101 protein-coding genes and 1 pseudogene (2 of these 102 cut by a window edge) are annotated in these 115,343 nt (G+C 71.7%); 56 read left to right on the top strand and 46 right to left on the bottom strand.

Features of this window, described 5'->3' with window-relative positions; all coding sequences use genetic code 11:
- On the top strand, positions 1-165 hold the end of the coding sequence (locus AB0G74_RS01985) for an RNA polymerase subunit sigma-70 (RefSeq protein WP_361139318.1). 924 nt of this gene lie to the left of the window's left edge; the window shows 165 of its 1,089 coding nt (coding positions 925-1,089); its start codon lies off the left edge, out of view; its stop codon occupies positions 163-165.
- Positions 166-250: 85 nt separating this feature from the next.
- Complete coding sequence (locus AB0G74_RS01980) at positions 251-721, top strand: hypothetical protein (RefSeq protein WP_361139315.1); 471 nt, start codon at positions 251-253, stop codon at positions 719-721.
- A 526-nt stretch (positions 722-1,247) separates the two neighbouring features.
- On the opposite strand, the gene AB0G74_RS01975 is transcribed toward AB0G74_RS01980, so the two are convergent.
- The 3 genes from AB0G74_RS01975 to AB0G74_RS01965 form a co-directional block, all read right to left on the bottom strand.
- Complete coding sequence (locus AB0G74_RS01975; RefSeq protein WP_361139312.1) at positions 1,248-1,988, bottom strand: SDR family oxidoreductase; 741 nt, start codon at positions 1,986-1,988, stop codon at positions 1,248-1,250.
- A gap of 76 nt (positions 1,989-2,064) precedes the next feature.
- A complete protein-coding gene (locus AB0G74_RS01970; RefSeq protein WP_361139310.1) occupies positions 2,065-2,382 on the bottom strand; it encodes a hypothetical protein in 318 nt (105 codons plus the stop codon).
- Positions 2,379-3,317 carry an SPFH domain-containing protein gene (locus AB0G74_RS01965; protein ID WP_361139307.1) on the bottom strand — a complete coding sequence of 313 codons (939 nt, stop codon included), beginning with the start codon at positions 3,315-3,317 and terminating at the stop codon, positions 2,379-2,381. Before AB0G74_RS01965 ends, AB0G74_RS01970 begins: the two co-directional genes overlap by 4 nt.
- A gap of 318 nt (positions 3,318-3,635) precedes the next feature.
- Here AB0G74_RS01965 and AB0G74_RS01960 point away from each other — a divergent pair, with 318 nt between their 5' ends.
- From AB0G74_RS01960 to AB0G74_RS01950, 3 genes are all read left to right on the top strand, one after another.
- Positions 3,636-5,915, top strand: coding sequence for a transglycosylase domain-containing protein (locus AB0G74_RS01960; protein WP_361139305.1), 2,280 nt, complete (start codon positions 3,636-3,638; stop codon positions 5,913-5,915).
- A 272-nt stretch (positions 5,916-6,187) separates the two neighbouring features.
- Positions 6,188-7,921, top strand: a complete 1,734-nt coding sequence (locus tag AB0G74_RS01955; protein ID WP_361139302.1) for a hypothetical protein — start codon at positions 6,188-6,190, stop codon at positions 7,919-7,921.
- Positions 7,918-8,670 carry a hypothetical protein gene (locus AB0G74_RS01950; protein ID WP_361139299.1) on the top strand — a complete coding sequence of 251 codons (753 nt, stop codon included), beginning with the start codon at positions 7,918-7,920 and terminating at the stop codon, positions 8,668-8,670. The genes AB0G74_RS01955 and AB0G74_RS01950 overlap by 4 nt, the downstream gene beginning before the upstream one ends.
- Positions 8,671-8,747: 77 nt before the next feature.
- Here the strand turns inward: AB0G74_RS01950 and AB0G74_RS01945 are convergent, their stop codons facing one another.
- The 4 genes from AB0G74_RS01945 to AB0G74_RS01930 all read right to left on the bottom strand — a co-directional run bounded on the left by AB0G74_RS01945 (position 8,748) and on the right by AB0G74_RS01930 (position 15,277).
- On the bottom strand, positions 8,748-10,199 hold the full coding sequence (locus AB0G74_RS01945) for a catalase (protein WP_361139296.1): 1,452 nt from the start codon (positions 10,197-10,199) through the stop codon (positions 8,748-8,750).
- A 238-nt stretch (positions 10,200-10,437) separates the two neighbouring features.
- Complete coding sequence (locus AB0G74_RS01940; RefSeq protein WP_361139293.1) at positions 10,438-12,411, bottom strand: ATP-binding SpoIIE family protein phosphatase; 1,974 nt, start codon at positions 12,409-12,411, stop codon at positions 10,438-10,440.
- 564 nt (positions 12,412-12,975) lie between these two features.
- On the bottom strand, positions 12,976-13,683 hold the full coding sequence (locus tag AB0G74_RS01935) for a DUF402 domain-containing protein (RefSeq protein ID WP_361139290.1): 708 nt from the start codon (positions 13,681-13,683) through the stop codon (positions 12,976-12,978).
- Positions 13,684-13,825: 142 nt separating this feature from the next.
- A complete protein-coding gene (locus tag AB0G74_RS01930; protein WP_361139288.1) occupies positions 13,826-15,277 on the bottom strand; it encodes a class II fumarate hydratase in 1,452 nt (483 codons plus the stop codon).
- Between the two features lie 128 nt (positions 15,278-15,405).
- On the opposite strand from AB0G74_RS01930, the gene AB0G74_RS01925 reads away from it, so the two are divergent.
- A complete protein-coding gene (locus AB0G74_RS01925) occupies positions 15,406-16,971 on the top strand; it encodes a ricin-type beta-trefoil lectin domain protein (protein WP_361139285.1) in 1,566 nt (521 codons plus the stop codon).
- Positions 16,972-17,066: 95 nt separating this feature from the next.
- Here AB0G74_RS01925 and AB0G74_RS01920 read toward each other — a convergent pair whose 3' ends face one another.
- Positions 17,067-18,734, bottom strand: coding sequence for a fumarate hydratase (locus AB0G74_RS01920; RefSeq protein WP_361139282.1), 1,668 nt, complete (start codon positions 18,732-18,734; stop codon positions 17,067-17,069).
- Positions 18,735-18,949: 215 nt separating this feature from the next.
- Here AB0G74_RS01920 and AB0G74_RS01915 point away from each other — a divergent pair, with 215 nt between their 5' ends.
- Positions 18,950-19,639 (top strand): DUF1707 domain-containing protein, encoded by a 690-nt coding sequence (locus AB0G74_RS01915; protein ID WP_361139280.1) that lies wholly within the window; start codon positions 18,950-18,952, stop codon positions 19,637-19,639.
- A gap of 165 nt (positions 19,640-19,804) precedes the next feature.
- Positions 19,805-20,164, top strand: coding sequence for a WhiB family transcriptional regulator (locus tag AB0G74_RS01910; protein ID WP_358828021.1), 360 nt, complete (start codon positions 19,805-19,807; stop codon positions 20,162-20,164).
- A 381-nt stretch (positions 20,165-20,545) separates the two neighbouring features.
- Here AB0G74_RS01910 and glpX read toward each other — a convergent pair whose 3' ends face one another.
- Positions 20,546-21,577: a class II fructose-bisphosphatase gene (gene glpX, locus AB0G74_RS01905; RefSeq protein ID WP_361139276.1), complete on the bottom strand. Its 1,032-nt coding sequence runs from the start codon at positions 21,575-21,577 to the stop codon at positions 20,546-20,548.
- A 131-nt stretch (positions 21,578-21,708) separates the two neighbouring features.
- Here glpX and AB0G74_RS01900 point away from each other — a divergent pair, with 131 nt between their 5' ends.
- Positions 21,709-22,275: a DUF4245 domain-containing protein gene (locus tag AB0G74_RS01900; RefSeq protein ID WP_361139523.1), complete on the top strand. Its 567-nt coding sequence runs from the start codon at positions 21,709-21,711 to the stop codon at positions 22,273-22,275.
- Between the two features lie 85 nt (positions 22,276-22,360).
- Here AB0G74_RS01900 and AB0G74_RS01895 read toward each other — a convergent pair whose 3' ends face one another.
- The 4 genes from AB0G74_RS01895 to AB0G74_RS01880 form a co-directional block, all read right to left on the bottom strand.
- Positions 22,361-22,951: a malonic semialdehyde reductase gene (locus AB0G74_RS01895; protein WP_361139273.1), complete on the bottom strand. Its 591-nt coding sequence runs from the start codon at positions 22,949-22,951 to the stop codon at positions 22,361-22,363.
- 453 nt (positions 22,952-23,404) lie between these two features.
- Positions 23,405-23,659 carry an exodeoxyribonuclease VII small subunit gene (locus AB0G74_RS01890; protein ID WP_358828018.1) on the bottom strand — a complete coding sequence of 85 codons (255 nt, stop codon included), beginning with the start codon at positions 23,657-23,659 and terminating at the stop codon, positions 23,405-23,407.
- A 149-nt stretch (positions 23,660-23,808) separates the two neighbouring features.
- On the bottom strand, positions 23,809-25,032 hold the full coding sequence (xseA, locus tag AB0G74_RS01885; protein ID WP_361139270.1) for an exodeoxyribonuclease VII large subunit: 1,224 nt from the start codon (positions 25,030-25,032) through the stop codon (positions 23,809-23,811).
- A gap of 59 nt (positions 25,033-25,091) precedes the next feature.
- A complete protein-coding gene (locus tag AB0G74_RS01880) occupies positions 25,092-26,342 on the bottom strand; it encodes an APC family permease (RefSeq protein ID WP_361139521.1) in 1,251 nt (416 codons plus the stop codon).
- Positions 26,343-26,708: 366 nt separating this feature from the next.
- Here AB0G74_RS01880 and AB0G74_RS01875 point away from each other — a divergent pair, with 366 nt between their 5' ends.
- Positions 26,709-27,725, top strand: coding sequence for a 4-hydroxy-3-methylbut-2-enyl diphosphate reductase (locus tag AB0G74_RS01875; protein WP_361139267.1), 1,017 nt, complete (start codon positions 26,709-26,711; stop codon positions 27,723-27,725).
- A gap of 87 nt (positions 27,726-27,812) precedes the next feature.
- Entirely contained in the window at positions 27,813-28,562 is a 750-nt protein-coding gene (gene ppgK, locus AB0G74_RS01870) for a polyphosphate--glucose phosphotransferase (RefSeq protein WP_361139265.1), read from the top strand.
- A gap of 179 nt (positions 28,563-28,741) precedes the next feature.
- Here ppgK and AB0G74_RS01865 read toward each other — a convergent pair whose 3' ends face one another.
- Complete coding sequence (locus AB0G74_RS01865) at positions 28,742-29,311, bottom strand: DUF6542 domain-containing protein (RefSeq protein ID WP_361139262.1); 570 nt, start codon at positions 29,309-29,311, stop codon at positions 28,742-28,744.
- A gap of 272 nt (positions 29,312-29,583) precedes the next feature.
- Here AB0G74_RS01865 and ychF point away from each other — a divergent pair, with 272 nt between their 5' ends.
- Positions 29,584-30,672: a redox-regulated ATPase YchF gene (gene ychF, locus AB0G74_RS01860; RefSeq protein WP_361139259.1), complete on the top strand. Its 1,089-nt coding sequence runs from the start codon at positions 29,584-29,586 to the stop codon at positions 30,670-30,672.
- Between the two features lie 119 nt (positions 30,673-30,791).
- Here the strand turns inward: ychF and AB0G74_RS01855 are convergent, their stop codons facing one another.
- Together AB0G74_RS01855 and AB0G74_RS01850 are read right to left on the bottom strand one after the other, a co-directional pair.
- Entirely contained in the window at positions 30,792-31,184 is a 393-nt protein-coding gene (locus tag AB0G74_RS01855; RefSeq protein WP_361139257.1) for a DNA-binding protein, read from the bottom strand.
- Positions 31,184-31,435 (bottom strand): hypothetical protein, encoded by a 252-nt coding sequence (locus AB0G74_RS01850; RefSeq protein ID WP_018845686.1) that lies wholly within the window; start codon positions 31,433-31,435, stop codon positions 31,184-31,186. Before AB0G74_RS01850 ends, AB0G74_RS01855 begins: the two co-directional genes overlap by 1 nt.
- A 146-nt stretch (positions 31,436-31,581) precedes the next feature.
- Between AB0G74_RS01850 and AB0G74_RS01845 the strand changes: the two genes are divergently transcribed.
- The gene (locus tag AB0G74_RS01845) at positions 31,582-33,762 is read left to right on the top strand and encodes a DEAD/DEAH box helicase (protein WP_361139254.1); all 2,181 of its coding nucleotides are present in this window, start codon (positions 31,582-31,584) and stop codon (positions 33,760-33,762) included.
- A 197-nt stretch (positions 33,763-33,959) separates the two neighbouring features.
- Here the strand turns inward: AB0G74_RS01845 and AB0G74_RS01840 are convergent, their stop codons facing one another.
- The 4 genes from AB0G74_RS01840 to AB0G74_RS01825 all read right to left on the bottom strand — a co-directional run bounded on the left by AB0G74_RS01840 (position 33,960) and on the right by AB0G74_RS01825 (position 35,709).
- A complete protein-coding gene (locus tag AB0G74_RS01840; protein WP_361139252.1) occupies positions 33,960-34,223 on the bottom strand; it encodes a type II toxin-antitoxin system RelE/ParE family toxin in 264 nt (87 codons plus the stop codon).
- Positions 34,216-34,485, bottom strand: coding sequence for a type II toxin-antitoxin system Phd/YefM family antitoxin (locus AB0G74_RS01835; protein ID WP_361139249.1), 270 nt, complete (start codon positions 34,483-34,485; stop codon positions 34,216-34,218). Before AB0G74_RS01835 ends, AB0G74_RS01840 begins: the two co-directional genes overlap by 8 nt.
- A 263-nt stretch (positions 34,486-34,748) precedes the next feature.
- Positions 34,749-35,330, bottom strand: coding sequence for a Uma2 family endonuclease (locus AB0G74_RS01830; RefSeq protein ID WP_361139246.1), 582 nt, complete (start codon positions 35,328-35,330; stop codon positions 34,749-34,751).
- A 34-nt stretch (positions 35,331-35,364) separates the two neighbouring features.
- A complete protein-coding gene (locus tag AB0G74_RS01825; RefSeq protein WP_361139244.1) occupies positions 35,365-35,709 on the bottom strand; it encodes a DUF4326 domain-containing protein in 345 nt (114 codons plus the stop codon).
- Positions 35,710-35,952: 243 nt separating this feature from the next.
- Between AB0G74_RS01825 and AB0G74_RS01820 the strand changes: the two genes are divergently transcribed.
- Positions 35,953-37,248, top strand: a complete 1,296-nt coding sequence (locus AB0G74_RS01820; RefSeq protein WP_361139241.1) for a DUF4190 domain-containing protein — start codon at positions 35,953-35,955, stop codon at positions 37,246-37,248.
- 133 nt (positions 37,249-37,381) lie between these two features.
- Here AB0G74_RS01820 and AB0G74_RS01815 read toward each other — a convergent pair whose 3' ends face one another.
- Positions 37,382-38,719 carry a glycoside hydrolase family 18 protein gene (locus AB0G74_RS01815; protein ID WP_361139238.1) on the bottom strand — a complete coding sequence of 446 codons (1,338 nt, stop codon included), beginning with the start codon at positions 38,717-38,719 and terminating at the stop codon, positions 37,382-37,384.
- 288 nt (positions 38,720-39,007) lie between these two features.
- Between AB0G74_RS01815 and AB0G74_RS01810 the strand changes: the two genes are divergently transcribed.
- The 5 genes from AB0G74_RS01810 to AB0G74_RS01790 all read left to right on the top strand — a co-directional run bounded on the left by AB0G74_RS01810 (position 39,008) and on the right by AB0G74_RS01790 (position 44,039).
- A complete protein-coding gene (locus AB0G74_RS01810) occupies positions 39,008-39,760 on the top strand; it encodes a GntR family transcriptional regulator (RefSeq protein ID WP_361139236.1) in 753 nt (250 codons plus the stop codon).
- Between the two features lie 254 nt (positions 39,761-40,014).
- The gene (locus tag AB0G74_RS01805) at positions 40,015-40,194 is read left to right on the top strand and encodes an SPOR domain-containing protein (protein ID WP_358828008.1); all 180 of its coding nucleotides are present in this window, start codon (positions 40,015-40,017) and stop codon (positions 40,192-40,194) included.
- A 26-nt stretch (positions 40,195-40,220) separates the two neighbouring features.
- A complete protein-coding gene (locus AB0G74_RS01800) occupies positions 40,221-40,649 on the top strand; it encodes a (deoxy)nucleoside triphosphate pyrophosphohydrolase (protein ID WP_361139233.1) in 429 nt (142 codons plus the stop codon).
- Positions 40,650-40,802: 153 nt separating this feature from the next.
- The gene (locus tag AB0G74_RS01795) at positions 40,803-41,219 is read left to right on the top strand and encodes an ATP-binding protein (protein WP_361139518.1); all 417 of its coding nucleotides are present in this window, start codon (positions 40,803-40,805) and stop codon (positions 41,217-41,219) included.
- Positions 41,220-41,366: 147 nt separating this feature from the next.
- Positions 41,367-44,039 (top strand): SpoIIE family protein phosphatase, encoded by a 2,673-nt coding sequence (locus AB0G74_RS01790; protein ID WP_361139230.1) that lies wholly within the window; start codon positions 41,367-41,369, stop codon positions 44,037-44,039.
- Positions 44,040-44,103: 64 nt separating this feature from the next.
- On the opposite strand, the gene AB0G74_RS01785 is transcribed toward AB0G74_RS01790, so the two are convergent.
- The 6 genes from AB0G74_RS01785 to AB0G74_RS01760 all read right to left on the bottom strand — a co-directional run bounded on the left by AB0G74_RS01785 (position 44,104) and on the right by AB0G74_RS01760 (position 51,274).
- Complete coding sequence (locus AB0G74_RS01785) at positions 44,104-44,817, bottom strand: PspA/IM30 family protein (protein ID WP_361139227.1); 714 nt, start codon at positions 44,815-44,817, stop codon at positions 44,104-44,106.
- 63 nt (positions 44,818-44,880) lie between these two features.
- Positions 44,881-47,112, bottom strand: a complete 2,232-nt coding sequence (locus AB0G74_RS01780; RefSeq protein WP_361139516.1) for a TPM domain-containing protein — start codon at positions 47,110-47,112, stop codon at positions 44,881-44,883.
- A gap of 344 nt (positions 47,113-47,456) precedes the next feature.
- Positions 47,457-48,230 carry a succinate dehydrogenase/fumarate reductase iron-sulfur subunit gene (locus AB0G74_RS01775; RefSeq protein WP_361139224.1) on the bottom strand — a complete coding sequence of 258 codons (774 nt, stop codon included), beginning with the start codon at positions 48,228-48,230 and terminating at the stop codon, positions 47,457-47,459.
- Positions 48,227-50,143, bottom strand: a complete 1,917-nt coding sequence (locus AB0G74_RS01770; RefSeq protein ID WP_361139222.1) for a fumarate reductase/succinate dehydrogenase flavoprotein subunit — start codon at positions 50,141-50,143, stop codon at positions 48,227-48,229. The genes AB0G74_RS01775 and AB0G74_RS01770 overlap by 4 nt, the downstream gene beginning before the upstream one ends.
- A 1-nt stretch (position 50,144) precedes the next feature.
- On the bottom strand, positions 50,145-50,927 hold the full coding sequence (locus tag AB0G74_RS01765; RefSeq protein WP_361139513.1) for a hypothetical protein: 783 nt from the start codon (positions 50,925-50,927) through the stop codon (positions 50,145-50,147).
- A gap of 86 nt (positions 50,928-51,013) precedes the next feature.
- Complete coding sequence (locus AB0G74_RS01760) at positions 51,014-51,274, bottom strand: hypothetical protein (RefSeq protein ID WP_358828002.1); 261 nt, start codon at positions 51,272-51,274, stop codon at positions 51,014-51,016.
- Positions 51,275-51,629: 355 nt separating this feature from the next.
- On the opposite strand from AB0G74_RS01760, the gene AB0G74_RS01755 reads away from it, so the two are divergent.
- The 17 genes from AB0G74_RS01755 (at position 51,630) to AB0G74_RS01675 (ending at position 76,180) form a co-directional block, all read left to right on the top strand.
- Positions 51,630-54,041, top strand: coding sequence for an ABC transporter family substrate-binding protein (locus AB0G74_RS01755; protein WP_361139220.1), 2,412 nt, complete (start codon positions 51,630-51,632; stop codon positions 54,039-54,041).
- A gap of 540 nt (positions 54,042-54,581) precedes the next feature.
- Positions 54,582-56,483: a translational GTPase TypA gene (gene typA / locus AB0G74_RS01750; RefSeq protein WP_361139217.1), complete on the top strand. Its 1,902-nt coding sequence runs from the start codon at positions 54,582-54,584 to the stop codon at positions 56,481-56,483.
- Between the two features lie 914 nt (positions 56,484-57,397).
- Complete coding sequence (locus AB0G74_RS01745) at positions 57,398-58,432, top strand: ABC transporter permease (RefSeq protein ID WP_361139214.1); 1,035 nt, start codon at positions 57,398-57,400, stop codon at positions 58,430-58,432.
- A 98-nt stretch (positions 58,433-58,530) separates the two neighbouring features.
- Complete coding sequence (locus tag AB0G74_RS01740; RefSeq protein WP_361139211.1) at positions 58,531-60,330, top strand: ABC transporter substrate-binding protein; 1,800 nt, start codon at positions 58,531-58,533, stop codon at positions 60,328-60,330.
- A gap of 116 nt (positions 60,331-60,446) precedes the next feature.
- The gene (locus tag AB0G74_RS01735; protein WP_361139209.1) at positions 60,447-61,424 is read left to right on the top strand and encodes an ABC transporter permease; all 978 of its coding nucleotides are present in this window, start codon (positions 60,447-60,449) and stop codon (positions 61,422-61,424) included.
- Positions 61,425-61,434: 10 nt separating this feature from the next.
- Positions 61,435-62,496, top strand: coding sequence for an ABC transporter ATP-binding protein (locus AB0G74_RS01730; RefSeq protein ID WP_361139206.1), 1,062 nt, complete (start codon positions 61,435-61,437; stop codon positions 62,494-62,496).
- Positions 62,497-62,510: 14 nt separating this feature from the next.
- Positions 62,511-63,650, top strand: a complete 1,140-nt coding sequence (locus AB0G74_RS01725) for an oligopeptide/dipeptide ABC transporter ATP-binding protein (RefSeq protein WP_361139203.1) — start codon at positions 62,511-62,513, stop codon at positions 63,648-63,650.
- A 135-nt stretch (positions 63,651-63,785) separates the two neighbouring features.
- Entirely contained in the window at positions 63,786-64,766 is a 981-nt protein-coding gene (locus AB0G74_RS01720) for a GNAT family N-acetyltransferase (protein ID WP_361139199.1), read from the top strand.
- A 195-nt stretch (positions 64,767-64,961) separates the two neighbouring features.
- Positions 64,962-66,602 (top strand): ABC transporter substrate-binding protein, encoded by a 1,641-nt coding sequence (locus AB0G74_RS01715; protein WP_361139196.1) that lies wholly within the window; start codon positions 64,962-64,964, stop codon positions 66,600-66,602.
- A gap of 21 nt (positions 66,603-66,623) precedes the next feature.
- Complete coding sequence (locus AB0G74_RS01710; protein ID WP_361139193.1) at positions 66,624-67,547, top strand: ABC transporter permease; 924 nt, start codon at positions 66,624-66,626, stop codon at positions 67,545-67,547.
- Positions 67,540-68,535 (top strand): ABC transporter permease, encoded by a 996-nt coding sequence (locus tag AB0G74_RS01705; protein ID WP_361139190.1) that lies wholly within the window; start codon positions 67,540-67,542, stop codon positions 68,533-68,535. Before AB0G74_RS01710 ends, AB0G74_RS01705 begins: the two co-directional genes overlap by 8 nt.
- Before the next feature lie 14 nt (positions 68,536-68,549).
- A complete protein-coding gene (locus AB0G74_RS01700; protein ID WP_361139187.1) occupies positions 68,550-69,731 on the top strand; it encodes an ABC transporter ATP-binding protein in 1,182 nt (393 codons plus the stop codon).
- Entirely contained in the window at positions 69,724-70,908 is a 1,185-nt protein-coding gene (locus AB0G74_RS01695; RefSeq protein ID WP_361139184.1) for a dipeptide ABC transporter ATP-binding protein, read from the top strand. Before AB0G74_RS01700 ends, AB0G74_RS01695 begins: the two co-directional genes overlap by 8 nt.
- A 934-nt stretch (positions 70,909-71,842) precedes the next feature.
- Entirely contained in the window at positions 71,843-72,037 is a 195-nt protein-coding gene (locus AB0G74_RS01690) for a hypothetical protein (protein ID WP_006346816.1), read from the top strand.
- Between the two features lie 302 nt (positions 72,038-72,339).
- Positions 72,340-73,272: an N-acetyl-1-D-myo-inositol-2-amino-2-deoxy-alpha-D-glucopyranoside deacetylase gene (gene mshB / locus AB0G74_RS01685; protein WP_361139180.1), complete on the top strand. Its 933-nt coding sequence runs from the start codon at positions 72,340-72,342 to the stop codon at positions 73,270-73,272.
- A gap of 20 nt (positions 73,273-73,292) precedes the next feature.
- Complete coding sequence (locus AB0G74_RS01680) at positions 73,293-73,688, top strand: DUF6113 family protein (protein WP_361139510.1); 396 nt, start codon at positions 73,293-73,295, stop codon at positions 73,686-73,688.
- A gap of 464 nt (positions 73,689-74,152) precedes the next feature.
- Positions 74,153-76,180 (top strand): hypothetical protein, encoded by a 2,028-nt coding sequence (locus AB0G74_RS01675; RefSeq protein ID WP_361139177.1) that lies wholly within the window; start codon positions 74,153-74,155, stop codon positions 76,178-76,180.
- A 52-nt stretch (positions 76,181-76,232) separates the two neighbouring features.
- Here the strand turns inward: AB0G74_RS01675 and AB0G74_RS01670 are convergent, their stop codons facing one another.
- A complete protein-coding gene (locus AB0G74_RS01670; protein WP_361139174.1) occupies positions 76,233-77,081 on the bottom strand; it encodes a transglutaminase-like domain-containing protein in 849 nt (282 codons plus the stop codon).
- 88 nt (positions 77,082-77,169) lie between these two features.
- The gene (locus AB0G74_RS01665) at positions 77,170-78,258 is read right to left on the bottom strand and encodes a GNAT family N-acetyltransferase (RefSeq protein ID WP_361139171.1); all 1,089 of its coding nucleotides are present in this window, start codon (positions 78,256-78,258) and stop codon (positions 77,170-77,172) included.
- Between the two features lie 113 nt (positions 78,259-78,371).
- On the opposite strand from AB0G74_RS01665, the gene fdxA reads away from it, so the two are divergent.
- Positions 78,372-78,692, top strand: coding sequence for a ferredoxin (fdxA, locus tag AB0G74_RS01660; RefSeq protein ID WP_006346810.1), 321 nt, complete (start codon positions 78,372-78,374; stop codon positions 78,690-78,692).
- Between the two features lie 278 nt (positions 78,693-78,970).
- Entirely contained in the window at positions 78,971-80,056 is a 1,086-nt protein-coding gene (gene dapC / locus AB0G74_RS01655) for a succinyldiaminopimelate transaminase (RefSeq protein ID WP_361139507.1), read from the top strand.
- Positions 80,057-80,301: 245 nt separating this feature from the next.
- Here the strand turns inward: dapC and AB0G74_RS01650 are convergent, their stop codons facing one another.
- Both AB0G74_RS01650 and AB0G74_RS01645 read right to left on the bottom strand, forming a co-directional pair.
- The gene (locus AB0G74_RS01650; protein WP_361139167.1) at positions 80,302-80,817 is read right to left on the bottom strand and encodes an ATP-binding protein; all 516 of its coding nucleotides are present in this window, start codon (positions 80,815-80,817) and stop codon (positions 80,302-80,304) included.
- A 277-nt stretch (positions 80,818-81,094) separates the two neighbouring features.
- A complete protein-coding gene (locus AB0G74_RS01645; RefSeq protein ID WP_361139164.1) occupies positions 81,095-82,144 on the bottom strand; it encodes a hypothetical protein in 1,050 nt (349 codons plus the stop codon).
- Between the two features lie 237 nt (positions 82,145-82,381).
- Here AB0G74_RS01645 and dapE point away from each other — a divergent pair, with 237 nt between their 5' ends.
- Positions 82,382-83,461 carry a succinyl-diaminopimelate desuccinylase gene (dapE, locus tag AB0G74_RS01640; protein ID WP_361139161.1) on the top strand — a complete coding sequence of 360 codons (1,080 nt, stop codon included), beginning with the start codon at positions 82,382-82,384 and terminating at the stop codon, positions 83,459-83,461.
- Between the two features lie 88 nt (positions 83,462-83,549).
- Entirely contained in the window at positions 83,550-84,299 is a 750-nt protein-coding gene (locus tag AB0G74_RS01635) for a TIGR00730 family Rossman fold protein (RefSeq protein ID WP_361139158.1), read from the top strand.
- A 200-nt stretch (positions 84,300-84,499) separates the two neighbouring features.
- Here AB0G74_RS01635 and folP read toward each other — a convergent pair whose 3' ends face one another.
- Positions 84,500-85,360 carry a dihydropteroate synthase gene (folP, locus tag AB0G74_RS01630; protein WP_361139155.1) on the bottom strand — a complete coding sequence of 287 codons (861 nt, stop codon included), beginning with the start codon at positions 85,358-85,360 and terminating at the stop codon, positions 84,500-84,502.
- Between the two features lie 104 nt (positions 85,361-85,464).
- Here folP and AB0G74_RS01625 point away from each other — a divergent pair.
- Positions 85,465-85,764 (top strand): annotated as a pseudogene (locus AB0G74_RS01625) (DivIVA domain-containing protein); the annotation flags it as partial.
- A 314-nt stretch (positions 85,765-86,078) separates the two neighbouring features.
- Positions 86,079-86,663: a DNA-3-methyladenine glycosylase I gene (locus AB0G74_RS01620; protein ID WP_361139152.1), complete on the top strand. Its 585-nt coding sequence runs from the start codon at positions 86,079-86,081 to the stop codon at positions 86,661-86,663.
- A gap of 59 nt (positions 86,664-86,722) precedes the next feature.
- Here AB0G74_RS01620 and AB0G74_RS01615 read toward each other — a convergent pair whose 3' ends face one another.
- Positions 86,723-87,523 (bottom strand): enoyl-CoA hydratase-related protein, encoded by an 801-nt coding sequence (locus AB0G74_RS01615; RefSeq protein WP_361139150.1) that lies wholly within the window; start codon positions 87,521-87,523, stop codon positions 86,723-86,725.
- A 414-nt stretch (positions 87,524-87,937) separates the two neighbouring features.
- On the opposite strand from AB0G74_RS01615, the gene AB0G74_RS01610 reads away from it, so the two are divergent.
- Positions 87,938-88,105: a DUF3117 domain-containing protein gene (locus AB0G74_RS01610; protein WP_003966491.1), complete on the top strand. Its 168-nt coding sequence runs from the start codon at positions 87,938-87,940 to the stop codon at positions 88,103-88,105.
- A 411-nt stretch (positions 88,106-88,516) separates the two neighbouring features.
- Here the strand turns inward: AB0G74_RS01610 and AB0G74_RS01605 are convergent, their stop codons facing one another.
- On the bottom strand, positions 88,517-89,218 hold the full coding sequence (locus tag AB0G74_RS01605) for an O-methyltransferase (RefSeq protein WP_361139504.1): 702 nt from the start codon (positions 89,216-89,218) through the stop codon (positions 88,517-88,519).
- Positions 89,219-89,449: 231 nt separating this feature from the next.
- Between AB0G74_RS01605 and sigE the strand changes: the two genes are divergently transcribed.
- The 5 genes from sigE to AB0G74_RS01580 all read left to right on the top strand — a co-directional run bounded on the left by sigE (position 89,450) and on the right by AB0G74_RS01580 (position 95,032).
- Entirely contained in the window at positions 89,450-90,223 is a 774-nt protein-coding gene (gene sigE, locus AB0G74_RS01600; RefSeq protein ID WP_361139501.1) for an RNA polymerase sigma factor SigE, read from the top strand.
- A gap of 110 nt (positions 90,224-90,333) precedes the next feature.
- Entirely contained in the window at positions 90,334-91,314 is a 981-nt protein-coding gene (locus tag AB0G74_RS01595; RefSeq protein ID WP_361139498.1) for a zf-HC2 domain-containing protein, read from the top strand.
- A 114-nt stretch (positions 91,315-91,428) separates the two neighbouring features.
- Positions 91,429-93,312 carry a trypsin-like peptidase domain-containing protein gene (locus AB0G74_RS01590; RefSeq protein WP_361139147.1) on the top strand — a complete coding sequence of 628 codons (1,884 nt, stop codon included), beginning with the start codon at positions 91,429-91,431 and terminating at the stop codon, positions 93,310-93,312.
- Positions 93,313-93,543: 231 nt separating this feature from the next.
- Positions 93,544-94,008, top strand: coding sequence for a sec-independent translocase (locus tag AB0G74_RS01585; RefSeq protein ID WP_361139144.1), 465 nt, complete (start codon positions 93,544-93,546; stop codon positions 94,006-94,008).
- A 385-nt stretch (positions 94,009-94,393) separates the two neighbouring features.
- Positions 94,394-95,032, top strand: a complete 639-nt coding sequence (locus AB0G74_RS01580) for a hypothetical protein (RefSeq protein ID WP_361139142.1) — start codon at positions 94,394-94,396, stop codon at positions 95,030-95,032.
- 86 nt (positions 95,033-95,118) lie between these two features.
- On the opposite strand, the gene AB0G74_RS01575 is transcribed toward AB0G74_RS01580, so the two are convergent.
- From AB0G74_RS01575 to AB0G74_RS01565, 3 genes are read right to left on the bottom strand one after another with little or no spacing between them, the layout of a single operon-like run.
- Positions 95,119-96,252: an Mrp/NBP35 family ATP-binding protein gene (locus tag AB0G74_RS01575; protein ID WP_361139139.1), complete on the bottom strand. Its 1,134-nt coding sequence runs from the start codon at positions 96,250-96,252 to the stop codon at positions 95,119-95,121.
- A 42-nt stretch (positions 96,253-96,294) separates the two neighbouring features.
- Positions 96,295-96,966, bottom strand: a complete 672-nt coding sequence (locus tag AB0G74_RS01570; RefSeq protein ID WP_361139136.1) for a DUF1003 domain-containing protein — start codon at positions 96,964-96,966, stop codon at positions 96,295-96,297.
- Complete coding sequence (locus AB0G74_RS01565) at positions 96,963-98,318, bottom strand: CBS domain-containing protein (RefSeq protein WP_361139134.1); 1,356 nt, start codon at positions 98,316-98,318, stop codon at positions 96,963-96,965. The genes AB0G74_RS01570 and AB0G74_RS01565 overlap by 4 nt, the downstream gene beginning before the upstream one ends.
- A 279-nt stretch (positions 98,319-98,597) precedes the next feature.
- On the opposite strand from AB0G74_RS01565, the gene AB0G74_RS01560 reads away from it, so the two are divergent.
- A complete protein-coding gene (locus AB0G74_RS01560) occupies positions 98,598-99,326 on the top strand; it encodes a hypothetical protein (RefSeq protein ID WP_361139495.1) in 729 nt (242 codons plus the stop codon).
- 26 nt (positions 99,327-99,352) lie between these two features.
- Here the strand turns inward: AB0G74_RS01560 and AB0G74_RS01555 are convergent, their stop codons facing one another.
- Both AB0G74_RS01555 and AB0G74_RS01550 read right to left on the bottom strand, forming a co-directional pair.
- On the bottom strand, positions 99,353-99,919 hold the full coding sequence (locus tag AB0G74_RS01555) for a hypothetical protein (RefSeq protein WP_361139131.1): 567 nt from the start codon (positions 99,917-99,919) through the stop codon (positions 99,353-99,355).
- Positions 99,920-100,038: 119 nt separating this feature from the next.
- Entirely contained in the window at positions 100,039-101,172 is a 1,134-nt protein-coding gene (locus AB0G74_RS01550; RefSeq protein ID WP_361139128.1) for a magnesium and cobalt transport protein CorA, read from the bottom strand.
- Positions 101,173-101,760: 588 nt separating this feature from the next.
- Between AB0G74_RS01550 and AB0G74_RS01545 the strand changes: the two genes are divergently transcribed.
- The 4 genes from AB0G74_RS01545 to AB0G74_RS01530 all read left to right on the top strand — a co-directional run bounded on the left by AB0G74_RS01545 (position 101,761) and on the right by AB0G74_RS01530 (position 105,064).
- Entirely contained in the window at positions 101,761-102,426 is a 666-nt protein-coding gene (locus AB0G74_RS01545) for a suppressor of fused domain protein (RefSeq protein ID WP_361139126.1), read from the top strand.
- A 149-nt stretch (positions 102,427-102,575) separates the two neighbouring features.
- Positions 102,576-103,214 carry a DUF6758 family protein gene (locus AB0G74_RS01540; RefSeq protein ID WP_358825758.1) on the top strand — a complete coding sequence of 213 codons (639 nt, stop codon included), beginning with the start codon at positions 102,576-102,578 and terminating at the stop codon, positions 103,212-103,214.
- Between the two features lie 164 nt (positions 103,215-103,378).
- Positions 103,379-104,254, top strand: coding sequence for a PHP domain-containing protein (locus AB0G74_RS01535; RefSeq protein ID WP_361139123.1), 876 nt, complete (start codon positions 103,379-103,381; stop codon positions 104,252-104,254).
- Positions 104,255-104,458: 204 nt separating this feature from the next.
- Positions 104,459-105,064: a MarC family protein gene (locus AB0G74_RS01530; protein ID WP_361139120.1), complete on the top strand. Its 606-nt coding sequence runs from the start codon at positions 104,459-104,461 to the stop codon at positions 105,062-105,064.
- 85 nt (positions 105,065-105,149) lie between these two features.
- Here AB0G74_RS01530 and AB0G74_RS01525 read toward each other — a convergent pair whose 3' ends face one another.
- The 3 genes from AB0G74_RS01525 to AB0G74_RS01515 form a co-directional block, all read right to left on the bottom strand.
- Positions 105,150-105,302, bottom strand: coding sequence for a hypothetical protein (locus AB0G74_RS01525; protein WP_361139117.1), 153 nt, complete (start codon positions 105,300-105,302; stop codon positions 105,150-105,152).
- 111 nt (positions 105,303-105,413) lie between these two features.
- Positions 105,414-106,349, bottom strand: a complete 936-nt coding sequence (locus AB0G74_RS01520; protein WP_361139114.1) for an alpha/beta hydrolase — start codon at positions 106,347-106,349, stop codon at positions 105,414-105,416.
- Between the two features lie 91 nt (positions 106,350-106,440).
- Positions 106,441-108,765 carry a DEAD/DEAH box helicase gene (locus AB0G74_RS01515; protein WP_361139112.1) on the bottom strand — a complete coding sequence of 775 codons (2,325 nt, stop codon included), beginning with the start codon at positions 108,763-108,765 and terminating at the stop codon, positions 106,441-106,443.
- 652 nt (positions 108,766-109,417) lie between these two features.
- Here AB0G74_RS01515 and AB0G74_RS01510 point away from each other — a divergent pair.
- Positions 109,418-110,218, top strand: coding sequence for a ferritin-like fold-containing protein (locus AB0G74_RS01510; RefSeq protein WP_361139108.1), 801 nt, complete (start codon positions 109,418-109,420; stop codon positions 110,216-110,218).
- 95 nt (positions 110,219-110,313) lie between these two features.
- On the opposite strand, the gene AB0G74_RS01505 is transcribed toward AB0G74_RS01510, so the two are convergent.
- The 4 genes from AB0G74_RS01505 to AB0G74_RS01490 form a co-directional block, all read right to left on the bottom strand.
- On the bottom strand, positions 110,314-110,586 hold the full coding sequence (locus tag AB0G74_RS01505) for a hypothetical protein (protein ID WP_361139106.1): 273 nt from the start codon (positions 110,584-110,586) through the stop codon (positions 110,314-110,316).
- A gap of 173 nt (positions 110,587-110,759) precedes the next feature.
- The gene (locus AB0G74_RS01500) at positions 110,760-110,987 is read right to left on the bottom strand and encodes a DUF3107 domain-containing protein (protein WP_358825750.1); all 228 of its coding nucleotides are present in this window, start codon (positions 110,985-110,987) and stop codon (positions 110,760-110,762) included.
- A gap of 392 nt (positions 110,988-111,379) precedes the next feature.
- Entirely contained in the window at positions 111,380-112,033 is a 654-nt protein-coding gene (locus AB0G74_RS01495) for a TetR/AcrR family transcriptional regulator (RefSeq protein ID WP_361139103.1), read from the bottom strand.
- Positions 112,034-112,262: 229 nt separating this feature from the next.
- Positions 112,263-112,583, bottom strand: coding sequence for a hypothetical protein (locus tag AB0G74_RS01490; protein WP_361139536.1), 321 nt, complete (start codon positions 112,581-112,583; stop codon positions 112,263-112,265).
- Positions 112,584-112,924: 341 nt separating this feature from the next.
- Here AB0G74_RS01490 and AB0G74_RS01485 point away from each other — a divergent pair, with 341 nt between their 5' ends.
- Together AB0G74_RS01485 and AB0G74_RS01480 are read left to right on the top strand one after the other, a co-directional pair.
- On the top strand, positions 112,925-113,890 hold the full coding sequence (locus tag AB0G74_RS01485; RefSeq protein WP_361139100.1) for an alpha/beta hydrolase: 966 nt from the start codon (positions 112,925-112,927) through the stop codon (positions 113,888-113,890).
- A gap of 9 nt (positions 113,891-113,899) precedes the next feature.
- A protein-coding gene (locus AB0G74_RS01480) for a DUF3152 domain-containing protein (RefSeq protein WP_361139097.1) crosses the window boundary here: on the top strand, positions 113,900-115,343 show its 5' portion. It continues 329 nt past the right edge of the window; the window shows 1,444 of its 1,773 coding nt (coding positions 1-1,444); its start codon is at positions 113,900-113,902; the stop codon falls past the right edge of the window.

Below are 115,343 nucleotides of genomic sequence, written 5' to 3'. Positions count from 1 at the left end.
GTCAACCGGCAGCCCGCCGCCGTCAGCTACCTCCGGCGCCCCGGCGAGACCGTCTTCACCGCGATCAACGCGGACGTCCTGCGGATCGAGGACGGCCTGATCGCCGAGATCACCACCTTCGACCCCGAACTGCTGCCGGGACTCGCCCTCACCCTCGCGGAGTGACGCGGGTCACAGAATCCGTACCGATTCCTTTTCTCCGGGCCGCCCGTCACATGGGCGACACCTACGGAGAACGAGGAGCACCACCATGGCCGAGAACGCGACCCTTGAGACCGCGACCACGACCGACGCCGCCACCGCCGGGCCCGATGCCGCCCTGCGCGCCCTCGACCGGCTGGTCGGCACCTGGCGCGTCGGCGGCGGCGCCGAGGGCACGGTCACCTACCGCTGGCTGGAAGGCGGCTACTTCCTCGTCCAGGACATCGCGCTGGAGCAGTACGGCCAGCCGGTCGTCGGCGTCGAGATGATCGGACGTCTCAAGGAGTTCGGCGCGGAGGCGCCCGGCGAGGACATCCGGTCCCGCTACTACGACAGCATGGGCAACACCTTCGACTACGTCTACGAGATCGAGGGCGACACCCTCACCATCTGGGGCGGCGAGAAGGGGTCCCCGGCCTACTACAAGGCCGACTTCAGCGCCGACGGGAACACGCTCTCCGGGGCGTGGGTCTACCCCGGTGGCGGCGGCTACGACTCCACGATGACGCGCGTGGCGTAACGGTGCGCGCGTGGGAACCGGGCGCGACGCCGACTTGTTGAGGGCCCTTGGGCGGCCCCCGCCGGGGCTCTCCGGGGAGGACCCGCCACTACCGGGCCGCGCCGTGGGGCCTGATGTTGTTCGCGGCCCGCGGCCCGGTGGGTGGCTTGTCTCGCAGTTCCCCGAGCCCCTGGTTGCTTCCCCCGAACCGCCTTCGGGAGGGGAACGCCCTCCCGGCGGGAGGGGTAGTGCCTCTTCCGGAGGAGTTCCGGCCGCACCACCGTCGTGGCTGGTCGCGCAGTTCCCCGCGCCCCTAAAAGCTCTTCCTCTCCCCGCCCCTGTGAAAGGGGCCCGCCTCTCGGCAAGGGCGACGAGGAGGGCAACCCAGGGGCTCGGGGAACTGCGAGACCAGCCACCCACCGGGCCGCAGGCCGCGAACAACGCCAGGCCGCCGGGCGCGACCCGGGCTTCGAGAGGGGGACCGCGTCCCGGTCGTCGCGAGGGCGCCCGGCGCAAGGGGCGTCGCGGGGTGACGGGGAACCCCGGGTCAGGCCGTGAAGCCGCCGTCCACCGCGATCTGCGCCCCCGTCACATACGCCGCCTCCGGCCCCGCCAGATACGTCACCATCGCCGCTATCTCCTCCGGTCGCGCGTACCGGCCGACCGCCGTATAGCCGTGGATCGTTTTCGCGAGGGGGCCGTCCTCGGGGTTCATGTCGGTGTCCGTCGCGCCGGGGTGGACGGTGTTGACGGTGATGCCCCGGCCGCCGACCTCCCGCGCCAGCGCCTTCGTCATGCCGATCAGCGCGGCTTTGCTGGTGGAGTAGAGGGAGAAGCCGGGGAAGGGGATGTAGCTCGCGACATTGCTGCCGATGCCGATGATCCGGCCCCCGTCGGACATATGCGGCAGGGCGGCTCTGGCGGCCAGCAGGGGGGCCCGGACGTTGACCTTCAGGGTGCGGTCGATCTGTTCCACGGTCAGCTCCTCCAGCGGTGCGACCGTGAATTCGGCGGCGTTGTTGACCAGGATGTCGAGCCGTCCGAAGACTTTCGCGGCGCGGTCGACCGCCGCCCGGACCGCGTCGGGGTCGGCGCTGTCGGCCCGGACGGCGAGCGCCCGCCGCCCGGCGGCCTCGATCCGGGCGACGGCGGCGGCGGCCCGTTCGGCGTCCCGTGTGTAGGTGATCGCGACATCGGCGCCCTGTTCGGCCAGCCGGACGGCGACGGCCGCGCCGATGCCCCGTCCGCCGCCGGTGACCAGTGCTGCTTTTCCGTCGATTCGGTTCATGTGACCGATCCTGGCGAACCGGGGGCGCCGGTTCCGGCGGTAATCGGACGTCGCGTACGACTCCCCGCGGGGAGCGTCAGCCCTCGTCACCGCCCCGGCCGGCTTCGCCGCCCCCGTCGGCCGCTCCGGCCCCGTCGCGGCCGGTGTCCGTGTCCGGCGCGGCCTTCGGGGGGCGTCCCCGTCTGCGGATCGGGGTCGTATCGCCCGGCAGTCTGCCCTGCTCCGCCAGGGCCCGGCGGAGCAGGAACTCGATCTGCGCGTTGGCGCTCCGCAGTTCGTCGGAGGCCCAGCGGGCGAGTGCCTCGTACACCGCCGGGTCCAGCCGCAGCAGCACCTGTTTGCGCGGCGGAGGCGGCGGTGGGGGAGGGGGCGGCGGCGCGGGCGGCGGGGTCACTGGTAGAGCGTGCCCGTGTTGATGACCGGCTGCGCCGAGCGGTCCCCGCAGAGGACCACCATCAGGTTGGAGACCATCGCCGCCTTCCGCTCCGGGTCGAGATCGACGACGTCGTCCTCCGCCAGCCGGTGCAGCGCCGCCTCGACCATGCCGACCGCGCCGTCCACGATCTGCCGCCGGGCGGCGACGACCGCGCCCGCCTGCTGGCGCTGGAGCATCGCGGACGCGATCTCGGGGGCGTAGGCGAGATGGGTGAACCGGGATTCGATGATCCGGACCCCGGCCGCCTCGACCCGGGCGTGGAGTTCGAGGCCGAGCTTCTCGGTGATCTCCTCGGCGTTGCCGCGGAGGGAGAGCCCGTTCTCGTCATGGGCGTCGTACGGGTACTCGATGGCGATATGGCGGACGGCCGCCTCGGTCTGGGTGGCGACGAACTCCAGGAAGTCGTCCACCTCGAACATCGCCTGGGCGGTGTCCTCGACCCGCCAGACGACCACGGCGGCCAGTTCGATCGGATTGCCGTAGGCGTCGTTGACCTTGAGGACGGCGGTCTCGTGGTTGCGGACCCGGGTGGAGATCCGCTCGCGGGAGGTGAGCGGATTGACCCAGCGCAGTCCGTCGGTGCGGATCGTGCCCCGGTAGCGGCCGAAGAGCTGGACGACCCGGGCCTCACCGGGCGCCACCATGTTCAGCCCGGCCATGGCGACGGCGGCGGCGGTCGCCACCACGATGCCCAGGGGGATCAGGGTCGCCCGCGCGGCCACCGACTCCACCAGGGCCGCCGCGACCACTAGCAGGGCGCCGGTGGCGACTCCGGCCGTGCCCAGCAGCAGGGCGAGCCCGCCGCCGATGCTGCGGGCCGGGAACTCCCGTACCGCCGGTACGGACTGTTCCGGTCTGTCGTGCCGGTCCGTCGCCGCGATGTCGTGGGACATCGAACCCCCCTGTGTCACCCGTGGCCGTCCGCCCTTCCGGCGGCGAACCACTGCTAGCAATGTGATTACACATTAATCCATCCGGCAACTATCCGCGCCTCTCGAACGTCGACTCCTGTGCGTGAGGTGCTGATTCTCACGTCCGAAATGATCGGATCAGTCAGATTTTTTCGGGTCGAAGGGTGTTAGTTTTCTGAGCCGCCTCCGGTCGGACGGCGGTGGGACCGGACCGGGCCACCCGGCCCCCTCCCGGCCCCCGGACCGCCGGGGACGGCGGGGAGAACGTCGGTGCGGAAGAGGAAGCGGAGCGGACGAGCCATGGGCCGAGCGGAGGAACGGCGGGCCCGCCAGCGCGGCACGCGCCGGGGCGGGAAGAGCGGGCGTACGGGCATACGCCGCCTCTTCACCTGGAAGAAGATGCTGGGCACCTTCCTCGGTCTGATCGTCCTCGGGATCGGCGCCTTCGCGGTGATTTATATGATCACCCCCGTCCCGGCCGCCAACGCGCAGGCCGAGATGGAGTCCAATGTCTACAAGTACAGCGACGGCACCGTCCTCGCCCGTACCGGTGAGATCAACCGCGAGATCATCGAGCTGGACCAGCTCCCGCAGGACGTCCGCTTCACCTTCGTCGCCGCCGAGAACAAGGGCTTCTACAAAGACAGCGGTATCGACTTCAAGGGCACCGCGCGCGGTGTGCTGAACACGATCTCCGGCAAGGGCAAGCAGGGTGGCTCGACCATCACCCAGCAGTACGTCAAGAACTACTACCTCAGCCAGGAGCAGACGGTCAGCCGGAAGCTCAAGGAACTGGTGATCGCACTCAAGGTCGACCGGGAGAAGTCCAAGGACGACATCCTCGCCGGGTACGTCAACACCAGCTACTTCGGGCGCGGCGCCTACGGCATCCAGGCCGCGGCGCAGGCGTACTACCGGGTCGACGCGTCCCAGCTGAACGTCTCCCAGGCCGCGTATCTCGCCGCCCTGCTCCAGGCCCCCAACCAGTACGACTGGGCGCTCGCCTCGCCGACCGGCAAGAAGCTCGCCACCGAACGGTGGGGGTACGTCCTCGACAACATGGTCGAGATGGGCAAGCTCGACAAGTCCGTCCGGGACGCCCAGAAGTTCCAGGTCCCCAAGGCCCCCAAGGCCGCCCCCGGGATGGAGGGCCAGACCGGCTATCTCGTCGAGGCGGCCAACGCCGAACTCGCCCGCCAGGGCGTCGACGAGGAGGACATCAAGGCCGGCGGCTGGACCATCACCCTCAATATCGACCGGGCCAAGCAGAAGGACCTGGAGGCCGCGGTCGAGAAGGAGCTGGAGTCCAAGCTGGACCGCGAGAAGAACAAGCGGGCCGCCACCGTGCAGGCCGGGGCCACCTCGGTCGACCCGAAGACCGGCAAGGTCGTCGCCCTCTACGGCGGCGTCGGGGCCACCGAGCACTGGCTCTCCAACGCCACCCGCCGCGACTACCAGCCCGCCTCCACCTTCAAGCCCCTCGTCCTCGCCGCCGCCCTGGAGAACGAGGCCACCACCCGCTCCGGTGAGCCCATCGGACTGAACGCGATCTACGACGGCACCAGCAAGCGCCCCGTCGTCGGCAGCGACATCCCGTTCAACCCGCAGAACGAGGACAACCGGAACTGGGGCGAGCGGATCACCGTCCAGAAGGCCACCAACCACTCGGTGAACTCGGTCTACGCCCAGATGATCGTGGACGTCGGCCCGGCGAAGACCAAGGAACTCGCCCTCGACCTCGGGCTCCGCGACGGCGAGGACTTCCCCGTCGCGCCCGCCGTCTCCCTGGGCACCATGCTCGCCTCCACCTGGGACATGGCCGGGGCCTACGCCACCCTCGACAACCACGGTGTGAAGGTCACCCCCTCCATCGTCGCCTCCGCCGAGCACCGGGCCCGCAAGGCCGAGCTGAAGGACCCGATCGGCGACCGGGTGCTCTCGCGCGGCGCGGCCGACACGGTCACCGCCGCCATGGAGGGCGTCGTCCAGGACGGCTCGGGCCGCCGCGCCCAGGGGTCGTACGACGCGGCGGGCAAGACCGGCACCTCCGAGAACAACCGTTCCGCCTGGTTCGTCGGCTACACCCCGAACCTGGTGACCGCCGTCGGCCTGTTCGGCGAACGGCCCGACGGCACCGGCCAGGAGACCCTGACCGACGCCATCAACCCCGGCCGCGCCAACGGTGGTGGCGTACCGGCCAGGATCTGGAAGGCGTACACCGCCGAGGCGCTCAGCGCCGCCGAGGCCCGGGAGCGGTTCGACCTGGAGGTCGAGGACCCGGCGCGCGGCGAGCCCTCCCCGTCGCCCTCCGACAGCGGCGAGCCCTCGCCGACCCCCAGCGCCGAGCAGCCGCGCGAGGAGCCGGACCCGACCCCGTCGCGTACGTCCGAGTCGCCCGCCGACCCGGGCCCGTCGCCGTCGCCGAGCACCCGGCCGAGCACCCCGCCGCCGTCCCCGAGCGACATCCCGGGACCGGGGCCGGGCGATCCGGGCGGCCCCGGCGGACCCGGGGGCCCGGGGGGACAGCCGTCCAACCCCGGTGAACCCGGCTCCCGCCCGATCAGACCGCCGAACTCCTGACCCCTGACCCGGCGGATCATACGACCGGTGGTGCCCGCGGCCCTCTCGACGAGGACCGCGGGCACCATTGTCGTATCGGGGCCTTATCAGGTGCCGTGGCGGTGGACGGCCCGATCACGGCGACGGTCGCAGAACCGCCCCATCTGTGGAGAAGTTGTCCGGAACGGTATGACCGGCCCGGGCCGGTCCGCCGACCGCTCCTAGGCTGATCTCCCAGCCGGGCGCAGAACCCGGTTCGTGTGCAGTCGCACAGCCGAGCGCGGAGGAGCGCCATGAGTACCGGGTACGTACCGTCGCCGCAGCCCCCGCCGGACCCGCCACGGACCCCGCCCGGCACCACCGCGCCGCCCGAACCCGTCGCCCCGTACGCGACCGAGGCCACCCGGCTGCTCTGCGCGGGGACCTATATCGACCCGGAGTACCGGGACCGGGTCATCGACGAGCTGTATCTGCTGAAGCACCGGTTCGCCGCGCCGTCCCTCGGGTTCGACGCCGCCCGGGTCCTGGCCCACGCCCTGCGCGCCCGGCGGGTGGAGACGGCCTGGGCCGGTGGCGTGCTGGCGCTGCTGACGGTCGGAGCCGTCGCGTCCGGCTGGTGGCTGCTGATCCTGGTCGTTCCCGGACTGCTGCTGACCTTCGGGCGGCTGCTCCGCGGTACCGGCGGCGACCAGTTGGTCCGCCGTCGGCTGCCCGCCTTCGGACTCCGCTGGGCCGGACGGCTGCTCCTCGCCCTTCTGGTGTTCAACAGTCTGGGCGTCGGTCTCGGCCTGATCGACCCGGACGGCCGGGACGACGACAGCGGCAAGCCCCTCCTCGGCATCCTGACCACCGTCCGGGACTTCCTGCGGCCGGAGAGCGCGCCGGCGGCGTGGCTCGCGCTGGCCGCGCTGCTCGCGATGGCGGGCTGTGTCGCCGGACAGCAGACGCACTTCGTGCGCGTCCTGCGGGGCGAACTCTCCCCACGCCACTTCCCGAACGCGGCCGACGACCCGGCGGAGCACACCGGCGGGCGCCGGTTCCAGCAGGTCAAGAAACGGATCCGGGCCGAGCAGCACGCCCCCGTGGTGATGTACCACGAGGCGCATCCGTTCCTCGGGTCCGGCACCGCGTACGACACCTGGGTCCTCGCGGTCGAGCTGCGGCCCGATCCGGCAAAGGAGCGGCGCCCGATCGGGAACGAGACGGTACTGACGGCCGTCCGGCCGTTCCTGGAGCAGCTGCGCGAACCGGCCGAGTGGGCCGAACGGGAGGGCCGCGTCGTCCGGGACCGGCTGCGCGGACTGCGGATCGACGAGTGCGTCTTCCTCCCGGCGGAAGGGCTGCCGCGCCGCGAGGACGCGCCGTACGGCCGGGACTCGTTTGAGCTGAACCGGACCCGCGCGGTCGAGGAGGGCGGCGAGAAGCGCCGGCACTTCCTGCGGATCGGGGTGGGCGGCTGGGACGAGGAACTGGTCGTCACGGTCTTCGTCCGGGTCCACACCCAGGGCCGGATGCTGATGCTGGAGGTGGCCCCGCATGTGCTCTTCCCGGTCCGGGCCGACTTCAAGGACGCCGACCACGAGGCGTACGCCTTCACCGACCAGAACGCCTTCGGCAAGACGGTCCACATCCTGACCCGGATGGCCGGAGCGCCCGGCCAGGCCCTGGTCACCCTCGGCCGTCCCGCCGTCCGGGGCTGGCGGCGGCTCACCGGCGAGTTCGCCGCCGGGGCGCCCGAGGGCCCGGCGGTGTCGGTCCGGGAACTCGCCGCCGAGCCGGGCGGATCGCTCTTCCAGACCATGGACGTCGACCGCTACCTCAGGAGCGTCCAGGACCGGATCGCGTACGGCGTGACACGGGCCCTCGCGGACGCCGGTTACCAGACCGATGAATTCGTCCAAAAGGTCATTCACATCAGCAACGGCGGCGTCAATATCGAGTCGATGGAGGGCAGCGCGCTGGCCGTCGGCCAGTACGCGCGGGCCACGGCGGCGAACGGCGACGCGGGCGCCAAGGGGGTGCGATGACCAGCGGCGGACCGTACTGGAACGAGGACGCCCAGAGCTGGGAGTACGGCTCCGAAGACGACGGACCGGTCGCCGCCACCCCGCCACCCGGGGAGTCGTCCCGGACACCGGCCCCGCGTCGGCCCGGGCCCCGGTCCCGCACCAGCACCCGGCCCGGCGGCCGGGTCCTCCGAGTGGCGGCCCTCGTGGTCGTCGTCTTCACCATCGCGCTCACGGCGGCACTCCTGAAACCCTCCGACGACGGGAAGCCCGACGACCCCGCCCCGATGGAGAAGCCCCACAGCGCCAGCCCGTCGGCGGTCGGACCCACCGCCCCCGCCGGCTACCGGATGGTCCGCGAGAAGAACTTGTTCAGAACCGCCGTCCCCGTGGGCTGGAAACGGGAGGTGATCGACAACTCCACGATCGACTACAACGGACCGAATCTCGACAGCTATCTCAGCGTCTTCAGGGTCGAGGGATCCACCTCCGAAGAGTCCTTCAAGACGGTCCGCGAGCTGTCGGGATTCAAAGAGCTCGCCGAGTTCAGGTCCTTCACCAAGGACCAGGTCTCCGGGCACCATATGGAGTACCAGTACGAGGGAGAGTCACGCGTCTGGCAGGTCTTCGAATCCCGCTTCCGGGCCACCGACGGAAAGCTCTACGGGGTGGCCGTCTACGGCGGCGACCGGGAAACCCGATGGCTGGTCGCCGATACGACCCTGCGGTACTTCTGCCCACCGGGTCCGCCCTGCACCGTGCTGCCGTAGCCCGGACCCGGTGCCGTACCGGACGCCACCGGCGGAACGGGCGCACCCGGCGAGGGTGCGCCCGTTCGTACGACAAGTCAGCCCTTGCCGACCGCCTCCGCGACCCGGTCGCCCAGCTTGGCGTCCACATTCCGCCAGTACTGGAACGCCCGCTCCAACACCGGCCGGGAGACGCCCTGGAGGAGATGCCCGGCGATGTTCGACACCAGCCGGTCCCGGGCCGCGTCGTCCAGCACGTCCCTGACCAGCGTGCCGGGCTGGCCCCAGTCGTCGTCGTCCCGGTGCAGGGAGTACGCCTCCCGGACCATTTCCCCGGCGCTCGCCCAGCCCGCGATCTCCCCGAACCGGTCGGTGTCGGCCGCGGGTCCGCCGTACGAGTTGGGCGCGTACGGCCGGGCCGTGTTCGCGGGCTCGTACCGCATCGGGCCGTCCTTGGCGTACGAGTTGACCGCCGACCGCGCCCGGTTCGGCGGGAGCTGGGTGTAGTTCGGGCCGATCCGGTACCGGTGGGTGTCCGGATAGGAGAACAGCCGCCCGAGCAGCATCTTGTCCGGCGACGGTCCGATACCGGGGACCAGGTTCGACGGCTCGAACGCGGCCTGCTCGATATGGACGAAGTAGTCCTCCGGATTGCGGTCCAGCACCATCCGGCCGACCTCGATCAGCGGATAGTCGCCGTGCGGCCACACCTTCGTGAGGTCGAAGGGGTTGAAGCGGTAGTCCGGCGCGTCGTCGAACGGCATGATCTGCATATAAAGCGTCCAGCTCGGGGCGTTCCCCGACTCGATCGACTCGTACAGATCCCGGCGGTGCCGGTCCGCGTCGTGCCCGGCCAGCTCGTCCGCCTCGGCCTGGGTGAGGAAGTCGATGCCCTGGTCGGTCTTGAAGTGGTACTTCACCCAGAACCGTTCGCCACCGCCGTTGACCCACATATAGGTGTGGGAGCTGTAGCCGTTCATATGCCGGTACGACTTCGGGACGCCGCGGTCGCCCATCAGCCACGTCACCTGGTGGGCGGATTCCGGTGAGAGGGTCCAGAAGTCCCACTGCATGTCGTTGTTGCGGAGCCCGGTCGCCGGATGGCGTTTCTGCGAGCGGATGAAGTCCTGGAACTTCTGCGCGTCCCGGACGAAGAAGACCGGCGTGTTGTTGCCGACCATGTCGTAGTTGCCGTGCTCCGTGTAGAACTTCAACGCGAAGCCGCGCGGGTCGCGCCAGGTGTCGGGGGAGCCCAGCTCACCGGCGACGGTGGAGAACCGGGCCAGCATCTCGGTGCGCTTCCCGGGCTGGAAGACATCGGCCTTGGTGAACTGGCTGACGTCGTTCGTCACCTCGAAGAAGCCGTACGCACCCGAGCCCTTGGCGTGCACCACCCGCTCGGGGACCCGTTCCCGGTTGAACTGGGCCATCTTCTCGATCAGATAGTGGTCCTGGAGCAGGACCGGGCCGTCGGGGCCGACGGAGAGGGAGTGCTCGTCGCTCTCCACCGGAATGCCGACGTTGTTGGTGGTGTAGGGGGTTTCGGTCACGAGCGTACTCCCGTCGGGAGACATGGCTGGGTCGCTACGGCCGCCGTGTACCCCAGTACACGCCGCCGACACCATGTCGGCAACTGGTCGCCGTCCGGGTGCCGCCGCCCGGGCGAACCCGGGCGGGACCGTCACCCACCGTCACCCCCGCTCGGGACCGGCCGCCGCGCGCCGGTCGCCGTACGCCGATCGCCCCGCCGGTTCCGGGGAACCGGCGGGGCGATCGGGGCCGGGTGCCTTACGGCCGGGTCGGCAGCTCGAACCAGACCACCTTGCCGCTGGAGAGCCGAGTCGCTCCCCACCGTCTGGCCAGCCGGTTCACCAGGAACAGCCCGCGCCCGCCCTCGTCGGTGTCCCGCGCCTTGCGCTGCCTGGGCAGCTGCGGCGAGTCGTCGCCGACCTCGCAGCGCAGGACGTCGGTCCGCAGCAGCCGTAGCGTGACCGGGCGCTCCGCGTACCGGACCGCGTTGGTCACCACTTCGCTGACCAGCAGTTCCACCGAGTCCGACAGCTCCTCCAGGCCCCAGCGGGTCAGCGCCCGCCGGGCCAGCCGGCGGGCCCGGCCCGGGGCGGCGTCCTCCGGTTCCAGGAACCAATAGGCGACGTCACTGGGCGCGATCCCGTCGAAACGGGCCGCGAGGAGGGCGATGTCGTCGTCCCGGTCACCGGGTCCCAGCATGTCGAGGACATCGTCGCAGAGCGCCTCCAGCGGCGGGGCGTGGTCCGAGCCGGTGAGCTGCGCGGTGGCGTGCAGCCGCTCCCGCAGCTGCTCGATCCCGGTCCAGACGTCCCGCAGCCGGGACTCCACCAGCCCGTCGGTGTAGAGCAGCAGGGTGGCCCCGGCCGGGGCGTCCAGTTCCACGGCCTCGAAGTCGACCCCGCCGACACCGATCGGCGCGCCGGAGGGCACCCGGAGCACCTCGGCCCGGCCGCCCAGATGGAGCAGGATGGGCGGCGGGTGGCCCGCGTTGGCGATGGTGATCCGGTGCGAGACCGGGTCGTACACCGCGTACATGCAGGTGGCCATCCGGTCGGTACCGAGCCGCTGGGCCTGCTCGTCGAGGTGGTGCAGAACCTCCTGCGGCGGCAGATCCAGCCCGGCCAGCGTCTGGGCCGTGGTCCGCAGCTGGCCCATGATCGCGGCGGAGGTCATGGAATGGCCCATGACATCACCGACGACGAGCGCGACCCGGCTGCCGGGGAGCGGAATCGCGTCGTACCAGTCGCCGCCGACCCGGGCCGTCTCGGCCGCGGGCAGATAGCGCGAGGCCAGCTTGACCCCGGTCGGCTGCGGCAGGGAGTCCGGCAGCATGGTCCGCTGCAACTCGTCCGCGATATACGCCTCCCGGCCGTACAGCACCGCCTTGTCGATGCCCAGCGCCGTATGCGTGGCGAGCTGGGCGGCGACCAGCAGATCGTTGGTCTCGAAGGCGGGCCGGTCCGGACGGCGCAGGAAGACCGCGGCGCCGATCACCCGGCGCCGTCCCCGCAGCGGGGCCAGGATCGCCCGGTGGCCGTTGGGCACCGTACGGTCCGCGCCCAGCAGTTCGGGCAGCGCTGCGCGGGCCGCCGCCGAGTCGCCGAAGACGGGCCTGACCCCGCGCAGCACCTCCGAGAGCGCGCCGCCGGAGCGGACCTCGCAGTGCTCGGCCGCGGGGGTGAGTTCGTTGTGCTGATCGATGACGGGCAGCAGGCCCGTACCACCGAAGTCGGCACCGTCCTCAGCTAAACGCAGCCGGTCCGTGCGGCGGAGCCGGAGGACGAACGGGGAGACCGGGCGCTCGTCGCCGACCGGCAGCGGATCGCGCAGATAGACCAGGATCGCGTCGGAGAACGTCGGCACCGTGGCCCGGCAGAGGCCCAGCACGATCTCGTCCAGGTCTATACCGCGGGCGATCCGCCGGGTCGCCGCGCCCACGAAACGCAGCCGGTCGCCCTCGCGCCGGGCGGCTCCGGCCGGATCGGGCGTACCGGGCGGCACTCCGGGACCACCGGGGCCACCGGGCGCGCCGGGTCCGCCCGGAGCGGTCGCCGGACCGCCGGGAGGATGCGGCACACCCCCGCCGACCGGACCGTTCGGCGCCGGGACGGGTGAGGAGAGCGCGGCGGAGACCGCCGCGCCGCCGGCCGCCTCGGTGCGCGGCCGGGTGCGTTCCTGCGACCGGGCGGCCAGTGGCTGCCGGCCTTCATGGGAGGTGGGCTGCTCCGTCACGCGTGGGATTCCGTCCATCTGGGCCGGGTGGGCGATGCGTACGCCCCGGGGGACCGTACGACCGCTCCGCGGGCGACGCCGACGAGGTGCCAGACCTCCCGCACGGCTCCACCCCCTCGTAGTGACCTGTCTCGTGATGCGTGTGCTGAGTGTGCTGCGTGTGACGACATGCTGCTGCTGAACCGGCGGACGGCGCCCGCCGCGTCGGCCGGCCGCCGGCCCGCCGATGACTCACGGTCAGGTCGTGCGCTGCGCTCCATGGTTACCGAACAGTCCCCGAACGGCGAGCCTTGTGGACGACGATCCTACGTTTGCCCCCTGGGGGCGCATCAAGAGTCTCACGACGTCCTTCACGCCGGAGTACGTTCTCGGACCGGAGTCGGACAGATTGAGGACGCGATCTCGGTCACATCTGGGCAAGAAGTCGCACATCTGCTCCGCCGTGGCGGTTTTTGTCCCTCTTTCGGTACGGGCTCCGCTCCGCGCGCCGCTTTGACGGGAGCGCCGGTCATGGTGTCCGGTGCTCGGAGGTCTCCCGGGCGCGCGGGCCGTACGGCGCCGCGCTCAGAGGGTCGCGCGCGCGGGCGTGCGCCCCCAGCTCGCGGGCAGCTCCGGCACCTCCCACGAAGGGTCGGGCCGCCAGTGTTCCCAGCCGTCCGAGAAGGGCGCCTCCCAGGCCCTCAGCGCCGCCACCGCGGCCCGGCCCGCCCGGCGCACCCGATCGGCCTTCTCCGCCCCCATCAGCCCCGCGCGCTGGGCCTCGGCGAACTCGTCCTCGTCCCGCCACAGCCAACTACGGTCCGGGAATACCGAGATGTCCAGAAAGTGATCCTCGGAGTCGATGCCCTCACTCCACCGGGTACGCGGCTCCTCCAGATTGACGTACCAGCTCCGGAAGGCCCAGTCCTCGTCCCAGAACAGCCAGACCGACCACGGATCACCGGGCCGGGCGAGCTTGAGCACCCCGGCGCCCCGCCAGCGGTCCCGTACGGCGGTACGCGGCGCGGTGTAGCGGGTGGCCAGCGGTTGCTCGTGCAGCGGGGAGCCGTCCGCGACCAGCGCCGGACGCACGCACTCGGTATCGGGCGCCAGCCAGACCGCCAGCAGCTCGGGGGAGTCCCGGACGACGGTCACCGGACGGCAGATCGCGAACCCGGGATCGCCGCCGGGTCTGCCGGGCCCGCCGTGGTCCCGGTACCGCCAGAGGATGTGCTCCCCCGCCCGCCACCGCCGCGCCGGTTCCGCCTCCGTCTGCTGCTCGTTGCCACTCATGACGGGATTTTAGTGTTCGCGCCCGTACGCCCCGCCGCTTTTACCGAGGAACCGCGTCCCGCCGCGGCCCCGCGCGCGGAGCGCCGGCGCGCCCGGCGGGGGCGCCCGAAGCGGCACCCCCGCCCTCACCGCGCCCCGGAAATCACGGCCTTGTCATACGGAGGACATCCAGCGCCTCGTCCAGCTGCTCCAGGGTCAGATCGCCCCGCTCCACATAGCCCGACTCCAGCACCACCTCGCGGATCGTCTTCCGCTCCGCCAGCGACCGCTTCGCGACCTTCGCCGCCTCCTCGTACCCGATGTACTTGTTCAGCGGCGTCACCACCGACGGTGACGACTCCGCGTACTCCCGGGCCCGCTCCACGTTCGCGGTCACACCGTCGACCGTGCGGTCGGCCAGCAGCCGGGACGCCGCCGCCAGCAGCCGGACCGACTCCAGCAGGTTCTTCGCCATCACCGGCAGCATCACGTTCAGCTCGAAGTTGCCCGCGGCCCCGGCCACGGCCACCGTGGTGTCGTTCCCGGTGACCTGCGCGGCGACCATCAGGACCGCCTCCGGGACGACCGGGTTCACCTTCCCCGGCATGATCGAGGAGCCGGGCTGGAGGTCGGGCAGAGCGATCTCGGCCAGCCCGGTCCTGGGCCCGCTCGCCATCCAGCGCAGATCGTTGGCGATCTTCGTCAGGGAGACCGCGATCGTCCGCAGCTGCCCGGACGTCTCGACCAGCCCGTCCCGCGCGCCCTGGGCCTCGAAGTGGTCCCGGGCCTCGGTCAGCGGCAGCCCGGTCGCCGCCGCGACCTCCGCGATCACCGCCGCCGAGAAACCGGGCGGGGTGTTGATGCCGGTGCCCACCGCCGTACCGCCCAGCGGCAGTTCGGCGAGGCGGGGGAGCGCGGCCCGCAGCCGCTCCACGCCGTACCGCACCTGGGCCGCGTAGCCGCCGAACTCCTGCCCGAGGGTGACGGGCGTGGCGTCCATCAGATGTGTCCGGCCGGACTTCACCACCGGCGCGAACTCGACCGCCTTGCGCTCCAGCGCGCCCGCGAGATGCTCCAGCGCCGGGACGAGTTCACCGGTGACCGCCGCCGTGGCGGCGATATGGATGGAGGACGGGAACACGTCGTTGGACGACTGGGAGGCGTTGACCTGGTCATTGGGGTGGACCGGCCGCCCCAGCCGCTCCTCCGCGAGGGTCGCGAGCACCTCGTTCATATTCATATTGGACGACGTACCGGAACCGGTCTGGAAGACGTCCACCGGGAACTGGTCGTCCCACCGGCCGGCCGCGACCTCGTCCGCCGCCGCCGAGATCGCCGCCGCGACGTCCTCGTCCAGCACGCCCAGCCGGGCGTTGACCGTCGCCGCCGCCGCCTTGATCCGGGCCAGGGCCGCGATATGGGAGCGTTCCAGCCGCTGTCCCGAGACGGGGAAGTTCTCCACGGCCCGCTGGGTCTGGGCCCGCCACTTGGCGTCGGCCGGGACCCGGACCTCGCCCATCGAGTCGTGTTCGACGCGGTACCGCCCGCCGTCGCCGGCCGGACCGCCGCCGGGGCCGTCCGCGCCGTGGGATACGCCGGATTCCGATACGGACATGGGCTGTGTACCTCCTGATGGCTCCTGCAAGGCTCCTGAAAAGGTGAGCACTTGTCTGGTTCTGGCTATTCCCCTGTGCGCTACCAGCCAGTAGAACCCGGGGTAACCCAAGAGCCGGGGAGGCGCACATGACCAACGGAAAACGCACCACCCAGCGGAGACTCCGTACCGGGATCGCCGCCGTCGCCGCGTTCGCGGCCGGACTCGTCGGACTGAGCGCGCCGAGCGCTGGAGCGGACCAGGGACGTACCGCCGCGACGACCGCCGCCGCACCCGCGTCGGCCGCGGCCGTACCGCTCCCGCCCGAACTGGAGACCATCCGCGCCGCCGAGGCCGTGAAGCTCTACGGCAGCCCCGCCGAACGCCCGCTCGCCGACCGCAAGACCGGACTGATCTCCCTCGGCGACAGCGAGATCTCCGGCGAGGGCGTCGGCACGCCCTACGAGCCCGGCACCGACGGCCCGTCCAACTGGTGCCACCGCTCGCCCGACGCCGCCATCCACCGCACCGGCATCCCCGCCGACGTCACCTTCAACGTCGCCTGCTCCGGCGCCTACACCGGCAATATCCGGATCGGCGGCCAGAAGCAGTACGCGGACGAGCTGGTCCAGAGCGACAATCTGGCCATCAAGGCCCGCAATACCCGGATCAAGATGGTGCTGCTGGTCGCCGGGGCCAACGACGACCTCCAGTTCGGCCCCGTGATGACCGACTGCGTGGTCCGGTACGTCACCCTCCAGGGACCGTGCGCGCCCAAGTACGGCCCCGGCTGGCAGGCCCGGGTGGACGCCCTGGTGCCCAAGGTGGAGGCGACCGTCCGGGACCTGCGGACCGTGATGCGCGGCGCGGGGTACGCGGACACCGACTACAAGCTGGTCGTGATGGGCTACCCCGGCCCCATAGGACCCGACTTCCGGGACAACCCCAAGTTCCCCGGCAAGCTGATCTGCGGCGGAATGGGGTACGACGCCGATACGGTCTGGGCCCGGAACACCGCCGTACCGGCCTTCGAGAAGGGCATGCGCCAGGCCGCCCGTACGACCGGCGCGACCTATCTCGACAACTCGCGCCTCTTCCACGGCCACGAGGTCTGCATGGAGGACACCTGGGCCCGCGGCCTCCATCTGGAGCTGTCCAACCCGTTCCCGCCGGACGAGAACACGGCCCGGCAGTCCTTCCACCCCAACGCCCGGGGCCACGCCGCCTTCGCCGCCTGTCTGACCCAGATCTACGGCTCCGGCGCCCGGGAGGGCAGCTGCGCCGAGTCCGGCTCCGACGGCAGGCCCGTACTGCGCCCACTCGCCTGGGACGACGTCTTCAAACCGCTGCGGAACCAGGCCACCGGTGAATGCGCCGACGTCGAGGCGTCGGTGACCCGCAACGGGACCAGGACGGTCGGCTGGGAGTGCCACGACGGCCGCAACCAGGGCTGGTGGCAGGATCCGGCCGCGGGCTCGGTCCACACCGAACTCACCCAGGACCGCTGCCTGGACGTACCCGGAGCCGATTATCGTACCGGCGCCGAACTGATCGTCTGGAACTGCTCCGGCGCCGCCAACCAGCGCTTCACGGGCTCCTCGGACGGCACCCTGCGCCCGGCCGCCGCGCCGTCGCTCTGCGCCACCCATGAGGCGTCCCGCGCGCCGCTGCGGCTGCGTCCCTGTACGGGCGCGGCGAACCAGCGGTTCGCCTGACGTGCCACCCGCGCCGGTGGCCGCCTCCGGGGACGGGGCGGCCACCGGCGGCGGGGTCGCGGCCGGTCGTCCGGCCGCAGGGCCCGCCCATGGCCTCAGCCCAGGCCGGGGCCCCGGACCGGGATCGAGCTGAACGTCGGCGCGGGCGCGGGCTCGGTGAAGAAGTCGTTCCCCTTGTCGTCGACCACGACGAACGCCGGGAAGTCCTCCACCTCGATCCGCCAGACCGCCTCCATGCCCAGCTCCTCGTACTCCACGACCTCGACCTTCTTGATGCAGTCCTGGGCGAGCCGGGCCGCGGGGCCGCCGATGGACCCGAGGTAGAAGCCGCCGTGCGCCGCGCAGGCGTCGGTGACCTGCTTGCTCCGGTTGCCCTTGGCCAGCATCACCTTGGAGCCGCCCGCCGCCTGGAACTGCTCCACGTAGGAGTCCATCCGGCCCGCCGTGGTGGGCCCGAAGGAGCCGGAGGCGTACCCCTCGGGGGTCTTCGCGGGGCCCGCGTAGTAGACCGGGTGGTCCTTCAGGTACGACGGCATCTCCTCGCCCGCGTCCAGCCGCTCCTTGATCTTGGCGTGGGCGATGTCGCGCGCCACGACCAGCGGACCGGTGAGCGAGAGCCGGGTCTTGACCGGGTACTTGGTCAGCTCGGCCAGCACCTCGTCCATGGGCCGGTTGAGGTCGATCCGGACCACGTCGCCGCCGTCGTCGAGCTGCTCGTGCGTGGTGTCGGGCAGGAAGCGCGCCGGGTCGGTCTCCAGCTGCTCCAGGAAGACGCCCTCGGCGGTGATCTTGGCGACCGCCTGCCGGTCGGCGGAGCAGGAGACGGCGATGGCGACCGGCAGGGACGCGCCGTGCCGGGGCAGCCGGACCACGCGTACGTCGTGGCAGAAGTACTTGCCGCCGAACTGCGCGCCGATCCCGATCCGCTGGGTCAGCTCGAAGACCTTCTGCTCCAGCTCCTGGTCCCGGAAGCCGTGGCCGGTCGGGGAACCCTCGGTCGGCAGCTCGTCCAGGTAGTGGGCGGAGGCGTACTTGGCGGTCTTCAGCGCGTACTCGGCCGAGGTGCCGCCGACGACGATCGCCAGGTGGTACGGGGGACACGCGGCCGTGCCCAGGGAGCGGATCTTCTCCTCCAGGAACCGCATCATCGCGGTCTCGTTGAGGACCGCCTTGGTCTCCTGGTAGAGGAACGACTTGTTGGCCGAGCCGCCGCCCTTGGCCATGAAGAGGAACTTGTAGGCGCCGCCGTCGGTGGCGTACAGCTCGATCTGCGCGGGCAGGTTGGAGCCGGTGTTCTTCTCCTCCCACATGGTCAGCGGGGCCATCTGGGAGTAGCGGAGATTGAGCTTGGTGTACGCGTCGAAGACGCCGCGCGACAGGGCCTCCTCGTCACGGCCCGGGGTGAGGACGTTCTGGCCCCGCTTGCCCATCACGATCGCCGTACCGGTGTCCTGGCACATGGGCAGGACACCCGCGGCGGCGATATTGGCGTTCTTGAGCAGGTCGAGCGCCACGAACTTGTCGTTGGACGACGCCTCCGGGTCGTCCACGATCCGCCGCAGCTGGGTCAGGTGCGCCGGCCGCAGATAGTGGGAGATGTCGTGCATCGCCTCGGCGGCGAGCCTGCGCAGGGCCTCCGGCTCCACCTTGAGGAAGGTCCGTCCGTCCGCCTCGAAGGTGGAGACGCCCTCGGAGGTCACCAGGCGGTAGGGAGTGGTGTCCTCTCCCAGCGGGAGCAGATCGGAGTACACGAATTCCGGCATAGCGGCTATTCCTCACACAGCGGAAAAAACTGGACGGCATCGATGGGCGACGGCGCGCCCCCCAGGGTAGAACGCGCGCCCGGGGCCGGGCTTGTGAGGTAAGGCTCAGTAGCGCCGCCCCCGCCGCCCCGTAGGGGATCGCCCCACCGGGAACCCGGGCCTTCCCGGGGTATTGCCCCTGGTCGCGATCTATCGCGTATCGCTACCCTGGGTCCGTGGACCTCTCCAAGCACCGCCCCCAGCAGCCCACCGCCCCCGCAGCGCCCGGTCCCGCGCCCGCCCCCGCGACCCCCGGCTCGATCCGCGCGTCGGACGCCGACCGCGACCGGATCGCCGACATCCTCCGCGACGCGCTGGCCGAGGGCCGGCTGGACGCGGAGGAGCACTCCGAGCGGGTCGAGGCCGTCTACCGGGCCAAGACGCTGGGCGAGTTGCAGCCCATCGTCCACGACCTCCCGCAGGCGCCCGCCAGGACCGGCGGCTCCGCCCCGTACGCCTACGGCCCCGAGGCGGAAGCGTCCCCCGCGGCGAACCTGCTCGCCTTCTGCTCCAGCACCGTCCGCAAGGGCCGCTGGAGCATAGGGCCCCGGACCAACGCCTACTCGATCTTCGGCAGTATCGAGATCGACCTCACCGAGGCCCTGTTCCAGCAGCGCGTCACGGTGATCAACGCGACCTCCGTCTTCGGCAATGTGGAGGTACGGGTCCCGGAGAACATCAGCCTGCGCGGCACCGGCAGCGGGATCCTCGGCAGCTTCGAGATCCGCGGAGCGGAGGCGGACGATCCGGACGCGCCGGTGGTGATCGTGAACGGATATGCGGTTTTCGGCAATGTCGAGGCCCGGCCCAAGCGTGGCCGCCGGGTCGCCGACCTCCACAACCGCCTGCGGAAATACCTGAGCTGAGCGGGGTCGGGGCAGGCGCGTGACAGGGGCGGTTTCCGGTCATGAGCCCCTGTGCGCGGCGCCGTGCGCCGGAACCGGGTGCCACTCAGTGCATAGGCGTGCGTACAGCGGGTAGGGACTGCTGCATCGTCTCTCGCTCGCGAAGCCGTCGTCAGGAGTAGACCCGTGCTGCAACTGCCGTACCAGTCCTTGCAGGTGGCCGCCGTGCCTTCCCAGCGGGTACCCGCCGGGAAGGACAGGGAAGACCTAGACGGGCCCTGGCACGCGGAGGCCGTGTGCCGGAGGGACGAGGCCGGGTTGTTCTTCGCCCCCTCCAAGGAGCCGACGGCCGCCCGGCTCTCCCGTGAGGAGGCCGCCAAGCGGGTCTGCGCCCGCTGCCCGGTGATGGTCGAATGCCGGGACCACGCCCTGCTCCAGCCCGAGCCGTACGGCGTCTGGGGCGGACTGACCGCCGCGGAGCGCCGGGTGCTGCTGGCCCGGCGCCGGCGCCGGGCCGCCGAGGCCAAGAAGACCGCGGCGGCCTAGGCCGTGTCGTCAAAATTGCGACTGGCCCGCGACGCCCGGCACGCACATTCTCCCCCGTAGCCCTTCGGGCACGGGGGCGCCCCCAGCGTTGTCGGGATTTCCCGAGTACGTCCAGTACGAGGGAAACCGCCCCCTGGCTCCGCCGAGGGGACCCCCACCGCCATCGCGGACTGCACGCACCGGACGCCGCAGGCCCCGCCCTTCGGGCGGACAGCGCCATTTTGACGACACGGCCTAGGGCGCGGCCCGGACGGTCTCGTGCCCGGTGGCCCGGGCGGCGACGGCGCGGGCCACCGGATCGGCCGGACGGCGCCGCACCGGGCCGGGCGGTCGGCTTCGGACCCGGTCGGGCGGCCGGCGGGCCGAACGGTTTACTGGGCTCTACTGGGCCCGGTCGAAGTCGATCTGGCTGTAGGCGCGGAGCTTGGACAGCCGGTGGGTGGAGTCGATCTGCCGGATCGTGCCCGACTTGGAGCGCATCACCAGCGACTGGGTGGTCGCGGTCTCGGCCCGGTAGCGCACCCCGCGCAGCAGCTCGCCGTCCGTGATCCCGGTCGCGACGAAGAAGACGTTGTCCCCGGCGACCAGGTCGTCGGTGGAGAGCACCCGGTCGAGGTCGTGCCCCGCGTCCAGGGCGCGTTGCCGCTCGGCATCGTCCTTGGGCCAGAGCTTGCCCTGGATCGTGCCGCCGAGGCACTTGATCGCACAGGCGGTGATGATGCCCTCGGGCGTACCGCCGATACCCATCAGCAGATCCACGCCGGTACCGTCCCGGACCGCCATGATCGCCCCGGCCACGTCGCCGTCGGAGATGAACTTGATCCGCGCGCCGGTCTCCCGGATCTCCTTGACGATGCCCTCGTGCCGCGGCCGGTCCAGGACCACGACGGTGACGTCCTCGGGCATACAGCCCTTGGCCCGCGCGACCCGCCGGATGTTGACCGGGACGGGCGCGTCGATGTCGACGTAGTCCGCCGCCTCCGGGCCGGTGACCAGCTTGTCCATGTAGAAGACCGCCGACGGGTCGAACATCGCGCCCCGGTCGGCCGCCGCGAGTACGGCGATCGCGTTCGGCTGGCCCTTGGCGGTGAGCGTCGTACCGTCGATCGGGTCGACGGCGATATCGCACTCCGCTCCGGTGCCGTCGCCGATCCGCTCCCCGTTGAAGAGCATCGGCGCCTCGTCCTTCTCGCCCTCGCCGATGACGACGACGCCGTTCATCGAGACGGTGTGGACCAGGGTGCGCATGGCCTTGACCGCGGCCCCGTCGGCGCCGTTCTTGTCACCGCGGCCGACCCAGCGGCCCGCGGCCATCGCGGCCGCCTCGGTGACCCGCACCAGTTCGAGGGCGAGATTGCGGTCGGGGGCCTCGGGCGAGACCTCCAGATGGGGCGGCAGATTGTGCTCGGTCATCGGAGCGCACCTTTCTGTACGGCGACGGCCGGAATGAGGGTGCTTCGACTCTATCTTCAGGTCGACACAATGAGCAGTGGGGCCCACGTTTGAGCGCGCGACCCGGATGCGACCATGGACCCGTGGCAGGTATGCGAGGCAAACAGACGGTGCGGGACATGGTGCTGTCGATGACGGTCGTCGGGCTCGTCGTCGCGGTGATCTATCTCTTCCTCCCGAACGACGAAGAGGACCGGATGAAGCCGGTCGACTACCGGGTCGAGCTGGTGACCGCCCAGCGGGCGGCGCCCTACCCGGTGATGGCCCCCGAGGGGCTGCCCCAGGGCTGGAAGCCGACCTCGGTGCGGTACGACCGGAACGCGGGCGCGGCCTGGCATCTGGGCTTCCTCGACCCGGACCGGGAGTACGTGGCGATCGAGCAGTCGACCCAGCCGTACGCCAAGTACGTCTCGAAGGTGACGCTCAAGGCGACCAGCACCGGCCGGACCCAGCTGGTCAACGGGGTGCCGTGGGAGCACTGGACCGGTCCCAAGTACGACGCCCTGGTCTTCCGTGACAAGGGGGTCACCACGGTCGTCACCGGTACGGCCCCGCTGGCCCGGCTGACCGAGATGGCGGAGGCCCTGAAGGGCGGCTCGACCATTCCGAAGGGTCAGCCGTCCTGGCCCGCGTCTACCGCGCCGTCGCCCAAGTCCTGATCGCGCGAACATACGACGACGGGGCCGCCGCACCCGGAAGGTGCGGCGGCCCCGTCGCTCTGTTCCCGCGTCGGCGCGCGGTGGCTCAGACGGTGGTGACGACCGTGTCGTACGCCAGCCGGGGCGAGCGGGGGAACGCGGCGTCCCCGGCCGGACGGCCGATGTTCACGATCATCAGCGGGGTGTGGTCGTCGTCCAGGAACTCCCGCTGGACGGCCTCGTGGTCGAAGCCGGACATCGGCCCGGCCGCCAGTCCGGCCGCCCGGACACCCACGATGAAGTACGCGGCCTGAAGGGCGGCGTTCATCCCGGCGGAGTGCTCACGCACCGGCCGCTCGGCGAAGAAGAGGTCCTTGGCCTGCGGGAAGTGCGGCAGCAGCTCCGGCAGCTCCTCGTGGAACTCGTTGTCGGCGGCGAGGATCGCCACCAGCGGGGCGGCGCCGGTCTTCTCCCGGTTGCCGTCCGACATATGCGGCAGCAGCCGGGCCCGGGCCTCGTCGGAGCGGACGAGCACGACCCGCAGCGGGGTCTGGTTGAAGGCCGTCGGCCCGAACTTCACCAGGTCGTAGATCTCCTGGATCTGCTCGTCGCTCACGTCCTCGCCGGTGAAGGCGCTGGTCGTACGGGCCTCGCGGAAGAGCAGGTCCTGGGCGTTGGGGTCGAGGGCCATGGGCATAGCGGCAAAACCTTCCGGTGTGATCCGTGGGGGGAGGTACGGAGGGTCCAACCGTAGCGCAATAGATTAAATTTCAACTACTTGGGCCGAGGGGTGTGCATGTGACCCATCGCACGCCTGGTCGTTCCGGGTACGGGAAGCCGCTCGACCCGTCGAGGGCGAGGGAACCGGGGGCTCGGCCCCGTCGCCGAAGGCTCAGGGGCGCGGGGAACCGCGCGACAAGCCGACCACGGGCCGCGGACCGCAGACGGCGAACAAGATCAGGTCGCCGGGCGAGCCCCGGGTCTTCGGGGAGGCGTCCCGGAGAGCCGAGGTGCCCGGGGGTTCCCATCGCCGATGGCAGAGGGGCCGGAACCACGCGACCGGCCACAGGCGGGCCGCGGACCGCGTACGGCACCCGGAGGGCCGAGGCGCGACCTCCGAACCGGCACCGCCGCTCCCGGCCCCGGCGGGCTAGCCGTCGCCTTCCGCCGCCAGCGACGCGTCCAGACGCGCCCGCGCGCCCTCCAGCCAGTGCCGGCAGACCTTCGCCAGCTCCTCGCCCCGCTCCCAGAGCGCCAACGACTCCTCCAGCGTCGTACCGCCCGCCTCGAGCCGCCGTACGACCTCGATCAGCTCGTCGCGGGCCTGCTCGTAGCCGAGGGCGGCGCGCTCCGACGCCTCCGCCGCCGCCTCGGCGGACTCCGTCTTCTCCGTCTTCCCGGCCATGTGGTCCTCTTCTTCCCTTTCCCCGGTCCCGGATTTCCCGGGTTCCCGGGTTCCTGGTCTTCTCGTGGTTTCCGATCCCGTCCCGGCGCCCGGCCGGGCATCGGGGGACATCGGGGACCCGCCCCGTGCCCCAGGCCCCCGCGCGGTGGCTATCCGGCGGTCGGCGGCCCCGTGACCCGTACCGCGAACTCGCCCTCCGCCACCCGGGCCCGCAGCTCGTCCCCGTCGCCCACATCGCCGGAGGAGCGCACCACGGCGCCGTCCAGCCGCTGGAGCACCGCATACCCCCGCTCCAGTGTCGCGGCGGGGGAGAGCGACACCACCCGGGCCCAGGTGTGCGAAAGCTCCGAGTCGGCCCGGTCCAGCAGATGCCCCACGACCCGCCGGGCCCGCGCGGTCAGCGCGTCCAGTTCGGCCGCCCGCTCGTCCACCATCCGGTGCGGCCGCTCCATCGCGGGTCTGGCCAGGGCGTGGGCCAGGCCCCGCTCCTCCCGGTCGAGCACGCCCCGGACCGTGCGCAGGGCCCGGTCCCGGAGCTGCCGTACCCGCTCCAACTCCTCGCCGACGTCCGGGACGACCTTCTTCGCCGCGTCCGTCGGCGTCGACGCCCGCAGATCCGCGACCAGGTCCAGCAGCGGCGAGTCCGGTTCGTGGCCGATGGCGGAGACCACCGGTGTCCGGCAGTCGGCCACCGCCCGGATCAGCTGCTCGTCCGAGAACGGCAGCAGATCCTCCACACTGCCCCCGCCGCGGGCCACCACGATCACATCGACCTCGGAGTGCTCGTCCAGCTCCTTGACCGCGGCGACCACCTGCGGCACCGCGTGCACCCCCTGGACGGCCACATTGCGCACCTCGAACCGGACCGCGGGCCAGCGCCGCCGGGAGACCTCCAGCACATCCCGCTCGGCCGCCGACGCCCGGCCGCAGACCAGCCCCACCCGGTGCGGCAGGAACGGCAGCGGTCTCTTCCGGTCCAAGGCGAACAGGCCCTCCGCGCCCAGGCTCCGCTTCAGCTGCTCCAGGCGGACCAGCAGCTCGCCCACGCCGACCGGCCGTATCGCCGCCGCCCGCAGGGAGAGCTGCCCCCGGGGCGCGTACCACTCCGGCTTGGCGTGCACCACGACCCGGGCGCCCTCCGACACCACATCGGCCACCGCGTCGAAGACCTGCCGGAAGCAGGTCACGCTCACCGAGATGTCGTGCGACGGGTCGCGCAGGGTCATGAAGACCACGCCCTGCCCCGGCCGCCGCGACATCTGGGTGATCTGCCCCTCCACCCAGACCGCGCCGAGCCGGTCGATCCAGCCCCCGATCAGCCGTGAGACCTCACCCACCGGCAGGGGGGCTTCCGGAGACGTGTTGAGAGCCATACGGGGGAGCGTATCGGCCGGGTCCGACAGCGGGCCCCGCGACGGCCCGCCGGTCCGTCCTACAACTCCCCCGGCCGCTCCCACCGCACCGCCAGCACCACCAGCCCCACACCCAGCCACACCACACCCACCACCTGGGCCGAGGTCGTCGCCTCCACCATCACCGCGATCAGGATCACCGCCCCCACCACCGGCACCACCAGATGACGCGTCCAGTCCGGCGGACCCTCCATCCGGCGCACCACGAACCAGCCCACGACACTCGCGTGCAGCAGGACGAACGCCGTCAGCGCCCCGATGTCCACCACCGACACCAGATGGTCGAGCCCGTCGGGCCGCCGGGCCGCCCACACCGCCGCCACCAGGGTGATCACCGCCGCCACCAGCAGCGCCACCCGGGGCGTGCCCCCGTCGGTCCGGGCCAGACCGCGCGGCAGCCGCCGCTCACGGCCCATCGCGAAGAGCAGCCGCCCGGCCGCGGCCTGTGCCGCGAGCGCCGCGAAGGCCGCCCCGATCGCCTTGCTCACCGCGATCAGATCGTGCAGCCAGGCGCCGACCGAGGCGTCCACCGCGTCGTAGAACGCGGTCCCCTGCTTCTCCGGCTCCCGGGCCAGCTCCGCCGACGACGCGGGCTCCAGCAGCGCCACCAAATAGGTCTGGACGAAGAACAGCACCCCCGCCAGCACCAGACAGAACAGCACCGCCCGCGCCACCTTCCGCGAGCCGCCGGTGACCTCCTCCGCGAACGAGGCGATCGCGTCGAAACCCAGATACGACAGCACCGCCACCGACACCGCGCCCAGTACCGCCGTCAGCGAGAAGGACAGATCGCCGGTGACCGGCGACAGCCAGCCGCGCTGCGCCCCGTCCCGTACCAGCACCACCACCGCCGAGACCACGAAGACCAGCAGCACCACGATCTCCATGACGAGCACCGCGAAGCCCACCCGGGCCGCCGCCCGTACGCCCCGCAGGTTGAGGGCCGTCGTCACGACCACCGCGATCGCCGTCCAGATCCACCGGTCCACGGACGGCACCAGGGCCTCCATCGCGATCCCCGAGAAGAGATACGCGACCGCCGGGATCAGCAGATAGTCCAGCATCGCCATCCAGCCCGCGATGAACCCCGGACCCTGGCCCAGACCCTTGGTGGCGTAGGTGAAGACGGATCCCGCGCGGGGCGCGACGCGCACCATCTGGGCGTAGCTCAGGGCCGTGAAGGCCATGGCCAGCGTCGCGACCGCGTAGACGAGCGCGACCGCGCCGTTCGAACGGGCGTCCAGGGCGCCGTAGACGCCGACCGGTGCCATGGGCGCGATGAAGAGAAGCCCGTAGACCACCAGATCGCGGAAGCCGAGCGTCCGCCGCAGTTCGCCGCCGCTCTCCGTACTGGCGCGCGACTCCGGAACATCGGGCACATGGGGTGCACCGTATTTATCGGGTCTGTCGGGCCGGTCCGGCTCATCGGGAACATTCGCACCGGCCATCGGCCCCTCCGTCCGTCCCGCGCCCACGGCCCGCCCGGTCGTGCCGCGGTCGGGCCCGGTCGTGCCTGGTCGTAACGCGGTTGTGCACGGTCACGACCCGGTCATGACGCGGTCGTCGTGCGCTCGTCGCGTGGTCGGGAACAGTCTTCCGCCCGTGGTGATCCTTCGCCTGTTCTGCTCCGCCTTACGATGGGGGGTATGACTGCTACGCCTCCAGCCCGTCGCGTCCTCCTCGCCGCCCCCCGTGGCTACTGCGCGGGCGTGGACCGTGCCGTGATCGCCGTCGAGAAGGCCATCGAGCAGTACGGCGCCCCGATCTACGTCCGTCATGAGATCGTCCACAACAAGTACGTCGTCCAGACCCTGGAGCGGAAGGGCGCGATCTTCGTCGACGCGACGGCGGAGGTCCCCGAGGGCTCCATCGTGATGTTCTCGGCGCACGGCGTCTCCCCCGTCGTCCACCAGGAGGCGGCCGAGCGCAGGCTCGCCACCATCGACGCCACCTGCCCGCTGGTGACCAAGGTCCACAAGGAGGCCGTCCGGTTCGCCAACGAGGACTACGACATCCTCCTGATCGGCCACGAGGGCCACGAGGAGGTCATCGGCACCTCCGGCGAGGCCCCCGACCACATCACCCTGGTCGACGGCCCCGAGGACGTCGCCAATGTCTCCGTCCGCGACGAGTCCAAGGTCGTCTGGCTCTCCCAGACCACCCTCTCCGTCGACGAGACCATGGAGACCGTCGACAAGCTGAAGGAGAAGTTCCCGCAGCTGATCTCGCCGCCCAGCGACGACATCTGCTACGCCACGCAGAACCGGCAGATCGCGGTGAAGGAGATGAGCGCCGAGGCCGATCTGGTGATCGTCGTCGGCTCCAAGAACTCCTCCAACTCGGTCCGGCTGGTCGAGGTCGCCCTCGGCGCGGGCGCGCGCGACGCCCACCTGGTCGACTTCGCCGAGGAGATCGACGAGGCATGGCTGGAGGGCGTGTCGACGGTCGGTCTGACCTCGGGCGCCTCGGTCCCCGACATCCTGGTCGAGGGCGTGCTGGAGTGGCTGTCGAAGCGTGGCTTCGAGGACGTGGAGCTGGTGAAGTCGGCGGAGGAGTCGATCACCTTCTCGCTGCCCAAGGAGCTCCGCCGGGACCTGCGGACCGAGGCCGCGGAGCTGATGGCGGCCCGGGGCGGCGACGCGGCTGCCGGGTGACGCCACCGGAGCGCTCCCGTCCGGCGGGCGGCGCCCGTGAGAGCCGTTCCCGGGTGGGGGCGCCGGGGTGCCCGTAACGTGGTGTCCATGAACGTCTTCGGAGTGGACATCGGTGGATCCGGCATCAAGGGCGCGCCCGTCGACCTCGACCGCGGGGACCTGGCGCTGGAGCGCCACAAGGTACTGACCCCGCACCCGGCGACACCCGACGCGGTCGCGGACGGCGTCGCCGAGGTGGTCCGGCACTTCGACTGGACGGGTCCGGTCGGGATCACCTTCCCGGGCGTCGTCACCGGCGGGATCACCCGTACCGCGGCCAATGTCGACAAGGGCTGGATCGACGTCGACGCGGCCGGGCTGCTCAGCTCCCGGCTGAACGGCAGCGCCGTCACCGTACTCAACGACGCCGACGCGGCCGGGGTCGCCGAGATGACCTTCGGCGCGGGCAAGGGGCGGAACGGCACGGTCATGCTGCTGACCTTCGGTACGGGTATCGGCTCGGCCCTCTTCGTGGACGGCCGCCTGGTCCCCAACACCGAACTGGGCCATCTGGAGCTGCACGGCCGGGACGCCGAGACCCACGCCTCCACCAAGGCCAAGGAGGACGGCGACCTGACCTGGCAGCACTGGGCCCGCCGGGTCCAGAAGTACCTGGCCCATGTGGAGATGCTGTTCTCGCCCGAGCTGTTCATCATCGGGGGCGGGGTGAGCCGCAAGGCGGAGAAGTTCCTCCCCCTGATCGAGGGGATCCGGGCGGAGATCGTCCCGGCCAGGCTCCAGAACAACGCGGGCATCGTCGGCGCGGCGATGGCCTGCTCGGCGGCGTCGGCTCGCTGACGGCCCGCGCGCGGGGCCGGGGCGGTACGGCTCCGGCCCCGCGAGGGTGTCGTACGACACGGCGCCCCGGCGGGACGGGGCCCGGCGCCGGTTCACCGTACGGAAGCCGGCTACGCGCCTGCCCGCCCGCCGGCGGGCCGTACGGGCTCTACGGGCCGCCGGCCGACTCGGCGGCCGGTTCAGCGGCGGGCCGTCGGGGGCACCGCCCCACCCGTCCGGCGCTTGCGGCGCCGGATCCGCCGCACCTTGCGGACCGAGGCGATGACACCCGCGACCAGGGTGCCGCCGTACAGCCACCCCGCGTGGACCGCGAGGGCCGTGACGACCGCCATCACCTGGCCGCCGAGCCCGCCCTCGCCGCCCGCGATCGGGACGACCCCGGCGGCGAAGGCGATCGGCACCCCGATCGGGGCCGTGACCAGGTCGGCCTCCCGGACCCAGAGCGCGGTCAACGCGCTGACCGGCAGGAACAGCACCCCGTAGACCACCGCCGAACTGTCCAGGAGCAGCCGGGCGGCGAACCCCAAGAGCACCATGGTGACCACCGCGAACAGCCCGGCACCGAGCCCGGTGAGCCGGGGCGCGGGCAGCCGTCGCAGTACCTGGGCGAGGGGCGCGGGCCGGGCGGGTCGTACCCCGTACAGGACGGGACGGTCCGCGAGGGCGCTCTGCGGGGAGAGCGGACCCTGGGAAACGGGCGCCTGCGGTCGCTGCCGGCGCTGGGGGTGACTCGTCCTTGGCTGGTCCACCCGAACAACGTAGGTCTCCGAGGGGGACGAAGGAGGGACAGGACACGCCCTTTGGATGACCTTGGGGAAGAGTTCGACTCCACCAGCCGCCTCGGGACATGTGTCCGGTCCCAGGGGCCCCGGATTCCCCGGTATCCCCGTACCGTACGGCCCCGGCCGCCGGTGGTCTCGTCGCGGGGGGAATCGCCCGGACCCGTAGACTGGGGGATCAGCCGCGCCCGCGACCCGACCGGCCCGGCACCTCCCGCTCACCCATCGAGGAAGTCGTCACCGTGTCGCTCACGATCGGAATCGTCGGCCTGCCGAACGTCGGCAAGTCGACCCTGTTCAACGCCCTGACCAAGAACGACGTGCTGGCGGCCAACTACCCGTTCGCCACCATCGAGCCCAATGTGGGCGTCGTGGGCGTCCCCGACCCCCGGCTCGCCAAGCTGGCCGAGATCTTCGGCTCCCAGCGCGTCCTCCCGGCGACCGTCGACTTCGTCGACATCGCGGGCATCGTCCGGGGCGCGAGCGAGGGCGAGGGCCTGGGCAACAAGTTCCTGGCGAACATCCGCGAGTCCGATGCGATCTGCCAGGTCATCCGGGCCTTCAAGGACGAGAACGTGGTCCATGTCGACGGCAAGGTCTCGCCCAAGGACGACATCGAGACGATCAACACCGAGCTGATCCTCGCCGACCTCCAGTCGGTCGAGAAGGCCGTCCCCCGGCTGACGAAGGAGTCCCGCCTCCAGAAGGAGAAGGTGGCGGTCCTCGCGGCGGTCGAGTCGGCGCAGAAGATCCTGGAGTCCGGCCGCACCCTCTTCTCCGAGGGCATCACCAAGGGCACCGAACAGGGCGACCTCCTCCACGAGCTGCACCTGCTGACCACCAAGCCGTTCCTCTACGTCTTCAACGTCGACGAGGACGAGCTGGTCGACGAGGAGTTCAAGAACGAGCAGCGCGCCCTGGTGGCTCCCGCCGAGGCGATCTTCCTCAACGCCAAGATCGAGTCCGAGCTGATCGAACTCGACGACGAGGAAGCCCTCGAACTCCTCCAGTCCATGGGCCAGGAGGAGCCCGGCCTCGCCACCCTCGGCCGCGTCGGCTTCGACACCCTGGGCCTCCAGACCTATCTGACGGCCGGCCCCAAGGAAACCCGCGCCTGGACCATCAAGAAGGGCGCCACGGCCCCCGAGGCCGCCGGAGTCATCCACACCGACTTCCAGAAGGGCTTCATCAAGGCCGAGGTGATCTCCTTCGCCGACCTGGTGGAAACCGGCTCGGTCGCCGAGGCCCGCGCCAAGGGCAAGGCCCGCATGGAGGGCAAGGACTACATCATGCAGGACGGCGACGTCGTGGAGTTCCGCTTCAACGTGTGACGTCTCGTCGAGAACTGTGCCCGACCCGCCTGTTGGCAGGTCGGGCACAGTCATCTGTCCGCGTGGAGTCCTTGCCCTGTGACGTGGGGCGGCGGCAGGTCTGGTCGGCGTCAGGTGCCTCAGACCTTGACGACTTCCACAGAAGGGCCGCACAGGAGTGTCAGGTCCTCGGGGTCGGACGTGAGGACGGTGACCGGCCGGGGTGCGTTGCGGGCGATGACGGCGAAGGCGGCATCGATGGCGTACTTGTGGCCGTGGAGGTGATGGGTGCGCAGAAGCGCGGTGGCCTGGTCGGTGACCTCTTTGGTGACGTCGTGAACGTCGACGCGGGAGAGGACCCACTTGATGCGGGCGGGATGGATGCGCTCGTAGTCGGCCTCGAGGGTGGTCATGGCGCTGGTGGCGACGCGGACACCCTCTTCCGATGCCGCTTGGACCAGAGCCACGACGGTGCGGTCCTTGCGGTAGAGCTTGGAGAGTCCTTCGCTGTCGAGCAGGAGCGTGCCGGGCATCAGGCGGCGGCCCCGCCGGCCTGCCGGTGGTCGTGACGCAGCAGCGCCCGGGCGGCCTCGACCTCCTCGCGGGTGAGGGCTTCGTTGTCGGTCTCGAAGTCGGCGACGATCTCCCGGAGCTTGTCCATGGCGACCCTCTGTTCGAGAGCCTCGGCGACGTAGGCGGAGAAACCGCCGGGTCCGACATGGGCGCGTACGGCCTCGGCGAGATCCTCGGGCAGGCTGATCGAATACTTCCTGCTACCACTCATGGTGCTGATCCTACCGGCGGTCGTAAGTCCGGGGGGTGTGAATGACCGCCCGAGGTGCGGTCGATCCGCAGGGAGCTGTGAATGCCCGGCGAGGCCCGGTGGGGGCGGTGGGAAGATGCGGGGAGGGCCGGAGAGGGGCGGGAAGCGTGGGGCGTGGCGAGCGGGACACAGTCGCGAGGGGAGCGCGACTGCATGAGGCGGCGCAGGCAGTGGTCGGTGACCACGGAAGGGCGGCGGAGGCGGTACGGGCGGCACTGAGGCCGATCCACGATGCGGCGGTGAAGCGGGAGCTCGACGCCATTCCCGTCGCCCGGCTGCAGGACGTCACCGAAGGGCGGCTGCGGCTGGGGAGCGTCGAGAAGAGCGGACTGCGCACCCTGGGCAGTGTTCTCGAAGCAGGCCCCTACCGGCTGCGGCAGATTCCCGGAGTCGGGCAGCGCACCGTCGACCAGATGCTCGCTGCCGCCCGTCGGCTCTCCGAGGCTGTGCACGAGACCGTGGCCGTCCACATCGACGTGGACCGGCCGGAACCGCGCACCACCGCGCTCGTCATGGCCCTGCACGTCCTGGTGGAGGCCGGCCTGCCCGCCCGGCGTGCGGTCGACAAGGCCACCGTCCTGGCGGAACGGCTCGGTCCGTTGCTGGCCGACGCGAGGCCCGCCGCCGGAAGAGTCCGCATGCTCCTGGCCGGCCGGGAGAAGAAGGCCCGCGCGTGGGCGGCGGTCGCCGAGATCCGGTTGCTGGTGGACGAGGCGGAGCAGGCCGGCCTGCCCGAGCTGCTCGCCCAGGCGTCGGTGGACCTGCTCCGGGGGCCCTCGTCCGATGTCGCGGTCTGGGTGGACTTCGAACTTCGCTCCGCCGAGTACTACAGCCTGCTCGCCGAGATCTCCGGGCGGCTGCCGGACGCGGCTGCCGCAGAGGGCTTTCTGCCGGACGAGATCGCGGAGCGGGTGCGGACCCAGCACCTCGACGACACACACCGGCGGGTCTCCCTGCGCGGTTACCAGGCGTTCGGCGCACGGTTCGCGCTTGCGCAGCGCAAGGTGATACTCGGCGACGAGATGGGCCTCGGGAAGACCATCCAGGCGATCGCCGTCCTCGCCCATCTGGCTGCCGAGGGACAGAGTCACTTCATGGTCGTCTGCCCGGCGAGCGTCCTCGTGAACTGGACACGGGAGATCGAGGCCCGCAGCGCCCTGCGCGTCATGGTGCTCCACGGTCCTGACCGGCACTACGCGTTCGCCGACTGGAAGGGGCGGGGCGGCGTCGGGGTGACCACGTTCGACGCGCTGCGCGGCTTTCCCGCACCGGGCGGTGGGGAGGTCGGGCTGCTGGTGGTCGACGAAGCACACTCCGTGAAGAACCCGAGGACCAAGCGGTCCCAAGCGGTCGGCCTGTGGGCGGAGCGTTGCGAGCGCACCCTATTCATGACCGGAACCCCGATGGAGAACAGGGTCGTGGAGTTCCGCAATTTGGTCCGGATGCTCGACGGCGGCGTCGCGGACTCCCTCGGTGAACGGGAGGCGCTGGCCGGATCGGTCGCCTTCCGCAAGGCTGTGGCCCCGGTCTACCTGCGGCGCAACCAGGAGGACGTGCTGACGGAACTCCCGAGCCTTCAGCGGATCGACGAGTGGGAGGAGTTGAGCGCTTCGGACGAGGAGGCGTACCGCGAAGCCGTGCGCGTGGGCAACTTCATGGCCATGCGCAGGGCCGCGTACATGCGCCCCGAGAAGTCGGCCAAGCTGGACCGGCTCCGGGAGATCGTTCAGGAGGCCGGCGAGAACGGGCAGAAGACGGTGGTCTTCTCAAACTTCAAGGACGTACTGGGCGTGGTGAAGGAGGCCCTCGCGGCCGGAACCGCCAGGGCTGCTCCGGTGTTCGGTCCGCTGACCGGCAGCATCCCCGCCCAGCGTCGCCAGGAGATCGTCGACGACTTCGCCGGCGTCCAGGGCGCGGCGGTGCTCCTGGGACAGATCCAGGCAGCGGGCGTCGGCCTCAACATGCAGGCCGCCTCCGTCGTCATCATCTGCGAACCCCAGATCAAGCCGACCATCGAACATCAGGCAGTGGCACGGGCGCACCGTATGGGCCAGGTCAGGCCGGTTAGTGTGCACCGCCTCCTCGCCACCGGAGGCGTTGACGAACGCATGGTGAAGATGCTGGAAACCAAGACGCGCCTGTTCGATGCCTATGCCCGCCGCAGCGCCGTGGCCGAAGCCACCCCGGACGCGGTCGACGTGTCGGACACCGAGCTGGCACGCCGGATCGTCGAGGAGGAACAGGCGCGTCTGGGTATGACGGATGAGAGGCCCGCGTCATCCGAGTGAGGGTGTCCTCCGGTCCGCGGCCAGTCCGCAGGACACCTGTAAACGGCCGTCGGGAGCAAACGCGCGCCAACCGGGAAATCCGAGTTCAGAGCCCTGCGCGAGGCTCCGCCGCAGGTCAGGATCAGACCGCAGACATTCCGCTTCAACGTCTGAGCGGATGAAATAACACCACGTCGCTGACCTGGCGTCAGGAACGCTCAGGTGTCGTAGACGGTGGAGCGATGCCCGACGTGTACCACCCACACCACCAGCTCGCCGTTGTCGATCGTGTAGACCACGCGATAGTCGCCCACCCGTAGGCGGCGGCGGTCGGGCTGGGAGGCGAGGGCGGTGGTGTTGAACCCCAGGGGGTGGGTCTCCAGCTCGGTCAGCTTCGCCAGAATGCGGAGGGCCATGTCCCGCGGGACCTTGCGGAGCTCGGCCTGAGCCTCGGGTCGGAAGACGGTTCGGTACTCATTCACCGCGCGCCAGCGTCTCCCTCATGATGTCCTCGATCGGGATGCCGGGTGCCGGGTTGGCCATCCGCTCGTCGATGATGCGGTTGATCTCGCGCTCTTCCCACTCCTGGTACTTGCGCAGCACCTCGATGGAGACGACGGCGGCGACCTGCTTGCCGCGCCGGGTGATGACAGTGGGTACGTCGTCCCGTTCGGCTCGCTCCACGACCTCGGCCAGATGTGCCCGGACATCGCGGATGGACTCTATGGGCAGTGGCTGCGTCATGAGCTCAAGTGTACCGAGTGTCTCATGTGTACACAAAGGCTCGCGGTCACTCGGAGGTCCTGGGTAAACCGCCACCGTGCTGGATCTGTGCTGGATGTGATCGCGGAAAAGTGCGTTTCCGAAGGTCGCAGTATTGCGGTGGACGTTCCGCTTCAATGTGTAGCCGTTCGCCTGCTGTGAGTTAGCCAAAGCGGCGAGCGGAAGGGGCCGGGCTCTACGGAGCCCGGTCCCTTCCGCTTCTCCGCACCCGGCGCGGGCGGTCGTCATCCGCTCCGGGGCGGCGTGAGCTTGTCGAGTTCCAGGCTGATCTCGAAGGGCACCGGGCGCTGGAGGGTGCCCCGGAAGATACCGGCGGGCGCGTACTTGCCGGTGGGCTCGTCAAGTTCGTAGACGTGGACGACGGGCGCCCCGTCCTCGTCCTCGACACACCAGTAGTGCGGGATACCGGCCTCCGCGTACTTGCGGAGCTTGACGGTGCGATCGCGATGGGCGGACTCGGGGGAGACGACCTCGACGACGAGCTTCACCTCGTCCGGGGCGTACCAGGTGCGGTCGGGGTCGTAAGGCAGACGCGTGAGCAGCAGGTCCGGCTCGGGGCGGTTGCGGGCATCGAGGCGGATCGTCATCTCTCGTTCGACCTCGAAGTCAGCAGGGGCCTGTGACATGAGTTCGGTGGTCAGACTGGTGACGAGGCGGCCGTGCCACGACCGCTGCGGGGACATCATGAAAACGAGCGCTCCGTCGATGAGCTCGGTGTGGCGAGGTGCCTCGGGGAGGCGGTCCAGGTCCTCCGCGAACCAGCCTTCCGCGCGGGGCGGGCGCATCCAGTCGGGCAGTGCGGTCATGGTTTCACCGTAGCGGGCCGTCGCGTTTCGTGGGTCAGGACGGCGGGGCGTCCTCGCCGTGACCCGCGTCGGCCAGTTCCGCGATGACCTCCGCGTGGCACTTCTCCGGGACGCACCAGCAGCCCAGCCGGTGGCCGCGGAGTGCCGGGAGGCGGGCCAGCAGGTCGGGGCGGGCGAGGAGGTAGTCGCGGTAGGCGGCGACCACCTCCTCGCGGGTGCCGTCGGGGCCCGGGCGGAAGGGGCTGGCCAGGGGGGAGCCCTTCAGGTGCCAGCCGCCGCGGTTCATGGCTCGGCCCACATAGACGACATCGGCGTACGCGGGGTCGTCGCGATGTCCCTTGAGGTTGACCACGGTGGTGGCGGGGCGGGCGCTGCTCATGCACAGGATCCTCCGGGAGGGCGGGGCGGTGCGCCAGGCGGGTGGTGCGTACGGACGGCGGTGGGGTGGGTTCTCGTATCGCAGTCTGCGCCGACCCCGCGGGACGCGACCCGCTGTATCCACAGCGTCGGGATGTTTATACGATTTCAGCCTTCCGCGCTTCCTTCCCCGCCCCCTTTGGTCCCGGCGTGTGCCGGTATCCGTCGGGGTCCGGCGCATACCCCGACGAGGAGCAGTACTTTCGTGGACCCATCGCAGCAGCAGCCAGGTCCGGAGCCGCGTCCGGAGGGGGCGTCCCCCGGTTCGGGGCCCGGGTCGTCCGGTGCGCCGGACGGTACGGCTCCGGCCGGTGGCACCGGGCGGCCCGACCCCTGGGCGGCGCCCCCGGAGGGAGCGAGCCCCGGTCCGGCGGGGCCGGGGCAGCCCGGGTACGGGCCGCCCGGCTACCCCGGAGCGGTCGGCCAGCACCCCGCGTACCAGCCGTTCCAGCAGTTCCCGGGCTACCCCATGGCGCCCGTGGCACCGTCGGTGAACGGTTTCTCCATCGCGTCCCTGATCTCGGGGATCGTCTGCTGTATGCCCCCGCTGGGGCTGGTCCTCGGGGTGATCGGGCTCCGGCAGATCAAGCGCAAGGGGCAGCGCGGCAAGGGCATGGCGATCACGGGCATCGCGCTCTCCACCGTCTCCACCCTGCTCGTGACGCTCTTCCTCGCGACCGGCGCCGCGAGCGACGTCTGGCGGGAGTTCGAGGAGGCCGCCGACGAGGTGGCGTCGTACAAGACGGTCGAGGATCTGCGGACCGGGCACTGCTACAACCTGCCGGGGAGCAGTGACAAGGACGGCGAGGAGGTGTCGGAGGTCCGGATCGTCGACTGCGCCGAGCCGCACGAGGCCGAGGTGACCGGTGTCTTCAAGCTGGACGGGTACGACTCGTACCCCGGTGACAAGGCCCTTCAGCCCGTCGCCGAACGCCGGTGCACCGCCATCGACCGGGCGTACGCCCTGGACGACTGGGCGATCCCCCCGACGATGGACCGGTACTTCCTCACCCCGACCGCCGAGAGCTGGAAGCTGGGCGACCGCCGTGTCACCTGCAGCTACGCCACCGAGGGCGGCAAGAAGGTGAAGGTCTCGGTCCGTCGTGAAGCCGCCTCCTTCGACCAAGAGCAGCTCGCCTATCTGACCGCCGAGAACAAGGTGCTGGCCACCATCGACGTGATGCCCCTGGAGGACTTCCCGGAGTCCGCCGACGGCCACCGGGCCTGGGCCAGGGCCACATCGGCCGCGCTGGCGGAGTCGTCCGCCGCGCTCAAGGGCCGCAAGTGGACCGGCCCCGTGGACGGTCTCGCCGAGAAGCGTGCCGCGGAGTTCACCTCGGCCAAGGCCGCCTGGGACCTGGCCGCGCGGGCCCGCGACGACGAAAGCTTCTGGCTGCACGTCTACGACGCGGACTCGGCGCTGAAGCCGGAGACCGAGAAGTCGATCCGGGGGCACCTGAAGCTCGCCACCACCGAGCCGGCCGAGGAGACCCGGACCTGAGAACAGCCGGAAGCGGGTCCGAAGGGATCTGAAAAGGGGAGGAGACCGGTACCGAGAGCCACCGACAGCCCCCGGAACACCGGTCTCCTCCAAGGACGCTTTCCGGCCCCTGCCCGGTCCGCGCCCCGTCTCGTCAGCGGCGCGGCAGCCCGCGGGCGACCGTCCGCATCAGCTCACCGTCCGCCGTGTCCCCGTCCAGGGACCAGAACATCGCGCCACCCAGGCCCTTGTCCCGGATGTACTCGGTCTTGGCCCGCAGCACCTGGGGGTCGTCGTACGTCCACAGGGTGTTGCCGTCGAAGAGCCATGCCTGACCGTACTTGCGGTAGATCTTGTACTGGCCGGACTCCGCCAGCTTCTTCAGTACCTTGTAGTCCTCGAAACCGGCCTGGTGCACCGCGGGCGCGGGCCGCTCGGCGGGCTGCCCCATGCCGTCGCCGCCGCCCTTGACCCCGGTCCAGCCCTGGCCGTACGCGGGCATGCCCATCACCAGCTTGTGGGCGGGCGCGCCGCGCCGGAGCCAGTCGTTCACGGTCTGGTCGACGCTGAAGTCGTTCCTGGCGTAGAGCGCCGACTGCTGGGCCGTGGTCTTCTCGCCGGAGACATGGAAGTCGTAGCCCTGGAGGTTGACGAAGTCGAAGTCCTTCATCAGCTTGCGGACCTCGAAGCCCGCGTCGATCTTCGCCGGGGCGGTCGGTACGAAGGCGGACAGCTCGTAGTGCTTCCGCTTGCCGTCCTTCTGCCGCGGCTGGCTCTTGGCGTAGGCGTCGAGCTGCTCGCGGAACTCCCGGACCACCGCGGTGAAGTTCTGCTTGTCCTCGGGGCGGTAGATCGTGTCGTCCTCGCCGGACGAGCCCGGCCACTCCCAGTCGAGGTCGATTCCGTCGAAGACCCCGGCCGCCGCGCCGTCGCCGCCGCGGGTGCCGTCCACGGGCAGGTTGCCCTTGATGTAGATGTCGAGGCAGGAGCGGACGAACTCCTTGCGCTTCTCCGCGGTGAGTACCGCGTCGGAGAAGTGAGTGGACCAGCTCCAGCCGCCGAGGGAGATCATCACCTTGAGGCCGGGGTGCTTGGCCTTCAGCTCCCGCAGCTCGTTGAAGTTGCCCGCCAGCTTCTGGTCCCAGGCGTCCGTGACCCCGTCCACGGAGTCGGCGGCGGGAACCCCACGCTGGTAGTCGGCCCAGGGGTCGGCCTGGCCCGCCGGGCCCTGGATCATGCACTTGCCCTCGGGGCTGACATTTCCGAAGGCGTAGTTGATATGCGTCAGCCGGGCGGCCTGGCCGCTGGTGTCCAGATCCTTGACCTGGAAGTCCCGGCCGTAGATGCCCCACTGGGTGAAGTAACCGATGCGCTTGTACGAGGGACGGTCGTCGTCATCGCCGCCGTGTGCCACGGCGGCGGGCGCGAGGGTGGCGAGCAGCGAGAGGGAGGCGGCGGCAACGGCCGTCCTGACGAGGTTTCTTCGACGCATGGGGCTCATTCCTGTACGTAGTCGCGGCGCCGGGCGCGCGTCCGCGCAGCCGGTACCGGCTTCCTCCGTGAACGGGCTTCGTGCAGCACAGGACGCTATTGGTCTGGACCATTAAGGTCAATGCTTTGCCGGGAAACGGTAGACGGCCCTCCGCGCCACCCCTCCCATCCGCGATTTCTCACCAGGAGTAAGGCTTTGGCCCGTGGTTGCGGTCAACAACCCACCGTTGTCAGGCTATTGCGGTCTGTCAATCCGCAGGGTGCGGTCGGGCGTGGTTGGGAGTGGTCCGTGGTCATCGGTGAGCAGCCGGCCTACCTCCGGGTGGCAAGCGACCTCCGCAGGAAGATCGTCGACGGTACGCTGCCGCCGCACACCCGGCTGCCCTCCCAGGCCCGGATCCGGGAGGAGTACGGGGTCTCCGACACCGTCGCCCTCGAAGCCCGCAAGGTGCTGATGGCGGAGGGGCTGGTGGAGGGCCGGTCCGGCTCGGGCACCTATGTCCGGGAGCGGCCCGTGCCCCGGCCGATCGCCCGTACCGGTTTCCGCCCGCCCGCGGGCGCCAACCCCTTCCGGCAGGAGCAGGCGGTCGACGGCGTCCAGGGGACCTGGGAGTCCCGGAGCGAGCAGGATGCGGCGGACGTCGATATCGCCGCCCGGCTCGGCGTGCCGGTCGGGGCGCGGGTGATGCGGACCCGCTATGTCTTCCGGGAGAACGGGGAGGCCATGATGCTCTCCACCTCCTGGGAGCCGCTGGACGTCACCGGCCGGACCCCGGTGATGCTGCCTGAGGAGGGGCCGCTCGGGGGGTGCGGGGTGGTCGAGCGGATGGCGGCGATCGACGTCGTCGTGGACAACGTCAGCGAGGAGGTCGGCGCCCGGCCGGGGCTGGCGGACGAACTGCTGGCGCTGGGCGGTGTTCCGGGGCATGTCGTCATGGTGGTGGCCCGGACCTACTACGCGTCGGGCCGCCCTGTGGAAACCGCGGATATCGTCGTACCGGCGGATCGTTTCCGGGTCGCCTACCGGCTTCCCGTGCGATGAGATTCCGGCCGGTGCCGCCCGGGATCGCGGGCCCACCGGTACCGTAGAAGGCCGGTCCGGGCCCTTCGTCCGTACCGGACGCGGCCGGCGCGTCGGTCGTGAGACCCCGTGTTCGGGCCTCTTTCCTATCTCTTTGTGGTAAACCGCATGCTCTGAGTGAAGGTCAGGCGTAGGCTCCGGCATATGCATAACGCGGTTTCCCGGCGATCTTTCCGATCTTCTCAGTACTGCGGACCCACCGGGGGAGGGGTGCGATGAGCGACGGCAACGCCGCGCTTTCCTGGCTCGTCATACGCCAGGACGACAATGGCAACCGCTATCGGGTCGGCCGGTACGACACCGAGGACGAGGCCCGCCGGATGGTGGACACGCTCTACCCCGAGGGACAGCGGCGGCTCTACTCCGTGGAGCCGGTCGAGGGCTCCGCACGCTGACCACGGCCGGGGGTACGCTCCGGCGCATGACGGAACGTGATCGTGTGGTCGTGGCGGGCGCGCTGTGCGACCGGGGGCGTCTGCTGGCCGCGCGCCGCAGCGCCCCCGAGGAGTTGGCCGGGCGCTGGGAGCTGCCCGGCGGCAAGGCGGAGGCCGGTGAACGGCCCGAGGACGCCTTGGTGCGCGAGCTGCGCGAGGAGTTGGGCGTGGAGACGGAGCCGCTGGACCGTATCCCGGGCGAATGGCCCCTCAAGAAGGGGTATGTGCTCCGGGTGTGGACCGTCCGGCTGCTCTCGGGGGAGCCGCGCCCGCTGGAGGATCACGACGATCTGCGCTGGCTCGGCCCCGACGAAACCGATTCCGTCGACTGGCTGGACCAGGACCGTCCCGCCGTCGCCGAGGTCGCGCGGCGAATGAAGGCCGGGTCCGCCCCGGCGGGCCCCTCGGGCGGCTGAGCCGCCCCGGCCGCTGGGCCGTTTGCGTCAAGGATGCGTCTATCCATCGCCAAATAACCATCAAACCTGACGAAAGGGATATCTCCGGTCGTAATTCGGGTATGTGGTGGTTAGCCACCCGCACGGGACGTGGATCTGCTGCTGGTCCAGGAAGTGAGCGGCGTGATCGACATCGACGGCGCGTGCGCCGAATGGACCTTCCCCGCCGAGCCCGACGCCGTACGATCGGCTCGGCACGCCGTCCGCGACACCCTGCGCGACTGGGGTCTCGACCACGGCGTCTGTGATGTGACGGTGCTCCTGGTGAGCGAGTTGGTCACCAACTCCCTGCGCTACGCCTCCGGGCCGATCGGCGTCCGGCTCAGCCGGCCCGAATCCGCTGAGAGCGCCTCCTCCCTCCTGGTCGAGGTGTCCGACCCGCTGCCCGATCCGCCCGTCGCCCGGACGGCGGCACCGGACGACGAGACCGGCCGGGGGCTGCAACTCGTCGCCGGAAACGCCCGCAGATGGGGGACCAGACGTGGTCTCGCAGGGAAGACTGTGTGGTTCGAGCTGTCTCTCACTGGTTAAAAGTGTGAAGGGACAACGATCACGGCTCGGACGGCGCAAAATGAACGAGACCGTGCTGTGATCGTGAACGCCGTGTGCGTCGGAGCCGTAGTGCTGAATACTGCGGTCATGGCCGGTCCGGTGCGGTGAGCTGGAGGGGACGGTCGCGTGAGCGAGATATCTGGGACGACGGGCGATGTCGTGTGGCAGAGCAGCCCGCCTGGCTCGATCTACGACTACATCAGGGCCGCCTCCTTCTCGATAGGTCCCGACGGCCTGGTGGACCAGTGGAGCCAGCGGGCCGTCGACCTCTTCGGGCTGACGGCTTCGCAGGTCAGGGGCCGGGATCCGATCGAGGTCTTTCTGCCGCCCGAGCTGCGTCCGCGCGGCCACCGGCACGTCAAGGAGATCCTCGACGGCAAGGAATGGACCGGCCTGGTGCCCTTCGGGCTGCCCGGCGACTCCCGGGCGGGCGGCCTCGCCGAGATCTATGTGATGCCCAGTGAGACGGAGACCGGCGAGCGGGCCGCGCTCTGTATCGTCGTCGACGTCCGGGCCCTGCGGCGGATAGAGACGGATCTCGCCGCCTCCGAGGCGATTTTCGGCCAATCGCCCTTCGGGTTCCTCCTCTTCGGCACCGATCTGCGGGTACAGCGGGCCAACCAGCGCTTCGCCACCGTCTTCGGCGGCTCCGTCGAGGACCACCGGGGCCGGACGGTCCACGACTATCTCTCCCGGTCCGAGGCCGACCGGATGACCGTGTCCCTGCGCCGGGTCCTGGAGACCGGAGAGCCCGCCCTCGACCTCCAGATCGTCGGCGCGCAGCCCTTCAGCGCCGAACGGCGGCACTGGTCGATCAATCTCTACCGCGTCCACAGCGGTACGGGCCGGACCATCGGAGTGGCCGGAATCGGTACCGATGTCACCCGCCGTCATGTCGCCGCCCGCGAAGCGGCCAGCGCCCGCCGCAATCTCGCCCTTCTCAACGAGGCCAGCGCCCGGATCGGCAACTCCCTCGACCTGGAGACCACCGCCCGCGAACTCCTCGACGTCGCCGTACCCGGCTTCTGCGACCTGGCGTCGGTCGACCTCTACCAGGCCCTGCTCACCGGCGACGACGAAGCCCCGGGCCCCTGGGACGCCCCCGGCGCCGACGGCTGCGGCGGCAGCGCCGAACTGCGCCGGGTCGCCTTCGCCAGCGCCGTATCCGACGCCCCGCTGATCACCACCCCCGGCTGCGGCACCCGCGGCGCCGTCCCCACCGCCGTCGGCGAGGTCCACCGCTACGGAGCCAACTCGCCCTGCGCCAACGCGCTGCGTACCGCGCGGGTCCAGCACATCCCCGCCACCGGCGGCGGCCTCGTCCAGTCCACCCTCGCCGTGCCCATGGTGGCCCACGACTCCGTCGTCGGCCTCGTCCAGTTCTCCCGGACCAAGGGCAGCGAGCCCTTCGGCGAACGCGACCGGGCCCTCGCGGGCGAACTCGCCGCCCGCGCCGCCGTCTGCATCGACAACGCCCGCCTCTACCGGCGGGAGCACGAGCGGGCCCTCATCCTCCAGCGCAGCCTGTTGCCCCCCGGCGACCCCGAGGCGGCCGGACTCGACATCGCCTGCCGCTATCTGCCCGGCAACACCGCCACCGAGGTCGGCGGCGACTGGTTCGACGTGATCGAACTGCCCGGCCACCGCACCGCCCTCGTCGTCGGCGACGTGATGGGCCGCGGACTGCGCGCCGCCGTCGCCATGGGCGAGCTGCGGACCGCCGTACGCACCCTGGCCCTGCTCGATCTCGAACCCGCCGAGGTCCTCTCCGCCCTCGACGAGATCGCCCGCGGTCTCGGCGGCCCCGGCGGCACCCAGCAGGGCAGCCGCGCGGCCCAGAAATCCCGGGCAGCCGATCTCGCCGAGGTCTACCTGGCGACCTGCGTCTACGCCGTCTACGACCCGGTCACCCGGCGCTGCACCTTCGCCAACGCCGGACATCTGCCGCCCGTCCTGGTCGAACCGGGGGAGGAGGCCCTGCTGCTCGACGTACCCCCCGGCCTGCCGCTCGGCGTCGGCGGCGAACCCTTCGAGGAGGTCGAGGTCGAACTCCCCGAAGGCGCCCTGCTCGCCCTGTACACCGACGGCCTGGTCGAGTCCCGCGACCACCATCTCGACGAGGGGCTGAGCGCCTTCCGGGCCGCCCTCACCTCGCCCACCCTGCTCACCGGACCCGGCCTCCCGCCCGGTCCGCCCGCCCCCGCCGGGCTGCCCGCCACCACCGTCCCGATACCCGGCCCCCCGGTCCCCGCGCGCACGGCCCGGCCCCAGGAGCCCCGGTCGCTGGAGGACGTCTGCGACCACGTACTGAACACCCTCGACACCCGCCACGGCGAGGACGACATCGCCCTCCTGATGGCCCGCGTCCAGGGACTGCCCGCCGAGGCGGTCGGGGACTGGCAGCTGCCCCGCGAACCCCGCTCGGTGGGCCGGGCCCGGGAGCTGAGCCGCGCCCAGCTCGTCGCCTGGGACCTCGAACCCCTGGTCGACACCGTGGAGCTGCTGGTGAGCGAGCTGGTCACCAACGCCCTGCGGTACGGCGAGGGCGAGATACGGCTCAGGCTGCTGCGGGACCGCACCCTGGTGTGCGAGGTCTGGGACGGGGGACTCGTCCAGCCCCGTCGCCGCCGGGCCAGGGACACCGACGAAGGCGGTCGCGGTCTCCAGCTCGTCGGACTGCTCAGCGCGGCCTGGGGCTCGCGGCGCACCCCCCGGGGCAAGACCGTCTGGTTCGAACTCGCCCTCCCGGGCGGGGGCGCCGCCGAGCCCACCGTGGATCAGCTGCTGAGCATGTTCTGACCGCTCCTGATCGTTCCCGGCCGTTGGTGGCGGTTCTGGCCTGCCATATAGGGCCGGGTAAGAGTCAGGAGCCCGACTTCAGCGCCGCCAGCCGTACCTCCACCTCCGCCGTGTCGCCCAGCCCTTCGAGCTGCTCGAACTGGGCGTCCAAAGAGGAGGCGGCCAGCTCCTGCTTGCCCAGCGCCCTGGCCTCCTCCCGGCGGACCTTGTCCTCGAAGCGGCCCAGCTCGCTCGCGGGATCGAGGACGTCGACGCTCTTCACCGCGTCCAGCATCCGGTTCTGCGCGTCCGCCGAACGGGAACGGGCCACCAGCTCGTCCCGTTTCGCCTGGAGCTGGGAGAACTTCGCCTTCATCTGATCGAGTCCGGACTTCAGCTTCTCCACTACCTCCGTCTGGGAGGCGATCACCGGCCCGGCCGTCGCGGCCTCCTTCTCGGACTGGAGCTGACGCTGGAGGGCCACCCTCGCCAGACCGTCGAACCGGTCCGCCTCGACGGTTCCGCCCGAAGCCCGCAACCCGTCCGCCTTCCGGCTGGCCGCCAGCGCCTTCTCGCCCCACTGCCGGGCCGCCGCCACATCCTCCTGATGGTCCTGCTCCATCAGCCGCAGATTGCCGATGGTGCCCGCGATGGCCTGTTCCGCGTCGCTGATGTTGTTGGCGTAGTCCCGGATCAGTTGGTCGAGCATCTTCTCGGGATCCTCGGCCTGATCGAGCAGGGCGTTGATGTTGGCCTTGGCCAGCTGGGTCACCCGGCCGAGGATGGTCTGTTTGGTCATGGCACCTCTCCTTGTCGGAGCTGAGGAGCTGAGGAGCTGCGTAGCTGAGGAGGAGCTGATCCCTCAGAAGCGACCACCACCCATCCGCCCGCGCGTACCGCCGCCGCCGAAGCTGCCGGGCCGCCCCTCGAACCCGCCGCCGAACCCCCCGGACCCGAACCCGCCGAACCCGCCGCCACCCGAGCCGTGACGCCCTCCCCCGCCGAACAGCCCGCCGAGCACGATCCCCCCGAGCACCGCTCCGCCGAGACCGCCCCCCGCGCTTCCCGCCCGGGACGCACCGCCCGGACCGAACGGGTTCCCGAATCCGGCGACGTCCTCCTCGGCCAGCCGCTGCGCCTCCCGCGCCAGCGCGTCCGCCCGCTGAGCCTCGGCGAGCGCGGCCCGCGCGTTCCGCCCGGCCTCGCCCGCACCACCGCCCGCGGCCCCGGCGCCGTGACCGCCGCCCCCGCCCCAGCCGTCCGCCGGTTCCGCCGTTCCCGCCGCCAGTTCCTCCGACAGCCCCAGCCGCCGCTGTGCCTCGGCCAGCCGGGTCCGGGCCGGGCTGCCCACCACGCCCCGGTGCGTGGCGATGTAATCGGCGGCGGCGCCGACGGCCGAGCGCGCCCCGAGCGTCGCCTGGCCGAGCAGGCTACGGGCCCGCCGGGCCTCCTCCTCCGCCACACGCGCCCCCACCAGCGCCTCGTCCAGTGCCGCGTCCGCCTCTTCCAGGCGCCGCAGCGCGTCGATGGGGTCGTAGCGGCCCTCCATCTCCCGCCGGACCTCGGCCGCCACGGTCTCGGCCCGGGCGATCCGGCCCCGCAGTCCGGCCGTCGAGTCCCCGGCCGCGGTCCCGGCGAGCGTCCCGCGCGCCTCCGCGAGATCGCTGTCGGTCTCGGTCAGGGCGCCCGGCAGCGTGCTGACCGCCTCCGCCAGCTCGCGGGCCCGCCGGTCCACGGCCCCGATCAAACGTTCCGCCTGTGCGAGCGCGCCCTCGGCGGCCCGGATCTGGACGGCGGCCGAGGCGTTCTCACCGGCGTCGAGGGCGGTACCGGCCCGGTCGACGGCGGTCTTGGCGAAGACCAGCCGGTCCTTGGCCCCGGCGGCGTCGCCCGCGACGGGGGCGGACGCCGACTCCGCGTACCGCTCCCGCATCACCGCCAGGGCCGCCTCGGCCGAGATGATCCGCCCGTTGAGGTCGGTGAAGTGCTCCCGGGCGGCGGCCAGCGCCTGCGGGGCGTTCCGTTCCAGGTCGCGCAACCGGTCGAAGTCGGCGGTTTCGGCGTCAAGACGCCGGTCGGCGTCGGCGCACCGGGTCAGGATCTCGGTCAGCATCCGGCGCCGGGTCGCGTCGTCCTCCGGGTGGGCGTCGTCGAGCCGCTGCCGGAGCCGGAACGCCGCCGTCAGCTGCTCCCGGGCGTAGCCGACCGCCTCGTCGAAAGGTTTCGCCGCGTCCTCGCCGAACTGCGCGGCGGCGAAGCCCAGCTCCTCCTGGCTGGTACGGAGCGCGTCGTCGGTGTCGACGAGGGCCTGCCGCGCCTTCGCGTCCAGTTCGGCCGTCGTCGGCCCGGACGCGGTCTCGCCGCCGCCCCAGCCGGCCCGGCCGCCCTGCGGGGTGGTACGGGTGGCGGTACGGCGCCGACGCCGTACGGCCGCGTAGGCGACGGCACCGCCCACGGCGACCGCGACCCCCACCGGAAGCACCAGATCCGCCGCGCCCGTACCAGTACTGGTACCCGGGTCGGGGTCGCCGGGGGTGATCGTGGGGGTGGGGACGGGGCGGCCCGAGAGCACCGCGGTAAAGCCGTCCGCGGCGCCGACTGCGGCGCCCGCCCAGTCGTTCCGCCGCAGCGGGGGTACGACGGCGGTCCGCGCGACCTCCGCCAGCTGGGCGTCGGTGAGGCGGGATTCGACGGGTGCCCAGTAGGCGAACTGGCGGTCGTGGGTGGCGACGGCCAGCAGCAGATCGTCGGTGCCGAGTCCGTTGCGGCGGGCCGTCGCGTCGGCCCAGTCCTGTGCGGTCCGGCCGGAGAAGTCCCGGACATAGACGACGAAGAGCTGAAGCCGCTCGGCGGCGTACAGCCGGTCGATCGCCCGGACGACCTCGGTACGGCGCCCGCCGAGCGCGTCGACCCGGTCGGTGACCGGGCCGTCGCGGGACAGGGTGACGGGGTCGTCGGCGGGCGGGGCCGCCGGAGCGATCCCGGCGGTCGTACCGGGAAACACCGCGGCGGGTGCGGCCGCCGCGGGTGGGGCGGCGGGCGTGCCCGACCACCAGGCCGTCAGCAGGACGGCGGCGGCCAGTCCGGCTGACATTCGCGTCACATGGGGAGGTTATGTCCGGATGTGGAGCCTCGCGACCTGGCGAGAACTCGCCATCGATGCGTCACGCTGAGTAATCGGGGGAGGTATTCGATGCGCGGACGGGACGGGTACGGCGCCGTGTCTGTCGAAGCCCGCGAGAGCGACCGCTTCTTGACAACTGCACAGTGAGCCCGAGTGACGGCGGACGGCGCGGGCCGCCGCCGGAGAGAGAAGAGGCGGACGGGAGAAAGGAGGACGTCATCCGCCGGTGGTGGCCGGTGCGGACGGGGGCCGGGGCCGCGGAGCGGCGCGCCGAGGGGCGCGGGGTGCTCCGCCCGCGGACCCGGACCCCGTGGTCAGGAGCTTTCCCGGCGCCTGATCTTGTTGCCGAGCCACACCAGAGGGTCGTATTTGCGGTCGACGGCGCGTTCCTTCAGGGGGATCAGGGCGTTGTCGGTGATCTTGATTCCCTCGGGGCACACCTCGGTACAGCATTTGGTGATGTTGCAGTAGCCCAGTCCGTGCTCGTCCTGGGCGGTCTTCTTCCGGTCGAGGCCCTCCTCGGCGGCCGAGTCCAGCGGATGCATGTCCAGTTCGGCCACCCGCATCAGAAACCGCGGCCCGGCGAAGGCGGCCTTGTTCTCCTCGTGGTCACGGACCACATGGCAGGTGTCCTGGCACAGAAAACACTCGATGCACTTACGGAACTCCTGGGAGCGGTCCACGTCGACCTGCTGCATCCGGTACTCGCCCGGGGCCACCCCCCGGGGCGGGACGAAGGACGGCACCTCGCGGGCCTTGGTGTAGTTGAAGGACACATCGGTCACGAGATCGCGCATGACGGGGAAGGCCCGCAGGGGGGTCACGGTGATCGTCTCCTCGCGGGAGAAGACGGACATCCGCGTCATACACATCAGCCGGGGGCGGCCGTTGATCTCGGCACTGCACGAGCCGCACTTTCCGGCCTTGCAGTTCCAGCGGACCGCGAGATCGGACGCCTGGGTGGCCTGGAGGCGGTGAATGATGTCCAGGACGACCTCGCCGTCGTGGACCTCCACGGAGTAGTCCCTCAGTTCACCGCCGTCCTGGTCGCCGCGCCACACCCGAAAACTGGCCTGGTACGCACTCACTCGTGGAGCTCCTCTTCGGTGAGGTACTTGACCAGCTCCTCCTTCTCGAACAGGGCGAGCAGGTCGGGTCGGATGGGGTCGGTCGTCGTCCGTTCGAGGGCGATCCGCCCGCCGTCGGGGTCCGGCCCGGCGGGGTCGGCCAGCCGGCAGCGCAGATTGACCCGGCGCCATTCCCGGTCCATCGCGGGCCGGTCCTCCCGGGTATGGCCGCCGCGGCTCTCGGTCCGTTCCAGGGCGGCCCGGGCCACGCACTCGCTGACCAGGAGCATGTTCCGCAGATCGAGGGCGAGATGCCAGCCGGGGTTGAACTGCCGGTGGCCCTCCACCCCGGCCAGGGCGGCCCGCTTCCGCAGCTCCACCAGCTTCTCCAGGGCCTGCCGCATCTCGCCCTCCCGCCGGATGATGCCGACGAGGTCGTTCATGGCCTGCTGGAGTTCCTGATGGAGGGTGTACGGATTCTCCGGCGGGCCGCCGTCCGCCGCGCCGGAGGGAGTGAAGGGCCGCAGGGCCTCCGCGGCGGCGGCGTCGACCAGGGCGTCGTCCACCGCGGGGCGGGGGCCGCCCGCCAGGGCGTGCCGGGCCGCGTGGAGCCCGGCCCGGCGGCCGAAGACGAGCAGATCGGAGAGGGAGTTGCCGCCGAGCCGGTTGGAGCCGTGCATCCCGCCCGCGACCTCACCCGCCGCGAACAGGCCGGGCACCCCCACCGCGGCGGCCGTGTCGGAGTCGACCGCGACCCCGCCCATCACGTAGTGGCAGGTCGGCCCGACCTCCATCGGTTCCGCCGTAATGTCGACATCGGCCAGCTCCTTGAACTGGTGGTACATCGACGGCAGCCGACGCCGGATGGTCTCGGCGGGCATCCGGGTGGAGACATCGAGGAAGACACCTCCGGCGGGGGACCCCCGGCCTGCTTTGACCTCGGAGTTGATGGCCCGGGCGACCTCGTCGCGGGGGAGGAGTTCGGGCGGGCGCCGGTTGTTGTCCGGGTCGTCGTACCAGCGGTCGGCCTCCTCCTCCGACTGCGCGTACTTCTCCTTGAAGACCTCCGGAATGTAGTCGAACATGAAGCGTTTGCCCTCGGAGTTGCGGAGCACGCCGCCGTCGCCGCGGACGGACTCGGTGACGAGGATGCCCTTCACCGAGGGCGGCCAGACCATCCCCGTGGGGTGGAACTGGACGAACTCCATATTGAGCAGGGGCGCCCCGGCGAGCAGGGCCAGGGCGTGGCCGTCGCCGGTGTACTCCCACGAGTTGGAGGTGACCTTGAAGGACTTGCCGATCCCGCCGGTGGCCAGGACGACCGAGGGCGCCTCGACCACGAAGAACCGGCCCGACTCACGTTCGTAGCAGAAGACCCCCGCGACCCGGTCACCATCCTTGATCACTTGAGTGACCGTGCACTCCTGGAAGATCTTCAGCCGCGACTCGGGGTCGCCGGTGGCGGCCTCGTCCTCCTGCTGGAGGGAGACGATCTTCTGCTGGAGGGTACGGATCAGCTCCAGACCGGTCCGGTCACCGACATGGGCCAGCCGGGGATACTCGTGACCGCCGAAGTTCCGCTGGGAGATCCGGCCGTCGGGGGTGCGGTCGAAGAGGGCGCCCCAGGTCTCCAGCTCCCACACCCGGGCCGGTGCCTCCTGGGCGTGGAGCTCGGCCATCCGCCACTGGTTGAGGAACTTTCCGCCCCGCATGGTGTCCCGGAAGTGGACCTGCCAGTTGTCCCCGGCGTTGACATTGCCCATCGAGGCGGCGATCCCGCCCTCCGCCATCACGGTGTGGGCCTTGCCGAACAGGGACTTGCAGATCACGGCGGTCCGGGCGCCCCGCTCCCGGGCCTCGACGGCGGCCCGCAGCCCGGCGCCCCCCGCTCCGATCACCACGACGTCCCACTGCTGGCGTTCGAGTTGCGTCATATCAGAAGAACCTCGGATCCTCGAAGGCACCGGAGGCGACCAGATAGACATAGAAGTCGGCCGCCGCGACGCTGATCAGCGATGCCCACGCCAGCAGCATGTGGCGCTCGTTCAGCCTGCCCACCCAGCCCCACAGGCGATAGCGCACCGGATGCTTCGAGAAGTGTTTGAGCCGGCCGCCGACGATATGGCGACAGGAGTGACAGGACAGGGTGTAGGCCCAGATCAGCACGATGTTGATCAGGAAGACCACGGTGCCGAGACCCATATGGCCCCAGTCGTAGTTCTCGTCCCGGAAGGCCAGCACGGTGTCGTAGCTGAGGATCACGGCCACGACGATCGCCAGATAGAAGAAGTACCGGTGGATGTTCTGGAGGATCAGCGGGAAACGGGTCTCACCGGTGTAGCGGCGGTGCGGCTCGGCGACCGCGCAGGCGGGCGGCGACGCCCAGAACCCCCGGTAGTACGCCTTGCGGTAGTAGTAGCAGGTGAGCCGGAAACCGAGCGGGAGGATCAGGATCAGCAGAGCGGGGGAGAACCCCCACCAGTCGCCGACCAGCCCCCACTCGGGCCCGCCCTTCATCGGGACGCAGTTCTCCGCCAGACAGGGCGAGTAGAAGGGGGACACATAGGGGGCGGCGTAGTAGTCGGCATTGGCGAAGGCCCGCCAGGTCGAGTAGACGACGAAGGCGAACAGCCCGGCGGCGGTGAGCGCGGGGGCGAGCCACCAGCGGTCCGTCCGCAGATGGCGGGGGGAGATGGCGGCGCGCGTCGGGCCGTGCACCCCCGTACGCGCGCCGGGTACCGGGTCCGACGACCCGCTCGTATGGACATGTGGTGGTTCGGTACCAGTGGCCAACGGAAGGTCTCCTAGGGAGCGTGCCGGTCTCGGACGCCCAGCCCCTCGTCGTCGGAGTCGGTCCACAGCGCGTCGTTGTACGGCACATCCGGGATGGTGACCAGGTCCTCACGGTCCCCGGGGCGGGTCCCGGTCCCCGTACCGGGGCCGGTGCCACGGGGCCGCCCGGCTGTGCCGCCGAGTCGGCCGACGGTGCGCTCCAGCTCCTCGACCCGCTGTACCAGGTCGTCGAGGCGGCGCTGCATCGTGGTCAGGTCTTCCTGCTGGGACATGACGTGCCCTCACTTCCGCGGGGTGCGGTGGCGTCGCTCATGCGCCTGCGAGTGTTCCGCGTCACATCCCTGGTTGTGAAGAGATGTGCCGGGACTTCCCGCGCAGGAGTGGCGAGTGCGCCTCCGGTTGTCCGATTCTCACTCCTTCCATTTTCGGGTTCCCCGCCCGGTTCGGCCGCTTTCGTGGGCCTTTCGCTGCTCTGCCCGGGTGACCTTCCGCCCGTGCGCGCCGTGTCGGCGCCGCCCCCCGTGGTTCGTCCACTTCAGTGGACCGGAATCGGTGTGATCATCAAAAAATTTCCTCATCCTCCGCATCTGTACGACCGCGGAACCTTCAGGACGAAGAGGTGGACCCATGGCCCAGGACCGGACCTCCCGGACCTTCCGATCCCGGACACTCCGCTCCGTCGCGCTGCTCACCGGCGGAGTGCTGGCGCTGCCCGCTCTCGCGGGATGCGGGGCCGACGAGGCCGAGCTGACGGGCCGGGCCACCCAGCAGGACATCGCGACCACCGCGCGCCAGCAGGTCGGCGAGGGAGGCACCCTGCGCTGGGCCGTCGACACCATGCCGACGACGCTCAACACCTTCCAGGCCGACGCCGACGCCACCACCACCCGGGTCGCCCAGGCCGTGCTGCCCGCCCTCTTCACCCTGGACGCCAACGGCCGCCCCCAGCGCAACCCCGACTATGTGGAGTCCGCGGAGATCGTCGAGCGCGAGCCCAAGCAGGTGGTGCTCTACAAGCTCAACCAGAAGGCGGTGTGGAGCGACGGCCGGGAGATCGGCGCCGCCGACTTCGTCTCCCAGTGGCAGGCGCTCAGCGGACGGAACACCACGTTCTGGACCGCCCGGAACGCCGGGTACGACCGGATCGAGCAGATCCAGAAGGGCGCCAACGACCTGGAGGTGAGGATCACCTTCAAGAAGCCCTACGCCGACTGGCAGTCCCTCTTCACCCCGCTGTACCCCAAGGACGTCACCGGACTCCCCAAGGCGTTCAACGACGGCGCCCGCAATACGATCAAGGCCACCGCCGGACCGTTCCGGATCGCCGCGATCGACCGGAAGAAGAAGGACATCACCCTGGTCCGCAACCCCCGCTGGTGGGGCGAGCAGACCAAGCTGGACGCCATGGTCCTGACCGCCGTACCGAGGAACGAGCGGGCCGCGGCGCTCGCCGCGGGCAAGGTCGACATCGCCGAGATCGACCGGAACACCGCCGACCGGATCGCCCTCGCCCTGCGCAACAAGTCCACCGGCGGTCAGCAGCCCGGCCACGGCCCGCAGGCCGCCCTCACCCCCGGCAAGGCCCTCCGGCTCTGGGCGATCGCCAACGGCTCCGACGAGGAGGCCGCCGAGGCCGCCCGGACGACCCGGGAGAAGACCGCCGACGCCATCAAGGCATACGCCGCCGAACAGGCCGGACTGCGCGGATTCACGGTCCGCAAGACCCTCGAACCCGCCTATACCCAGCTGGCGCTCAACGGAGAGTCGGGCCCCCTCGCCGACGACCGGGTACGCCGGGCCATCGCCCGCGCCCTTGATCGCGGAGAGTTGGCCGAGACCGTACTGCGCCCGCTCGGGCTGCCCGCCGAGCCGCCCGGCAGCCATCTCGCCCTCAAGGGACAGCGCGCCTATACCGACAACAGCGGGTCGCTGGGCGAGCAGAACACCCAGGAGGCGCAGGCGCTGCTCACCGACGCGGGCTGGACGCCCGGCGGGGCGCTGAAGAAGCCGGGGTCCGCCGAGGCCGGGGCGAGCGGCTCACCGGCCCCCTCACCCTCCGAGGACGGCGGGTCGGACGGGAAGAACCCCGCACGGAGCGCCCGGCAGGCCGAGGTCACGATCCCGGCCTCCGGCCGGGACACCCCCACCAAGGACGGGCTCTACATCGTCGGCGACGAGAAGTCGGGCGGAAGTACCCGGGTCCTCGCCCCGGCACCCGTCACCTTCGAGGACCTGTCGCTCCAGCGCCGGGCCGGGCTGGTGACCGACACCGACACCGACACCGGCGGTGCCGGGAAGGGCGAGGACGCGAAGGACACCGGGCGCGGAGTCACCGGCGCCTACGCCCCGGCGGGCACCGCCGCGCCGGTGGCCGCGGGCGGCAGTCTCGGCAAGGACGGCAAGCCGCTCACCCTGCGGTTCGTGCTGCCCTCCGGACCCGGTTCCGAGTCCCTGCGGGCCGTGGGGGAGAAGATCTCCGGGATGCTGAAGCGGATCGGCGTCCGGACCGAGATCACCAAGGTCGCGGACGAGAGCTACTTCAAGGACCACATCGCCTCCGGCCAGTACGATCTGGCGCTCTACTCCTGGCCCGCGACCGCCTATCCGGCGACCGACGCCCGTCCCATCTTCGCCAAGCCGGAGCCCGCCAGCGATGGTTCCCTGCTGGTGGAGCAGAACTACACCCGGGTCGGTACCGACTACATCGACCAGCTCTTCGACCAGGCCGTGGCCGAACTGGACCAGGACGAGGCCCGTGACCTGGTGCGCCGGGCCGATGCCAGGATCTGGGCGGCGGCCGGTTCGATCCCCCTCTATCAGCGGCCCGAGCTGGTCGCGGTCCGGCCGACGGTGCTCAACGCGGGTGCCTTCGGCTTCGCGACCCCCCGGCTCCAGGACATCGGCTTCACCCCGGCCGCCGCGGCCAAGGCCGGACCCGCGCCGGTCCTGCCCAGCCCGTCGCCGAGCGCGTCCGGTGACGCAGAAGACACAGAAAACACAGAGGACGCAGAGAGCACCGATGAAAGCGGTACCGAGTAGTCGGCGCCGAACGGAGAGAGCGCGCCGGTGACAGTCCCGGGGCAGGGCCGGAGGGTCCTGCCCCGGGACTGTCACCATTCAGAGGTGTAACCGAGGGTAAGGGCCGCTTGACCTCGGGGTACCTCAGAAGTGCCTCAAATGACCTTGCCCGCCGCCGACCGCCATGGGCATGATCGTCACCGGCCTCTTCGACCCAGGTTCTGGCCGCCCGGCGCGCCCCATACGTGCCGGGCCGCCGATGTCCCACCGCCCCCACCGGGCCCGGTCGCGGCCCCCGAAGGCCCGGCCCGGTGCCCCGTACGTCCGCAGATCCACCGCTTCCGACGACCGCGCGCGCCCCCGGATTCCTCCACCGCGGGCTTCGTACGGCCCCGCTCCGCGCCTCCTCGCGGTGCCCGGCCGGTGGACCAGGAGGCCCCGAATCCCGGGGCCCCGTACCATAGAGGTCAGCCGTGGCGCGTCAGCCCCGGCGGGGCGCATGAGGAAGACACCGCCCCTCACGAACGCCGCATCCCACGATCGAGAGAAGCGCCAGCCAGCATGCCCACCCGCCACGACATCCGTAACGTCGCCATCGTCGCCCACGTCGACCACGGCAAGACCACCTTGGTCGACGCCATGCTGAAGCAGGCAGGCGCCTTCGCCGCCCACCAGCAGGTCGACGACCGGGTGATGGACTCGAACGACCTGGAGCGTGAGAAGGGCATCACGATCCTCGCCAAGAACACGGCGGTCAAGTACCACCCGAAGGCAGGCGGCGCCCCCGTCACGATCAACATCATCGACACCCCCGGTCACGCCGACTTCGGTGGTGAGGTCGAGCGCGGCCTCTCCATGGTCGACGCGGTCGTGCTGCTGGTGGACGCCTCCGAGGGGCCGCTGCCGCAGACCCGGTTCGTGCTCCGCAAGGCCCTCCAGGCCCGGATGCCGGTGATCCTCTGTATCAACAAGACGGACCGCCCGGACTCCCGGATCGACGAGGTCGTCAACGAGACCTACGACCTCTTCCTGGACCTCGACGCCGACGAGGACCAGATCGAGTTCCCGATTGTCTACGCCTGCGCCCGGGACGGCGTCGCGTCCCTCACCAAGCCCGCCGACGGTACCGTCCCCGCCGACAGCGACAGCCTGGAGCCCTTCTTCTCCACCCTGCTGGAGTACGTCCCGGCCCCCGAGTTCGACTCCGAGGCCCCGCTGCAGGCCCATGTCACCAACCTCGACGCGGACAACTTCCTCGGCCGGATCGCCCTGCTCCGGGTCGAGCAGGGTGAGCTGCGCAAGGGGCAGAACGTGGCGTGGATCAAGCGCGACGGCTCCGTCTCCAATGTCCGCATCAGCGAGCTGATGATGACCGAGGCGCTGACCCGCAAGCCCGCCGAGGTGGCGGGCCCCGGTGACATCTGCGCGGTCGCCGGTATCCCCGACATCATGATCGGCGAGACCCTCGCCGACCCGGAGAACCCGGTCGCGCTGCCGCTGATCACGGTCGACGAGCCGGCGATCTCCATGACGGTCGGTACGAACACCTCGCCGCTCGTCGGCCGTGGCGGTACCGGCAAGGGTGCCGACAACAAGGCCGCGGTCAAGGACCGCAAGGTCACCGCGCGCCAGGTCAAGGACCGTCTCGACCGCGAGCTGGTCGGTAACGTCTCGCTCCGGGTCCTCGACACCGAGCGCCCCGACGCCTGGGAGGTCCAGGGCCGCGGTGAGCTGGCGCTGGCGATCCTGGTCGAGCAGATGCGCCGGGAGGGCTTCGAGCTGACCATCGGCAAGCCCCAGGTCGTCACCAAGGAGGTCGACGGCAAGGTCCACGAGCCCGTCGAGCGTATGACGATCGACGTGCCCGAGGAGCACATGGGCGCGGTCACCCAGCTCATGGGCGTCCGCAAGGGCCGGATGGACAACATGTCCAACCACGGCTCGGGCTGGGTGCGGATGGAGTTCGTGGTGCCGTCCCGCGGCCTGATCGGATTCCGTACCGAGTTCCTCACCAACACCCGCGGCACCGGAATCGCCCACTCCATCCACGAGGGCCACGAGCCCTGGTTCGGCACGCTCACGACCCGTAACAACGGTTCGCTGGTGGCCGACCGCTCGGGCGCCGTGACGGCCTTCGCGATGACCAACCTCCAGGAGCGCGGCGTCCTCTTCGTGGAGCCGGGTACCGAGGTGTACGAGGGCATGATCGTCGGGGAGAACTCCCGCTCCGACGACATGGACGTCAACATCACCAAGGAGAAGAAGCTCACCAACATGCGCTCCTCCTCGGCCGACTCCTTCGAGGCGATCGTTCCGCCGCGCAAGCTCTCCCTGGAGCAGTCGCTGGAGTTCTGCCGCGACGACGAGTGCGTCGAGGTGACCCCGGAGTCGGTCCGGATCCGCAAGGTGAACCTGGACGCCCGGGAGCGCGCCCGCGCGGCCTCGCGCGCCAAGCACGGCTGACCCGGCTCCGCCCGTCCTCGCGGCGGGCGGTGACGGCCGGAGGCCGGACGGAGCAGTGCTCCGCCGAGCCCGCCCGGCCCGATGTGAGCAATAAGACATAAAGCACGAACCGGAACGGCTCGGGCGGTCCCCCAGGTTGGGACGGCCCGAGCCGTTTGCGTCTCGCGCGAGGGTGGAAGGCTCCGGGATTGGAGCGGTCCCGGAGGCTGTTCGTCAACGGGTTTTCGGATGGCGAATGTCCGACTATCGGGCGTAGCTCACCGGAAACCTGTATTAACAGTCCGTTTCGGGGGTGTCTGTCTGCGATCACTTTGTCCGGATTCTGAGCCTCCGGCCCCCGCTGATGTTGCCAAAACGAGATGCTTTAAGTGTGGTTTACGGCGCGAACTTACCCAATAGTTGGCTTCACTGAGCTCGGGTCAACGGGTCATGCGCTGTGGGGAGCGCCGACTCACGAGCACACGGGGTGCAGCTCTTCGCCGTCAGGGGTGTCGGCGGGTGTACTGCGCCCAGCCTTGCAGTGAACACGTGGACTCATGAGGAGGAACCCATGCGCGGTGCCACGAGCGCCAGCGGGGTCGGGTCGTCGCAGACGGTATGGGCGACCGGTTTCCAGCGCATTCCATCCCATCGCGCCGCCCCCGGCGGCGGACAGCGACTCTGAGCCCCGGTCAACCGCTCGGCTCGCGCTCCTGATGAGGGTGGGATCAATCCCTATAGACATCCATTGCTGCTGTTTTGCCCACGGCTAGCCCGTAGGCGGATGGTGAACCGGCCGTACCCGTGAGACGGGAGGCGGCCGGCAAGCGGGGATCGTCGACCGGAGGCCGTGACGGTACGAGTACATCCACTCGGCCGTCCGGACCGCCGTGCGCAGGAACGCGGGTCACCCGACACCCGTGAATGGACACATCATGACCAGTCCAATCGAGACTGAGGGCGCTGACTCCTCCGTCGCCTTGGACAAGAACACCGCGACCGAGAAGGCCGCCGCAGGCGACGCCGTGACCGGCCGTTCGCCCGGCCAGCTGATGTGGGCGCGCTTCAAGCGCGACCGCACCGGTGTGGTCTCCGCCATCGTGGTGATCGCGTTCTTCGTTATCTCCGCACTGGCGCCGGTGATCTCCTCGCTGTACGGCAAGGACCCGTACACGCTCTACCCGGGCGAGGAGGGGTACGAGGACATCCTCGACGACTTCTCCATGCCGATCGGCACCTTCGGCGGTGTCTCCGGGGAGTTCTGGTTCGGGGTCGAGCCCGACGTGGGCCGTGATGTGTTCACGATGCTGCTCTACGGCATCCGTACCTCCCTCTACATGGCGCTGGTGATCACCACCCTGATGGTGATCACCGGTGTGGTCATCGGCATGGTGGCCGGGTACTTCGGCGGCAAGGTCGACTACTGGCTCAGCCGGATCACCGACTTCTTCCTGGCCTTCCCGCAGCAGCTGTTCTTCATCGCCTTCATGCCGGTCGTGACCGCGATGTTCGTCTCCCCGAAGGACGAGACGCCCACCTATCTGCGGGCCGTGGCGATCATCCTGGTGATGTGGTTCCTCGGCTGGATGGGTCTGGCCCGTCTGGTGCGCAGCTCCGTCCTCTCGCTGCGGGAGCGGGAGTTCGTCGAGGCCGCCAAGGTCTCCGGAGCCTCGCGCTGGCGGATCGTCCGCAAGGAGATCCTGCCGAACATCGTGACCCCGATCCTGGTGCAGGGCACCTACATGCTGCCCAGCTCGATCCTGACCATCGCGTTCCTCTCCTATGTCGGTGTCGGCTTCGTGGAGCCGACCCCCGACTGGGGCCGGATGTTCGCCATCGGCGCCGAGAACTACGAGCAGAACCCCGCGTTCATGTTCTTCCCCGGCGTCGCGATGGTGGTCTTCATCCTCGCGTTCAACCTCCTCGGCGACTCGGTACGAGACGCGTTCGACCCCAAGACCGGACGGTGACGTCCCAGGGCGGGGGCCGCTGCCGCCCCCGCGCCGGGCAACCGGACGGCAGGCAGCACTTGATGAATGACAACGGACAGGTAGGTGCATCAAGCATCATGAAGCCACTTCGCTCACGTCCCGTGCGCGTCATAGCCGCCGCAGCTGTCGTCGGTTCCCTGGCGCTCACCGGCTGCTCCAGCAACGACGGCAAGACCAAGGACGAGTCCAAGTCCAAGAAGGACGCTGCGGCTCAGTCCAAGGCGGTCGAGTACGCCGACGCCGCGGGCTCCACCGGCCCCGCCGCCGAGGTTCCGGGCGCCAAGCCCGGCGGGTTCATCAATGTCTACATGCAGTCCAACATCAGCCACATGGACCCGGGCCAGATCTATGTGAGCGACGCCGGGCAGCTGTCCAACCTCATCCACCGCGGTCTGACCAACTGGAAGGAGGACGCCAACGGCAACCTGACCGTCGTCGGCGACCTCGCGACCGACGCGGGCAAGATGTCGGACGGCGGCAAGACCTGGACGTACACGCTGAAGGACGGCATCAAGGACGCCAACGGCAACCCGATCACCTCGGCCGACGTCCGCCACACCATCGAGCGGCTGTACGCGAAGTTCATCTTCGACGGCCCGACCTACATCCAGAACTGGCTCTCGGGCGACGACTACCGCAAGGCGCTGCCGGACGGTCCGTACACGGGCAAGAGCCTGCCGGACACCGTGCTGGCCACCCCGGACGCGAAGACCATCGTCTTCAAGTTCCAGACCGCGCAGGGTGACCTGCCGCAGGCGCTGGCCATGCCCGGCTACTCCATCGTCCCCAAGAAGGGCGACACCAAGGAGAAGTACGACAAGGCCCCGGTCGCGGTCGGTCCGTACAAGATCGCCGAGTTCAAGTCGGGCAAGTCGCTCAAGCTGGTCAAGAACACCCACTGGGACCCGAAGACCGACTCGGTCCGGCACCAGTACCCGGACGGCTTCAACTTCAACCTCACGGTCGACCAGGCGAGCCAGACCAAGCGTCTGATCGCCGACCAGGGCGAGGCCAAGAACGCCATCCAGTTCACCGACTCGGTCGACGGCGCCATGATCAAGGAGGTCGTCAGCAAGCCCGAGGTCAAGGCCCGCTCGGTGATGGGCTACCAGCCCTACGTCTGGCAGATGACCTTCAACCTCGACTCCGCGGTCGTCAAGGACAAGAAGGTCCGGGACGCGATCACGCACGCGCTGCCCAGCAAGCGGATGATCGGCGCCGACGGCGGTAGCTACGGTGGCGAGCTGGCCGGCGGTCTGATGGGCCCGACGCTCCCGGGCTACGACCCGAACTACGACCCGTTCGGCAAGGGCAAGAAGCCGAACGGTGACCTGGCGACGGCCAAGAAGCTCCTCGCGGAGGCCGGCGTCAAGAGCGGCACCAAGCTCACCTACGCCTACTCCAACTCGCCGCGCGGTCAGAAGCAGATGCTGATCGTCAAGGAGACCCTCGGCAAGCTGGGCTTCGACGTCCAGGCCAAGGAGATCGACCGGGCGACCTTCTACGAGCAGATCGGCAAGGTCAAGAACCCGTACGACCTGTACATGACCGGTTGGGGTCAGGACTGGCCGTCCGCCTCCACCGTGATCACCCCCGTCTACGACGGCACCAAGGTCTCCGACGGCGGCTCGAACTACTCGCACATCAACGACCCCGAGGTCAACGCGGGTATCAAGAAGGCCCTGGCGCTTCCGCCGAGCGAGGCCGCGGCTGAGTGGGAGAAGGTCCACAAGCGGATCGTCGAGCAGATCAACCCGGCCGCCCCGGTGTACTACGCCAAGCACATCCAGCTCTCCGGTTCCAACATCGGTGGTCTGCGGTACGACACCGAGGCGAGCTACATCGACATCAACAACCTGTTCCTGAAGAACCCGTAAGACCGGTTCGCTGACCCCGGTTCACGGTTGATCCCATGGGGGCGCGCGCCAGGCGGAGCGCGCCCCCACGGGCCACGTCTCACCCCCGCCGCCTTCGAAGAGAGCAGCCTCCCGCGATGCTTCAGTTCCTCATCCGCAGGTTGACCGGCGCCGCCCTGATCATGTTCTTGATCGGCGCGTTCACGTTCTTCCTGTTCTACACAATCCCTCAGGACTTCGCCGAACTCGCCTGCGGAAAGACCTGCACGCCGGAGAACATCGCGATCATCCGCGAGAACCTCGGCCTCGACAAGCCCATCACCGCCCAGTTCTGGGAGTTCATGGGTGGCATCGTGACCGGACGCGACTTCGCGGTCGGCCACTGCCCTGCGCCGTGCCTCGGGGTCTCCTTCGACTCGGGCGACTTCGTCTGGGAGTCGATCCTCGACCGTTTCCCGCTGACCCTCTCGCTCACCCTCGGCGGCCTGGTCGTCTTCCTGGTCCTGGGCCTGGGCTCGGGCATGCTGGCCGCCTGGAAGCGCGGCACCCCGGTCGACAAGTTCGTCAGTGGCGCCTCGATGGTGCTCAGCTCCTTCCAGATCTACTTCCTCGGCCCGATCGTCCTCGGCATCTTCGTCTTCAGCACCGGCTGGATGGCGTTTCCGAAGTACATCTCGCCCGCCGAGGACCCTGCCGCCTGGTTCACCGGAATGCTCATTCCGTGGGCCGTGATGGCGACCATCTTCACCGCGCAGTACACGCGTATGGCGCGCTCGACCATGATCGAGCAGCTTCAGGAGGAGCACGTCCGCACCGCGCGCGCCAAGGGCATGCGCCAGCGCTACGTCTTCTTCCGCTACGCCTGGCGAGGCTCGCTCACGCCGATCGTCACGATCCTGGGCATGGACCTCTCCGCACTGCTGACCGGCGCCGTGGTCACCGAGTTCACCTTCGACCTGGCCGGTGTCGGCCGGCTCGCGGTGACATCGTCGCTGTCCAAGGACCTGCCGATGACCATGGGCATCATGCTGTTCGGGGCGTTCTTCATCCTGATCCTGAACATCATCGTGGACATCGCCTACGCCTACATCGACCCGCGCGTGCGCCTCGCCTAGGAGAACGACCGTGACCACTCTGACCAAGACCGAGGGGACCCCGGCCCCGACCGGACCGGACGCCTTCCTCTCGGTGCGCGACCTGCGGGTGCGGTTCTCCACCGAGGACGGCATCGTCAAGGCCGTCGACGGGCTCTCCTTCGACGTCGAGCGCGGCAAGACGCTCGGCATCGTCGGCGAATCGGGTTCCGGGAAGTCCGTCACCAACCTGACGGTCCTCGGCCTGCACAGCAAGAAGACCACCGCCATCGACGGCGAGATCCACCTGGACGGCCAGGAGCTGATCGGCGCCCCCGAGAAGGAGCTGGAGAAGCTTCGCGGCAACAAGGTCGCGATGATCTTCCAGGACCCGCTGACGGCGCTCTCGCCGTACTACACGGTGGGCCGGCAGATCGCCGAGCCGTACATGAAGCACACCGGCGCCTCCAAGAAGGAGGCGAAGGCCCGGGCCATCGAGATGCTCGCCAAGGTCGGCATCCCGCAGCCCGCGACCCGCTTCAACGACTACCCGCACCAGTTCTCCGGCGGTATGCGCCAGCGGGCGATGATCGCCATGGCGCTGATCTGCGACCCGGACCTGCTGATCGCCGACGAGCCGACCACGGCCCTCGACGTGACCGTCCAGGCCCAGATCCTCGATCTGCTCAAGGACCTCCAGCAGGAGTTCGGCTCCGCGATCATCTTCATCACCCACGACCTGGGCGTCATCGCCAATATGGCCGACGACCTGCTGGTGATGTACGCGGGCCGGGCCGTCGAGCGAGGCAGCGTCGAGGAAGTCCTGCGGACGCCCCGCCACCCCTACACCTGGGGTCTGCTCAGCTCGATGCCGAGGCTCAGCAGCGACGTCAACGAGGCGCTCATGCCGATCCCCGGCTCTCCGCCCAGTCTGCTCAATCCGCCGTCCGGCTGCCCCTTCAACCCCCGGTGCGCCTTCAAGCACCAGGTGGACGGCGGTCTGTGCTCGGCCGAGCGCCCGGCGCTTCCCGCCGGACGGGCCGCGGCGTGTCATCTGTCGGACGGGCAGAGGCAGTCCATCTTCATCGATCAGATCAAGCCCCGGCTGGGCTAGGGAGACGCAGAGACATGAGCGAGAACGTCACTCTGCCGAAGCAGCAGGGTTCGACCGACGGAGGCCGAGGCGGTGAGCCGCTGCTCTCCGTCGAGGGTCTGAAGATGCACTTCCCGATCTACGGGGGGTTCCCCTTCAAGCGGAAGGTCGGCGCCGTACGGGCCGTCGACGGCATCGATCTGACGATGTACCAGGGCGAGGCCCTGGGGCTCGTCGGCGAGTCCGGCTGTGGCAAGTCCACCACCGGCCGACTGGTCACCCGGCTGCTGGAGCCGACCGAGGGCAAGATCGTCTACCAGGGCCAGGACATCGCCCACGCCGGCCGCAAGCAACTGGCGCCGATCCGGTCCGAGATCCAGATGATCTTCCAGGACCCGTATTCGTCGCTGAACCCCCGGCAGACCGTCGGCTCCATCATCAAGAGCCCGATGGAGGTCAACGGGATCAACCCGCCCGGCGGCCGGGACAACAAGGTCCGTGAGCTGCTGGAGGTCGTGGGTCTCAACCCCGAGCACTTCAACCGCTTCCCGCACGAGTTCTCCGGCGGTCAGCGGCAGCGGATCGGTGTCGCCCGGGCGCTGGCGCTCCAGCCGAAGCTGATCGTCGCGGACGAGCCGGTCTCGGCGCTGGACGTGTCGATCCAGGCGCAGGTCGTCAATCTGCTCCAGAAGGTCCAGGACGAGATGGGGATCGCCTTCCTCTTCATCGCCCACGACCTGGCCGTGGTCCGGCACTTCTCGCAGCGCGTCGCGGTGATGTACCTGGGCAAGGTGGTGGAGGTCGCGGACCGCGACTCCCTCTACAACCGGCCCCGGCACCCGTACACCCACGCCCTGCTGTCGGCCGTGCCGGAGCCCGACATGGACAGCAACGACAAGGAGCGCATCCGCCTCTCCGGCGATGTGCCCTCGCCGATCATGCCGCCGTCCGGCTGCCGCTTCCGGACCCGCTGCTGGAAGGCGCAGGACAAGTGCGCGACCGAGGAGCCGCCGCTGGTGCGGCTCTCCGGGAACGACGAGGGTCATCTGACCGCCTGCCACTTCCCCGAGGACCCGTCGACCGAGGCGCGGGCCGAGGACATCGTGCTCGACCCGGCGCTGGCCGCGCTGGAGAGCGACGAGGAGACGTCCGGCGGAAAGCCGGAGAAGAAGTAGGTACGCCGGTACGACGACGGCCCCGGGACGCGCAGCGCGTCCCGGGGCCGTCGTCGTACCGGACCCCGCCCGGCCCCGGCCCGGCGCGGCGAAAACGCGTTGCGGCGGCCGGGCCCGGCGGCCCAGAGTGAGGGTATGACCGCCTTTGCCGTGCGCCCCGCGCTGCCCGAGGACGCGGAAGCCATCTGTGCTCTGCTGAACGCCGTCGATGTGATCGAGATCGGCCGGCCCGAGACCGATCTCGTCTCCGTGCGGGCCGATCTCGACCACCCCGAGGCCGATCTGCCGAACAATTCCTGGGTCGGCTTCCACGGCGACGAACTGGTGGTCTACGGACTGCTCTGGGACGACTCGGGCGCCGACCGTATCGATATGGACCAGTACGTCCTCCCGGCGCATCAGGAAGCCGCCGCCGTGGTGCTGGGGCTGATGGAGGAGCGGGCCCGGGCCAAGGCCGCCGCGAACGGCGCCGACCGGGCCGTGGTCCACCTCCATCTGAATATCGAGCCGACGCTCGACACGGCCCTGCTGACCGGTCGCGGCTGGCGGGTCGTACGCCGGTACCACGTCCTGACCCGCCCGCTGGACGCCGCGGCCGACCGGGTGCCCGCGCCGCCGCCCGGGGTGACCCTGCGGACCGTACGGGACGAGGCCGACCGGCGGCAGGCCCATGCCCTGCTCCAGGAGTCCTTCGCCGACCACTTCGACTTCCAGCCCAAGTCGTACGAGAAATGGCTCGCCGACCTCGGTGAGCTGATCGACTGGGATCTGGTGTGGATCGCGAGCGTCGAGGGCGAGGGCGATGTCGCCGCGATGGTCACCGGCAATCACCGGGCGGCCCACGGCTGGATCAACGCGCTGGGCGTGCTGGAGCGGGGCCGCCGCCGGGGCCTGGGCGGCTTTCTGCTGAGCCATGCCTTCGGCGTCTACGCCGGTCTGGGCCGCGATGTGATCGGTCTCGGGGTGGACACCGCCAACGCGACCGGCGCGCCCCGGCTCTACGAGGCCCATGACATGACCCGGCACTACGCGGTCGACACCTGGGAGGCGGTCCTCCCGGTCGTACCGGCCCCGGTGGCGGGCGCTCCGGCGGGTGTGGGCGTCCCGACCCCGTAGGCGGCCGGTGCCGTGGCCACGGGCCGCGGCGGGGGCGCGACGGGCGGCGGGCGGGGGTGCCGTCCGGAGCGGCCCGGACCCGGTGGTGGCGCGGGAAGTCCCCCATTGAGGTGAGTAAACAGGTGCATTACCCCATTTGCGGGGATATTCGGTCCTGAGTGGGAGTCGGCCGGCTCAGGACCGAGGAGGCACCGGATGCGGGGAGCCACGCACGCCCTCAAGGCCGTGGGCGGAGCCCTCGCCGCCGTCCTGGCGGCGACCGCCCTGACCGCGTGCGGCGGGGGAGTCTCCAGCGGCGGCAGCGGCCCGGACGGCATCGTCAGCTCCTCCTGGGGCGACCCCCAGAACCCGCTGGAGCCCGCCAACACCAACGAGGTCCAGGGCGGCAAGGTCCTCGACATGCTCTTCCGGGGGCTCAAGCGGTACGACCCCAGGACCGGCGAGGCACTGAACATGCTCGCCGAGCGGATCGACACCACCGACTCCGTGAACTTCGCCGTCACGGTCAAGGACGGCTGGACCTTCAGCAACGGCGAGAAGGTCACCGCCCGCTCCTTCGTCGACGCCTGGAACTACGGCGCCTACCTCAAGAACAGCCAGAAGAACGCGTACTTCTTCGGCTATATCGAGGGGTACGACAAAACCCACCCCGAGAGCGGCGAACCCACCGCCACCACCCTCTCCGGGCTCAAGATCACCGGCGAGCTGACCTTCACCGTGAAGCTCAGCCAGAAGTTCTCCACCTGGCCCGACACCCTCGGCTACGCCGCCTTCGCGCCCCTGCCCAGGACCTTCTTCGACGACCACGCGGACTGGCTCGCCAAACCCGTCGGCAACGGCCCGTACGCCGTCCACGCCTATGTCCGCGGCTCCCAGATGTCCCTCCGCCGCTGGGACGGCTACCCCGGCCCCGACCGGGCCCTCAACGGCGGCGTCGACCTGCGGGTCTACACCGACAACAACACCGCCTACACCGATCTCGTCGCCGGAAACCTCGACCTCGTGGACGACGTCCCCGCCTCCCAGCTCAGAAATGTGAGGAAGGACCTCGGCGACCGCTACATCAACACCCCGGCGGGCATCATCCAGACCCTCGGCTTCCCGTTCTACGACCGCCGCTGGAACACCCCGGACGGCAACAAGCTCCGTACCGGGCTCTCCAAGGCCATCAACCGGGACTCCATCACCGCCCGGATCTTCCGTAACACCAGAACCCCCGCCAAGGACTGGACGTCCCCCGTCCTCGGGGTCGAAGGCGGCTTCGACGAGACCCTCTGCGGCGACGCCTGCGTCTACGACCCCGCCCGTGCCCGCCGGCTCGTCGAGGAGGGCGGCGGCATCCCCGGCGGCACCATGAAGATCTCGTACAACTCCGACACCGGCTCCCACAAGGAGTGGGTCGACGCCGTCTGCAACAGCATCAACAACGCCCTGCGGAACGACCGCGCCTGTGTCGGCAACCCCATCGGCACCTTCGCCGACTTCCGCAACCAGGTCACCCAGTCCAAGATGAGCGGCCCCTTCCGGGCCGGCTGGCAGATGGACTACCCCCTGATCCAGAACTTCCTCCAGCCCCTCTACTACACCGGCGCCTCCTCCAACGACGGCAAGTGGAGCAACGAGACCTTCGACTCGCTGGTGGACCGCGCCAACGCCGAATCCGACACCGCGACCGCCGTCCGCACCTTCCAGCAGGCGGAGGAGGTGGTACGGGACGAGATGGCGGCCATCCCCCTCTGGTACCAGAACGGCAGCGCCGGATACGCGCCCCGCATCTCGAACGTCGCCCTCAACCCCTTCAGTGTCCCGGTCTACAACGAGATCAAGGTCGCCTGACGGCCGCCTTCGGGAGCCCCCATGGGACGTTATGTGATCCGGCGTCTGCTCCAGATGATCCCGGTCTTCTTCGGCGCCACCCTGCTGATCTTCCTCATGGTCAATGTGATGGGCGACCCCATCGCCGGACTCTGCGGACAGATCCAGTGCGACCCCGCCACCACCGCCCAGCTCCGCGCCGAGTACGGCCTCGACAAGCCCCTGTGGCAGCAGTACCTCAGCTATATGGGCGACGTCTTCCGGGGCGACTTCGGCACCGCCTTCAACGGACAGCCCGTCACCGAGCTGATGGCCGCCGCCTTCCCCGTCACCATCCGGCTCACCCTGGTCGCCATCTGCTTCGAGATCGTCATCGGCATCACCCTCGGCGTCCTCACCGGACTCCGCCGAGGCCGCCCCGTCGACACCGGCGTCCTGCTGCTCACCCTGGTCGTGATCTCCGTCCCCACCTTCGTCACCGGACTGCTGCTCCAGCTCCTCCTCGGCGTCCAGTGGGGCATCATCAAACCCGCCGTCTCACCCGCCGCCCCCCTCGACGAACTGATCGTCCCCGGTCTGGTGCTCGCCTCCGTCTCCCTGGCGTACGTCACCCGCCTCACCCGGACCTCGATCGCCGAGAACGCCCGCGCCGACTACGTCCGCACCGCCCGCGCCAAGGGCCTGCCGCGCCGCCGGGTGGTCACCCGCCATCTGCTCCGCAACTCCCTGATCCCCGTCGTCACCTTCATCGGCACCGACATCGGCGCGCTGATGGGCGGCGCCATCGTCACCGAGCGGATCTTCAACATCCACGGCGTCGGCTATCAGCTCTACCAGGGCATCGTCCGCCAGAACACCCAGACCGTCGTCGGCTTCGTGACCGTCCTGGTCCTGGTCTTCCTGCTGGCCAACCTGCTCGTCGACCTCCTGTACGCCGTACTCGACCCGAGGATCCGCTATGCCTGAGCCGCAGTACGACCCCGACGGCATCGCCGACGCGGCCATCGCGCCCACCGGCGCGGGCGGCCCCATGGACCTCGCCACCGCCGAGGGCGCCACCCTGGAGAAGCCGCCCGAAGGACCGCCCGGCGGCACCGGACCGGCCGCCAGACCCCGCAGCCTCCGCTCCGACGCCTGGCGCGATCTGCGCCGCAACCCCGTCTTCATCGTCTCCGGCCTGATCATCCTCTTCCTGGTGGTGATCGCGATCTGGCCGCAGGCCATCGCCTCCGGCAACCCGCTCGACTGCGATCTCGCCAAATCGCAGGAGGGCTCCCAGCCGGGCCACCCCTTCGGCTTCGACGGCCAGGGCTGCGACGTCTACACCCGGACCGTGTACGGCGCCCGGGCCTCCGTCACCGTCGGCGTCTGCGCCACCCTCGGGGTCGCCCTCCTCGGCTCCGCGCTCGGCGGACTCGCCGGATTCTTCGGCGGCGCGGGCGACGCCGTGCTCTCCCGGGTCACCGACATCTTCTTCGCCATCCCGGTCATCCTCGGCGGCCTGGTCCTGCTCTCCGTCGTGACCAGCAACACCGTCTGGCCCGTGATCGGCTTCATGATCCTGCTCGGCTGGCCCCAGGTCTCCCGGATCGCCCGCGGCTCCGTGATCACCACCAAACAGAACGACTACGTCCAGGCCGCCCGCGCCCTCGGTGCCTCCAACACCCGGATGCTGCTCCGCCATATCGCGCCCAACGCCGTCGCGCCCGTGATCGTCGTCGCCACCATCGCCCTGGGTACGTACATCTCCCTGGAGGCGACCCTCTCCTACCTCGGCGTCGGCCTCAAACCCCCGACCGTCTCCTGGGGCATCGACATCTCCGCCGCCTCGCCCTACATCCGCAACGCCCCGCACATGCTGCTCTGGCCCGCCGGGGCGCTGGCGATCACCGTTCTGGCGTTCATCATGCTCGGCGACGCGGTCCGCGACGCCCTCGACCCCAAGCTGCGCTGAGGAGGAACCCCGGGATGCTGCTCGAAGTCCGCGATCTCCAGGTCGAGTTCCGTACCCGCGACGGGGTCGCCAAGGCCGTCAACGGGGTCAGCTACGCCGTCGCCGAGGGCGAGACGCTCGCCGTGCTCGGCGAGTCCGGCTCCGGCAAGTCCGTCACCGCCCAGGCCGTGATGGGCATCCTCGACACCCCGCCCGGCCGGATCTCGGGCGGCCAGGTCCTCTTCCGCGGCCGTGATCTGCTGACGCTGAAGGAGGAGGAGCGGCGGGCCGTACGCGGCGCGCAGATCGCGATGATCTTCCAGGACGCGCTCTCCGCCCTCAACCCCGTACTCAGCGTCGGCGCCCAGCTCGGCGAGATGTACACCGTGCACCGGGGGATGAAGCGGAAGGAGGCCCGAGCCAAGGCCGTCGAACTGATGGAACGGGTCGGCATCCCGGCCGCCGCCCAGCGCGTCGGCGACTATCCGCACCAGTTCTCCGGCGGTATGCGCCAGCGGATCATGATCGCGATGGCGCTCTCCCTCGAACCCGCCCTGATCATCGCCGACGAACCCACCACCGCCCTCGACGTCACCGTCCAGGCCCAGGTCATGGAGTTGCTGGCGGAACTGCGGGACGAACTGGACATGGGGCTGATCCTGATCACCCACGACCTGGGGGTGGTCGCGGACGTCGCCGACCGGATCGCCGTGATGTACGCGGGCCGGATCGTCGAGACCGCCCCGGTCCACGACCTCTACCGGGCCCCCGCCCACCCCTACACCCGCGGCCTCCTCGACTCCGTACCGCGCCTCGACCAGAAGGGGCGGGAGCTGTACGCGATCAAGGGGCTGCCGCCGAATCTGCAGCGGATCCCCGACGGTTGCGCCTTCCACCCCCGGTGTCCGCTCGCCCGGCCGGTCTGCCGGACGGACGTGCCACCGCTGTACGAGGCGGGGGAGGGGCGGCACAGCGCGTGCCACTTCTGGCAGGAGGCGCTGGCGGGCGCGGGGGCCCCGCCGCGCGCGGGCGGCCCCGGACCGGACGGACCCGCTCCGGGCGGGGCTCCGGGACCGGGCGGGGGTACGGAACCCGGCGGTACGGAGCCGGAACCGGGATCCCCCGCCGGTCCCGGCGCCTCCTCGGGGCGGGACACCCCGGCCGGTCCCGGCGCCTCCGCCGGGACGGACGACGAGGAGGCGACGGGCCGTGACTGAGACGACCGCCGTACCACCGGCCACCGCGACCACCGCCGAACCGCTGCTGGAGGTCCGCGGCCTCCACAAGCACTACCCCCTGACCCGGGGCATCGTCTTCCGTAAGCAGGTGGGCGCCGTCCGGGCCGTCGACGGCGTCGATCTCGACCTCCACGGCGGCGAGACCCTCGGCATCGTCGGCGAATCCGGCTGCGGCAAGTCGACCCTCGCCCGGATGCTGGTCCAGCTGGAGCGCCCCACCGCCGGGGTGATCCGCTACCGGGGGGAGGACATCACCCGGCTCTCCGGCCGGGCGCTCAAGGCCGTCCGGCGGAATATCCAGATGGTCTTCCAGGACCCGTACACCTCCTTGAACCCCCGGATGACCGTCGGCGACATCGTCGGGGAACCCTTCGACATCCACCCCGAGGCCGCGCCCAAGGGCGACCGCCGGGCCCGGGTCCGCGAACTGCTCGACGTGGTCGGGCTCGACCCCGACTTCGTCAACCGCTACCCCCATCAGTTCAGCGGCGGCCAGCGGCAGCGGATCGGCATCGCCCGCGGTCTGGCGCTCCGGCCGGAGATCATCGTCGCGGACGAGCCGGTCTCGGCGCTGGACGTCTCCATCCAGGCGCAGGTGGTCAATCTGCTGGGGCGGCTCCAGCGGGAGTTCGGCCTCAGCTATGTCTTCATCGCCCATGACCTGTCGATCGTCCGGCATATCTCCGACCGGGTGGGCGTGATGTATCTGGGGCGGGTGGTGGAGCTGGGGCGCCATGAGGAGATCTACGACCACCCCACGCATCCGTACACCCAGGCGCTGCTCTCCGCCGTACCCGTACCCGACCCGGGGGCGCGCGAGCGCCGCGAGCGGATCATCCTCGGCGGCGACCCGCCGTCCCCGGCGCACATCCCGTCCGGCTGCCGGTTCCGTACCCGCTGCTGGAAGGCGCGGGAGCGGTGCGAGCTGGAGGTGCCGGAGCTGGCGGTCCCGGCGGAGTTCCGGCTGGTGGAGGAGGGGCCGGTACGCCATCCGTCGGCCTGTCACTTCGCGGCGGAGCGGCGGGTGGTACCGCGGTCGCCGTCGGACCCGGACCCGGACCCCGGCCCGGACTCCGATGGCCCCGGCTCCGGCTCCGCGGCGGCGGACCCGCCGGGACCGGTCGGCCCCGGGCCCGGTGATACGCCGGAAGAGTGACGCTCTTTTACACAGGGGCAATGTGGTTGTCGCGGGACCGATATACGGGCCCGGCAGGCTGCGGTGCGTACGGCCGTGCGGGTGCCGTATGCGGCCGGGGCCTCCTGGAGTGGTCCCGGCCGTTCAATGTCCCCGGGGGCCGGATTCCGCCGGGTGGATTGTGTGGTCTCGCGGGTCGCGCGGCCCGCGGGCCGTCTGCCACCGTTCGTACGGCTCCGTCCCCGATGTCGTCCGCGCCGGGGAACCCCCGGCGCCGCCCCGGCGACTCCCGCCCACCGTCCCCCGCTCCCCTCCGGCGAAAAGTTCCGGCCAGATCGGAACCCCGCCCGGAAGGCGGGTCCGGGCCCTCCCGGCGGCGCGGGCCCTCGAACGGGTAGTTCCCCGGACGGTCCGGTGACCGGCTCCGCCGTGAACAAACGTCCGCACCGGGCGAAGGCGGCCGACTCGGCGGCGCCGTCCAGCGCGGCGCCGGCGATGCCCGCCGCCCCTCCCCGGGGGCCGGTTCCACCGGGCGCGGTTGCTCCTGCGAACTTCCGTACGGAACACGGGGATCGGCCACCGGGCGTTCCCGGAACGCGCTCTCCGGCTCTACCGTGGTGGGGTGGTCGCCGAGGTCGGGCGCCCGGAGCGCGCCCTCGCGGTCGGTTCCGGACACCGATCGTTCGGAGACCGCGCGAGAATTGTCCGCAAGCCGTCGTCAACTAGCTTCGTAAGCCCGGGGAAAGCCCCTGGGCAAGGGCGAACCGGCCAGGAGAGGAGCCCTGTTGTCCCGTGTTCGTGCCACCGCGCCCGAGCCGTGTGCGCCCCCGTGTGCTGCCGTGCACCGACTGATGCGTTAGTACGGATAGTTATGATCCGTAGCGCGAGATGGGTAGGAACCATCTGCGCGTGCAACCTGCCCGTCCCGACCGAATATCTGTGGAGGTGAACCGCCGTGGCACTCTCAGTTTCGGCGGTGGTGCTGCTGGCGATCGTCGTCTTCCTGCTGGTCCGGAAATCCGGACTCAAGGGCGGGCACGCGGTTGTCTGCGTTCTGTTCGGTTTCTTCCTCGCCAGCTCGTCCTTCGAGCCGACGATCACCGATCTGACCACGAGCGTGGGCGACATGATCGGCGACCTGAAGTTCTGATCGGCTCCCGCCGCTGTGCGGGGGCCTTCCTGTTTCCGAGCCCTTTCCGACCGCTTCCGACTTCTTCTCACCGTTCCGACCGCTTCCGACCGCTTCCGGCCGTGGGTTCGTCCCGCTCCCCGACCGGCCCGGGCCGGAATCCGGCCGCCGCCCGCGGCCGGTTCCCGCCGTGCCCGGCCGGCCGTCCGGCCCACACGACACGACGCCCAGAACACCCCCGGCGGACCGCGGACCGATTTTCCGCGGCCGGGGGACATCAACGTTCCGCCACGTGGCTCCGCCATGCCTCGTAGGCTGTGTCCATGAAGGATCTTCCCACCCGTCGGCTGCTCCTGGTGCACGCGCATCCGGACGACGAGTCGATCACCAACGGCGCCACGATGGCGCGGTACGCGGCCGGTGGCGCCCGGGTCACCCTGGTGACGTGCACCCTCGGCGAGGAGGGCGAGGTCATCCCGCCCGACCTCGCGCATCTCGTGGCCGACCGCGACGACACCCTGGGCGAACACCGGATCGGCGAGCTGGCCGCGGCGATGAAGGAGCTGGGCGTCACCGACCACCGCTTCCTCGGCGGCCCGGGGCGCTACCGGGACTCCGGAATGATGGGCCTGGACCAGAACCGCCGTGAGGGCGCCTTCTGGAACACCCCCGTCGACGACGCCGCGCCCGATCTCGTCGAGGTCATCCGGTCGGTCCGCCCGCAGGTCATGGTCACCTACGACCCGCAGGGCGGCTACGGGCACCCCGACCACATCCAGGCCCACCGGGTCGCCATGCGCGCCGCCGAACTCGCCGGTGAACGGGCCTTCCGGCGCGACCTCGGGGAGCCCTGGACCATCGACAAGATCTACTGGACCCGGGTGCCGCGCTCCGTCGCCGAGGAGGGCTTCGCCCGGCTCCGGTCCGCCGGGGCGGACTTCCCCGGCACCGCCGCCGTGGACGACATCCCCGGTGTGGTCGACGACGCCGAGATCACCGCGGCGATCGACGGCACGGCGTACGCGGACCGCAAGGCGGCCGCGATGCGGGCGCACGCCACCCAGATCGCGGTCGACGGGCCGTTCTTCGCCCTCTCCAACGATCTGGGGCAGCCGATCTTCGCCACGGAGTACTACCAGCTCGCGGTCGGCGAGCCGGGCGTACCGCGCGGCCGGCGCGAGGACGACCTCTTCGCCGGGATCCCCGGCGCGCAGGGCCCGTCGGCCGCCGCCGGTTCGGCGGAGGTGTCCGCGTGAGCACCGCCCCCGGCGCGGGGATGGCCCGGGACTGGACGGCGCAGCGGCCGAAGCCGGGCCGGATCGCCGGATATCTCCTGCTGCTGGTCGCCGGGGCCGTCGTGGGCGCCGCCGGATCCCTGGTCCAGGCCGCCTGGGTGCCCGCCGGGCTGCTGCTCGCCCTGCTGGGCTCCGCCGGGCTCTTCTACGGCGCCCGGCGCGCTCTCGGCACCCAGCTCGCGGTCGGCGCCGCCGGGGTCGGCTGGCTGGTGGCGATCGTACTGCTGAGCCTCGGACGGCCCGAGGGCGACGCGATGTTCGGCGCCGGGATCGGACCGCTGGTGTTCATCCTCGGCGGGATGGCGGTGGCTGTGATGTGTGCCACCCTCGGCCGGATGCCGCAACCGGGCGACGGCGCCGGGCGACTTGACCGTTGACGGGCCGAACGGCCGGGCCGGGCGGGAGCGTCCGACCGGCCCGGGCGGAAACCGGGCCGATCGGGCCCTGACCACGGGTTCCCCAGAGGGCGGTGGCGCCGGTACGGTGCCCGGAACCGTCCGCGGACGGTGGACGGCCACCCGGCCCCGGCGGAGTCCGGTCAACCGGATCGTCCCGGTCACCCCGGTCCCGCCCCGGGCGGGGGCCGTGACTCCGTTCACCGGTAGGCGGTTTGCTCCCGCACGGGGAGCGACCGGGCCGAAGCCGTACACCGCAAGGGTTTCGCGGCGGTCACCGGCCGGTACGGCAGGCCACCGGGACGGACGGGTCCGAACCGGTGTGCTTTCCACAGTCGCGAGGTGAGTGTCATCGACGGCCAGTATGGTGGTGCGCGCCGCCGAGCCGCCCGAGCACAAGGACATACGTAAGAAACGGGCGGCGGAGCCAACCGGGAGATCCTGCTTTGAGTCGTGAAACTGACAGTTCGTCCTCCGGGCCCCAGGGGCGCGGCGGAGCCGCGTACCCCTCGGGCACCCCGCCGTACGGCACCCGCCGGTACGCCGACGGGGCGACGGCCGGTGCCGACGGCGAGCCGAAGCCGGACGGGGCCAAGTCCGAGCCCAAGACCGAGACGACCATCACCACCCGGATCCGGATCAACATCCCCGGATCCCGGCCGATCCCGCCCGTGGTGATGCGCAAACCGGCGAACGAGGGCGACGGCGCTGCGCCGGACGCCCCGGCCGCCGCCGCGGGCCCGCCCGGCGGCGGTCCGGCCGTTCCCGAGGCGGAAGCCGAGCGTACGGCCGCCATGCCGGTCGCCTCGTTCGACGGGCCCGCCCCGGCCGACGCGGCGGACGCGCCCGCCGGGAAGCCGTCGAGCGACTGGTTCGCGCCCCGTAAGTCCTCGACCAACGGGGCGGGTCTGGCCGTCACCGGCGCCGCTGCGGCCCAGGGCTCCCCCCCGGGGAGTTCCGGCGCGCCGAACGGCCCCGGTCAGCAGAGCGGCCCCGGCCCGCAGAACGGCTTCGCCGCACCGGGCGGTCCCGACGGCCGCGGCCCGGTGACGCCGCCCCCGCCGCGCAGCTCCCTCAGCGACCTCACCGGCGCCCCCGGGGCATCCGGCGGCGGCCCCGACGGCCCGACCACCGGACCCGCGTCCGGCGCGCTCTCCGTCCCCCCCGCGGCGCGTACGGCTCCGGAGGCCCTTCCGGCCCGCCGAACCCAGGAGAACCGGGCGCCCCGGCCCGCCGCAGGCGCCGTCGCGGCTCCGCCCCGGATGTCCGACGACACCGCCGTCCTCACCCCGCAGCGCCCCGCGCCCGAGCCGGCCGACGGCCCGGGGAGCGCGGCGGCCCCCGGCGGACATGTCTCCGGTGACACCCTCACCAGCGGTGTCCCGGCCGTACGGCCCGACACGGAGTCCCCGTTCCCGGCGGGCCCCGGTGCCCCCGGCGCCCCGGGGGCGGCCGGTACGCCTCCGGGCCCCGGCGCCAAGGCTCCGGCCCCCGGGCCCCGCCCCGCGCCCGCGCCCCCCGCGAAGAAGAAGGGCCGCTCCAAGCTGGTCCTCCTCGGAGTCGGGCTCGTCACCGTGGCCGGTATCGCCTACGGCGCCGGACTGCTGCTCAACCACTCCGACGTGCCCAAGAGCACCACGGTCCTCGGGGTCGACATCGGCGGCGGCACCTACGACCAGGCCGTCGGCAAGCTCGAAGGCACCCTGGGGAAGCGTTCCGTCCTCCCGCTCCAGCTCTCCGTCGGCGGGAAGAAGATCCCCCTCGTGCCGGACAAGGCGGGCCTCTCGCTCGACGCGCAGACCACCGTGCGCAACGCGGCGGGCAGCGACTACAACCCGATGTCGGTGATCGGCTCCCTCTTCGGCGGCGAGCGGGTGGCCCAGCCGGAGATCGTGATCGACGAGGAGAAGCTCCGCTCCGCCCTCGGCGATCTGGCGGGCGACTCGGGCTCCGCGGTGGAGAGCCGGATCATGTTCGAGCCCGGCGAGGTCGTGGTCGTCCCCGGCAAGGCGGGCCAGGGCCTCGACGCCGACCGCTCCCTGAACCTGATCAAGGACGCCTACCGGGCGCAGATCGAGTCCGGCCGGACCAATGTCGTCGAGCTGCCCGTCGCCGAGCGCCAGCCCTCCGTCACGGCGGCGGAACTGGCCCGGGCGAAGCGGGAGTTCGCCGATGTCGCGATGTCCGGCCTGATCACCATCAAGGCGGGCGGCCGGGAGATCGACTTCGGCCCCAACCGCTCCCTGCCGCGCATCCTGTCCATGAAGCCGGTGGACGGCAGGCTGGTGGAGGTCTACGACAAGGAGGCCATCACCGAGCTGGTCGGCTCCACCTTCCAGGGTGTGCTGATCACCAAGGGCGACGGCAAGCAGCACCAGCTCACCGCCGACGACATCGCCTACGCCATGGGCCCGGCGCTGCGCGGGAAGACCCCGGAGGAGCGTACGGCGGTCATCGACCTGGACCCGAGCTGAGCGTTGGTACCACCGCTGACCCGGGCCCCCGGAAATCATCCGGGGGCCCGGGTCAGTTGAGCATCGAGCGGGCCGCCCGGGCCCGGTCCCGTACGGTCTCCGCCGTGGTCGGCTCCACCGCCGCCACCACTTCCGCGTAGGCGTCCATCTCCGCCGCGCCGCCCAGGAAATCACCCCGCTGTACCAGCAGTTGGGCGCGTTCGAAGCGCAGCCGGGCGGGGTGGGAGGGGATCAGCAGGGACAGTTCGACGGCCCACAGGGCGACATCGGACCGCTCGGGGCGGGCCGTCGCCCAGGCGCGGATGTTGTTGAGGATCCGGACCATCACATCGAGGGTGGCGGCCGGGGCGAGCGCCGCCGGGTCGAGGGGCGCCCCGGTGGCGCCCTCGACGAGTTCGGAGGCCGCGGCGGGCGACAGTACGCCGCCCCCGGCGAAGGGGTCGGCCAGGACCTGCTCGCCCGGTTCGCCGAAGCCGACGACGAAGTGGCCCGGCAGGGCGACTCCGTAGACCGGGGCTCCGGCCCGGCGGGCCACCTCGATCCAGACCACGGAGAGCAGGATCGGCAGTCCGCGGCGGCGCCGCAGCACCTCGTGGAGGAGGGACGACTCCAGCCGGCGGTACTCCGCCGGGGTGCCGTGGAAGCCGAGTTCGGCGCCGAGCAGCCGTTCGAGGGCGGTCGCCCAGTCGTGCGGGGTCCGGGTGCCGTACGGCAGCAGTCCGGCGAGGCGGTCCAGTTCGATCTGGGCGGCGTCGACGGCCGTGTCGTCGTCGTCCGCCGCCCCGTCGGCCACCGCGCCCAGCAGCAGACAGAGCTGGGCCAGGTCCGGCCGTTCGGACCTGGCCTCCTCGGCGAACCGCCGCCGGTGGTCGGCGGGGTGCGGGGCCGTGTCGTCGTCCATGTGCCACTCCTACCCGGCGGTCCCCGCCGAGTCCACTTCCGTACCGTCCGACGCGCTGATGGTCTCCGCACCCGGGGGTGCGGGCGGGTCAGTCGCCCGGGGCGCGGTAGTGGTGGTAGCTGTGGTGGGTGGTGAAGCCCATCCCCGCGTAGAGCGCTCCGGCCGCCGTGTTCTCCCGCTCCACCTGGAGCCAGGCCGCCGACGCGCCCTCCTCCAGCGCGCGCCGGGCGAGGGCCGCCATCACGGACCGGGCCAGTCCCCGGCGGCGGCGGGCCGGGTCGACCTCGACCGCCATGAAACCGGCCCACCGGCCGTCGACCACACACCGCCCGATCGCGACCGGGACCTCCGGGTCCCGTACGCCGTCCGCGCCGTCCGCCGGGTTCGCGGGATCGGTGTCCGCCGGGTCCGCCGCTATCGAGGCGAACCAGACCGAGGGGCCGCTGCCCAGGACCTCCAGCACCTCGGGGCCCGGCTCGCCGGACGACCGCTGGTAGCGCCGCAGCCAGCCACCGCCACCGCCCCCGGCCGCCGGGCCCGTTCCCGGCGACCGGCCGAGGGTGACCCGGGAGATATCGGCGTCGAGGTCGGCGATCGGCGCCAGCCCCCCGATCCGTACGTCCGCCGACACCTCACGGACCCAGCCGCGTTCGTCCAGCGCCGCGCAGAGCGCCTCCTGCGTCCCGGCGGCGCCCGTCGCGGCCTGGATGTACGCGGGCAGGGACCGGGCCGCGTACCAGGACCGCACCAGGGTCAGCGCCTCGTCCACCGGAAGGCCGGGATCACCGCAGGCCAGGGCCGAGTTCGCGCGCCGGGTGAAGCCGCCGGCGGCCCGTAGCTCCCACTCGCCGAGCGGCTCGCTCTCGACCGGCCGCCAGGCTCGGGACATGACCGAGGTCAGCTCGGCGAAACCGGTCGCCGGACCCCGCCGCCGGGCCGGGGTGGCCGGCACGGTCTTCCCGGCGACCAGGGCCGTCCGGGGCACCCGGACCACCTCGCCGGAGCGCCGTGTGATCACCAGCACATCGTTCTCGTCCCAGGATGTGAGAACGCCGACCACGTCCGTGAACGTCCCGCCCCCCTCGGACGGGTCGACAAGACGTCGGATTGATACCCGTTTGCCCACGTCAAGGGGTGTAATACGGACTTCGAGCCGTCCCGCGCCGGTGATTTCCACTGCTCTGTGCGCCCCTCCTGTTCGGATCGTCCCCGAGAACGGAGATACTAGGGGCGGGCATCGACGACGCCGCGCTCCCGCGCAAGCCAGCCCTATCGAGGAGGAACGACAGCGTGACCTACGTCATCGCGCAGCCTTGTGTCGACGTCAAGGACAAGGCGTGCATCGAGGAGTGCCCCGTCGACTGCATCTACGAGGGCTCCCGGTCCTTGTACATCCACCCGGACGAATGCGTCGACTGCGGTGCCTGCGAGCCGGTCTGCCCCGTTGAGGCGATCTTCTACGAGGACGACACCCCGGAGGAGTGGAAGGACTACTACAAGGCGAACGTCGAGTTCTTCGACGAGCTGGGCTCGCCGGGCGGTGCCTCCAAGCTCGGTCTGATCGAGCGCGACCACCCCTTCGTCGCCGGTCTGCCGCCGCAGAACCAGTAAGCGGCGATCGGCGCGCGCAGCCGATCACCACCTGCCGGTCCCGTACGGTCGACGTCCGTACGGGACCGCTGTGTTTCCCGGGTGTTCCTGTGCCCGCCCCGCCGCGCCCGCCCGGCCCCGCGCCGCCCTCCGCCCTCCTCCTTCGTCCGCCGTTCGCGGCGAAGCCGTACGTCCGAGAGTGAGAACAGCCCGTGTCCGCAGTCCCCTCCGCCTCGTCCGCCGCCGAGGGCGCCGACGCCGCTGCCGCCACCGGCCCCGCCCCGCGCCGCGTCTCCGGCCTGCTGCCCGTCTTCCCGTGGGACCGGCTGGAGCCGTACAAGGCGGTGGCCGCCGCCCACCCCGACGGCATCGTCGACCTCTCCGTCGGCACCCCCGTCGACCCGGTCCCCCCGCTGATCCGGCAGGCGCTGGTGGACGCGGCGGACTCCCCGGGCTATCCCACGGTCTGGGGTACGGCCGCCCTGCGCGACGCGCTGACCGGGTGGATCGGGCGGCGACTGGGCGCGGTCGGCGCCGGACACGGCAATGTGCTGCCCGTCGTCGGCTCCAAGGAACTGGTCGCCTGGCTGCCCACCCAGCTCGGTCTCGGCCCCGGCGACCGGGTCGCCTACCCCCGGCTGGCCTATCCCACCTACGAGGTCGGCGCGCGGCTGTGCGGGGCGACCCCCGAGGTCTACGACGACCCGACCGAGCTAGACCCGGCCGGGCTGCGGCTGCTCTGGCTGAACTCCCCGTCTAATCCGACCGGGCGGGTGCTCGGCAAGGCCGAGCTGACCCGGATCGTGGCCTGGGCCCGGCGGCACGGCGTCCTCGTCTTCAGCGACGAGTGCTATCTGGAACTGGGCTGGGAGGCCGAGCCGGTCTCCGTACTCCACCCGGACGTCTGCGGCGGTTCGTACGACGGGCTGGTCGCCGTTCACTCGCTCTCCAAGCGCTCCAACCTGGCCGGATACCGGGCCGCGTTCATCGCGGGCGACGCGGCGGTCCTGGGCGAGCTGCTGGCCGTCCGCAAGCACGGCGGCATGATGGTCCCGGCGCCGGTCCAGGCCGCGACGGTGGCGGCGCTCGGCGACGATACGCATGTCGAGGAGCAGCGGGCCCGTTACGCGGCCCGGCGCTCGGCGCTGCGGACCGCCCTGGAGGGCCACGGCTTCCGGATCGAGCACTCCGAGGCGAGCCTCTACCTCTGGGCGACGCGGGACGAGTCCTGCTGGGAGACGGTCGGACGGCTGGCGGAGCTGGGAATCCTGGTCGCGCCCGGCGACTTCTACGGCGAGGCGGGCGAGAGGTTCGTCCGGGTGGCCTTCACGGCGACCGACGAACGGGTCGACGCGGCGGTCGAGCGGCTCGCTTCGGCGGGCTGAGACGGGCCGGGCCGTACGCGTACCGGGCGGGGGCGTAGTCACACCGGAAGGGGCCCGGGGAGCGTTGTGCTCCCCGGGCCCCTTCCGGCGCGAGGGCCCGGCCGGACCCGTGGTGTGCCCCGGCGGATGCCGACCCCCGCCGGGTGCCGGAGTCCGGCGGCCGGACCGGACGGCGGATTCCGGATATCGAATACGGGATCCCGGAGACACCGACCCGTTCCGGCGGTCCCGCCGCCTGCCCGGGGTCAGCCCGCGAGCGGCAGCCCGCCCGTCGGCAGGACCTCCGTGGGCAGCCCGCTGGTCGGCAGACCGCCCGAGGTCAGGCCGTCCGTCGGCAGGCCGTCGGTGGGCAGACCGCCCTCCATCGAGCCCGCGGTGAGACCGCTCTCGCCCAGCGACTTGGTGGCGCCGTTCGCAGTCTCGCCGAGCAGCCCGCCCGCGTTGCCCGCGGTCTCGCCCGCGGTCTCCTCGGCGGCCGGGGCGACGGTACGGCCCGTACCGCCGACCGCCCGGCCCGCGGCCGGAACGGTCTGCCGGACGGCGTCGCCACCGGCACCGCCCGCCAGTTCGGTGGTCTGCCGCGCGGCACCGTCGACGGTGCCGCTCACGCCGTCGGTGTCGAGGGCGGTCAGCCCGCCGACCGGGGCGGCCTGGGCGAGATCGACGGCGCTCGCGGACCCGGCCGCACCGACCACGGGGGCTGCGCCGGCCGCGATGAGCAGGGCGGCGCGGGCGATCCGGCGGGTCAGGGGGAGGGACATGATGCTCCTTGAGACGAAGGGGGCGCTGATGTTTCGCCGTGACAACCGTCCGGAGGGCGGGGGAAGTTGCGGTACGCGGAGGTAAAGAGTTCGTAATGCATCGCATTATCTGTCCCGCTGGAAAGCGGACAAATGCCTCCGGCGCCGAGCGGCTGCCGAACCGTCACTCCCCAAGTGGCTCAAGGGGACCGGGGGAGGGGCGGTCGTGGTGGTACGCGAGGGGGCGCGGCCATTGGAGTGATACCCGTACGCTCCCTCTCGCGGGTGAACGCCCGGATCAGCGTGCGAGCCGGATCCGAACCGTTTCGGCCGTCCGGGCGCCGGAGCCCCCGGCCCCCGCCTCGCGCCAGCCGCCCTCGGCCTCGCCGGACCGCCAGACCCGGCCGCCGTAGGAGACCTCCGCGATCCGCAGCCGCTCGGCCCGGGCCACCGCCCAGTGCGCGACCTCCCAGCCCCGGTCGTCGCTCCGCTCGTCGGCGGCGCCGGTACCGGCCGCCCCGGCACCGGGCGTACGGCCGCCGCCCGAGGCGCCCCCGGACCGGTCTGCGGCGCCCGGCGCCGGGCCGCGTACCGGCACCGTCACCACCATGCCGCCGTCCCCGCCGCCGTCCCCGTCCGTGCTCCGGCCGCGGGCCGCCCCGGTACCGGTATCCGCGCCCCCCGCGCCCTTCGGCAGGACCGCGGGCCCGAAGGCCCGTACCAACTCGGACCGGACCCGGGCCGGATCACCCGCCTTCCCGTCGCCGCCCGGGACGCACCGCAGGGCCGCGCCCGCCCGGCCGGTCAGCGCCGCCGACAGCAGGGCCGCGTCCGGCTCGTGCTTGGCGTACGCCTGCGGGAAACCGCTCCGCTGCACCTTCTGTGCGGCGACCGTCAGCGGCAGCCGCGAATAGCCGGGGACCTCGACCAGGCCGTCGTAGAACTTCCCGGCCGAGTACACCGGGTCCATGATCTGCTCGGGGGTGCCCCACCCCTTCGACGGCCGCTGCTGGAACAGTCCGAGCGAGTCCCGGTCGCCGTGGCGGATGTTCCGCAGCGCCGACTCCTGGAGCGCCGTCGCCAGCGCGATCGTCACCGCCCGCTCCGGCAGCCCCCGGGTCGTGCCGACCGCGGAGATGGTCGCGGCGTTGGCCGCCTGCTCGTTGCTCAGCTCGTACACCGGTCCGCCGTCGCCGCCCGAGGCGCGGACCGTACAGCCCGGGGCGTCCGATCCGGTGGACTGCTGGGCCACGACATAGCCGATCGACGCGGCGAGTACGGCACATCCGGCGGCCAGCCGCGTGAGCCGACGACGCCGGGGCGGGGCGGATGAGGCGGTTTCGGACACAGGCACACCGTACTAGGGAGTACAAGGTTCCGGCCCCGTCCCGGAGCCCGCGGTTCCGCCCGTCGTTCCGTTCCCCCCGCTGTGCCGCCCGCCGGGCCGCCCGGTGGGACGGGCCGGGCCCCGCCCCGTCCGGACCCGGCCGGGCACCACCCAGGGCCCGGGTCCGGAAACCGGCTCCTCTTTTGCGCCGCCCGGGACGATCCGGCCGGTTCACCCCGCCCCGGTAGGGTCGGGAGCATGCGCCCCACCAAGCTCGATCTCCGGCTCGACGGCCCCGCCCTCACCGCCGCCCTCGTCGACTTCCCCTCCGTCAGCGGCGAGGAGAAGCCGCTCGCCGACGCGATCGAGCGGGCGCTGCGCGAACTGCCGCACCTCACCGTCGACCGCTACGGCAACAACGTCGTCGCCCGCACCCGGCTCGGCCGGTCCGAGCGGGTCGTCCTCGCCGGACACATCGACACCGTGCCGATCGCCGACAACGTGCCGTCCCGGCTCGACACCGACGGAGTCCTGTGGGGCTGCGGCACCAGCGACATGAAGGCGGGCGTCGCGGTCCAGCTGAGGATCGCCGCGACCGTCCCCGCCCCCAACCGCGACCTCACCTTCGTCTTCTACGACAACGAGGAGGTCGCCGCCGACCTCAACGGCCTCGGCCTGGTCGCCGAAGCCCACCCCGACTGGCTGGCGGGCGACTTCGCCGTACTCCTCGAACCGTCCGACGGCGAGGTCGAGGGCGGTTGCCAGGGCACCCTGAGGGTCCTGCTCCGCACCACCGGCGAGCGCGCGCACTCCGCCCGGAGCTGGATGGGCTCCAACGCGATCCACGCCGCCGCGCCGATCCTCGCCAGGCTCGCCGCCTACGAGCCGCGCAGGCCCGTCGTGGACGGACTGGAGTACCGCGAGGGCCTGAACGCCGTCCGGATCGAGGGCGGCGTCGCGGGCAATGTGATCCCCGACGCCTGCACCGTCACCGTCAACTACCGCTACGCGCCCGACCTCACCCCCGACCAGGCGCTGGACCACGTCCGGGAGGTCTTCGCCGACTGCGGCGTCACCGGCTTCGAGGTCGACGACCACAGCGGGGCCGCCCGCCCCGGACTCGACCACCCGGCCGCCGTCGCGTTCATGAAGGCCGTCGGCGGAACCGCCCGGCCCAAGTTCGGCTGGACCGACGTCGCACGCTTCAGCGCCCTCGGCGTACCCGCCGTGAACTACGGGCCCGGCAACCCCCTCCTCGCCCACAAGCGCGACGAGCACGTGGCCGTCGAGCGGATCACGCACTGCGAGGAACGGCTGCGTGAATGGCTTATGTCCTGATGAACGGGGCATTGACGACCTACGCTTGATCAAGCAACGACCAACGACGACGTCCGCCGCGCGGACGTCCGGCGGAGGGAGCACGTCCATGGGCAACCCGGAGGGCGAGCGGAAGTACGAGGAGCAGCGACAGGGCCCTGTGCTGCGCCGCAGGGACCAGGTCCAGCCCGGCACCACCGACCAGCGGCTGCTGGACACCGAGGGCGACTCGGAGTGGGTGCACACCGACCCCTGGCGGGTCATGCGGATCCAGTCCGAGTTCGTCGAGGGCTTCGGCGCGCTCGCCGAACTGCCGAGCGCGATCAGCGTCTTCGGCTCCGCCAGGACCCCCCGGGACACCCCCGAGTACGAGGCGGGCATCCGGATCGGCGAGGCGCTGGTCGCCGCGGGCTTCGCGGTGATCACCGGCGGTGGTCCCGGCGCCATGGAGGCGGCCAACCGGGGCGCCCGGGAGGCCGGGGGCGTCTCCGTCGGCCTCGGGATCGAGCTGCCGTTCGAGCAGGGCCTCAATCCCCATGTCGACATCGGGGTGAACTTCCGCTACTTCTTCGTCCGCAAGACGATGTTCGTGAAGTACGCCTCCGGGTTCGTGGTGCTGCCCGGCGGGCTCGGCACCCTCGACGAACTCTTCGAGGCGCTCACCCTCGTCCAGACCGGCAAGGTGACCCGCTTCCCGATCGTCCTCTTCGGCAGCGCCTACTGGAGCGGCCTCGTCGACTGGCTGCGGGACACCGTCGTCGCCCAGGGCAAGGCGTCCGAGCGCGATCTGCTGCTCTTCCACGTCACGGACGACGTCGACGAGGCGGTGGCCCTGGTCACCAAGGAGACCTCCCGCTGACGACGGCCGCCGGGGGTACGGGGCGGCCCCGCCCCGTACCCCCCCCCGCCGGCCGGGCACCGGACCGGCCGGTACGACCGGTCGTACCGGAGCACGGACCTACGGCCGCGCCGGGCCACCGGTCATACCGGGGCCACGGGCCACCCGAGCACCGGACCCCCGGTCGTACCGGGCCGGGACGGGCCGTCCGGCGGCACCGGTCAGGCCAGGCCGCGCCGGGCCACCCGGGGCTCCCGGTGCCCGGCGATCGCCGCGACCATCTCCAGTACTTGCCGGGTCTCCGCCACCTCGTGCACCCGGTACACCCGCGCGCCCAGCCAGGCCGAGACCGCGGTCGTCGCCAGCGTGCCGATCAGCCGCTCCTTGACCGGACGGTCGAGGGTCTCGCCGACGAAGTCCTTGTTGGACAGCGAGACCAGTACGGGCCAGCCGGTGTCGGCCATCTCGCCGAGCCTGCGCGTCGCCTCCAGGGAGTGCCGGGTGTTCTTCCCGAAGTCGTGGCCCGGGTCGATCATCACACCGTCCCGCCGGACCCCCAGGGCCACCGCCCGCTCGGCGAGCCCCACGGTCACCCGGAGGATGTCCGCCATCACGTCCTCGTAGGAGGTCCGGTGCGGCCGGGTCCGCGGCTCGACGCCGCCCGCGTGCGTACAGACCAGACCGGCCCCGTACCGGGCGGCGACCTCGGCCAGTTTGGGATCGACTCCGCCCCAGGCGTCGTTGAGCAGATCGGCGCCCGCCTCGCAGACGGCCGCGCCGACGTCGTGCCGCCAGGTGTCGACACTGATCACCATGGACGGGAAGCGCCGCCGCACCTCGGCGACGAAGCCGACCGTCCGGCGGATCTCCTCGTCGGCCGTGACCTCCTCGCCGGGACCGGCCTTCACCCCGCCGATGTCGATGATCGCCGCGCCCTCCGCGACGGCCCGCTCGACCCGGGCGAGCGCCGGTTCGTCGTGGAACGTGGCGCCCTGGTCGTAGAAGGAGTCCGGCGTACGGTTCACGATCGCCATGATCACCGGCTCCCGCGCGTCGAACTCGCGCTCACCCAGCCGCAGCATCAGCGGTTTTCCTCCTCGCGTCGTCCAGCTGTGACCCTAACCGTCACACCGGCGTGGCACGATCAGCACCGGACGCATTCCACGAGGAGCCGGGAAGGACGCTCGTGTTCTTGTTCTTGCTGATCGCGATGGTCGTGGTCGTCGGGGCGGTCACGCTCGCCGTGCTCGGCGGCGGGGACAGTGCCGCACTGCCCGAGGCGGCGCCCGAGCGGCTGGTCGACCCCCTGCCGATGACCAGGCCGGTGGGGCGGGCCGATGTGGAGGCGCTCCGGCTGCCGGTGGCCCCCCGCGGCTATCGGATGGCGGACGTGGACGACGCGCTCGCCCGGCTCGGGGCCGAGCTGGCCGAGCGGGACTCCCGGATCGCCGGTCTCGAATCGGCGCTGGCGGAGGCCCGGGCGACCGGCGCGACCACCGCGACCGACGCGACTCGTGGTACCGACGGCCCGGCCGTCGGTACCGCCCGGGTGAACGGCACCCCGCTCGACCCCCCGGCTCCGGCCGCCGACCCGTCCGCCGCCGACGGCGGCCTGCGGGACACGGCACCGGCCCCCGACGGGACCGGGGCCCCGGTGGAGCCGGCCGCCCCCGCGACGGGCCGGGACCCCGCCGACGGCGTACGGACGGACGGCCCGGACCCGGGCGAGGATTCCGGCCGGGACCGGGTGCGGGACTCCGTGGGCGACCCCGTCGGGGGCCCGGGCGAGGAGCGGGGCCGATGACGCCGGGCGGGCCGCTGGCCGGGCCCGACGGGCGGCCCCGCTGCCCCTGGGGCCTGTCGACCGAGGACTATCTCGCCTACCACGACGACGAGTGGGGTCGCGCGGTCCACGGCGACGACGCGCTCTTCGAGCGGCTCTGCCTGGAGGCGTTCCAGTCCGGGCTCTCCTGGCTCACCATCCTGCGCCGCCGTGAGGGCTTCCGGCGGGCCTTCGCGGGCTTCGCCGTCGCCGAGGTGGCCGTCTTCACCGACACCGACCGCGAACGGCTCCTCGCCGACGAGGGGATCATCCGCAACCGGGCCAAGGTCGACGCCACCCTCGCCAACGCCCGGACCCTGGCGACCTGGGAATCCGGCGACCTGGACCGGCTGATCTGGTCCCACGCGCCCGACCCGGTGGGCCGCCCGGCCCCGAAGACCCTGGCCGACGTCCCGGCCGTCACGGACGAGTCCAAGGCCCTGGCGAAGGCCCTCAAGAAGGAGGGCATCCGGTTCGTCGGGCCCACCACCGCCTATGCCCTGATGCAGGCGTGCGGACTGGTGAACGACCATCTGGAGGGGTGCGCGGCCCGCCGGGGCTGACCCCGGCCACCCGGTGCCTGTCCGGGAAAACCGGCCCCGGAAGGCCGGGCCCGGGGCGGTCACCGGCCCCGGAAGACCGGCTTCTGCTTGGCGACGAACGCGGCGACCGCGGCGCGGTGGTCCTCCGACCCGCCCGCCCTGGTCTGGAGTTCGTCCTCCTTGCCGAGGGTCTCCACCAGGGAGTGGGAAGCGGCATGGGCCAGGGACTCCTTGATCGCCGCATAGGCCAGGGTCGGCCCCTCGGCCAGGGCCCGGGCGACGGCACGTGCCTCGTCCGCCAGCGCCTCCGGGGCGACCAGGCGATTCGCGATCCCCAGCTCGTACGCCTCCGCCGCGCCGACCGACCTGGGGAAGAGCAGCAGATCGGCGGCCCGGCCCGGCCCGACGACCCGGGGCAGGGTCCAGGACACCCCCGAGTCCGCGGTCAGCCCGACCGCCGCGAAGGCCGTGGTGAACGACGCGGTCTCGGCGACGACCCGGAAGTCCGCGGCGAGCGCGAAGCCCAGCCCGGCTCCGGCCGCGACCCCGTTCACCCCCGCCACCACCGGCTTCGGCATGGTGGCCAGGGCGCGGACCACGGGGTTGTAGTGCTCGCGTACGGTGCTCATGGTGTTCCGGTCGCCGGTCTCGGCGTCCCGGGCCAGCAGCGCCGTGTGCTCCTTGAGGTCCTGGCCGACGCAGAAGGCACGGCCGTTGCCGGTGAGCAGTACGGCCCGTACGGCGTCGTCGTCGGCGGCCGAGCGGACGGCCTCTCGGAGGGCGACCTTGGTCGCGATGTCCAGCGCGTTCATGGCGTCGGGCCGGTTGAGCGTGATCGTCGCCAGTCCGTCGGTCACGTCGTACAGCACGGAGTCGGCCATGCGGGGTCCCCTTTGCGGCGTCTCGGCTCGTCGGTGGTGTCGCTCGGTGCAGCTCGGTGTCGCCCGTGTTTCGTGGACGGTGATCGCGACCCGGTCAGCTCAGCATGGCGGAGATCGCCGGGAACAGGGCCGCGGGCTGTGACCTGTCTCAAAGAAAAATCCGGGTCCTCCGGCCGGGGCGGTGTTCCGCCCCGGGCGCGGCGTTCCCGGGGATTCCGGCGGAGTTTCCCCCGGCGGATCGCCGAATTGGGTGGTTTTGAGAATGTGTGTTGCCCAAGCGATGCCGACCGATGTTGGTCATCGGGTCCCGCCATGCGGGATAATGACCTGGAAGCAATGTGTTCGATGCCGTGACGGCGCCCGCCGGGGTGCCGGTCGGCAGACGATGAGCTGGTTTCAGGAAGGGGAACGAGCATGGCGGCCATGAAGCCGCGGACGGGCGATGGCCCGCTCGAGGTGACAAAGGAGGGGCGGGGCATCGTCATGCGCGTTCCGCTCGAAGGCGGCGGTCGGCTTGTCGTCGAGCTGACGCCGGACGAGGCCGACGCGCTCGGCGATGCCCTGAAGAAGGTCGTCGGCTGACGGCATCGGTCGTTCACGGACCCTGACCACCCGCCCCGGCGCTGTGCGAGCGCCGGGGCGGTGGTGTGTCCGGGGCCTTTCCCCGGCCGAAGGTCCCGGGTGCGGGCAGTCGGGCGGGCGGCCGATCGGTCCGGGTTCGGGGTGCCGGGCCGCGATTCGGTTTCCGGCTTTCCCGTTTAGCCGATCCCGTTACGTCACGTCTTCCGCGTCCGTCTTCCCGAAGCCGAAGCCGAAGGCGGGCCGAATGAGTTCCGGGCGGGGAGGGTCCTCCCGGAAATTCTCCCGGGGCCGGGCGGCCGCCCGGGTTACCCGTTACCGGTATCCCGTATGCGTCCGGTATCCGTAACCCCGGCCGTAACCCGGTTCGTGCCCGAATCCGGGCCGGGAAACGCCCGGAGCCGCCGTGGCGGGTCAGGCCCGCCGTGCCGCGCAGAGCAGTCCGTCGCCCACCGGCAGCAGTGACGGCAGCAGATCCGGGCTCTCGCGGACCGCCCGCAGCAACTCGCGCAGCCGCAGCACCTCGGCGGGCTGGGCCGCGGCGTCGACCGTACGGCCCCGGGCGAAGACGCCCTCGAAGCAGACCAGTCCGCCCGGTCGCAGCAGCCGCAACGATTCGGCGAGATAGTCGAGGTACTCCAGCCGGTCGCCGTCGCAGAAGACCAGGTCGTAGCCGCCGTCCGCGAGGCGCGGCAGGACGTCGAGGGCGCGCCCGGGTATGAAACGGGCCCGGTTTCCGGCGAATCCGGCCTCGCGGAACGCCTGCTTGGCGAACTGCTGCCGCTCCGGCTCCGGGTCCACGGTCGTCAGTACGCCGTCGGGCCGCATACCGAGCAGGAGATAGATCCCCGAGACACCGGCACCGGTACCGATTTCCGCGACGGCTTTCGCGTCCGCGGTGGCGGCCAGCAGACGCAGCGCGGCGCCGGTGCCCGGTGACACCGAGGGGATGCCCGACTCCCGGGCCCGGTCGCGGGCCCAGCGCAGCGCTTCATCCTCGGCGACGAAGGCATCGGCGAAAGCCCAGCTCGTCTGCCGGTTGGCGGTAATGGGCCTCTCCTGTCCCCGTAGTTGAACGCGACGTTGACTGTATCCGCTGGAGCCGGGAACCCGCAGATGGGACCGTTCGTTGAACGGAAGGCACCGCGGATTCCCGGGGAAACGCCGGAAGAAGTGGCTTCCGGGGGGTCTTCCGGGAAGACGGGAAGCGCGGAGAAGACGGCAGGACCGACGGCAGGGCTATTCGACCAGGCGGACGGGGGGGAAGAGATGGCATCGAGCCCACGGCAGGTGCGGTACCCAAATTCGCGTAAAGATTCTTATCCGGAGCTAACGGGCGAGGTGGCTATGGTAGGGGCTCCGCTGGACACCACCAGAGCCGACAGGGGAGGTGCGGCTGCACCTGCGGATCGCCGGGGAGCGTTGCGTCGTTTCCTCGGCAGGTCACCGGGTGAGCCGAAATCTGTGACCGACACCGCTGACCGTTCCACCGCCGCCACCGCGACCGCCACCGCGACCTTCGCATCGGATGCGGAATCGCAGGCGTGGACACCCCCCTCGTGGGAGGAGATCGTCAGCACCCACAGCGGTCGCGTCTACCGGCTCGCCTACCGGCTCACCGGCAATCAGCACGACGCCGAGGATCTGACGCAGGAAGTCTTCGTCCGGGTCTTCCGCTCGCTCTCCACCTACACCCCGGGGACCTTCGAGGGCTGGCTCCATCGCATCACCACCAATCTCTTCCTCGACATGGTCCGCCGGAAGCAGCGGATCCGCTTCGACTCCCTCGGGGACGACGCGGCCGAGCGGCTCGCCAGCCGCGAGCCCTCCCCGCAGCAGGTCTTCAACGACAGCCACTTCGACGCCGACGTCCAGCAGGCGCTGGACACCCTGGCGCCCGAGTTCCGGGCCGCCGTCGTCCTCTGTGACATCGAGGGCCTGTCGTACGAGGAGATCGCCGCGACCCTGGGCGTGAAGCTCGGGACCGTCCGCAGCCGGATCCACCGCGGCCGCTCGCATCTGCGCAAGGCCCTGAAGCACCGCTCGCCCGAGGCCCGGGCCGGGCAGCAGCGCGCCCTCGCGGGGGCCGTCGGGCTGGTGGGGGAGGTCGGCACGGCGTGAGCGGATCAGGTCCCACCTCCCCCTTCTTCCGGTCCCCGCAGCCGAGAGGGTCCTGGGCCCCGGCTGCCGGGTCCGCGCACTCCCCGGCCGAGCACCACCTCGGGGACCGGCTGGCCGCCCTGGTCGACGGCGAGCTGACGCATGACGCCCGGGACCGGGTACTGGCCCATCTGGCGACCTGCCCCCGCTGCAAGGCCGAGGCGGACGCCCAGCGCATGCTGAAGGACGTCTTCGCCAGGAGCGCGCCGCCACCGCCGTCCGCCGGGCTGCTCGCCCGGCTCCAGGGGCTGCCCGCGGGACCCGGCCTGCCGGGATCCGACCGTCCGGGCGGACCCGGCGGCAATCGGGGCGGCCCGTTCGGCGGCGGCGCCCCGGACACCCTCTTCGGTACGCCGCTGCCCGCCGGCGGCGCCCGTACCCCGGCTGCCGTGGGCTATCTCCCCGGCGGCCACGGCGGTCGTGCGGCCGCGCCCCTCGGCGGCTTCGGCGCCGGAGTGCCCCAGAACGGGCGCCCGGACGGCGACCGCTCGCCCTGGCGGGGCCGCAGGTTCGCCTTCGCCGCCGCCAGCGCCGTCTCCTTCGCCGCGATCGCCCTCGGCGGCTCCATGCCCACCGACGGCTCCTCCCAGGCCGGTTCCCGCTCCGGCGGCACCGGAAGCGGCGGTACGCCGGTCCGCGCCGCCAGTTCGTCCGGTACCGCGGCCGGTGCCGTCGGCGGCCAGAGCCAGGGCAGCGGCGCCGGGATCAGCACCTCCGCCGCGACCACCCGGGCCACCGAGTACGAGCGGCGCAGAAACAGCGGCTTCGGCCCCACCCGCTCGGAGGGGCGGGTCGTCGGCCGGTCCGCCGCGGAGCCCGAGGTGCCGCTCAATCTGGCCTCCCGCCCCGCGCCCACCGCGCTGAACGCGGCGTTCCCCGCCTTCCCCGCCTTCAAGGCGCCACCGGCGATACGTCCGATGGGCTTCGGCTTCCATCTGGGCGCTCCCCATGGGTTCCTGCCCCCGGTGCTGCCGGACCCGTCGGCGGCCCCGGGGCCGCTGCCGACCCACCACATCGGGGCCTCGCCCGGCCCGGTGGCCAACGCCCGCTGACCATGTCACCCGTGTGCCCCTGCCGCTGATTCGCAAACCTGGTTGAATCTGCGAGCAGGGTGCCCACGGGGGTGCCTCCCAGCCGGCGGTTTGCAGGGGAGAACGGGGGAGTACATGGACGACGGGAAGCCCACCGGACCCAAGGCGGCCTGGTGGAGCCGGGCGGGCTCCCGGCGCCGGGCCGAAGCCGCCGCGGAGACCGGGGCCGCGCCGGGCCACGCCGCGCCGCCCGGGCAGCCCCCCGCGCCCCCGGCCGTACCGCCCGTTCCCCCGCCGACGACCCCGACCGGGCCCGCCGCCCACGGCGCCGCCGACGAGCCGGGACACGGCACGAACGGCGCCACCGGAGCCGTACCACCGCCGCCGGTACCGGGCCCGGCCCCGGTGCCCCCGGCGGAGCACACACCCGCGAGACCCACCCCGCTCCACGCGCCCGACGAGTACAGCACCCCGCCCTACGGCGGCCCCGGGCCCTGGGCGCCCGCGCCGCCCGTGCAGCGGCCCGTACCGACCCCCGCGCACGGCACGTATGTCCCACCGGCCTATCCGGCCCCGCCCGGGACGGCACCCGCCGCGACCCCGCCGAACGACCCCCGGACCGCCACCGGGACCCACCCCGCCGCGCACCCGCCGACCGGCGCGCACCCGACGGGTGCGCATCCGACCGGGCCGCACGCGACGGACGGCACCGGGTTCGCCGCGCCGCCCACGAGCCCCGTTGACACCGCCACCGACACCGGCACCACCGGGCCCGGGACACCGCCCGGCGGGCCGTACCCCGCGTCCCAGTGGCTCCACTACGACCCCTGGGCCGCCACCGGCGGCTCCGGCGGCACCCCGGCCGCGCCGCTGGCCTACACCGGCGGGCCCGCCCGGCGCCGCGGCGGCCGGGGCCCGCTGATCGCCGGGGCCGTACTGCTCGCCCTGGTCTCCGGTGTCGTGGGCGGCGGCATCGGCTCGTACGTCGAACGCACCGGCGGCTTCGGCACCGACCGGATCGAACTCGACCAGGCCCCCAAGGAGAGCCGCGACCGGGCCCCCGACAGCGTCGCCGGGATCGCCGCCCGCGCGCTGCCGGGTGTCGTCACCCTCCATGTCGCGGGCGGCGGCGAGCAGGGCACCGGCACCGGCTTCGTCCTCGACGAGCAGGGCCACATCCTGACCAACAACCATGTCGTCGACCCGGCCGGAAGCTCCGGCGAGATCTCCGTCACGTTCAGCGGCGGTGAGACCGCCCGGGCCACCCTCGTCGGCAAGGACAGCGGCTACGACCTGGCCGTCGTCAAGGTCACCGGGGTCGCCGGACTGACCCCCCTGCCGCTGGGGAACTCGGACAACGTCCGGGTCGGCGACCCCGTCGTCGCCATCGGCGCCCCTTTCGACCTCCAGAACACGGTCACCTCCGGCATCATCAGCGCCAAGGAACGGCCCATCACCGCGGGCGGAGAGAAGGGCGACGGCACCGACATCAGCTATGTCGACGCCCTCCAGACCGATGCCCCGATCAACCCCGGCAACTCCGGCGGACCGCTGATGGACACCAAGGCCCGGGTGATCGGCATCAACAGCGCCATCCGCGCCGCCGACGGCGGCGGGGGCGGCCCCGAGGCCGGGCAGTCCGGCTCCATCGGCCTCGGCTTCGCCATCCCGGTCAACCAGGGCAAGCGCGTCGCCGAAGAGCTGATCAACACCGGCAAGGCCACTCACCCCGTGATCGGGGTCAACCTCGATATGCGCTACACCGGCGCGGGCGCCCGGGTCAGTGAGAAGAACAAGGACGGCAGCGCCACGGTCGTCCCCGACGGGCCCGCCGCGAAGGCCGGTATCCGGCCGGGCGATGTGATCACCGAGGTCGACGGCCGGAAGGTCTACGGCGGCGAGGAGCTGATCGTCAAGATCCGCGCCCACCGGCCCGGTGACGAACTGGAGCTCACCGTCGAGCGCGACGGCCGCGAAGAGAAGAAGAAGCTCCGGCTCGGCTCCTCCGAAGGCGACTGACAGGCCGGAATCAGCCCCGAATCAGCCCCGAATCAGCGCCGAATCAGTCCGGAGACAGGCCGCGCTCGGGCCGGGACGTGAACGGCGGACTGACGGCGCGATTCGTGGGCGGTTCGGCCGGGATCACCCCTTACCGACACGTGACGAGCGGAACGTCCGCCGGGTACGGTGGATCGGATCCCGTCCCCATCCGCGGACCCACGGACCACGGAGAACACGAGGAGCAGCTGGGTGTTCAATGACATAGGCGTACTGGAGCTGGTGGCTCTCGTGGTGCTCGCCGTGCTCGTCTTCGGCCCCGACAAGCTGCCCAAGGTCATCCAGGACGTCTCGCGGACGATCAGGAAGATCCGCGATTTCTCCGACAGCGCCAAGCAGGACATCCGCGACGAACTGGGGCCGGACTTCAAGGACTTCGAGTTCGAGGACCTGAACCCGAAGACGTTTCTGCGCAAGCAGCTCGACCAGAACGACGATCTGCGGGACCTGAAGGAGCTGGGCGACTCCTTCGACTTCCGCAAGGACATGAGCGACCTCGCCGACACGGTCAACGGCAGCGAGCCCGTCCCCGCCCCGGCCCCGGCCGCGGCGGCGCCCTCGGGCGCGGGTCCGGCCGGGACACCGGACCTGCTGAAGAAGCGGGAGCCGGGGGCGGCACGGGAAGAGCGTCCGCCGTACGACGCCGACGCGACGTAACGCCTCCCGCCGAGGGTCCCGCCACTTCTTCTGTGGCCCGGCGCCACGGGTGCCCGAGCGGTACCCGGGGGTGGCCGCCTCGGCCTCTGTGACGGCGACCATCGGCTGTTTGCCGTCTGCCGCCGCCTCGTGGCTTGTCGCGCGGTTCCTCGCGCCCCTGAAAGCCCTCCCCGCGCCCCTCGACGCCCTCCGGCGCGCCGCTGCCCCATCGGGGCGGAAACCACTCCATCGCGCCGTGCCGAACGGCGGCGGGCCGCGTGGCAGGGGCGGGGAAACGCGTCGCGACGCGGGTGGGTGGCTATTCTCTCCATCTGTCAGGACGCGAGGACGCCCGAGGGGGGCGGGTCCGCTCCGGACCTGGGACACGGAGGAGGCGGCCGGACCGATGGAGACCACGAGCCGGGATGCGCGGCAGCCGGTGGTGCCGGTGCTCGACGACTATGTCCGCGCGTCTTTTGCCTGGTACGGGCTGGACGACGCGTTCACCGGGCCGCGCCGGCTGATGGGTGTGGGCTCGGCCGCGGACGGAGTCGTCCAGCACGGGTCGCTGGGCCACGGGGACACCCCGTCGATACGGGCCGCCGCGGCCGGGGCCGCCGACACGGAGGCCAGGGAGCGGTTCGCCGTGGTGATCACGGTCGCCGCCAGCCCCGTACGCCGCAGCGGTGACGGGACCGGGGTGCTCGACGCGACCTCGGTGTCGTCGGCTGCCTGGCTGGCCGGGTCGGGGCTGCTGGCGCACACCTGGCCGCCGCAGATGGACCACTCCCTGCGGGACGACTGGCTCGACCAGCAGACGGAGGCGGCGTTCGAACTCGCCGACCAGCTCGACGGGGAGCCCTGGTCCGAGCTGTCGCTGCCGGTGGACGGCGTGCCGACCGCGTTCCACTACCGGGAGACCGACTTCGGCTGGGTGCTGGCGGGCTCGACCGTGGACGGTACGCATCTGGGGGCGTACGGGCGCGGGATGAGCGCGTACGGCCTCGGCTTCTCGGTGATCCGGGACCTCACCCCGTACGCCTGACCCGGCAAGGGCCGAGGCGCGGGCACGGGCCCGTACGGTACGGCCCCGGGAGCCCGTCGGCGCCCCGGGGCCGTACCGTACGCGGCTCAGAACTTGTTGCGCGGGGTGATTCCCAGGCTGAGGCCCGCCAGGCCGCGCTGACGGCCGCCCAGCTTGCCCGCGATGGCCCGCAGCGCCGACCCGGCGGGCGACTCGGGGTCGCTGAGCACCACGGGCCTGCCCTCGTCGCCGCCCTCGCGGAGCCGGACGTCGATCGGGATGGAGCCGAGTACCGGGACTGTGGTCCCGGTGGTCTGGGAGAGGCCCTCGGCGACCTTCTGGCCGCCGCCGGTACCGAAGACGTCGACCATCTCGTCGCAGTGCGGACACGGCAGCCCGGACATGTTCTCGACCACGCCGACGATCTTCTGATGGGTCTGTACGGCGATGGAGCCGGCCCGCTCGGCGACCTCGGCCGCCGCCTGCTGCGGGGTGGTGACCACCAGGATCTCCGCGTTCGGCACCAGCTGGGCCACCGAGATGGCGATATCGCCGGTGCCCGGCGGCAGGTCCAGCAGCAGTACGTCCAGATCGCCCCAGTACACATCGGCGAGGAACTGCTGGAGCGCCCGGTGCAGCATCGGGCCGCGCCACACCACCGGAGCGTTGCCCGGGGTGAACATGCCGATGGAGATCACCTTCACGCCGTTCGCCGACGGCGGCATGATCATGTTCTCGACCTGGGTGGGCTTTCCGTCGGCGCCCAGCATCCGGGGCACCGAGTGGCCGTAGATATCGGCGTCGACGACCCCGACCTTCAGCCCGTCCGCCGCCATCGCCGCCGCCAGGTTCACGGTCACGGACGACTTGCCGACGCCGCCCTTGCCGGAGGCGACCGCGTAGACCCTGGTCAGGGAGTCGGGCCGGGCGAACGGGACCTCCCGCTCGGCGGTGCCGCCCCGCAGGGCCGTCGCCAGTTCGCGCCGCTGTTCGTCGCTCATCACGTCGAGCGTCACATCGACCCCGGTGACGCCGTCGACCCGGCTGACCGCGTCCGTGACGTTCCTGGTGATCGTCTCGCGCATCGGGCAGCCGGAGACCGTCAGATAGACCGTGACGGCTACTGCGCCGTCCGCCCCGATCTGCACCGATTTCACCATGCCGAGTTCGGTGATCGGGCGGTTGATCTCGGGGTCGTTCACCGTCGCCAGCGCTTCGAGCACAGCGTCTTCCGTAGCCATACGGAGATGGTACGGCGCGGCGCTCCGGCGGGGGAAAGCCCGTCAGCGGTCGCCTTCGTCACGGTCCGGCGGGGCCCGGTCCGGGAATACGCCCGGCGGCCCGCCGGAGTCGCCCCTGGGCCCGGCCGGCCCGGGACCCGCCGCGTAAGGTCCGGGTCCCGTTCCGTACGGCCCCGGACCCGCCCCGTCCGGTACGGCCAGGTCCCGCAGCAGGTCCTGGAGCTCCGAGCGGATCCAGTCCCGGGTGGCGACCTCGCCGAGCCCCATCCGCAGCGCCGCGATCTCCCGGGTCAGATACTCGGTGTCCGCGATGGACCGCTCGTTCTGCTCCCGGTCCTGCTCGTGGGTGACCCGGTCCCGCTGGTCCTGGCGGTTCTGCGCCAGCAGGATGAGCGGGGCCGCGTACGACGCCTGGAGCGACAGCATCAGGGTGAGGAAGATGAACGGGTACTGGTCGAACCGCAGCTCGCGCGGGGCCCAGATGTTCCACAGCACCCAGAGGATGATGACCGCGGTCATCCAGACGATGAACCGGCCCGTGCCCAGGAAGCGGGCGATCCGCTCCGACAGCCGCCCGAACGCCTCCGGGTCGTACTCCGGCAGGATCGTCAGCTTCGGCACCTGCGGCATGTCGAGCCGGGCCCGGGGCCGTACCGAACCGCTCCGGTCCTTGGCCTCGCCCCGGTCGGCGGGCGGCCCGTAGTCGCCGCTCACCGGCCCGCCGCCGCTCCGCCAATGGCCCCGCCGCCCGCCGGCCCGTCCGCCCGGGCCGCCACGTCCTCGTGGAAGGCGGACTCCTCGAACTCGGTCTCCCGCCAGTCCTCCGGCAGCAGATGGTCGAGTACGTCGTCCACGGTCACCGCGCCCAGCAGCGACCCGCCCTCGTCGACGACCGGCGCCGCGACCATGTTGTACGCGGCGAGATAGCTGGTCACCGCGGGCAGCGGGGTGTCCGGCGCCAGCGGCGGCAGATCACTGTCCACCACCGAGGCGACCAGGGTGTACGGCGGCTCCCGCAACAGCCGCTGGAAGTGCGCCGTCCCCAGATACTTCCCGGTCGGCGTCTCGTCCGGCGGACGGCAGACGTACACCTGCGCCGCCAGCGCCGGGGGCAGGTCCTCCTGCCGCACCCGGGCCAGCGCGTCCGCGACCGTCGCGTCCGGCCGCAGCACGATGGGCTCCGTGGTCATCAGACCGCCCGCCGTACGCTCCTCGTACGACAGCAGCCGCCGTACGTCGGCCGCGTCGTCCGGCCGCATCAGGGTCAGCAGCCGCTCCTGGTCCTCCTCGGGCAGCTCGGAGAGGAGATCGGCCGCGTCGTCGGGGTCCATCGCCTCCAGGACGTCGGCCGCCCGCTCCTGGTGCAGCTTGCCCAGGATCTCCACCTGGTCGTCCTCCGGCAGCTCCTCCAGCACATCCGCCAGCCGGTCGTCGTCGAGGGCCGCCGCGACCTCGGCCCGCCGCTTCGGCGACAGATGGTGCATCACATTCGCCAGATCCGCCGGGCGCAGCCGCTCGAACGTGGCGACCAGGCTCTCCGCGCCCTGCGCCTCCTCCTCCAGCGAGAAGCCCGTCACCGCCGACCACGCCACCGTCAGCGTCTCCCCCTTGCGGCGCAGCGCCCCGCCCTTGCCCCGGCGGACGAAGACCCGGTCGATCTCCCAGTCCCGGCGGGCGGGCAGCCGCCGTACGGAGACGTCCAGCACGGTGACCTCCTCGTCCGCGCCGCCGTCGGTCCCGGCGCCCTCGCCGACCAGCCGGACCCGGCGGTCCAGCAGCTCGCCCAGGACCAGCCGCTCGGTGGGCCGCTGCTCGAACCGGCGGACGTCCAGCACCCCGGTGGTGATGACCTGGCCGGACTCGATACCGGTGATCCGGGTCATCGGCAGAAAGATCCGGCGGCGGGTCAGTACCTCCACCACCATGCCCAGCAGCCGGGGCGGCCGGTGACCGACCCGGAGCATGGCGACGAGATCGCGGACCCGGCCCACCCGGTCGCCGTTCGGGTCGAAGACGGGGACCCCGGCGAGATGGGAGACGAAGACCCGGGGGGTGCTTCCGGCCATGCTGCTCTTTCGTCCGGTTCCGCTGGTGAACGCTGCCGTTCGGGGCTTTCAGGCTAGCCCGTACCGATTGGCGGCGCCGGTGTTCGGCGTCCGTATGGCTTCCGTACGACTGCCGGTGAAGCCGCCGCTCGGGCCCGGGTACGCTGCGCACTGCCACCCCATCAGAAGCCGATGAGAGGCAGTGCGCAGGTGACTCTTCTCCGTTCCGTTTCCCGGCGTTCCGGGTCCCGTCCGGCCGTCCGCCGGACCCTTCGGACCCGGCGGGCCGCGCTCGCCGCGATGCTCTGCGCGGGGCTCGTGGCCGGGGCCGCGGGCTGCGGCGGCGAGGAGGACCCCGACAAGGGCACCAACGGGGTGGGAAAGCTGACGGCGACCGAGATCGAGGAGCGGGCGCGGACGGCCGCCGACGCGGCGAAGGCGGTCCGCCTCTCCGGCACGCTGACCGGCAAGGACGGCACGTACAAGCTGAATATGCGGCTCAAGGAGGACGGCGGTTCCGGTTCGGTGACCGCCGACGGCCAGACGTTCGAGCTGCTGCGGATCGGCGACGACCTCTATCTCAAGGCCGAGGCGGCCTTCTGGACCAGCCGGGGCGAGGAGGGCACCGCGCCGACGAAGTGGGGCGCGGAGGCGGCGGACAAGCTCGACGACAAGTACGTCAAGGTGCCGAAGGGCGACCCGGCGTACCAGCAGTTCCGCGGCTTCACCGACAAGGACGGGATGCTGGAGGGCTTCCTCGGGATGCGGGGGGAGCTGTCCAAGGGCGACCGGACCAAGATCGGCGGGGTCCGGACCATCAAGGTCGACGCGGCCGAGGGCGCGGGCGGGGTCCTCGACGTATCCCTGGACGGCGCCCCGTATCCGGTCCAGTTCGCCCGCGCGGGCGGCGCCGGGGTGCTGACGCTGGGGGAGTGGGACGTCGACTTCCCGCTCGCGCCCCCGCGGCAGTCGGCGGTGGTCGACTACGGCCGGGATCTGAAGAAGCCGGACGGCGGATCCGAGCGTTAGACCGGTTCCGCCGGGGCGGCTGTTGCTCAGGAGCGGGCGCGGCGGCGGAAGAGGAGCCGGGGAAGTGCCGGGGGGATCGGGCGGCGGGTCGTCGCCGGACTGGGCGGCGGCGGTACGGCGAGGGAGCCGTCGGGCAGCTCCGCCGCGATCGTGACCGGCTCCAGCCGCAGTACCCGGCAGCCGGCCGCCCACTGTTCCGGCAGGCCCTCGGTGTCGGCCGCGTTCAGCCGCTTGGACTTCAGCTCGGCCACCGCCGACTCCCACGCCTCGGAGCGGGGTGCCAGTTCGGTCACCGACGCCTGCCAGGAGACCAGCCGGCCGCCCTTGTCCTTGCTGCGTACGGTGATCTCGGCGGTGCCGCCCGCGACCAGACCGGACAGCGGCTGCTCGGCCGGGCCGTCGCCCACGACATGGGCCGCGCCCTCGTGCCAGATGTGCCACAGGGCCCGCTCGGGCGCTCCGTCGGCCCCGCCCCTGACCCAGATCAGACCGGACTTCTTGGTGGCCTCCTCGACCAGGGCCGGGCCGAACTCCGGGTCCCGGGCGAGGGTCGCGTCCTGGCCGGGGGCCGCGGCGGGCTGCGCGTCTGTCATGACCGCAGCCTACCGGCGGCCCGGGGCCCGGCCCGGCCCGCGACCGTCGGCTCCCCGGCCAGGACGCGGTGTCCGCGGCGGCCGGGCCCGGACGGCTTCCCGGAGCGGGCCGGTCCCGGTCAGAGCCAGCCGTTCCGCTTGAGGGTGCGGTGAATGGTGAAACAGATGACCGCGATCCCGGTCAGTACCGCCGGATAGCCGTACTTCCAGTTCAGCTCGGGCATGTAGTCGAAGTTCATGCCGTAGACCCCGCAGACCGCCGTGGGGACGGCGATGATCGCCGCCCAGGAGGTGATCTTGCGCATGTCCTCGTTCTGGGCCACGGTCGCCTGGGCGAGATTGGCCTGGAGGATGGAGTTCAGCAGCTCGTCGAAGCCGAGTACCTCCTCCTGGACCCGGGCGAGGTGGTCGGCGACGTCCCGGAAGTACTTCTGGATATCGGGATCGATCAGCCGCATCGGCCGCTCGCTCAGCAGCTGCATCGGCCGCAGCAGCGGCGTCACCGCCCGCTTGAACTCCAGCACCTCCCGCTTGAGCTGGTAGATCCGGCCCGCGTCGGTACCCCTGGGGCTGCCCTTCGACGGGGCAGAGAAGACCTCGATCTCGACCTCGTCGATATCGTCCTGCATCGCCCCGGCGACCGCGATATAGCCGTCCACGACATGGTCGGCGAGGGCGTGCAGCACCGCGGAGGGGCCCTTGGCCAGGAGTTCGGTGTCCTTCTGGAGGCCGTGCCGCAGGGCCCGCAGCGAGCCCTGGCCGCCGTGCCGGACCGTGATCACGAAGTCCCGGCCGGTGAAGCACATCACCTCACCGGTCTCGACGTCCGCCATCCCGTTCGGCTCGGTGGCCTCCAGGTAGTGGACGGTCTTGAAGACGGTGAAGAGGGTGTCGTCGTACCGCTCCAGCTTGGGCCGCTGATGGGCGTGGACGGCGTCCTCCACGGCCAGCGGGTGGAGGCCGAACTCGGCCGCGATCCCGGCGAACTCCTCCTCGGTGGGCTCGTGCAGCCCGATCCAGGCGAAACCGCCGCCCTCGCGGACCCGCAGCATCGCCTGGCGCGGGGTGAGGCAGGTGTCGCTCGGCAGCCGACGGCCGTCGCGGTAGACGGCGCAGTCGACGACGGCGCTGGAGGCGGAGGGGTCGCGGGCGGTGTCGTACCCGGCGGTGGTGTACGGGGCGGCACAGGCATCGCCACCGGTCCTGCGCCGCGAGGGGCGGACGGCGGCGCGCAGGTCACGGATCATCGACATGGCTGACTCCCATCGGAGAAGCCGTCGGAGCGCGGGGAGGCGCAGCCCGGAATGGGGACGTGATCTCTTACGTCCGCAAAGCGGGCGGCACCGCGGAACCGGCGCACGATGACGGCGTTCGCAACAGACAGACTTCGCAACAAGCGGGTCGAGCGGGTGAAAGCTGGTGAAACCAGGGGGAAACGGTGCTCTTCCGTCGTGCGATGCCGCCGTCGGGTGCGTCGGCGGACCGGAGGACCCGAGTTACGGGGCGGTCGCCGAATGGCTCCTCAGCCGCGTGGGCGGAGAGGAACGGACATCACCGGACGGGCGCGGTCGCGAACGTGGCGCCGGGACGGGGCCGTACGGAAGAGCGGCTGGTACTGCACGGTCGACTTCGATCCACCGTGGACCCCACCTCCTCCGGCCGGTCCCCCGTAGGGGAGATCCGTACCCCCGGACGGAGCCGGGGGCGAATGTGACGGGCGGGACGCGGGCGGCGCGCGAGAGGCACCGCCGGGCGAAGTCCCGACCAGCCGCCAACACTATCAGCCGACCGACGGTCAACTCATGTCCTTGCCCGTTCCGTACGCGTTTTATGCTCGCCGCATGGCAGATGTTCTCGCTCTGGTCGAAGCCCGTTTGCTGCTGGCGTTCGGTGAACCGGACGCCAGGGCCTCCGTGACGTTCCTGGGCACGGACCGGATCGAAGTCCTCCGGTTCACCGGGGCGGGTGCGGGCGGCGGCCCCGACGGCAGCGGTCCCGGCGGTTCCGACGGTTTCCAGGGCAGCGGCCCCGGGCCGGACGCGGAGGGTGTCGTACGGTACGCGACGCTCGGGATGTCCGCGCACCCCATGGCCGACCCCACCGCGACCCTCGCCGACCCGCTCCGCGGACCGCGCGCCGAACTGCTGCTCACCGTCCGGGCCGGACTCGCCGCGACGGACCAGGTTCTCAGACCGCTCGCCGTACTCGCCGCCTCCCCGCAGGTCGAGGGGGTCGTGGTGGCCCCGGGCGCGTCCCTCGGCCTCGGCGAGCCCCTGTGGCCCGGCGCCCCCTTCCCCTCCGTCCTGGTCGGCGAGCCCGGTGGTCTGGTGGCCGACCTCGAACTGGACGAGCCGCTGGACCCCGTCCGCTTCCTCCCGCTGCTGCCGATGACCCCCAACGAGGCCGCCTGGAAGCGGGTCCACGGCGCCGCCGCGCTCCAGGAACGCTGGCTGGCCCGGGGCACCGACCTGCGTGATCCGCTGCGGTCGTCGGTGGCGCTGGACTGACGCCCGCCGGGGCGTGCGGCGCGGCCGTGCCCGGGGTCGTACACCCGTACCACCCCGGCTACACCCCCGTACCACCGTCCGCAAGCGCACACGCCGGAAAGAGTGATCGTCCTTGACGCGGCGACGGCCGGGTAGGACCGTTGAGCCCTATGAGGGGCGAACCCAGTTGCCCGAAGTGCGGTGGCCGGGTCAGGGCGCCCGGTCTCTTCGCCGACGTCTGGCAGTGCGATGTGCACGGCGCCGTGCACCCGCTGCAGCCGGTGATCCCGCCCAGTGTCGAAGCCCTCGGCGTCGCGGTGCACCGCGCCCGGGTACCGGTGTGGATGCCCTGGCCGCTCCCCGTCGGCTGGCTCTTCACCGGGGTCGCGTACGCGGGTGACGACCGCAGCGGCGGCCGGGCCACCGCCGTCGCCTGCACGGGCCCCGGACCGCTCGGCGGGATAGGCGAACTGCTGCTGATCGCCGAGGAATTGGGGGTCGGACTGGGCGCGCGGTACGCCGGGATCGACGGCCCCGACCCCGGCCCGCACATCCGTACCGACCACGCGCCGCAGGCGAAGATACTGGCGGCCGGCCGCCCCACTCCGCTCTGGCACGTCCTCGCCGCCCCCGACGACCGGGCCGTCTTCGCCGGGGAGGCCCGCGGGCTCTGGCTCTGGGCCATCGTCTGGCCCGGCCGCTCGGGGCTGCTGATGTACGACGAACTCGTCCTCACCGACCTCCGGGACGCGGGCGCCGAGGTCGAACTGGTGCCCTGCGGGGCGCTGTCACCGCGACTGCTCGCGTAGTCGGTCCCGCGCACCCGCCCCACCCGCCCCGCGCGTCCGGTGGTCCGCCGGGGCGGCAGGTAAGGGGCGTGGCCCGGCGGGCGGGTGTGACCGACGACGCGTCGGACGGGGCCGGAACCCCGATAGACTGAGGCGCCCTGTCCTCCCGACCCCCGGAGTCCCGCGTGCGTATCGACCTGCACACCCACTCCACGGCGTCGGACGGTACGGACACCCCCGCCGAACTGGTCCGCAACGCGGTCGCCGCTGGGCTCGACGTGGTCGCGCTCACCGACCACGACACCACCCGCGGCCACGCCGCCGCGATCGCCGCGCTCGCGGACCTCGAACGGCCCCTGACCCTCGTCCCCGGCGCCGAGATCTCCTGCGCCGTCGACGGTATCGGGGTCCATCTGCTGGCCTACCTCTTCGACCCGGCCGAGCCCGAACTGCTCCGTGAGCGGGAGCTGCTCCGCGACGACCGGGTGCCGCGCGCCCAGGCGATCATCGCCCGGCTCCAGGAGCTGGGCAGCCCGGTCACCTGGGAACAGGTCGCCCGGATCGCCGGTGACGGCTCCGTCGGCCGCCCGCACATCGCCGCCGCCATGGTCGAGCACGGGATCGTGGCGACCGTCTCCGACGCCTTCACCACCGAGTGGATCGCCGACGGCGGCCGGGCCCACATCAACAAGCACGAACTCGACCCCGCGACCGCCGTACGCCTGGTCAAGGCGGCCGGAGGCGTCGCGGTGCTGGCCCACCCGGCGGCCGTCAAACGGGGCCGGACGATCTCCGACGAGACCATCGCGGCCCTCGCCGGCGCCGGACTCGACGGTATAGAGGTCGACCACCTCGACCACGACGAGGCCGCCCGCGCCCGGCTGCGGGGCCTCGCCGCCGAGCTGAATCTGCTCACCACCGGCTCCAGCGACTACCACGGCAGCCGCAAGGACATCCCGCTCGGGCACTTCACCACCGACCCCGAGATCTACGGCGAGATCACCCGCCGGGCGACCGGCGCGTTCCCCGTGCCGGGCGCCGGGGGACGTACCCCCGTCTAGAGCCGTAAACCCGTATCCCCGCCGCCGGACGCGTACCACCGGTCCGGCCGGGTACCGCCGAGCCGGGCCGCCTACCGCGTCCCGGCCGTGCCACGGGGTACGACCCCGGTCCCCGCACCGGTGCCGGACGGCCGTCCGGCCGCGGCCCCGTGCGCCCGTACCCCCACTCCCCCTTTCCGCGCTTCCTCCCCGCAAGGCACCACCGTGTTCGACGCCGCCGTCTTCGGCTCCCTGTTTCTGACCCTCTTCGTGATCATGGATCCCCCCGGGGTCACCCCGATCTTCCTCGCCCTGACCTCCGGCCGCCCCGCCAAGGTGCAGCGCCGGATGGCCTGGCAGGCCGTGGCCGTCGCCTTCGGTGTGATCACGGTCTTCGGCCTGGTGGGACAGCAGATCCTGGACTATCTGCATGTCTCCGTACCCGCCCTGATGATCGCGGGTGGACTGCTGTTGCTGCTGATCGCGCTCGATCTGCTCACCGGCAAGACCGACGAGCCCAAGCAGACCAAGGACGTGAACGTCGCCCTCGTACCGCTCGGGATGCCGCTGCTCGCCGGGCCCGGCGCCATCGTCTCGGTGATCCTCGCGGTCCAGAACGCCGACGACGCCTCGCAGCAGATCGCCGTCTGGTCGGCGATCGTGGCCATGCACGCCGTCCTCTGGCTGGCCATGCGCTACTCGCTCGGCATCATCCGGCTGATCAAGGACGGCGGAGTGGTGCTGGTGACCCGGCTCGCGGGCATGATGCTCTCCGCGATCGCCGTCCAGCAGATCATCAACGGGGTCACCCAGGTGATCCAGGGCGCCTGACCCCGCCACCGGCGGTACGCGGGTACGACGGTGCCCCCGCGGAGATCCGCGGGGGCACCGTGATGCGGGAAAGGGGCCGTCGCCGCTATGAGACGGTCGGGTCGGCCGGGCGGATGTAGAGGCGCTGGCCGGTAGCTGCGGCCTGCTGCACGATCCGGTTGACGGAGGCGGCGTCCACGACGGTGGTGTCCACGGCGGTGCCGTCGACGTCGTCCAGGCGCATGATCTCGAAGCGCAAGGCTTCTCCCTTCGTCTGATCCTCCTGCTGGAGAACTGTGTGGTCTCTCCCCGGGATCAACAGACGATGACCGTGCAAATATTCCCTACGCTAAAGAAAACTTTTCCCAGCCTAAGGAGTCCGGTCTCCGGGGGTGCCGCCGTCCGCCGCCCGGGACCGGATTCCGTGCCGGTCCCAGAAGGCGATCAGGGCGGCGGCCGTCTCCGCCGGACGGTCCGTATTGGGGGAGTGCTCGGCCCCGGCGACGATCGTGCGCGCCGCCCCCAGCCGGACCGCCATCTCGTCCATCAGCGGTACGGGCCAGCTCTCGTCCCGCTCCCCGCTCAGTACGTGCTTCGGCAGCGGCTGTACGGCGGCCAGCTCGTCGACCCGGTCCGGCTCCGTGGCCAGGGCGCGGGCGGTGCCGATCAGCTGACGGGGATCGGTCCGCAGCCAGCGTTCCCGCAGCCGCTCCTGTGACGAGTCGCCCCCGGCGGCCGTCGGCTCGCTGTCGGCGGGCGGCTCCAGCGCCTGCATCGCCTCCCACACCTCGGCCATGCTCATGGTCGTCAGCGCGTCGCCGAGCAGCCGGAGCCGCTCCCGCCCCGACGGGCCCAGCCGGGCCGGTCCCGACGACATCAGGGTCAGGGTGCGAAACGGTGCCGGATCGGCCAGTACCGCCGCCCTGGTGATCAGCCCGCCCAGGGAGTGGCCCAGCAGATGGACCGGTCCTCCGTCGCCCTCCGCGGTGATCGCGGCGGTCTGGGACAGTACGTCCCGGCCCAGTCCGGCCAGGGTGTAGGCGGCCGGATCGTCGCCGCCGGGGGACTCGTACTGCCCGCGTCCGTCGATCGCCACGGCCCGGTATCCGGCGTCCGCGAGCGGCTGGAGGAGGGCGATGAAGTCCTCCTTGCTGCCGGTGAAACCGGGTACCAGGACGGCCGTGCCCCGTGCCCCGCCGAGAGATCCGGCGGGCCGGGCGTCGAGGACGGCGAAGTCCCCCCGGCCGGTGGACAGGGTACGGGCGCGGGCGCAGCCGGGCGGCTCGAAGGTCGGGGGGCGGCTCATGCGTCCGAGAGTACGGGGTGGGCGGCGGGCACGCCGACGGCCCGCCCCCGGGTGGGGACGGGCCGTCGGCGGTGCGGCTGGACGGTGGCCGTCAGCTCTCGGGCTGGGCGACCGCTGCCTTACGGGCCCGGGGGGCCCGCTTCGGCTTCTCGGCCGTCTCGGCACCGGCTTCCGCCGTCGCCTTCTTGACGGTCCGGGTCCGCTTGGGCTTCTCGGCCTCGGCCACCACCTCGCCGGACTCGGTGGCGGTGCTCGCGACGGCCTTCTTGACGGTCCGCTTGCGGGCGGGCTTGGTCGCGGCCGTCTCGGTGGCGACGGTTTCCGCCGCCGCCGTCTCGGTGGCGGTGCTCGCGGTGGTCTTCTTGACCGTGCGGGTCCGCTTGGGCTTCTCGACCGCGACCGGCTCCGCGACCTCGGGGGTCTCGGTGGCGGTGCTCGCGGTGGTCTTCCGGACCGTCCGCTTCCGTACCGGCTCGGCCACGGCGACCTCGGCCGCGACGGCCTCGGTGGCGGTGCTCGCGACGGCCTTCTTGACGGTCCGCTTGCGGGCGGGCTTGGTCGCGACCGTCTCGGCGGTCACGGCGTCGGTCGCCGCCGTCTCGGTCGCGGTGCTCGCGGTGGTCTTCTTGACCGTGCGGGTCCGCTTCGGCTTCTCGGCCACGACCGGCTCGACGACCGGCTCCGCGACGGGCTCGGCGACCACGACCGGGGCTTCCGCGACCGGCTCGGCCACGGCTGCCTTACGGGTCCGGGTCCGGCGCGGCTTCACGACCGGCTCGACCGGCTCGACCGGGGCGGCCACGACCTCGGCCGCGGGCTCCGGCACGGTGACCGTCTCGACGGCCTCCGCCGCCGGCTTCGCCGAACGCGTCCGGCGGCACCGGGGCTTCGACGCGGCGTCGTCCGCCTCGACGGCGGGCGCCGGGGACTGCTCCGGCACCACGGGGGCGGCCGGGGCCTCGGGCTCCACCGCCGTCGCCGCGTTCACCACGGCCGGACGGTCGGACGAACCCGCGCGGGTACGACGGCGGCGCCTCGGCGTCCGTACCGCCGGGGTCTCCTCGGCCGCACCGGCGTCGGGGCCCGTGGTCCGCTCGGGCGCCACGACCGCGCCGTCGGCGACCGAGCCGCCACGGGTACGGCGGCGCTGGCGCGGCGTACGGGTCCGGGCGGGCCGCTCGGCCGGGGCGGCGGACTGCTGCTGCTGACGGCGACCGCGGCCACCGGTCTCGCCCAGGTCCTCCAGCTCCTCGGCGGCCAGACCGGCGCGGGTGCGCTCGGCCCGGGGCAGTACGCCCTTGGTGCCCGCCGGGATGTCCAGCTCCTCGAAGAGGTGCGGGGAGGTCGAGTAGGTCTCCACGGGGTCGTGGAAGGACAGCTCCAGCGCCTTGTTGATCAGCTGCCAGCGGGGGATGTCGTCCCAGTCCACCAGGGTCACCGCGGTACCGGAGGCACCCGCGCGGCCGGTCCGGCCGATCCGGTGGAGATAGGTCTTCTCGTCCTCCGGCGACTGGTAGTTGATCACATGGGTGACGCCCTCGACGTCGATACCGCGCGCGGCGACGTCGGTGCAGACCAGGACGTCCACCTTGCCGTTGCGGAAGGCCCGCAGCGCCTGCTCGCGGGCGCCCTGGCCCAGGTCGCCGTGGACCGCGCCGGAGGCGAAGCCGCGCCGGGCCAGCTGGTCGGCGATGTCGGCGGCGGTCCGCTTGGTCCGGCAGAAGATCATCGCCAGTCCGCGGCCGTTGGCCTGGAGGATCCGGGAGACCATCTCCGGCTTGTCCATGGAGTGCGCGCGGTAGACGCGCTGGGTGATGTTGGCGACGGTCGCGCCCTCGTCGTCCGGCGCGGTGGCGCGGATGTGTGTGGGCTGCGACATGTAGCGGCGGGCGAGGCCGATCACGGCGCCCGGCATCGTCGCCGAGAAGAGCATGGTCTGCCGACGGGGCGGCAGCAGCTGGATGATCTTCTCGACATCGGGGAGGAAGCCCAGGTCGAGCATCTCGTCGGCCTCGTCGAGGACGAGGGCGCGGACCTTCGACAGATCGAGCTTCTTCTGCCCGGCCAGGTCGAGCAGGCGCCCGGGGGTGCCGACGATCACGTCGACGCCCTTCCTGAGCGCCTCGACCTGGGGTTCGTAGGCCCGGCCGCCGTAGATCGCCAGGACCCGGACGTTACGGACCTTGCCCGCGGTCAGCAGGTCGTTGGTGACCTGCGTGCACAGCTCGCGGGTCGGGACCACGACGAGCGCCTGCGGGGCGTCGGTGAGCTGCTCGGGCGCGGCACGGCCGGCCTCGACGTCGGCGGGGACGGTGACCCGCTCCAGCAGCGGCAGGCCGAAACCGAGGGTCTTGCCCGTACCGGTCTTGGCCTGGCCGATGACATCGGTGCCCGAGAGGGCCACCGGGAGCGTCATCTCCTGGATGGGGAAAGGATTGAGGATGCCGACGGCTTCGAGCGCCTCGGCGGTTTCCGGCAGGATCCCGAGATCCCGGAAAGTCGTCTGCTGCGTAGTCAGGATGTTGCCTCTTCTGTGAGACGCGGCGCGAGGCGAGCGAAGGGGGTCGTACCGCACCTGGGTGTCGCACCGGGGTGCTGTCCGGCCGCGGGTTGGCCGATGGCGCGGGACCACTGCCGTCGCTCGAGCGCTCGTGCCGCTGAGGGGGCCCCTCGTCTGCGGTCGTACGCGAAGAGGCGTACGGTCCGCGCGGAGGGCGGTCGGTTCGGAGCCGATCGTGCCACCGACCGGGCATCCTCATGGGGTCCGAAGGGCCACCGGACCCCATCGGACCTGGAAAAGCCCGGAGGGTCTGGGAAAGGAACCTTCATTCCTCAGTCAAACACTGCGATAGCCCACCGAACCGCCATTCAGTCGTTCACGCGACTGACACAACGCTCCAGTAGGCGCCATACCACTGTACCCCGGAATCGCGCATGTGTGTTGGCGGATGTCACGGGAACCCCGCCGGGCGGCCGGAACGGCCCGCGATCCCGGGCCGGGGCCCGGTCCCGGACCGGTCGGCCCCGGCGGGCACCGGACCCCTGCCACAGGGGTCGGGCGGGCTATTGTGCGGTTCATGGAGACGCCTGATCACGCCCCTGAACCCGACCCGCGCGCCACGTCCGCGGAGGTGGAGCACGACGCGGAAACCGCCACCGCGCCCGCGGCGCCCACCGGGATCGCCGCCCAGGACTGGGCCACGGCCTCCGCCGACCCCCAGTACCGCGCGGCCGTCGTCGATCTGCTGGGCGCGCTGGCCTACGGCGAGCTGGCCGCCTTCGAGCGGCTCGCCGACGACGCCAAGCTGGCGCCGACGCTCGGGGACAAGGCGGAGCTGGCGAAGATGGCGTCCGCGGAGTTCCACCACTTCGAGCGGCTGCGGGACCGGCTGACGGCCGTCGACGAGGACCCCACCGCCGCCATGGAGCCCTTCGCCAGGGCACTGGACGACTTCCACCACCAGACCGCGCCGTCGGACTGGCTGGAGGGCCTGGTCAAGGCGTATGTCGGCGATTCGATCGCCAGTGACTTCTACCGGGAGGTCGCCGTCCATCTCGACTCCGACACCCGGGCCCTGGTGCTCGCCGTCCTGGACGACACCGGGCACGGCAACTTCGCCGTCGAGAAGGTACGGGCCGCCATCGAGGCCGATCCGCGGATCGCGGGACGGCTCGCGCTCTGGGCCCGGCGGCTGATGGGCGAGGCGCTCTCGCAGGCCCAGCGGGTGGTCGCCGAGCGGGACGCGCTCTCCACGATGCTGGTCGGCGGGGTCGCGGACGGCTTCGACCTCGCGGAGGTCGGCAAGATGTTCTCCCGGATCACCAAGGCCCACACCAAGCGGATGGCGGCGCTCGACCTGGCCTCCTGATCGCGCTCCCGCCTCCCGGCCGGTCTCCGGGTCCCGGCCGGTCTCTGCTCGGCCGGGCGCGGGCGTCCACCGGCCGGCGGCGCGGGCGGCGCGGGTCAGAACGGCAGGGCGCGACCGCGCAGCCGGGCCCTGGTGGGCCGTACCAGCAGCGACAGGGTCACCGCACCGATCAGCGCGGCACCCGTCAGCATCGCCGGGACATGCCCCGGGCCCAGGGTCACCTGGGTCAGATAGGCGCCGAAGAGGGCTCCCAGCGGACCGGCGAGAAAGACCGCGCGCCGTTCCGGAAGCCGGTCGGCGAGCCGGAGGACGGCCGCCCACGACAGGGCGGAGCCGATCAGAACCGAGCCGATGGCCGCCAGCAGCACTGCGGATCACCTCACGAACACGGACGGGGGAGTGCGGTCACAGCCCGTACTACCCCCTGACCGGAGCGGACAACCCTGATCCGGACCGGCATCCGGACCGGCGCGGCCCGGCCTCCCGCCACGCGGCGGGGCCCCGGCGGAAGATCCGCCGGGGCCCCGCGCGAGGCGTTCGGTCAGAGCGCGCCGAACCCCACGCGCCGCGTGGCGGGCTCGCCGATCTCGACGTACGCGATCCGGTCGGCCGGCACCAGGATCCTGCGGCCCTTGTCGTCCGAGAGGCTGAGCACCCGAGCCTTGCCCGCCAGCGCCTCGCCCACGGCCTTCTCGACCTCGTCGGCGGTCTGTTCGCTCTCCAGAACGATCTCCCGGGGTGCGTGCTGCACGCCGATCTTGACCTCCACGGCTATGTCCCTCCGAACGGTCAGTCTGTCGCGCGATCACCGCGCCGTACCCAGGACACATTAGTCCGGTGGCGGGCCCGCTCAGCCGCGCGGGAGAACGCCATCAGCGAACAGAGGGGCGCGGGGCGGCCCGGGATCACCCGCGGCGGCGGGTCCGGCGGAAGCCCCGGGAAGCGGCCGTCCCGGGCGGGACGGGAACGGAATTCCCGGGGGCGGTACGACGCCGGAGGCGGCGGCTCCGGTCCGGCCGGACGGCTGCGGCGGGCGGCGGTGGGCCGGGCGATTCGCCGGGTGGCGCCGCCGGACCGGGCGCGGCGGACCGTGCCGCCGCAAGGGGCAGCCGGAAGGGCCCGCCGGACGGTTCCGCCGGGGGCGCGCGGCGCGGCGCGGGATCAGCGCGGCGGCTCGCCCTGCTCGGCGCCCTGGAGGGGGAAGCCCGCGATACCCCGCCAGGCGATGGACGTCAGCAGCCCCACCGCACGGTCGCGGGAGATACCGGTGTCCCGGGAGAGCCAGTACCTGGCGACCACCTGGGCGACGCCGCCGAGGCCCACGGCCAGCAGCATCGACTCGTCCTTCGACAGATCGGTGTCCTCGGCGATCACATCGGAGATCGCCTCCGCGGTCTGCAGCGACACCCGCTCCACCCGCTCGCGCACGGCGGGCTCGTTGGTCAGATCGGACTCGAAGACCAGCCGGAAGGCCCCGCCCTCGTCCTCGACGTAGGCGACATAGGCGTCCATGGTGGCCGCCACCCGCTGCTTGTTGTCGGTGGTCGACGCCAGCGCCGTGCGGACCGCCTGCAACAGCGCGTCGCAGTGCTGGTCCAACAGGGCCAGATACAGTTCGAGCTTCCCCGGGAAGTGCTGGTAGAGCACCGGCTTGCTGACCCCGGCCCGCTCGGCGATGTCGTCCATCGCCGCCGCGTGGTAGCCCTGGGCCACGAAGACCTCCTGGGCCGCGCCCAGCAGCTGGTTTCTGCGGGCTCGGCGGGGCAGCCGGGTGCCCCGCGGGCGAGCCGCCTCTGTCTGCTCGATGGCTGTCACGGCCGCCTCCCAAAATCGTTCCGTGCGCGGTCGTCGCCGCGCCCGCCATCGTACTTTTGGGTAACCCGGCCGTGCGCGTCGCGGACGCAGAATTTCACGGACCGGACAGTCGCGGTAGCTTCCGATTCAGGGGCAAAAAGGGGCACGTCGCCGGATCGGCGGCCACCGCGACCGCCCGCCGGGCGCCGGACCGGCAGTGCGCGCGAGGGCACCGGGGGTTCGCACCGGGTCACCGGTAGTCGTCCTCGTCGAGGGCGACCACCCGCGACTGCTCCACCGCGTCGGCCTCGTTCGCCCGGTCCAGGTCGATCCGGGGCCGCTCGTCGTCGAGGGGCCGGACATCGGTGTGCTGCTCGGCGGCGTCGGCCTCCGGTACGGCCGTACTGGGATCCGTCGTCTCGCCGGAGGCCGCCCCCGGCTCGGTGCCGGTGCCGGTCTCATCGGGGTTCTCGTGATTCTCGGGGGTTTCGGACGCGGAGCGCGGCACGAACCCGCCGGACGCCGGGGCTCCGGCGGACCGGTCCGGACCGGTGGGGTCGACGTCAGCCATGGGACACCTCTTCCTCGGGCCGTCCGGGGGAGTTCCCCGGCCCGCGCGCGGTTCCCGCCTCCGGTGATCCCGGGGGTCCCGGCGATCCCCGAGGGCGCTTCCGGCCCTGTTCCGTCCGCTCCGTCCGCTGCCCCCGCCGTGACCGGTCCCGCCGGTCGCCGTACCGCGTGCCTCCCGGTGGCTCTCAGTGCCTCTCCGGGCCTTCGGGCTTCCGGGCCCCTCCTTTTTGTTCCTTGTTCTTACGAGCGTAGGAGCTGACGAACCCGGGCGCTATACGATCCCGTGCCCCTTGTGACGCCGAACACACGTTTCGCGGTGTGATCCTCTCGTAACATTGCCGCATGTCTTCGACCGAGCTGCCCGGCGCCCCGCTCTCGCTCGCGCCCGTGGTTCCCGAGGTCGCCGCCGTGCGGGTCGCCGAGGGTGAGGAGTTGCGTACGGTCGCGCTCCCCGGACTGAGCCTCACCGTCCGCTCCCGCCCCCCGGCGCGGACCGGACTCCCCCCGGCGCTCTACGTCCACGGACTGGGCGGCTCGTCCCAGAACTGGTCGTCCCTGATGCCGCTGCTGGCGGACGCCGTGGACGGCGAGGCGGTCGATCTGCCCGGCTTCGGCGACTCCCCGCCGCCCGACGACGGCAACTACTCGCTCACCGGGCACGCCCGTGCCGTCATCCGGTATCTGGACGCCGCCGGGCGCGGACCGGTCCATCTGATCGGCAACTCCCTCGGCGGCGCCGTCGCCACCCGGGTCGCCGCCGTCCGCCCCGATCTGGTCCGCACCCTCGGCCTGATCTCCCCGGCCCTGCCCGAACTGCGCGTCCAGCGGACCGCCGTTCCCACCGGCATGCTCGCCCTGCCGGGAATCTCCGGGCTCTTCGCCCGGGCCTCCCGCGACTGGCCCGCCGAGCGCCGGACCAGGGGCGTCATCGCGCTCTGTTACGGAGACCCCGGCCGGGTCTCGGACGAAGCCTTCGGCCACGCGGTGGCCGAGATGGAACGGCGGATGCGGCTGCCGTACTTCTGGGACGCGTTGGCCCGCTCGGCGCGCGGTATCGTCGACGCGTACACATTGGGCGGCCAACACGGGCTGTGGCGGCAGGCGGAGCGGGTGCTCGCGCCGACACTGCTGGTGTACGGGGGGCGGGACAGGCTCGTCTCGTACCGCATGGCCCGCCGGGCGTCCGCCGCCTTCCGGGACTCACGGCTGGTGACGCTCCCGGACGCCGGTCATGTGGCGATGATGGAGTACCCGGAGACGGTCGCGCAGGCGATCCGGGAATTGATCGACGACGGCGGCAGGAGCTGATCGGGGCCCGTGGGACGACACAGCCGTAAGGGACCCGCGCCCAAGGGATCCCCGCAGCCGGGCACGGGTCCCGGGGCGGGGCCCGTCGCGCGCCCGGACGAGGGCGCCCGCACCCCCGCCCCGCCGGAGCAGTACGGCCGGGGCGACGCCCACGACACCTTCGGGGGCGAGGCGCACGGGGGCGATGTCCGCTATCAGGAGGCCCCCGCGTCCACGGCGCACCCCGGGCACGGCGGCGGCTACGGCGGTCCTCACGGCTCTCACGGCTCCCATGGCGGATCCCCCGCGGGTTCCCACGGGGGCGACGGCTACTACGGGGGCGGCGCGGCGCCCGCGCACGGCGGCGGGCCCGGGCTCCAGGACACCGGCTCCCCTTCCGCGTACCCCTCCTACGGCACCGGTCCGGGCCCCGGTTCGGCTCCGGGCTCCCCGGCGGCCCGGCCGTTCCCGCAGGGGCGGTTCCCCCAGGGCGGCCCGGCACCCCACGGCGGCGCGCCGCACGCTCCGCACGGCCCCGGCGCCGGTGCGGGCGGACACGGCCGCCCGGTCGGTTACGGCCCCGAACACACGGCCTTCGGTTACGGCGCCGCCCCCGCCACCCGGGGCGGCCATCCCGAGCAGCACGAGGCGGGTGGCGGCTGGGGCACCGGCGCCGGTACCGCCGTACCACCGCACACCTCCCCGGAGCAGGCCGTTCCGGGGGCCCGTCGCGGCCGTCGCGGCACCCCCGGACCCGCTGGTGGCCCCGGCCCCGGCGGCGCGCCCCCCGGGCCGTCGGCCGGGTCCCGGATACCGGGCCCGCGCCGGGAGTTCGTCGATGCCTTCGGCGGCTCCGGCGCCGGACCCGAAGCCGGGACCGGGGGCGCTCCGGACGGCCCCGGCGGTCCGGGCGGCGAGCCGCCCCGTGACCGCGCGGGTGACGCGGAGCCCGAGGCCGGCGCGTCCGTACCCGCGCAACGCCCTCCGCTCGCCGCGAGCAAGGGCCGCACTCTCACCGGGATCGCCGCCGCCGCGGTGACGACCGTGCTCGCGGTCGTCGTCGCGGGCCAGGTCGCCACCGAGAACGAGCGCCGCCCCGGAACCAGTACCTCCGACACCGAGCGCGCCGACGACTCCGGCGCCGCCTCCCGCTCCGTCGACCGTCGGCCGCCGGTCCGCGACACCAAGCCCCAGGCCCCCACCTACGACCAGTTGATGGCCACCCGGTTCCCGGTCGACCGGAAACTGACCGCCGACGGGACGTTCAAGGCGGTCCCCGGTTTCGACAAGGCGCCCGGCAAGGGGAAGAAGGTCCGCTACCGGGTGGATGTCGAGGACGGCCTCCAGATGGACGGCGTCCTGTTCGCCACCGCCGTCCAGCGCACCCTCAACGACCGCCGGAGCTGGGCGGGCGACGGCGACCGGACCTTCGAACGGATCTCCACCGGGCGGCCGGACTTCGTGATCACCCTCG

Origin of the sequence: Streptomyces sp. NPDC020875 (genome assembly GCF_040641415.1) — a bacterium.
Classification (GTDB): Bacteria; Actinomycetota; Actinomycetes; order Streptomycetales; family Streptomycetaceae; genus Streptomyces.
This window is presented reverse-complemented; position numbering and strand designations above follow the sequence as displayed.

Coding starts and splice junctions, on each gene's coding strand:
- AB0G74_RS01980 (WP_361139315.1), top strand. CDS start 251: ATGGCCGAGAACGCGACCCTTGAGACCGCGACCACGACCGACGCCGCC.
- AB0G74_RS01975 (WP_361139312.1), bottom strand. CDS start 1,988: ATGAACCGAATCGACGGAAAAGCAGCACTGGTCACCGGCGGCGGACGG.
- AB0G74_RS01965 (WP_361139307.1), bottom strand. CDS start 3,317: ATGTCCCACGACATCGCGGCGACGGACCGGCACGACAGACCGGAACAG.
- AB0G74_RS01960 (WP_361139305.1), top strand. CDS start 3,636: ATGGGCCGAGCGGAGGAACGGCGGGCCCGCCAGCGCGGCACGCGCCGG.
- AB0G74_RS01955 (WP_361139302.1), top strand. CDS start 6,188: ATGAGTACCGGGTACGTACCGTCGCCGCAGCCCCCGCCGGACCCGCCA.
- AB0G74_RS01950 (WP_361139299.1), top strand. CDS start 7,918: ATGACCAGCGGCGGACCGTACTGGAACGAGGACGCCCAGAGCTGGGAG.
- AB0G74_RS01935 (WP_361139290.1), bottom strand. CDS start 13,683: ATGAGTGGCAACGAGCAGCAGACGGAGGCGGAACCGGCGCGGCGGTGG.
- AB0G74_RS01930 (WP_361139288.1), bottom strand. CDS start 15,277: ATGTCCGTATCGGAATCCGGCGTATCCCACGGCGCGGACGGCCCCGGC.
- AB0G74_RS01925 (WP_361139285.1), top strand. CDS start 15,406: ATGACCAACGGAAAACGCACCACCCAGCGGAGACTCCGTACCGGGATC.
- AB0G74_RS01920 (WP_361139282.1), bottom strand. CDS start 18,734: ATGCCGGAATTCGTGTACTCCGATCTGCTCCCGCTGGGAGAGGACACC.
- glpX (WP_361139276.1), bottom strand. CDS start 21,577: ATGACCGAGCACAATCTGCCGCCCCATCTGGAGGTCTCGCCCGAGGCC.
- AB0G74_RS01900 (WP_361139523.1), top strand. CDS start 21,709: ATGCGAGGCAAACAGACGGTGCGGGACATGGTGCTGTCGATGACGGTC.
- AB0G74_RS01895 (WP_361139273.1), bottom strand. CDS start 22,951: ATGCCCATGGCCCTCGACCCCAACGCCCAGGACCTGCTCTTCCGCGAG.
- AB0G74_RS01890 (WP_358828018.1), bottom strand. CDS start 23,659: ATGGCCGGGAAGACGGAGAAGACGGAGTCCGCCGAGGCGGCGGCGGAG.
- xseA (WP_361139270.1), bottom strand. CDS start 25,032: ATGGCTCTCAACACGTCTCCGGAAGCCCCCCTGCCGGTGGGTGAGGTC.
- AB0G74_RS01880 (WP_361139521.1), bottom strand. CDS start 26,342: ATGGCACCGGTCGGCGTCTACGGCGCCCTGGACGCCCGTTCGAACGGC.
- AB0G74_RS01875 (WP_361139267.1), top strand. CDS start 26,709: ATGGGGGGTATGACTGCTACGCCTCCAGCCCGTCGCGTCCTCCTCGCC.
- ppgK (WP_361139265.1), top strand. CDS start 27,813: ATGAACGTCTTCGGAGTGGACATCGGTGGATCCGGCATCAAGGGCGCG.
- AB0G74_RS01855 (WP_361139257.1), bottom strand. CDS start 31,184: ATGCCCGGCACGCTCCTGCTCGACAGCGAAGGACTCTCCAAGCTCTAC.
- AB0G74_RS01850 (WP_018845686.1), bottom strand. CDS start 31,435: ATGAGTGGTAGCAGGAAGTATTCGATCAGCCTGCCCGAGGATCTCGCC.
- AB0G74_RS01835 (WP_361139249.1), bottom strand. CDS start 34,485: ATGACGCAGCCACTGCCCATAGAGTCCATCCGCGATGTCCGGGCACAT.
- AB0G74_RS01830 (WP_361139246.1), bottom strand. CDS start 35,330: ATGACCGCACTGCCCGACTGGATGCGCCCGCCCCGCGCGGAAGGCTGG.
- AB0G74_RS01825 (WP_361139244.1), bottom strand. CDS start 35,709: ATGAGCAGCGCCCGCCCCGCCACCACCGTGGTCAACCTCAAGGGACAT.
- AB0G74_RS01815 (WP_361139238.1), bottom strand. CDS start 38,719: ATGCGTCGAAGAAACCTCGTCAGGACGGCCGTTGCCGCCGCCTCCCTC.
- AB0G74_RS01805 (WP_358828008.1), top strand. CDS start 40,015: ATGAGCGACGGCAACGCCGCGCTTTCCTGGCTCGTCATACGCCAGGAC.
- AB0G74_RS01800 (WP_361139233.1), top strand. CDS start 40,221: ATGACGGAACGTGATCGTGTGGTCGTGGCGGGCGCGCTGTGCGACCGG.
- AB0G74_RS01785 (WP_361139227.1), bottom strand. CDS start 44,817: ATGACCAAACAGACCATCCTCGGCCGGGTGACCCAGCTGGCCAAGGCC.
- AB0G74_RS01780 (WP_361139516.1), bottom strand. CDS start 47,112: ATGTCAGCCGGACTGGCCGCCGCCGTCCTGCTGACGGCCTGGTGGTCG.
- AB0G74_RS01770 (WP_361139222.1), bottom strand. CDS start 50,143: ATGACGCAACTCGAACGCCAGCAGTGGGACGTCGTGGTGATCGGAGCG.
- AB0G74_RS01760 (WP_358828002.1), bottom strand. CDS start 51,274: ATGTCCCAGCAGGAAGACCTGACCACGATGCAGCGCCGCCTCGACGAC.
- AB0G74_RS01755 (WP_361139220.1), top strand. CDS start 51,630: ATGGCCCAGGACCGGACCTCCCGGACCTTCCGATCCCGGACACTCCGC.
- typA (WP_361139217.1), top strand. CDS start 54,582: ATGCCCACCCGCCACGACATCCGTAACGTCGCCATCGTCGCCCACGTC.
- AB0G74_RS01745 (WP_361139214.1), top strand. CDS start 57,398: ATGACCAGTCCAATCGAGACTGAGGGCGCTGACTCCTCCGTCGCCTTG.
- AB0G74_RS01740 (WP_361139211.1), top strand. CDS start 58,531: ATGAAGCCACTTCGCTCACGTCCCGTGCGCGTCATAGCCGCCGCAGCT.
- AB0G74_RS01735 (WP_361139209.1), top strand. CDS start 60,447: ATGCTTCAGTTCCTCATCCGCAGGTTGACCGGCGCCGCCCTGATCATG.
- AB0G74_RS01725 (WP_361139203.1), top strand. CDS start 62,511: ATGAGCGAGAACGTCACTCTGCCGAAGCAGCAGGGTTCGACCGACGGA.
- AB0G74_RS01720 (WP_361139199.1), top strand. CDS start 63,786: ATGACCGCCTTTGCCGTGCGCCCCGCGCTGCCCGAGGACGCGGAAGCC.
- AB0G74_RS01715 (WP_361139196.1), top strand. CDS start 64,962: ATGCGGGGAGCCACGCACGCCCTCAAGGCCGTGGGCGGAGCCCTCGCC.
- AB0G74_RS01710 (WP_361139193.1), top strand. CDS start 66,624: ATGGGACGTTATGTGATCCGGCGTCTGCTCCAGATGATCCCGGTCTTC.
- AB0G74_RS01705 (WP_361139190.1), top strand. CDS start 67,540: ATGCCTGAGCCGCAGTACGACCCCGACGGCATCGCCGACGCGGCCATC.
- AB0G74_RS01700 (WP_361139187.1), top strand. CDS start 68,550: ATGCTGCTCGAAGTCCGCGATCTCCAGGTCGAGTTCCGTACCCGCGAC.
- mshB (WP_361139180.1), top strand. CDS start 72,340: ATGAAGGATCTTCCCACCCGTCGGCTGCTCCTGGTGCACGCGCATCCG.
- AB0G74_RS01680 (WP_361139510.1), top strand. CDS start 73,293: ATGGCCCGGGACTGGACGGCGCAGCGGCCGAAGCCGGGCCGGATCGCC.
- AB0G74_RS01670 (WP_361139174.1), bottom strand. CDS start 77,081: ATGGACGACGACACGGCCCCGCACCCCGCCGACCACCGGCGGCGGTTC.
- AB0G74_RS01650 (WP_361139167.1), bottom strand. CDS start 80,817: ATGTCCCTCCCCCTGACCCGCCGGATCGCCCGCGCCGCCCTGCTCATC.
- dapE (WP_361139161.1), top strand. CDS start 82,382: ATGCGCCCCACCAAGCTCGATCTCCGGCTCGACGGCCCCGCCCTCACC.
- AB0G74_RS01635 (WP_361139158.1), top strand. CDS start 83,550: ATGGGCAACCCGGAGGGCGAGCGGAAGTACGAGGAGCAGCGACAGGGC.
- folP (WP_361139155.1), bottom strand. CDS start 85,360: ATGCTGCGGCTGGGTGAGCGCGAGTTCGACGCGCGGGAGCCGGTGATC.
- AB0G74_RS01620 (WP_361139152.1), top strand. CDS start 86,079: ATGACGCCGGGCGGGCCGCTGGCCGGGCCCGACGGGCGGCCCCGCTGC.
- AB0G74_RS01615 (WP_361139150.1), bottom strand. CDS start 87,523: ATGGCCGACTCCGTGCTGTACGACGTGACCGACGGACTGGCGACGATC.
- AB0G74_RS01610 (WP_003966491.1), top strand. CDS start 87,938: ATGGCGGCCATGAAGCCGCGGACGGGCGATGGCCCGCTCGAGGTGACA.
- sigE (WP_361139501.1), top strand. CDS start 89,450: ATGGTAGGGGCTCCGCTGGACACCACCAGAGCCGACAGGGGAGGTGCG.
- AB0G74_RS01590 (WP_361139147.1), top strand. CDS start 91,429: ATGGACGACGGGAAGCCCACCGGACCCAAGGCGGCCTGGTGGAGCCGG.
- AB0G74_RS01580 (WP_361139142.1), top strand. CDS start 94,394: ATGGAGACCACGAGCCGGGATGCGCGGCAGCCGGTGGTGCCGGTGCTC.
- AB0G74_RS01575 (WP_361139139.1), bottom strand. CDS start 96,252: ATGGCTACGGAAGACGCTGTGCTCGAAGCGCTGGCGACGGTGAACGAC.
- AB0G74_RS01565 (WP_361139134.1), bottom strand. CDS start 98,318: ATGGCCGGAAGCACCCCCCGGGTCTTCGTCTCCCATCTCGCCGGGGTC.
- AB0G74_RS01560 (WP_361139495.1), top strand. CDS start 98,598: ATGCTCTGCGCGGGGCTCGTGGCCGGGGCCGCGGGCTGCGGCGGCGAG.
- AB0G74_RS01555 (WP_361139131.1), bottom strand. CDS start 99,919: ATGACAGACGCGCAGCCCGCCGCGGCCCCCGGCCAGGACGCGACCCTC.
- AB0G74_RS01550 (WP_361139128.1), bottom strand. CDS start 101,172: ATGTCGATGATCCGTGACCTGCGCGCCGCCGTCCGCCCCTCGCGGCGC.
- AB0G74_RS01545 (WP_361139126.1), top strand. CDS start 101,761: ATGGCAGATGTTCTCGCTCTGGTCGAAGCCCGTTTGCTGCTGGCGTTC.
- AB0G74_RS01540 (WP_358825758.1), top strand. CDS start 102,576: ATGAGGGGCGAACCCAGTTGCCCGAAGTGCGGTGGCCGGGTCAGGGCG.
- AB0G74_RS01520 (WP_361139114.1), bottom strand. CDS start 106,349: ATGAGCCGCCCCCCGACCTTCGAGCCGCCCGGCTGCGCCCGCGCCCGT.
- AB0G74_RS01515 (WP_361139112.1), bottom strand. CDS start 108,765: ATGACGCTCCCGGTGGCCCTCTCGGGCACCGATGTCATCGGCCAGGCC.
- AB0G74_RS01490 (WP_361139536.1), bottom strand. CDS start 112,583: ATGGCTGACGTCGACCCCACCGGTCCGGACCGGTCCGCCGGAGCCCCG.
- AB0G74_RS01485 (WP_361139100.1), top strand. CDS start 112,925: ATGTCTTCGACCGAGCTGCCCGGCGCCCCGCTCTCGCTCGCGCCCGTG.